Below are 113,533 nucleotides of genomic sequence, written 5' to 3'. Positions count from 1 at the left end.
AACGTCTCGCGCAGGGGGCTCGCGTCAGCCTCCCGGGTCGCAGTGCCCCGTTGCCCGGTCCGTCCCGGGCCGGCGCGGTCGCCTCCCGGATCTGCCCGGCCACCCGCCGCGCCCGTTCCTCGAACTCCTGGAGCGGCTCTTTTGCGGCGGGATCCGTTCGGCCACACTGGTGTCGCTCGACACCGGTCCGGCTCCTGTCCCGGGCGGGAAGGGCGTGGCTTCGGGGGGAGTATCACGATGACAAGCGACGATCCGACCGATGGTGAGGTGCGTGCGGCGCTCGACGTGTACTTGGCGAGTGGGCGACGCAGACGCCCCCATCCCGCTCCGGCGGATTTCCGGCTCTCCCGACTGCACCTGCTCGAAGCCTCCGTCACCCGTCGCGTCGAGCGCCGCACCGAGGCGACACGTCACCAGCCCGGCGCCGTCGACCTTTCGGAACGGCCGCTCTACGACGTGCTGCGGGACTACAGGCTCGGCCCGCACGAGAAGCCCGCCGACCGACCGATCGACCTGGTCCGGTCCGGCACGGTGCATCTCGGGTCCTGTGACTGCGGCAACGGCCGACGCCGGTGCGCCGACTGCGACGGGATGCGGTACCGGCCGTGCGAGCCCACCCAGACGTGCACCGAGTGTCTCGGTGTCAGCGCATGCACTCAGAACCTGAAACACGGCGGTCTGCCCGACCCCCCTCCTCGAGCGGTGAAGGCGGGCCGCGCCGTCCGGCCCGAGGAGGAGCGGGTGGACTGCGCGGCCTGCCGGACCCCCGGCAGTGCGTGCCCCGGATGCCGGGGCTGGGGGAAGGTGAAGTGCACGAAGTGCGACAAGGGGCGTATCACCTGCCGCACGTGCAAGGAATCGGGCACCGTCGAGTGCACCACCTGCAAGGGGCACGGCAGTCTCACGTCCTGGACGGCGGGGCGGATCGAGTGGGACTCACGGACCGAGGCGGTGCCGTCCCCCGTCCCGAGGCCGCGGCCCGTCGCGTCGGAGCTGGAGTCGGCCGGCTGGCGAAGGGACCGGCTCGACACCGGTGATCCGCTCCCCGACGACCTTCTCCCCGCCCATCGTTCCGTACTCGAACCGGAACTGGGTCCGCGGCCGGGAGAGAAGGAGCGCGAGGTCGTCATCCGGCGTCTCACGGTCGTCAGGGCGGTCCCGCCCGGCTCCGGCCATCTCGAGTTCTACGTGTTCCGAGATTCCGGCGGCCGACTCGACGTGCGACGGCGGGTGTCGGAGGCGGGACGGCAGAAGGCCTACCTCGCCCTGGCGGCGGTCGTCGCCCTCGTCGTCCTCGTACTCTTCCTGGCCCATTGACCGCCCTGCCCGCCGAACGTGGGGCGGGAGGTCATGTTGTACGGTCGACGAATCGGAGTAGAAACGTGCTCCGGGACAGGCCACAGCCACGGTGCCCTGACCGGGAGCACGCGCACACGCGGTGTCGGACGATCCGCCACTCCTTCCCCGGAAGGAGTGCGTCATGAGGGCAGTACGGTTCGGCCGGTTCGGCGGCCCGGAGGTGCTCGAGATCGTCGACCTCCCCGATCCCCGTCCCGGTGCCGGAGAGATACGGGTCAGGGTCCGTGCCGCGGGCATCAACGCCAGTGACTGGAAGAAGCGCCGGGGCCTGATCGACCGGGAACTGGAGCTGCCCCGGACTCTGGGCCACGAGGCCGCGGGCATCGTCGACGAGGTCGGCGACGACGTCTCGGGGGTCGCGGTCGGCGACAGGGTCCTCGGAGTCTCACCGTACGGGGCCGCGCAGGCGGAACTGGCCGTGCTGTCCAGCTGGGCCCCCGTCCCGGACTCCCTCGACTGGGCGCGGGCCGCGGCCATCCCCGCGGCGGCCGAGACGGCGGCGCGCGCCCTCGACCAGCTCGGTGTCGCGGCGGGCAGCACCGTCCTCGTCAGCGGGGCCTCCGGCAGCGTCGGAAGTGCCGCCGTCCAGTTCGCCGTGGCGCGCGGCGCGCACGTCATCGGCACGGGGAGCCCCGGCACGCACGCGGCCCTGCGCGCGCTCGGTGCCGAGGCGGTGGCCTACGGCGCCGGGATGCCGGACCGGGTCCGGGCCCTCGCGCCCGGGGGCGTCGATCTGGCCCTGGACGTCGCCGGCAGCGGCGTCCTTCCCGAACTCGTGGAACTCACGGGCGCACCCGAACGCGTCCTCACGGTCGCCGACTTCCGGGGTGCGCGGCGGACGGGGGTACGGTTCAGTCGCGGCGACACCGGCCGCGCCACGTACGCCCTGGACCGGGCGGCCCGCATGGCGGGAGCGGGACGGTTCTCCGTGCCGGTCGGCCGGACCTTCCCCCTGCCCGAGGTGGCCGACGCCCACCGCGTCGGCGAGACCGGAACGGTGCGCGGCAAACTCGTACTCCTCGTGGGCTGAAGGGCGTACGGCTCGTCCTGTCGTCCGGCCCGAGGAGACGAGCGCCATCAAGGGAGCACGGTAGACATGACCGCAGTACGCATGGCCGCGGCCGTGCTGATCACATGGGGCGTGCTGATCGTGCTCCTCCTCGCGCCGTCGCTTCTGCCGGATCATTGGCAGTACTACGTCTACTCCCCGGCGAGCGTGGGGCTGTGGCTGCTGGCCATGCTCGTCGCACCCGCCGTGGTCTGTTTCCTCGGATGGCCATGGATCAGGTCGGGCCGCAGGTGAACGCCGGCTCGCGGCCGGTCCGGGCCGCTCGGGCCCGACCCGGTCCGGGGCTCAGGGGCGCGGCGACAGGTGGAACCATCGTGGGAGTCCGACGGGTGGTGGTACCAGGATCTCGGGTGCCGGCTCGCGCCAGCGGTAGAACATCACGCAGGTGAGGGCCGTGGCGCAGGAGGCGACACAGAGCAGGACCACGGTCACGGTGTCGTACTGCCTCATGGCGACGGCGACACCGACCGCGAGCAGGGAACTGGCGACGAAGGCGGCCCGCAACCCCCAGTAGGAGGCACGCCCGATGGGCAGGGGTGTCCGCTTCACATAGGTCTCCCAGCCGATCACGTCGTGACCGGCCGGCGCCTCCACCCTGTCGCGGAGGTAGGCCGCGATCCGGTGTATCCGGAAGGTGTGGTGCAGCCAGTTGATGCCCATGATGAGCGACAGGATGGGATGAACGAGCACGATGGCCGGATTCTTCGTCTGAACGCCCACCGACAGCACGGTGCCCAGTGAGATGACGGTCGAGGCGGTGATCTTGAACTGCAACTCGACCAGTGTGAAGATCTCGTTGCGCAGGGCCGCGTATTCGGCCACGAGCAACTGCGTACGGTCGTGCTCGGCTCCCGGACTGCTCACCATGACGATGTCGTAACACGGGCGGAACGCGGAAGCAGAGGGGAAAACAGGCTGCCTTCCGCGTACCGCCGGGTACGGCCGCGGCCGCTCACCCCTGTTCAACGCGGTGACCGACACCCGCACGGAGAAGCGGCCTCCGACCGGTCCCCCGGCCACGACCGACTCACTGTCCGAGTCCGGGGGGCCTGCTTCTCGGCACCGCCCTCGCGGACGGACGGGTCGTCAGCCCTCGCCAGGCGCGCCTGGCAAGACCGTCTTGGCACAACTGCGCGTAGAGGCACGGAGTCACACGGTCACCGACCGGGTGGCTCCTGGGCAGACAGACCTCGACCTGCTCCTCGCTACCGCTTCACCGCTGCGCGACGACCTCGAGTCGCGGCCGCAGGATGCCAGGCACGGAGGTCGTCGTCGGTGAGTCCGTGCCCGCTCCGGACCCGCCCGTTCCCGGGCAGCGCGAGCGGTCCGGCCAGTTCCTTCAGTCGTACGCGAAGCCCTGGCCGGTGTGGACGCACCCGACCCGACCGGGAGCCGGCCGGGTCGCAGCCTCGACGACCGCGCCGTCGACGACCGCATCATCACGGCCTCGATTCGCCCTCCCCGTCCATCTCCGCCAGTACGGCGGGCAGCCCGACCGTCAGCATCTTGCGGCGGACGCGGCCCAGGACCTGGGACATGATCAGGCCGCCCGCTCCCGTGAAGCCGGTGTGCTCGTAGGTGAACCGCGTGCCGCCGGCGTGCGGTTCGACGCGGTAGGTGACCTCGGTGGTCTCGCCGCCGCCGTGGTCGGTCCAGGAGTAGCGCAGCAACCGGGGGGCGTCGACCTCCCGTACGACGCAGTCGACGATGCCGCTCCAGCCGGGCTTCGGCTTCGCGACGAACCGGAACTCGGTGCCGACCGTGGTGGCGAAGCCCTCCGGGCGCGCTCCGGCGCCCGTCGCCGTCCAGCGCGGAACGAGGTCGGGGTCGGTCACGGCGCGCCAGACCTTGGCGGGGCTGTGCGGGTACTCGCGGACGATGTGGATGGTGCTCATGGGACTCCCCTGGCAGGACGGGGCGCCCATGCGTGGCAAGGCGCCGCACCCCGGCGGCTCTAACTACAGTCACTAGAAAATTACAGTAGCAGCAGAAAGATACCCGCCGTACTACGCTGGCGGCATGAGCACGGTGGACTGGACCGCCTGGCGTCCGCAGACCGCGGAGACCGGCGCCGAGGGGTTGCGGGAGCGGAAGAAGCGGCTGCTGCGGCAGCGGCTCTCCGACACCGCGACCGAGATGTTCCTGGAGCGCGGCTTCGACGACGTCCGGGTGTCGGAGATCGCCCGTGCCTGCGAGGTGTCGGAGAAGACGGTCTTCAACCACTTCCCCACCAAGGAATCGCTGATCCTGGACCGGGGCGAGGCCACGGGCGCCGCGCTGCGCGCCGGACTGGCCGAAACGGAACGTCGCCCCGTCGAGGCGACGGTGGAGATCCTCGCCGCAGAACTGCGCGCCCTGACCTCGTGGCTCGCCGCCCAGGACGATCCCCGTGACGCCGCCGCCCGGATCAGGCGGTTCGGCGCGCTGACCAGGTCGACGCCCTCGCTGCGCGCCTACCACCAGGACATGACAGACCGGCTCGTCGCCGTCGCCGCCGAGGCGCTCGCCCGGCGCGGCGGCGGGACGCACGACGGCCGGGCGGGCGATCCCTCTCACGACGCCGGCTTTTCGCGCGGCTCCCCGCACGGCCCCGAGGTGCGGCCCGAGGTGCAGATCGCGGCGATCGCCCTGGTCGGACTGTGGTCCGTGCAGTTCCGCAGCCTGGCGAGGCATCTCGCCGACGACACCTGCGCGCCCGACCGGCTCCACGACGCGGTCACCGCCGACGTCCGGCGCGCGGCCGACCTCCTCGACACCGGCCTGGCCGCCCTCGACGGAACCCTCGCGGACCCCATTGCCACACCCGTTGCCACACCCGTTGCCGAATCCGCCGCCGAAACCCGTGCCGGGACCGCCCGCGCGACCCCGCGCACACCCGTACGCCCCACCGTCGAAAACATGCCAAGATGATGTTCTGACAGTCACTCACCACCCTTTGTCCGGCGGTGGGCTGCGAGTCCAGGACGGAGCCAGCCAGCATGACCTCCCCGACCTCCCCCAGCACCGACGGCAGCGGCGGCGGCACCGGTGACGCCGGCACCCCCTCGTACACGATCGACACGAGCAAGCCGCACCCCGCCCGGATGTACGACTACTTCCTCGGCGGCAAGGACAACTACGAGGTCGACCAGGAGGCCGCCGAGCAGTTCATGAAGGTGGCACCGGAGGTGCGGGACGGGGTGCGCGCCAATCGGTACTTCATGCACCGCGCCGTCCGGCACGTCGTCGCCGAGGGCGGGGTGCGGCAGATCCTCGACATCGGCACGGGGCTGCCCACCCCGCCCAACGTGCACCAGATCGCGCGGGCCGTGGCGCCCGGGACCCGTGTCGCCTACGTCGACAACGACCCGATCGTCAGCGCGCACTCCAGGGCCCTCATGGACCAGGACGACACCTCCGTCGTCCTCGCCGACCTGCGCGACCCGCGCGGCATCCTGGACCACCCCGAGGTCCGCCGGGTCATCGACTTCGACCAGCCGGTGGCGGTGCTGCTCGTCGCCATCGTGCACTTCCTGTCCGAGGCGCAGGACCCGGACGGCATCGTCGCGACGCTCCGCGACGCGCTGCCCACCGGCTCCTACCTGGTGCTGTCGCACGCCACCGGCGACCTCCACGAGGACCACCGCGAGGACGCCGCGGCCGTCTACCGCCGGGCCACCGCGAGCATGAACCTCCGCCACCACGCCCGGATCCTGGACTTCTTCGGCGACTTCACACTGGTGGAGCCCGGCCTCGTCACGGTCACGGACTGGCGCCCCGACGAGCCGAGGGCGGCCGGTGCGCCGCCCATCGGCATCTACGGCGGGGTCGCCCGCAAGAACGGCTGACCCGGTCGGCAGCCCTCACCGGCCGACAGACGACCGCCCGCCCCTGGTGAGGGGGCGGGCGGTCGTCGTTCACCCGTGCCCCGCGCGGCATGCACAGCGTGCGGGCCACGGAGCCGAACGGCCCCTCCCCCACCCGCCCGTCGAAGGGCCGTTCGGCCCCCCGCGTACGGCGCTTCGGCCCTGACAGGACCGGGTGCCACTGGACGGATGGTGGCCACCGGCTGCGGGTGCCGCCACCGGGGGCGCCGCCACCGTCGTACTGCGGCTCCGCGCCGCCGTACGACGCCGGCGGGAGACACGGGAGGCCGCGCGACACCGGGCGCTGCTGGGCGGCGCGGCACCGCCGCCGGACCAAAGCGCTCCCGGCACACGGTGGCCGCGGCGCTGTACTGCGGGACGGCCGCCGCGACGGGCGTCACGGTCCTGCGCACCCTGCTCGCCCCGAGGACCGACGACGCCCCGTGGCCGGCCCTGCTCGCGGCCCCGGCCGCGGTCCTGGCGGTGTTCCTCCTGGGTGCGGTCATGCACGCCCGCTCGTGCCACCGCGCGAGGCGAGCGGAACGCAGAGCACGCGGAGACGGGGGTGCCCCCGCCACGGCCCGTCAGGTGGCCGCGTCGGGGGCACCGCACTCACGTGCCACTCACATGGCACTCAATTCGCACTCACGCCGTGTTCAGCGTCAGGCCGTAGCGGCTGAGCACCTCGTTGATCGGCTGGAACCACGTCTCGCCGCCCGAGCTGCAGTTGCCCCAGCCGCCGGAGGTGGTGCCCTGCGCCTGGTCGCCGCTGATGAACGAGCCGCCGGAGTCGCCGGGTTCGGCGCAGACGTTCGTCTTGGTCATCTGGTGCACCGCACCCTGGCTGTAGTTGACGGTCTCGTTCTTGGCGAGGACCGTCCCGCAGTGCCAGTGGGAGGTCGAACCGGAGCGGCATATCGAGGCCCCGACAGGCGCCTCGCCCGAGCCGCGCACCAGCTGGTCGGAGACGGTGCCCCAGCCGAGGACCACGGGCACGGTCCACCAGCCGCTGCCGACGTTGACCCACGCGTAGTCGTTGTCGGGGAACGAGGAGCCCTGGAAGTTGCCGATGTAGGTGTGGTCCCAGCCGCTGACGCTCATGCCGGGCGTGCCGCAGTGCCCGGCGGTGATGAAGCCGCCCTGGACCGAGAAGCCGATGGAACAGCGGACGTTGCCCGTGTAGTACGGGTCGCCGCCGACGGTTCCGGCGGCCAGCGTGCGCGGCTGCTTGGCGGTGCCCGCCACGTTCACCGGGCCGGCCTTGCGAGCGCGGGCCACGAACTTCTGGACATCGTTGTCGCCCTTGTGCGAGTTGACGACGGTGACGGTGACCGCGCTGGACTTCGGGTCGACGTGCCAGCCGGCGACGCCGTCGGGCGCGTCCATCGCGTTCAGCTTCGTCATGGTCGAGTCGAGCGTGCGCTCGCTGTGCGCGACGTGGGTGACGTGGGCGCCGGTGGCCTCGACGGCGGCGCGGTGCGTGTCGTCGGCGAGGCCGACCACGAGCGTGCCGCGCTTCGCGTCGAACCACGAGCCGCCGTACGAGGCACCGGCCGCCTTGCGCGCGGCCTTCTCGACCGTGCGCGCCGAGGTCTCGGCGGCGAGACGGTCGGTGGCCTGAGCCTTCGTCAGGTGCAGGTCGTGCCGCAGGGCCTCGATCAGGGCGGGGGAAGCCGCCGCGGCCTTGCTCTTGGCGGGGGTGCCGGCGGAGGAGTCGGAGGTGGCGGCCGAGGCCTGGCCGAGTCCCGCGGCGGCGGAGACGAGGAGGAGTGCCGCGGAGAGTCCGACGGTACGGAAGGTGGTGGTACGTCTCATGGGGGGGATGCCTTTCGTCGTCCGGTTGCTCTGTGGGGGTGGAGCGAGGGGAGTGGACGGCAGTGCTCTGCTCCCTGAGAGCGCTCTCAGGGAGCAGTGAGGAGAGTAACGGGGAAGCCAAGTCAGGTCCATGCCAATGGAGAAAATTGGTACGGTCCTTTATTCGCCGGGCAGTGGAGCCACCGGTGTCCGCCGGGCAGCGGAGCCACTGATGTCCCCCGGGCAGCGGAGCCACCGGGCGGTTGCGTTGCTACCGGCCCTGCCGGGCGCCCCTCACACCCCTCGCTCCTCCTCGCGCTCACCCTCGCCCTCACGCGCGGCCGATCCCGGCATCGCGGGGTGCCGGGCCAGGATGAAGACGCCGGTGACGACCGCGACGAGACCGGCCGACGCCGCCGCCAGGGCCAGCGGGTCGGTGCGCAGGCGGTCGCCGAGGAAGCCGATCCCGCAGGCGATGCCGGCGATCGGCTCGGCCGCGGTCAGCGAGGGCAGCGACATCCGCAACGGCCCCGCCTCGAACGCGCTCTGCACCAGCATCAGCCCGGTCACCGCGAGCGCGACGATGGTGTACGGCTGCCAACTGGTCAGCAGCGCCGGGATGCCGCCGTCGGCGAGGAGCTGGCTGGAGGTCCGGGTCAGCGCGTCCTGCAGTCCGTACAGCGCGCCCGCCGCCGCGGCCAGCAGCGGGGGTTCCTCGAAGAACGGCAGATGCCGGGCCACCGCGATCGCCACCAGCGCCACGCCGACGACCAGGCCGAACACCAGCCAGTGGCGCAGCGCGCCGACCTCCGTGTCGGTGCCGGAGGGACGGCCGGCCAGGATGAACGCGGCCACCCCGCCGCTCAGCAGCAGCACACCGCTCCAGCCGGAACCGCCCAGCCGCTCACCGCTCATCCGGCGGGCCAGCGCCATCGCGAAGAGCAGGTTGGTGGCCAGCAGCGGCTCCACCTTGGACAGGTCGCCCTTGCTCAGCGCGATCGCGCTGAGGATCTGTCCGACCACCATGCATCCGATGCCGCCCAGCCAGAGCGGCACCTTCGCCAGGTCCCACAGCAGCCGGAAGGAGAGCATGTCGGAGACGGGCGCCCGCTCGGCGGCGTGCTGCTGGAGCACGAAGCCGAGGCCGAGCAGACAGGCGGCGATCAGACCGAAGAGGTAGACCACGGGCGACTCGCTCCTCCGCGATGTGTGTCTGTCTGTCCCCCCGGTTTCCCTTCCGCCCAGTCTCGCCCTCGGGGGCCCGGGCGGGACGCAACGGGGCGCGCGGCGGACATGTCCTATGATCACCGCACCTGATCGGGTGCGGTGCGCGCCACGGCACCGGGTCGGGTGAGGCGGGGGGCGCGCTTGCCCCTCGACGCAGGAACCACGACGACACACACGAGGGTCATCCCGTATGAACGACAACGACTCGCGCTCCCCCGTGCCCGGGCGGACCGCACCGGCGCCGCAGCCCTTCCGCCACCTCCCGGGCGCGCCCGACTCCCCCGTCATCCTCCACGTCCCCCACTCCTCGCGGACGATCCCCGACCACGTACGGCCCGGAATCACGCTCGACGACGCCGCGCTCGAGGCGGAGCTGGACCACATCACCGACGCGCACACCGCTCAGATCGCGGCCGCCGCCGTCGCCCGCTGCGCCGCGGCTCCCTGGCGGTTCGTGAACGGTCTCTCGCGCCTGGTGGTCGACCCCGAGCGGTTCCCGGACGAGCGGGAGGAGATGCTCTCCGTCGGCATGGGCGCGGTGTACACGCGGACCACGCACGGCGAGGAGCTCCGCCCGTCGGCGTACGACGGTCAGCACTTGCTGGACACGTACTTCCACCCCTACGCCGCCGCCATGACCGACGCGGTCGCCGAGCGGCTCGCCGCCGTGGGGCGGGCGGTGATCGTGGACGTGCACTCGTACCCGACCGTGCGGCTGCCCTACGAACTCCACGGCGACGGCCCCCGCCCGCCGATCTGCCTCGGCCGGGACGCCTTCCACACCCCCGACGCGCTCCTCTCCCACGCGCAGAAGGCCTTCGCCCGCTTCGGCGGCACCGGCATCGACAGCCCGTTCCGGGGCACGTACGTCCCCCTGCGCCACTACGGGCGGGACCCCCGGGTCACCGCCCTGATGATCGAGATCCGCCGCGACGTCTACATGACGGAACCGGGCGGTCCGTACGGCCCGGGTCTCGACGCGCTGGCAGACGCGCTGGCGGAACTGGCCGACGGGACCGGGACGAGCTGACTCCCGACCCACCGGCTCGGCCGGAGTGGCCAGGCCTCGAAGAACCTCACCAGGGAGACACAGCACATGCCCGACAAGAGATCGGGGCCGGCCGAGCAGCCGCCCTCCACCACAGGCGGGGAGGTCCGGCTGGAGAAGAACTCCTCGGCCGGCCCGAAGGCACTCGGGCGGCGGCACCTCGCAGCGATCCTCACCGCGACGGTCCTCGCGCTCGTCACCCTCGTCGCCGTCCTGGTGACCGGCGGCGGCGAGCAGGGTTCGGCACGTTCCGGCACGGCCCCCGCGGACTCGTCGGACAGCACGGACGACGGCGTCCCGGCCGAGCCCCGGGCAGAGAAGAGCACGGCCGATCCGACCTCCGGGCCCCCTTACGTTTCCGTCCCGGAGTTCAGCTCCGCCGCCGCACGCGACGTGGCGTTCTTCGGCGACGTCGGCCAGTTCTCCACCTGGCCCGACGCCACGGAGTACGCAGCCATCTCGTCCGACGGCGGCGGTTACGAGCTCTCGGACTTCCGCAAGGCCGTCATCAGGGACGCGAGAGCCGTCTGCAAGGCCCTCGCCGGTGGAACCGACATGAACGACGTCCCCGACCTCGTGGGGCTGCCGCTCACCGACCCGATCGACCAGGCCGCCTTCCTCGTGGAGGCGGTCACCTTCTACTGCCCGGACCGAATCGCCGCGGTGACCGACGACGTCTACAGCAAGCCGGTGCCGACGAAGCAGGACGAAGACTGCCCAGCCCCCTCCACACTGGAGGCGACGGCCACGATCGACCGAACGGACGCCGCCGACGACCCGACCTCGGCCACCTACTCGGTGAAGGTCCGCAACACCACCTCGTACGACGTACGTGTCCAGCTCCAGCAGCGCTGGTTCGCAGACGGCAAGGCACCCGGATGGGAACTCTCCCCCGAGTGGGTGCCGAAATGGGACTTCTTCGGCGAGACGGGGGAGGACCAGTTCTTCACCATCGAGGCGGGCACGACCTTCACCTACGAGGGTGAACAGGACGGCATCTACAACTGGAGCCGTACCGAGGTTCGCGTCGCCCCCGAGGAGTTCGTGTTCCTCGGATGCGGCTACCGGCCCGGCCCCGGTGCGGCCCCGAAACCATAGCGACGGGACCAGCCGCCCGGCAGCCTCTGACCTCCGACGCGTCACCGGCCTCGGGCGTGCGCCCCGCTTGCGAGGCACCGGCCCGTCGAGCGGACACGTCGGAGCGGGGGAGGGAGTTCTCCGCCGCACGCGAGGCGGGGCAGGCGGAGGACCGTCTCCCGGGCTCGAACTACGGCACCTGGCCGGTGAAGATGGCCGTGCGGCACCAGCCGGAGCCGGAGGTGTCGGCCGGCGTGATCTCGACCTGGGCGCTCCTGGCCGTCCTGGGGAACGCGCAGGCCTCCTTCCAGCTCTGCGACTTGCCCGGCAACAGGTGCGTGTCGGGCGTGCCTGGAAGCCGGGGTCCGTTTCGAAGATCTCGTCGGCGCCGTCCGGGCAGGACAGGCTGACCATGCTCAGGTCGATCGACGACTTCGAGCCGTTCCCTGCGGGAAACTGTCCGTGACGGCGGTGGGGCCACCGCACAGGACCGAGAGAGCCGAGGAAGAAGAAGGAGACGGCATACCGGAGAAGTTCGGGTAGCTCATGAGGTCATTCCCTGAACGTTGTCCCGTAAATGATCTAGGGCGTGTGCGTTGGCCCGCCTGTTCGTCGTCACCCGGCGAGGGTGAGGTTGTGCAGGCGGGCGATGCCGAGCATCGCGTGGTGGACGCCGTCGCCCTTGAGGCGGCAGTCGCGGAGGATCTTCCAGGTCTTCATCCGGGCGAAGACGTGCTCGACGCGGGCTCGGACGTGCTTGTGGGACTTGTTGTGTTGCTCTTTCCAGGCCGGGAGTTCGCTCTGGCCGCGCTCTCTGCGGTGTGGGATGACGAGTCCGGTGCCGGGGTAGCCGCCGTCGGCGATCGTGAGGGTGTTGCCGACGGCTGTCTTAGGGCTTGCCGGGAAACAAGTCGTGGCTTCCTGCTGCGGAACTCGTTGTTCTGGTATGGGGAGACCGGAGGGGATCGAGGCCGTCCTGGCTGCGAAGTTCCAGGCGTTGCTGCCGCATCTGGATGAGCGCCAGCGTCGGCTGGCCATAGGGGCGGAGGCACTGTCGCTGGGGCATGGCGGGATCCGGCTCGTCGCTGCGGCAGCCGGGGTTCGAGAAGGCACGGTCTCCCGCGGAGCGGCCGAACTGGACTCTGGTCAGGCCCCGCTGGGGCGGGTCCGCCGGCTTGGCGGGGGTCGGAAGAAGGCCGTGGACCTTGATCCGGGGCTGCGACCGGCTCTGCTTGCGCTGGTCGAGCCCGACGAGCGCGGTGACCCGATGTCACCGCTGCGGTGGACGACGAAGTCGACGCGGAAACTGGCAGCGGAGCTCACCCGCCAGGGGCACCGGGTCTCCGCCGACACCGTCGCAGGCCTGCTGCGGGAGGAAGGCTTCAGTCTGCAGGCCAACGCCAAGACCATCGAGGGCGCTCAGCACCCCGACAGGGACGCCCAGTTCCGCTACCTCAACCAGCAGGCACGAGAGCACCGGGACGCCGATGATCCGGTGATCAGCGTGGACAGCAAGAAGAAGGAGCTGATCGGCGACTACAAGAACGCCGGGCAGGAATGGCGGCCCGCAGCACTGCCCGTGAAGGTCAAGACGCACGACTTCCCCGGCCAGGCCGAGAAGGCGATCCCGTACGGAATCTACGACATGGCCGCGAACGCAGGCTGGGTCAGCATCGGAAACGATCACGACACCGCGGCGTTCGCCGTCGCCTCGATCCGGAACTGGTGGCAGGCCCGCGGCCGGCACGACTACCCCCGTGCCCGCCGACTGCTCATCACCGCCGACGGAGGAGGCTCCAATGGCTACCGCACCCGCGGCTGGAAGACCCAGCTCGCCGACCTCGCTGCCGAGAGCGGCCTTGAGGTCACGGTGTGCCACCTACCGCCAGGCACCTCAAAGTGGAACAAGATCGAGCACCGGCTGTTCTCCCACATCACCATGAACTGGCGCGGCAGACCCCTGACCAGCCACGAAGTCATGCTCCAGACGATCGCCGCGACCACCAGCCGCACCGGCCTCACCGTCCATGCCGAACTCGACCACGGCGAGTACCCCACCGGCATCCGCATCAGCGACGACGAGATCGCCGCCCTGCCCATTACTCGCCATCGCTTCCACGGCGACTGGAACTACACCCTCCACCCCCAGCGTCCGGTGGACGCCGCGACCACCGGCAGCACTCCAGGCAATGCCCTGCCAGACAGACCGACGTGCCTCTCCCGGCGTGCGCTCCAGGACCCGGAACTGACCGGGATGACCCGTCAGAACCTCAGCGAACTCATCGACGCATTGACGCCAGCGATGGAGATTCAACGCGAGCAAGTGCTCCGCACACGTCGAGGCCACGAGCGCCTGGTGGCCCCCGGCGCGGGCGCCAAGGCCAAGCTCACCAAAGCCGATAAGGTCCTGGTCACCGTGCTCCACCTGCGGAAGATCGCGACCATGGACCTCCTGGGTCAGCTTTTCAACACCACCGCCATGACGGTCAGCCGTGCTGCGAAAGACGTCCGCCCGCTCCTGGCCGCCCAAGGCGTTCGAGTCCCCGCCTCAACAGCCCGCTTCCGCACACCAGATGACATCGCCCGGTTCCTTGACCCCAGCAGCGTCAAGATCAAATCAACGTGTTGATTCCCGGCAAGCCCTTAGAACTCCTAACGGAATGATTCTCAAGACGTTTCGTTGAGCCCTGGGAAGTGTGTTGCGGCCAGGTGCGAGGATGCTGTCGTGTTGGATGCGATCGACGGCGTGAACTGGGGCGCTATACCGGGCCATCCCGGCTGGTACGAACCGGCTCGTGTAGCCCGTGGTCTGCGTGCCCTGGCGGATGCAGCGAACCTGATACAGGCAGCTGAGGCCCGCTCGCTACTCGGCGGCGGCGGAATCGTCCACGGTCACAGTGCCGCGGTGTTCCCAGCGGCTGCGGTTGCGGCGCCCCTGCTTCTGTACATCGCTCAGCAGAGTCACCCGGCAGTGAGGGACACCGCGGTGGGGCTGCTCGATGAGGCCCTGTCCTCCTATCCCCACGCCGGGTACACGCGGGTGACGACACCCTACGGCACAGCGGTCCCGATCTGCTGCGCCATCGCCCACCACCTGCGATCCCACACCGTTTTTCTTGCTGGGTCGGGCAAGAGGGGCAAGGCGCTGCTTGCCGATGCGGCCGAGCACTGGCGCTTCGAGATCGGAGAGTGCGTCGCCGACGGCAATGACACGGCAGTCCTCGGGACCTTGGCAGGCTGTTTCCCAGACGGCGTGCAGGCGGCGGAACTGCACCTTGCTGGTGAGTTCACCGTGCTGGATGGGGTTGCCCTCGAATACCCGCCTGCGGAGGGGTCCCGTGAGGCATGCCTGCGGGTGATGGGACGGCCTCCGGGTGAACTGCCGTCCGGCGCCATCCTGTTTCCGGCGGAGTGCGGGGAACGCGTGCACTGACCGGCTTCGCTGCTTCAAGGGCAATCCGGTACAGGGACCGGCTGCTGTCGCGGCGAGGTAAGACGCCTCCAGCAGATGAGTGCGCATCCCAGGGTGAGGAAGGCTTCGTGGATGTCGTCGCGTATCTCCCAGCGGATCCGTAGGCGGCGGAACCAGTGCAGGTGGGCGAACGCGCGCTCCACCACCCAGCGCTGGGTGCCCAGGCCGGAGCCGTGCTCGGTGCCCCGGCGGGCGATCAGCGGTTTCACGCCGAGATCCCAGACCATGCGGCGGTACTTGTCGTGATCGTAGCCGCGGTCGCCCAGCACCACGTCAGGACGGCGCCGGGGCCGGCCTCGCTTGCCCCGCACGGGCGGCACGGTTTGGAGGAGCGGGATCAGCTGGGTGACGTCGTTGCGGTTGCCGCCGGTCAACGTGGCGGCGAGCGGGATGCCGGTGGCGTCGGTGATCAGGTGGTGTCCGCTACCCGTCCTGCCCCGGTTGACAGGGCTTCGTCCGGTTTTGGGGCCCCCTTTGATGCCCGGATGTGGGAGCCGTCGACCGCCGCCCGGGAGAAGTCCAGGGCGTCCGCGCTGCGGAGCTCGGCGAGGAGAACCTCGTGCAGCCGGGGCCAAACCCCCGCCTCTGTCCATTCAGCCAGGCGACGCCAGCAGGTCATGCCGGAACCGAAGCCTAGTTCCTGCGGCAGGTGTTCCCAGGCGATCCCGGTGTGCAGCACGAACAGAATGCCCTGGAACACCAGCCGGTCCGGATGCCGCTTCCGTCCCGGATGCCGGGCCCGACGCTCGACCCTAAGGGCTGTCCCGTGATCCCCGGTGGATCAGCGCGCGGCGTCAGATGCGGTGCATCGCAAGGCGGAGGGGCGTCCGCATACTGGATGTATGCGGACGTCCCGACAACGCGGCGAGGTGCCGTAGCTGTCGTCGCGCGCCCGCCGGGGATCACGGGACAGCCCTCAGGCAACAGCGGCTCAACCACCGCCCACAGTGCATTGCCAACTTCCCACGGCTTCGGCCGCGCCACCCTTACCTCCGGATCGTCAGTCCCGGAGTGATCCAACCACCTCGAAGATCATTCTGTTAGGAGTTCTTGGCGCCGGATTCCTCCCACGCCTTGCAGTCGTTGCGGTTCCCGGCGAGTGGCCGGCCGACCACGACGACCAGGCGAGTGTCGGCGTCGATGATGACTTGGTGGCTGGTGGAATACCGGTAGTTCTTCGACCGCTCGGCGATGCTGTGGTCGCGGGTGGGGACCAGGGTGCCGTCCACGATGAGCACGGTGTCCTTGGCGAACCGTTTGCGGGGCTGGAGTGCGAGCATCGGCCCGAGGTTGTCGATGATCCGGTCAGCCGCCGACCTGGACACCCCGAACAGCGGGGCGAGCTGCCGCATGGTCAGGTTCGTGCGCCAGTAGGCCGCGACCAGCAGTGCCCGGTCCTCCAGCGGAAGGCTCCACGGCCGGCCTCAGCGAACCGCGTCTGCTCCCTTGCGCCGCAGCACCGTCACCAGCTTCCCGAACTGCCGGCTCAGACCGGTGAACGGGGATATCCATGACGGCTCCGACGCCGTGATCACACCAGCCACAGCAAGATCATCCCAGTTGTGCACCGGCCAGCCGGGTCCTGCCCACGGTACGGAAATCAGGCGACCGGGCCTGGCGCGTCGTCCAGGATGACCCCATGAGCCAAGACCTTGTGACGTTCCTCCACGCGCGGCTGGACGAGGAGGCCGATCTGGCCCGACGCTGCGACGGTGACGGCTGCGGGGAGTGGACCGCTCACGGGCACAGCGTCGACTTCTGCCAAGTAGAACTCTCCGGCTTCCATCCCACGATCGCCCTGCACGTCGCGCTTCACGACCCGGCTCGCGTCCTGCGGGAGGTTGAAGCCAAGCGACGCGTGCTCGCCCGCCATGCACTCAGTCCTGCCACGGGCGACCCCGAACTACCGTGGGACAACCGCGATGACTGCCAGTACGACGGTGAGACCTGGCCATGCGATGACCTGCTCGACCTCGCGTCACCTTACGGCGATCACCCTGACTACCCCCGACGGCCCTGAGACCGAAATCGTTTACGGGACAACCCTTAGGAGGTGTCGTCGCACTGCCCCTGGCGATCGAGTTCGCCCAGGCCACCGTCGACGGCCTGGGGCGCGTATGTGACAGTTCGGACGCCGAAATGAACATCATCGGCGGGTTGATCGGGCTCAGCGTTGCCGCGGTCGTGCTCACAATCCGCCACTCGCTCGCCTGGCAGGCGGGCACCAAGGGCGCCCTGATCACTTTCGCGGCACTGCTCCTCCTGGGCTCGGGAGTGGCGCGTCCGATGCTCGCCTTCACGAACGTGGACGGCAGCAGCCTCGCCGACGCAAGTTCCGGCCGGAAGCGGGCCGTTGAGGCCGCGGTCAAGGAGGCGTTCGGTGACCATTACAGTATCGGCCGACTGTGCGAGCAGCCATGTGGGGACTCACCATGCACCAACATCATTTTCAATCTGCACAGCCGTGAAGAGGGGCACTCGGAAGACTTCGGTACCGGCAGCCTTTCCTGGCCGGACAAGAAGCACCTGAACGTACAGTTGGAGAACAGCGACCGCACCACTGTAACGGGGTACCCGGTGGAGGGCGCGAAAGCTCACGCCAGCGATGCGGCAGCCTCTCGAATCGCGAAGTCGTACGCCCAACGACAGTATCCGTGGGCGATGGGTGCGAACGTGAGTGAAACATCCCCGGTGGTCACCAAGGCCGAACTCGGCTGGGTGACGGACTGGAGATGGACTCACAACGACGTTCTGATGCCCAGGATGCTGGACCTCCAGGTGGACAGGGCCGGCCGTGTGTCTCAGATTGACGTCACTCTTGGTCCGACCCGGGTGAAGCTTCCCGAAGCCAAGGTTGATGCCGAGAAGGCCGAAGTGGCAGCAACCAAGGCGGTGGCGGCACTCCTCCAGGCCAACGGAAACGCTGGCGCAGAATTCCACACCCCCGCAGTCACTGTAAAAGCTGTCGAGCAAGACGGTCACTGGCAGCCGAACTGGCTCGTGAACGTGACGTGGTCCGGTGACGGAAAGAGCGATGATTCGCAGGAACAGGCAGCGGTTGAGATGTACCGCGTGAACGCCGTGACCGGGAAGGTGTACGACGCGGCCGGGCAACCTCTCGAAGCCGACTGACGCCCTCCATCGGGGTGTTGCGACCCTTCACCGCTGGTCCGAAGTCTTGCACTGGCCCGCACGGGCGGAAGGTGTACCGAGTGTCTCTGACGAGTCGTCGACGCGGCGGAGCGGGTGGCCACCGTGAACGGTGACGTCAACTCCCGTGAGAAGGCGATCCTCGGGGAGATCCGGGAGCGGTGCCTCCGGGACTGACGCCGTCGTGCGGCACCGCGCGCACGCCACTCCTCCGCCGTGGCCCGGCGTCGTGTACAGCGCACGGCCGTACGAGCGTCGCTCCTGGTGGCACGCCCGACGCGGCCGCGCCGCTGCCCCCATGCGCACGACACTCCTCCTCGTGACGGCGTCGGCCGACGAAAGGGGAGTCACCGGGCGCCGTGTCGGCCCGGGCAGGACCGTCCGGGCGTCACTCACGGCAGGTCGGCGCCCCGTGGAGGCGACTGTGGCGGATCGATGAGCCGATGTCAGCCGTGGCGGATACGCTGAGCCACGATCGTCCACGAACGGTCGATCACCGTCCGCCCACGGCCGTACGACACGACGGAGAAGGCGCGATGCCCGCCCACCGAAGCGCCCGCGAGCAGCGCTCGCGGAGGAGCACGCGTTTCACCCCGCCGCCGTCCGCGCCGGCGTTTCCGCCGTACTGTGCGTCGACCCGATAGGTTGCCCCAGGCCCGGCCGTCTACTGGAACTCCATGTCGAGAACTTCCGCAGCCTGCGGGACGCGACCGTGCCGCTCGGTCCCCTCACCCTGCTGGTGGGCCCGAACGGCGCGGGAAAGTCGAACGTGTTGAAGGTGTTCGGCCTCCTCGCCGACATCATCCGTACCGACCTCCAGCCGGCGCTGGACTCGCGCGGCGGGTTCGACGAGGTGGCCTGCCCCGGCTGCCCCCGCTCACCGACGCCTCGTAAGGCACAGTCCGCCTGCTGGGCCTGCTCGCCCTGTTGTACGACCCGAACCCGCTGGTGTTCACCTGTATCGAGGAGATCGACCACGGGCTGCACCCGCAAGCCCTGGAACTCGTCGTGCAGCGGCTGCGCGAAGCCGCCGAGCGGACGCAGTTGATCGTGGCCACCCACTCCCCCGCGCTCGTCGACCGACTGCGACCGAAGGAGTTCGTGGTGCGCGACCGCGACGACGACGGTGCGTCGATCATCTGGAAGGTGCCCGCAGAGCTCCTGGGCAAGGACACCGGGCGCATCAGGGACGTCAAGGAGGGACTCAAGCGCGGGCTCGGCCTGCAGCTGTTCCGGGAGAGCGACGGCCCGGCCGTGGCCCACGAGGCGCTCACCCGTCGGCTGATCCCCGCGCCTCGCGGCAGCAACTGCTCGTACGACGACTTCGTGGGCGACCTCACGGGCTGGAGCTGAGCGACACCTCGGCGGTTGAGCACGGCGACGGCGAACACGGCATACACCCGAAGACCTTCCCCTCAGCATCACTTCGCAGGGGCAACGAGTCGCGCGGTCCTGTAACAGGGTCGTCATCGGCCGGATGACCACTTGGTGCTCGCCGGTGGGCGTTTGGTAGACATGTTCGAGCAGTTCGGAAGCGAAGTGCGCAGTCGACGGAACGACGGAACACGTAGCGGGGGGTCATCCGTGTCCAAGTGGGATATCCATGTCGGTACCGTCCGCCATGTCCTGGGCAAGACCGAGGAGACGGCGGGGAAGTTCGAGGGCGGGTTCACCGCGTACAGCACCGGCTTGGAGAGCGCCGCCAAGGCGGCGGGGACGATGGCGCCGGGCGTGCGGCCCAGGAGCGGTACGCCGGGGCCGGTCGCCGCCGCGCTGCAGGAGTTCGCGCAGAAGACGTTCGACGACCTGCGCTACCTCCCCGCCCGCGCGGCCGCGTCGATCGGCGGGGCGGCGAAGGCCACCGAGGAGTACGTCCACGGTGACCTGGAGATGGCGGCCGACGCCCAGCACGACGCCCTCCCCGACCCGAAACTCCCTCCCCTCAAGACGGACGGGGCTGGGGACGGGGGCAAGGGCAAGTGATCGGTGATCTCAGCGAGATACCCGAATTCAGCGGTGACCTCGACCAGTTGGAGAAGGACGCCGGCAGCCTGAAGAAGGCCGCGTCCGACATCCGCGGCACCGGCGCGGACGTCCACAAGGACTTCCAGGGCCTGACCTCCTGCTACACCGCACCGGAGGCCGACCAGCTCTTCGCCACCACCCTCCCCGTCCGGGACAAGGCCGATGCCTTCGCCACGAAACTGGAGACCGTCAGCGGCGCCCTGTCGACCTTCGCCAAGGATGCCCGGCCCCTCGTCCAGCAGATGGATCAGCTGCGGAACGAGGCTGCGGCCTTTAGGAAATCCGTCGAGGGCGACGACGACTGGCGCCAGGACCAGGACAGCATCGACAAGAACGCGCACCTGGTCCACGAGATCGGCCGCATCTGGGGGCAGTTCCAGGAACTCGAACGCTCGACCGCGACGAAGATCGACGGCCAGGTCGGGGGTACGCGATGGATCGCCGACGACGGCACGCACAAGAAGGGCATGTACGGCTTCGACGCCGACGACGCGGCCAAGGCCGACGACACCCCCTGGGGCACGGTCGACGAACGCGAGTACACCGGCCTGGCCGCCGCCTGGCACTGGACGAAGGACAACGTGGGCGGCGCCCTCAAGGGCTTCTTCGTCGACGGCGTCTGGGGCACCCTCAAAGGCCTCGGCCACATGGTCAACGTCTTCGACTGGGACACCTTCACCAAGACCTGGAAAGGCATCGGAGACGTCTTCGGCGGCGTCAGCGCCTACCTCATGACGCCCTACGACTGGGCCATGGACAAGATGTTCGGCCCGGCCGACCACAGCGACACCGACCGCCAGAAGAAAGCCCTGCGCGACTTCGGCAAGTCCCTCATCGCCTACGACGAATGGGGAACCAACCCCGCCCGCGCGGGCGGCACCGTCGCCTTCAACGTCCTCACCCTCGGCGCCGGCTCCTTCCTCAAACTCGGCAAGGCCGGCTCCCTGGGCGCCAAGGCCGGCGAAATGGGAGAGGCGGGCAAGGCGGCCACCGCGGCAAGCCGCACCGCCAGAATCGCCAACGCCCTCGGCAAGGGCGGCCGCCTCGCCGACCCCATGACCTACATCGCCAAAGGCGCGGGCTTAGCCAAGCTCAAGGCCGGCGACATGATGGCGGGCCTCAGAGACCTCCACTCAGGCGCCGCCGACGACTTCCTCCACCACGCCGACTCACCCACGCACACCCCCGCCGGCGTCACGGACAACTCCGTGCGCTACCCGGACGGCTCCATCCTCCACCAAGACGGCACCATGCTCACCCCGGAGGGCAAGCCGCACCAGAACCCGATCCCCGTCGAGTCCTCGGCCACGGAACGCCTGGCCCGGGACGGAAACTCGTCGCCGCACCTCTCCTCGCCATCACACACGCCGGTCCACGCGGACCAGCCAGTACCGGCACACGTCGGCGGCGGCAACGCGGCCGAAGCCGCCGCCCACGCACGCGGGCCGGGCTCCCCCTCCGCGCCGTCCCATGGCGCCGCCCACTCAGGAGGCGACGCCGGACACGGCACTCCCGCCGCCTCCCACCAACCCGGGCACACGGGCCACGGCGGTACGGGGACAGCAACGGCACCCACCACTCACGGCGGCCCGAACGGCGGGGGCCACGAAATCGGTGGCCACGACACCGCGGCCCACGGCGGTGATCACGACCCCGCCGGAAACAGCGACGGCTACAACACCCGGCATTCTGGATACGTACCAGCAGATGCGGCTGGATCAGTCGACCAATTCCCTGGACAACGCCGCGACAGTCCACATCCGGAGGGGAAGGGCTGGTACGAGGATCTTGAACCGCACCAAATCAAAGATGTGCAGGTTTACCGTGCGAACCATGACCCGGGATATTTCGAGAAGTATTACCGAGATAACGGCCGCAGACATCGTGTCTTCATCACGGATGAGAGTGGATATCCTCCACCACACCTCAAAAAGGATCCCAACCATCCTGGAAACTGGATTGCAGCCGCCGACAAGCCTTCCCCATTCCCCGAGAAATATGTTCCCAATTCGAGGGTCGAAGAAGGTTCGGACACTGTACCTTCCGACAACGGATTCGACGCCATCAGGGATGCCGCTCATCGAAGGCACGCATCAGTCCAGACAGACAACTCCTGGCACGACCCGGTAAAGACGGCGAAAGATACGTACGTAGCTGATCCCACCCCTGAGAACCTGCGGGCTTACCAGGAGGTGAAGGCCGAGCACGCGCCATTCCACGAGAAGATGAGTGCAGACAGTGAAGATTTTGGCGAGGCCGTCGCCCGACACCACGTTGTCCCGGAGCACTACAAGGGATACCAACAGGAAGAGCTTACAGGACCGAAGAACGGGAACGATCAGTTCGATCAAGTCTGGAGCCGGACGCACGAGGATGGCTCACAGAGTTTCCTCGTCATAGAAGCCAAGGGCAGTCATAAACTGGACCTCGGCAAAAGAGAGCTACCGACCGGGTTCGATGCACGTCAAGGGTCACATGAATATTTCAATGACATATTGAGAAAAATGCGAGAGCGAGGGATAGCCGGCAACGCCAACGAGATGCGCCTCTATCGCGAGATACGGAAATCACTGAAACAAGGGAACGTCGAATACGTTTTGATCAAGGCCAAGTCAACCGCCGCAGGCGAGTACGCTGGGTATGTGAAGTGGACGTTCGACATCAAGTGACGGGAGCACTGGGTGACAATGCGAGTGACGCGACACATCAGGCCAGAGGCAGTGGACGCAACAGCCGTGCAGGACTTGGCCGAGGACCTGGAGGACAGCCTCAGCGGCCTTGGCCAGTCACCGGCCGGTTTCGGGCTGGCAATGGACGAGGCATTGACGCTGGTTCAGGCCCGCTCCGTGCTCGACGCCGATGCGTCGAAGCTGGAGACCTGGGAAGCTACTGTTTCCGCGATGCAGGTGGGAACAGCAGCTTTCGTAGCAGCACAGACCACTCAGGGCATCGTCGAATGCAGAATCATGGATGCGATGCGGTCCATCCCGGCAACCGGTCCGCAGTTCTACACCAATGCAGGGAACTGGCTGACCAACCTTTGGCTTGTCATCGTCTGCCGGGACCAGAAGCGCATGAACACCATGTGCAACGTTCCAATCGAGTTGCTCCGTGCATCTGGTGCGCACGGAGACGAGTACGTATATCGTTGGATAGATACCCTTCAATCATATTGGCTCGAACGCCCGGGGCTCCTCGAAAAATTGCAGTCAACCATAGATGCATCCTATCCACAGATTGCCACCGTTGCACCACGGGACCTTCTTCAGAACGTCCTCTACCAACCCATCAATCTTTTCTCCTATTTCTTGCGCAAAGACCACGCAGGATTCAACACGGGACTTGCGGAAGCTCTTGAACTGCACAAGGCCTACTGGATCGCATCCGAAGAGCGGGCTCGTGACCTGAATGGTGCCATCGCCCTCGGTCCGCTCGCCATCGCCTGTCTTGCCTACGACGCTGGGTTCCCGATCGACATCGACTCTGAATACCTCCCCAGGGCCCTCCTTGAGCGTGCCTGGATCGGCGAATTTGAGACCTAGAAACCCTGACGACGCTCACGGCGGAAAATCTCCCGCTTCGGGAGTCAGGCGGTGTTTACCGCCCGTCTTCCGCCGGTCGACCGGCGGCGGGCCGGTGTCGGCTCCCCCTTTCTCGCGCAAACGTGGGAGCTGCCCACGCAGGCGCGGAACCAGTCGAGTTCGCCGGGTGCACCCAGCGCCTGCGCGGTGGTGTCGCCGCTACCCTGCCGTGCAGAACACGCATCCCTCCCAGTGCGGCAGCGCACTGAGGACGCGGTGACGTGCGCACGAGGCCCTCGCTGCCTCCTCATGGCCGGGGAAAACCCCCGGCCACCGCCCCCCGCCGGCTTCCGGGGTGTGCGCGTCCACCAGGGCACGGAAGCGGCGCAGATAGTCCGCGGCGTAGGGCGGGTCGTAGCCCAGCTCGTCCCACCGGTGCCGGTTCAGGGCCAGGTCGGTAACGCGAAGGACGAAGTCCTTGTTCCGTGCCCGTTCTTCGGGCGAAGCGCCCCAGTCGATGTCTCCCAGATCGAAGCCGACCGCTCCCCGGCCCATGACGTTCTGATCCTGCCACGCGAGAAGGGCTGCGAAGCGGTAGTCCCACGGCTCCTCCACGAGGGCGCTGACCGCCAGTATCAGGACGTCCACGAACACCGCGGTACCGCCGTTGCTCAAGTACAAGCGGTCGCCACCACCGTTGAACGTGTTGCCCACCGAGTCACCCTACGCCGGAGCGGGGCCGGCGCCAGCCGGATTCCAGGCCCGAGAGGACACCCTCCGAGGTGCCGGTGGCCCAGGCAAGGACGGTTCCGAATCGGTGCTCGCGCCCTGCCCCGCCTCGTGGGCCTGTCGGTGACGCTGGCTAAGCTCGGTACGAGTCTGTACGTGCCCGCCCAGTCGCGCGCCCCCGGCACGATCGTGCGCCGCCGCCGGACCGTCGGGCTCGCACGAAGCCGCCGGGCCCGCACACACGTGCCGGAGAACCGACCACCGACCAGGACCAGCACACGGACCAGGGGCCACGGGACACCACATGACCAAAGACGTGATCGCGCTGACCGACCGCATGCCGGACGCCTGGAGCGTCCTGGCCGGTCTGCTCGCCGGCGGTCCCGACCTCCACCTCCGGTCCGCCGCCGAAGGAGCCGTCATCCAGCTCTGCGACGCGCAAGACCGCCCCCTGGTCTCGATCGAGGCCCCGCTGCTGCTCCACGTGCCGGCGGAGGCGCGACGGCTGCTCGGCGTCACCCAAACCGGCGCCGGGCCGACGTGGTGGACGGAGGCCCGCGCGTCCACCGCGGTGCCCGGGGCGGAACGTCTCGCAGGGGTCTTCGCCGCCCGCCTCGCGACCCTGCTCGGCGGCACCGTCTGGCCACCGGACGCACCCGGCGCCGACGACCCGGCCCACCCCGTCGACACCTCCGGCATCACCGCCGTCCCCGCCCCCGCCGCCGCACAGCCCGCCGTCGACGTCCTCACCGACAAGGTCGCCGTGGTCCTCCAGGACCGCCCCGTCATCGCCATGACCGGCTGGCTCTCCGACGCCCTGCGCGCCACCCTCACCAGCGAACGCGCCCTGCAGATCGTCACCCCGCGCCACTGCCGCCTCTCCCTGCCCACCAGCACCGCGCTCACCGGACCGCCCACCCGCTGGGTCGTCCAGGACCCCGACTGCGGCTACTACGACGGCCTCACCGGCGCCGTCCTGCGCTGGCGCGACGGCGCCTTCCACGCGGCGAAGGACACCGACGGCCAGTCGCCGGCCGCCTCCGCCTTCACGGACGTCACCCGCACCACGGAGCGCCAACTCCTCCTCCGCTTCCGCACGGTCCACCGGCCCGACGCCGACCTGGTTCTGGGCGGCGCCCTTGAGACCGCCTGGCAAGCCCTCACCGGTGAACTCCCCACCGGCTGGGGCACCGCCGAACCGGCCAACCTGCCCTGGTCACGACGCCACCTCACCGACCTGGCCTACGAACGCGCACCCCGCCCGACCTGGACCGTCACCGTCGGCTCGGCCGACCGACCCGCCCTCGCCACCCTGCACGTGTCACGCACACCCGACGGAGTCGAGGAGGACATCACCCTCGCCATCGGCTTCCGCGACGGCGAGAAGCCACCGGTACCCGCCCTCGCCAACCTGACCGCCGAACTCACCGCCCGGCACAACCTGCGCACCCTCCTCGCCCAGCTGCGCGAAGCCCACGCGGACCTCACCGTGCCACCGCACTTCCAACGGCCGCCCATCCCTTTCGGCTTCGCCCTGGGCCCCACCGAAATCGCCGAGACGGGCACCGACATCGCCGCCCACCCACCACTGCCCACCACCCCGGTACGGCTCGGCACCACGGCCAGGCCCGGCTACTACTACCCCCTGGGAGACGGCGAGTCGGCCGCAGGCTGGACCGCCCTCGAGACGCTGCTCCGGCACCTGCGGGGCACCGAGCCAGAGGGGCACGACCCGGCGGGCGGAGCCGGGAGTTCGCGCATGTCGTAAAGAAGCCGTCACTGCTCTCCGGTGTACAGAACCGACCGCACGGGTCCCGACGCCGCTGGTCCATGGGAGAAGCAACGGCCGGCAGTTCTCTATGGCTTGTGTATAGGTACTCAGAATCCGCGTCATGTTCTCGCGAGCGATGACCTTTGAATAGCATCTATGACGCGGAGATGAGATCCATGGGCTGGAATGATCATCCTTTCGAGTGATCGAAAATGTATGTGGTCGTTCGTACTCCAGTGCCCGTGTAACTGTCCTGCGATCAAGGTCAGTTACACGGGCACGGGGGGCGGATGGTGGACGTAGAGGTGTGTGTACGGCTCGCCGAGGACGAGGTGCGCGAGGGCCTCGCCTGGGAGTCGGCGCCGTTGGAGATGCTGTACGCGGCCGAGCCGTGGCGGACGTTCCGCTGGTACATGGGGCAGAAGCACTACTCGGATTCGTACTGGTCGAGTACGCAGTCGGATCACGTGATCTACGAGTCGCGGCTGGAGCCGTCCGCCGCGTCGTCGTCGCCCGTCTCCTGCACGGCCTCGGACGCGAGTTGTGGCTCTGGCCGGCCTGGTCCGCCTGGCTCAGCCCCCTCGACGGAACCCTCTCACGCACCATCCGTCCGGCCCTGTCGTGCTACCTGCTGCTGGTCGGAGGCACAGGGGACTTCACCACGACGGCCCGCCTCCTTCGCGCACCGGTGGAGGACCGGCTGGGGTCCCACATGACGTTCCGGCTCACGAAGCGGGGCCACTTCCACGGCATCAGCCTCGGCCTGCTCGCGCTGGCGGACCACCTTGACCAGGAAGGATCACCGATCGACTACACCCGCCGCCGCACGGTTGACTACCGCGACCTGCTGCCGCTGGACACCTGGACCCAGCTCTGCCGCGACATCGACTTCGAAGCGGGCGGAATACGGCGCCACCAGTTCGCCCGAGCGCTGCTGTTCGAACGGCTCAGCGGACTCCCCGCAACCCTCGCCCCGCCCGCCTACACGCCCAGCACCACGGAACTGCGGACCATGCTGCGGACCTTCGAAACAGATCTCACCCCCGGCGCTGATGAGCCAACTCGAAGCACACGCAACCGAGTTCCTCAACAGCAGGGAATCCGCGACGAACCCCTCTCCTGGCAGCCTCCGACAGACATCGTCTGCGATCTCAAGTTACCCGGCTGCGACCTGCGGGACATCGACCCTGGCATGCTGCACCGGCTCATCAGGGACGAAGGCCTGACAACAGCACAGGCCGGCCGCCGCCTCGGCGTCAGCCATGACGCCGTCCGCTTCGTCCTGCAGGAGCAGCCGGCCCCTCCCGCAGGGGCGAAGAGCGCGAAGTGGGAGAGAGGAGCCACTGTTCGACGGGCTCGCGCCGCGCTCCCCAGGGACAAATTCGCACGCTTCTACCTCGACGAATACCGCACGCTGAAGTGGATCGCGAAGCACGTCGACGTGAACGAGGAGGCCATCAAGGTCCTGGCCCGCGAGTACGGCATGAGCCGCGAGGGCAAGGCGACCCGCTGGCGCCAGATCGATCTCGACTGGCTCCGCGATCAACGGGCCGCCGGACGCACCTGCCGCGAGCTCGCCGAGGAGACCGGCTTCTCGCTTGGGATGATCAGCTACCTGGGGCGACGGCATGACATGCCCGGCCAGCGCCCCGCCCGGAAGGGCTGACCTGCCGCATCACGCGGCGGAGTCGTCATCGAGTGCCGGCTCAGCAACCCAGTTCTGGGCGGCGGCGAGGTTCGGTGCGGTGCCGACCTCCTGGTAGGTGAAGTTGTCCCACCCCTCCAGGACTCGTGGCTCGTCGGTCCGGAGGTGGTCGGCGCCGCCGTGCACCGGACGGTGACGGCGGTAGATGTCTATCGGCGGGCGCCGCTTGCGGTACGGGGCGAGCGGGTCGTCGGCGTCCACGCGCGGGACGGCTGGTTCAGGGTCCGGGTCGGCGATGCTTGCCGATGCGCTCGTTACTTTCAGGCCGCGGTCGTCCTTCTGACCCACGAACCAGCTCACGGAATCGCCTGATCCGTATGTGGCGGTCTGTGAGGAAGCAGAGAGACCAGCGGCCGACGGGAGACGTTTCCCGGTTAAATGGATCAAATCCGTTGTGGAGGTCCCAAGGAGGTAGGACAGTGCCCGCTCTTGCGCGGATGCCGCTGGAAGGCGGCGGGGCGATTCTGCTGGAAGAAGTGGAAGGCGCACCGGAGTTCGACGGGCCGGTCAAAGCGGGTCGGGTCAGCCACGCGGTGCGCGAACTGCCCCGGACCCTGCACGAGTCGCTGGTCCCCGTACGCGAGACGGCACGGGCAGTGCTGGACCAGCTGAGGCAGGCGGGGCCCCGGGAGGTGGAGGTGGAGTTCGGGGTGAACCTGTCGGCGAAGGCCGGTGCGGTCATCACGGCCGGGGAGGCGGCCCTCCACCTCAAGGTCCGCATGGTGTGGGAGCGCGGTGACTCCGGGCAGGACGCACCGTGAAGAAGCGGGGGGCGCGTCGGCACAGGGCCGAAGCGGCCGCCTGATGACCTCCCGGGGGGACGTGAACAGCCTTGCCGGCTCAGGCGAACCAGCCGTCCACAACGGCGTTTTCCAGGTTCTCGCGCCGGACGGAGGCATCGCCGGGGCGGGCTTCCTGACCGAGGACAGGACTGGCTTCACCTGCGCGCATGTCGTCGATGCCGCGGGGCAGCACCCCGGGGGGCAGGTGGAGGTGCTCTTTCCCCTCCTGCCGGACACACCGCGGGTCATGGCGGCGGTGGTCGCCGAGCAATGGCGGGCGCCGGAGGCCGAGGATGTCGCCGTCCTCCGCCTCCAGTCAGTGCCGTCCGGGGCCCAGGGCGTGCCCGTGGGCGCGAGCGCGGGCTCTCACGGACATCGGGTCTTCTCGTACGGATTTCCCTCCCAGGCGCCGCCGGGCGGCCGCTTCGGGTACGGAGAGGCCGGCGGCCTGCTGCCCGGGGGCGGTGCCGCGGGTCGGCTGCTCCAGTTGACGAAGGCCAACGACCTCACCACCGGATTCAGCGGCGGACCGGTCGTGGACGAGTTGACCGGGCTGACGATCGGCATGGTCACCTCCATCGCCTCCCCTGACCGGTATCTGAAAGGGCTCGGCACCGCCTTCGCCACCCCGGCCGAGGTACTGCGGGACGTCCGGCCCGAGTTGGCCGAGGACACGGCATGTCCGTATCTGGGACTGGAGCCGTTCACCGACAAGCAGGCCGACTGGTTCCACGGCCGCGAGGCCGCAGTGGAGCGCGTACTTGCGACACTGAGGGGAAACCGGCTGCTGCTGATGCTGCTCGGCCCTTCAGGGGCGGGAAAGTCCTCACTGGTCAACGCGGGCGTGCTGCCTGCCCTGGCCAAGGGGGATATTCCAGGCAGTGACCGCTGGCTGGCGCTGCGTGCCCGCCCCGGCCAGGACCTCCTCGCCGAGCTGGAGGACTCCGGACTGCCCGGCACGGTGGCCGATGGCCTTACGAGCGCGGCGCGGGCCCGCCTCGACGGTGAGCCGGACCACGACCATCTGCTCCTGGTCATCGACCAGTTCGAGGAATTCCTCACCCAGCCGGCCGAGCCTTCGCAGACACACTCCGAGGACCGGCGTCTGCGAGCCATCGACCAGCTCGTGGAGCTGAGCAGGTCCCATACCGCCGTGACCGTGCTCCTGGTCATGCGCAATGACTTCTACGGTCCCCTCAGCACCCTCGCCCCCGACCTGATGGCCGTCGCCCTGCCCGGACTGTGCAACGTTCCCGAGACGCTGAACCGCCGCGACCTGCAAGAGATCATCACGCGGCCTGCCGCCGCCGTCGGTCTGCCTCTCGCGCCCGACCTCGCGGACCGGATCGTCGACGACATCCTGGACATCGACCCGGTGGCACGGCAGGCACCGGTCACGCTGCTCCCACCTCTGCAACTGACTCTGCGCCAGCTGTGGTTGCGCCGGGACAACGACGGCCGCCTCACCCACGAGGCCTACGAGCAGATGGGCAAGGTCACGGGCAGCCTCTCGCACTTGTGCAACCACGCCCTCGGCCAACTGCCCGTGGACCAACAGCCCACCGCCCGCCGGATCCTCACCGCACTGGTGCGGCCCGCCGACGAGGCCGGCGGCATCCCTGCCACCCGCAGGCGAGTTCCCTTCACACGCTTGCGCGCCCTGGCCGCCGACCCGAGAGGTCCCGGCCCCGACACCGACGGCGCCTTCGACGACGCCATCGCGGCGCTCACCCGCTACCGGATCATCACCACCGGTGGCGCCACCACACCCGTCGGCGAGCCCCCTGGGGAGCCGGCGGCGGAACTCATCCACGACGCGCTGATTCGCGGCTGGGCCGACCTGCGTGACTGGGTCGCCGAAGACCGGCAGTTCCACGTCTGGCTGCAGCGCGCCACCGACCAGCAGGCCAGCCACGCACAGAGCCGCCTTCCCGGAGACCTGCTGAGCGGATCCCTCCTCGCTGAGGGAGAGGAATGGGCGGATCAGCGCCCGCTCCCGGAGGAGATCACCGTGCTGCTGGAAACCAGCCGGCAGCATCACCGCTCACAGTTGCGCCGCACCAAACGCATCAACGTCTTCCTCGCCACGGCACTGACCCTCGCCCTGATCGCTGCCGGTGTCGCCTTCCAACAGCGACAGATCGTCGTCGGTCAGCGCGACCGCGCGGCCTCCGCTCAGGTGGCCGGCACCGCGGAGTCGCTCCGCCGCACCGACCCCCAGCTCGCACGCCGACTGGCGGTGGCCTCCGCCCGCCTCGGCGATACCCCCGAGTCGCGGTCCGCACTGTTCACCCTGAGTAATCAGCAGGAAGACGAGGTTCCTCAAGCTTCCCGGCTATGTCGTGTCGACCTCCGCCCTCGACGAGACCGGGCACACCCTCATCGCCGCCGGCGGCACCCGCGTCGGCCTATGGAACGTCGACACCCGCCGACAGACCGGCCACTACAACGCCCGGTCCAAGGTTCGCTACGTCACGCTGTCCTCCGACGGCAGGACGGCCGCCGTGAGCACCGAGGACGGCAAGACCCGCCTGCTCGATGCCACCAATGCGCGCCCCCTCGGCACGCACACCTACCCCAGCGGCAGAGACGTGTACCAGCCGAGAGTGGCGCTCAGCCCTCACGGCACCTATCTGCGGACCGAGGGAATCGACGCCGACACGAAACCCACCATGGCGATCTGGGACACCCGCACGGCCAAGAAGATCATCACCACGACCGGAGGCAGCTTTCCCGTCTGGAACACCTCGTTCTCACCGGACGAACGCATACTCTCCCTCCCCTACCCCAACGGCAAGGGACAGCCGTTCTCTTGGTACGACACCCGGACGAAGAAGAAGATCCCCGTTCCCGACTTCAAGCTGGGTACCCAGGAATTTCCCGGCCCGGTCGTCTTCAGCCCGGACGGCAAACTCGCCGCCCTGGGAGTAAAGGGCGGGAAGGTCCGTTTGTACCACCGTGCAGAAGGCTACTGGGACACAGAGCTCACCGGGGGGGACGACCCCGCGCTGTATCCCCTACACTTCAGCCAGGACAGCCGGTACCTTGCACAGGGCGGTGTCATCTGGGAAATGGCCTTTCTGGGTCAGCCGAAGCCCCTCATGCACTACTCGACCACCGACAGCGAGTGCTTCAGCGATAACGGCCTGCTCTTCACAGCCGACGGCGCCGGACTGCGATGCGTCGGCATCGACGGTGCCGTCCGTTCACTCGACATCACCACAGTCACCAAAGCGCCCAAGGGCACAGGCAAGTTCTACACGGAGAGCGCGGTCAGCGACGACCGGCGCACCCTTGCGCTCCTCAACGGCAGCAACATCGAGATCTGGTCCCCACTGGCACACACCAAACGGGCCACCATCCCCAGCCCCGGCATCTCGGCGGACAACCCCACGCTCAGCGCCGACGGACGCCTCCTCGCCGTCCAGAGCAGCCTCACCACGATTGAGATCTGGGACCTGGCCAAGAAGAAAAAGCTCGGCACTTTCCCCACTCCGCTCAACTGGAAACAGAGCAGCGGGGCGCTGCAGGAATTCGCCTTCTCACCCGACAACCGGTCGTTCGCAGCCCAGGTGGTGATGCCCGACGGGACCAACGCGCTCAGGTTCTGGGACCTGACCACCATGCACCGGATCCGGGACATACGCGCCAAGCTCGGTTTCGACGGCAACGGATCAGCCGTCCTCTTCGACCCCAGCGGCACGTCCGTGATCGCCGCGCCCAACTTCGGGCGGGTCGCGTTCCCGTCCGGCCGCATCATCACCAAGAGCGCCGGGAACCTGCAGATGAACGCCATCAGCGACGACGGCTCGACGGTCTACTCCTATCCCCAGGGATCCCAGCCGTACCTCAGGACCTTGGACGCCCGAACCCTGCTGCCCGCAGGGGAAGACCTGCGCACCGGGGCGGTGTCCACCGAGTCCGGCCACACCGTCGCCGTCTCGCCCGACAGCCGCCTCTTCGCCACGGTGCATGAGGACCCGGGCGAGCAGGCACAGATCACCGTATGGGACAGCCGCACCCACAGTCAGCTCGGCCCTCCGTTCACGGGCACCCTTGACCCCTCGGGCTCGGTCGTAGCGGTCACCTTCGCCCCCGACGGTTCGACGCTGATCAGCGTGGACCAGAACGGCAGACTCCTCACACACGCCGTAACGCCTGCGAAGTTGATCCGGGACCTCTGCACCAAGAGCGGCTCCCTCACCGAGCAGGAATGGAAAGCCCACATCCCCGACGTCCCCTACCGCAGGACCTGCTGACCCGGAAAACAGGGCCGCCCAGGGCTCGGCGGCCAGCGTTGCAGCCCCGGCCCAAGGTCGAGCAGCCGCGGGTACGTCACCACCAGGCGCGACGCAGTTACTCGAACCGGCGCGGCAACGCCCCGGCCGAGGTTGCTCTATCGCGTCAAGCAGCTTGAGGAAGCTCCTCGGGTTTCGGCCAGAGCGTTCGAGGATCTTCAGGAGCTGTCGACAGATGGCTCGCTTGAGGCAGCGTCGCGCGTCGCGTGCGGTCTTGCCCTCGGCGACGCGGCGACGCGGCGACCTACGTCTTCGTCGCAGGTCCAGCGCATCCGGATGAGCGTGATGGTGTGCAGAGCCCGGAGACCTTCACCCTGCACGTGTACGACGGCGAGTAGCACCTGCGGCACCCGCAGAGATGCCCGGTCTGCCACTGCCCAGGGCCTGACTGGGCCCGTACACTCCAGGCGCCCTGGGCGGGGAGAGTGACGGCCCCGCCCAAAGCGCCTTGCGTTCCTCGATATACCCCGTGACCTTGTTTCAAGGGAGATTGATGGTCTGCTGCCTCTCCGGCACCTTAGACACATCAACCCCGTTAAGGGACGGTCTCAAGGAGGCGCGATGAACCAGATCACGCTGGGCAGGCGCAGGTCGATCGACCCACGCAAAGATGCCTTCGCGCGGTCCCAGCTCGGATGGGTCGAAGCGCTGTCCGACCAGCAGGTTCACGACATCGCCCGGGGAACCTGGGTGATGCCCGGAGAGCGCGTCGAACGAGAGCGGTTCGCCGCCGTCAGCGGAGACGTCATCATCAGGCAGGCCATGGAGATCGACCGGGTCGTCGACACCCCCGACGGCCGGCGGGCCTTCGAAGGACGCATCCTCGGACCCGGGCACCCGGTGTACGACCACTACGTTGGCAAACCCGCGCCGAACGGTGCCCAGCAGAACCCCATCACCTACTTCAAGTCCCCGCTGGACAACCGGAAGTGCAACTGCGGCTGCGGCAAACCGATCGAACGCGGCGACCTCCTCCCCGGACACGACCAACGAGCCATCCACGAGCGCATCGCCCGCGTCGGCACCGTGATGGACTTCATCACCTGGTTCGACCAGACCTGGAAGGCCGATGAGGACCAGGACGATGCGGCATGAAGAAATGCCACCGAACTGAGACGGAAGCCGTGGGACAGCTGATGAGACTGCGGCCCAAGCAGCAGGTAAGCGAGGCCGGTTATGACAAGGGCAGCGCGAACCTACATTGAGGCCATTTCGGCTCACCGCCCCATGCGGGCGGGGCCGTCACGTACAGCACCCTGCCGTACAGTCTGCACCCCTGGTGACACGCCGGTCGCGGCCGGGACGCTGCCGCCATGTACCTTCCCTCGCTGCCTCCCCGCCCGCCCTCCGCGTCCACGGCGGCGCGCGATTTCGCCATGGCCTTCACCTCCACCCCACGCGGCGCCCGCCTGGCCCGGCTGTTCGTCGCGCACTGCTTGGACTCCTGAGGGCACCCCTACGACAGCGACATCAACGAGACACTGACCCTGATCGCCGCCGAGCTGTGCGCCAACGCCGTGCGGCACGGGCGGGTCCCCGGACGGGACTTCCACGTACGGCTGACCGCCGAGGCGGAGGGCGGGGCGGACGGCGGGCGACTGCGGCTGGAGGTCTCCGACACCCGCGAGGAGCGACGCCCCGTGGTCACCGTCCCCACCGAACCCGCCCCCGACGCCGAGTCCGGCCGCGACCTCCTCCTCGTCGCCGCCCTGGCCGACGGCTGGGGCGTCACCGACCGCCGGAGCGGCCCCGGCAAGACGGTGTGGGCGGTGGTCGGCACCGCGTCGGGCAATCGGCACGGAGCTCTCCGGCAGACGCCCGGCTGCCGAGCGGACGCGATCCCCGGCCGCCCGTGAGGCACTGATGTACCGAGGCTCTGAGGCACCGAGGCAAGGGCCGGCCCCTCCCCCGCGCGGCACCGCCCGCTCGTACGCGGACCTCGTGTCGTTGTCCGAGGTGGGCGCTATTTTTGGTGCTGATCGTCACGGTGCCGACATCCGCCGTCACGGTGGTACGTACCGACGCTCGTGACGACCGGCACCGGGTCGGGCAAGACCGAGTCGTTCCTGATCCCCGTGCTCGACCACTGCCGCAGGCAGAAAGCGCTGGGCCGGCGCGGGTGAAGGCCGTGTTGCCGTACCGATGAACGCGCTCGCCACCGACCAGACCGGCCGTATCGGCGGGTACCTGGCACAGCCGGAGCCGGCGCAGGTGACGGCCGGCCTCTACATCGGCGACTAGCCGGACACGGACGTCCGGCGGGTGATGACGCGCCGTGAGGAGATGCGTCAGGCGCCGTCGGACGTGCTGATCACCAACTACAAGATGCTGGACCTGCTGCTCAGCCCGTTCCAAGGCACCTACGTCCCCCTGCGCCACTACGGGCGGGACCCCCGGGTCACCGCCCTGGTGATCGAGATCCGCCGCGACGTCTGCGTGACGGAACCGGGCGGTCCGTACGCCCCGGCGTCGGCACCCTCGGCGAGGCACTGGCAGAGCTGGTCGACGCGATCGGGACGGCAGACCGGGACGAGGACACGGCGGGCCCGGCCGCGATCGCTGCCGACCCGGCCGGGGGCGCCGTCTGGCCTCGGTCAGCTCCCGGCCGGCTCTCCGGCTCGCGGTGTCACGTCGGCATCGGGTGCCGGGCGGTGGACAGGACCGTCACCGTCCGGCACCGGCATGCGGTGGGGGAAGCGGACGCGCAGAACCAGGGCGGCGAGTGCCGCAACCAGTACGGTCACGGCCGCCAGGGCGAGCGCCCGCCGGTAGCCGTGATGCAGCAGGGGCGCGGCCACGAGCGGGCCGAGGATCTGCCCGACCGAGTACCCGGCGGTCAGCAGCGCGACGGCGCGCGGGACGCGCAGATGCGTGCCCGTCGCCAGCGTGAGTGTGCTCACCCCGATGAACGTGCCGCCGAAGAGGGTCGCGGAGATCAGCGCGGCGGCGACTCCCCCGGACAGCGCGGGCAGGGCGATGCCCACGGCCTGCACCAGCAGCGCGGCCGTCAGCAGGGTCGGCCGGGACCAGTGGCGCCCGAGCCCGGCCCACAGTGCGGAGGAGGGAACGGCGGCCAGGCCGACGAGCACCCACGCACCGCTGCCGAGCCGGCCGGGCGAGCTCTGCTCGACGGCCGCGACCAGGAAGGTTCCGGCGATGATGTAGCCGACGCCCTCCAGCGTGTACGACACGAACAGGGCACCGAACCAACGCCGGGTACGCACCCTCGAGCGTCCCGGCACCGGCTCCCCCTGCCTCCGCCCCGGCGGCGCGGCCCCTGCCCCCGCGTTCACCCCCGCGCCCGTCGCCGATTCGGGCCGCAGCCCCCAGGCCGCGACGCTCAGCACCGCCGCGAGCGCCGCGGCGGCCCACCAGGCCGTGCGCCAGTCGCCGACCGGGCGGAGCGCCAGCACCAGCACCCCCGACAGCGCGATACCGGCCCCGACCCCGCCGAAGGCCCACCCCGGCAGATGGGCCGGATACTTCCGCGGACGGCTGAGCAGGGAACTCGCGGCGGTGACGAAGATCAGCGCGCTGAACATCCCCGCGCCCAGCCGGAGAAGCAGCCACACGAGGGTGCTGCGCGTCAGCGGCATGGCGGCGAGCGAGGCGACGAGGGCCAGGAGCGCGCCGCGCAGCACCGCCGGGGAGCGCACCAGCCGTGGCAGGAACGTTCCCGCGAGTGCGCCGGCGAGGTAGCCCACGTAATTGGCGGTGGCCAGGTTCGCCCCCGCCCCGGTGGACAGTCCGGCCCCGGCGTGCATCAGCGGCAGGATCGGTGTGTAGACGAAGCGTCCGACGCCCATGCCGGTGGCGAGCGCGGCCCCCGCCCGGGCGACGTCGCGCCACGGGGAGTGCGGGCCGCCGCCCGCGTCACGTGGGCGGGCGGGTGCCGGGGCGGCGCCGGAGGTGGGGTGCTGCTGCCTGCTTGCCATGGCCCCAGCGTGGGGTGCCGGTCCCGGCGTGCGCCAGGACCGGCTTCCTCTGTACTGGGAGGCCCGGTCTCCCACGGTCAGTCGAGCCTGGTCACCTGGTAGTGGGCCAGGGACCAGCCGCCACCGGCCCCGCGCGTGAGGACGACGGACAGCGTGACGTGGATGTCGGACCGGTCGGTGAAGGCGAAGTCGACGTCGAGGTACCCGAGCAGGACGCCGTCCGCGAGGGCACGCGTTTCGAGCACCTCGTACGCGGCCGTCATCCCGGCCGGCTGCGACGCGTAGTACTCCGCGACCCCCTGCCGTCCGACACTGTAGGGGTGCAGCCCCTGGAAGACGGCGTCCTCCCGGAAGAGGGCGGCCACCTCCTCCGGTTCGTGGGCGTCGACCGCGGCCCTCCACCGGTCCATGACGTCCCGCAGAACGGCTTGTTGTTCCGCTGTCCCGAGCATCGTCTTGCCCCTCTCCTCTCCCATTTCTCCCCCTTCTCCGTCCCCCGTCAGTGGCCCGCGCTCTGGCCGCCGTCGACGTGCAGGACCTCGCCGGTGACGAACGGCGCGTTCTGCAGGTAGAGGACGGCGTCGACGACGTCACCGATCTCACCCATCCGCCCGACCGGGTGCAGGGCGGCGTACGTCTCGAAGTCCGCCTCCGCGTGCATCGGCGTCTTGACGATGCCCAGGGCAACCGCGTTGCTGCGGATGCCGCGGCCCGCGTACTCGATGGCCAGCGCCTTGGTGGCGGACTGCAGTCCGCCCTTGGTCAGGGAGGCCAGCACCGAGGGCACGCCGGCGAGGGCGTGATCGACCAGGCTGGTGCCGATCTGGACGACATGACCGCCACCCTGCCGGAGCATCTGTCCGACGGCGAGCTGGGTGAGGCGGAAGAACCCGCCGAGGTTGACGCCGATGACCGTGTCGTAGTCCTCCCGCGTGTACGCGGTGAACGGCTTGGCGACGAAGAGGCCGGCGTTGTTGACCAGGGTGTCGATCCGCCCGAACCGCTCGATCGCCGCGGCCGCCACGCGCTCGGCCGTCTCCGGGTCGGCGATGTCGCCCTGAACGGTGACGAGGTCCGGCTCGTCGGAGGCGGCGATGGTCCGCGAGGTGGCGACGACGGCGAACCCGAGCTTGCGGTAGGCCTCGACGAGACCGGCGCCGATGCCCTGGGAGGCCCCGGTGACGATCGCGACCTTCGTACCCGAGGTGTCCGTGGTGTCCGTGGTGTCCGTGGTGTCCGTGGTGTCCGTGGTGCCCGTGGTCTTCATGGGAATCCTTCTTCGCTCTCTGGGTGTGTCGGTGGTGGTGCGGCCGGCCGTCCTTGCCGACCGGCCCTCGCTCCAACCGGACGACCACCCGTCCCATTTCCGGCCCGTTCCGCGCCGACCGACCGATGCACCCCATCTGACCTGCACTAGGAGCCTGGACCTACCAGATGAGAGGGAACAGGTCGCGCGTTCGGACCGGACCGGGACTCCTCTCCAGGCGGTCCGTACGATGAACCTGTGGAGTTGCGTCAGTTGGGGTACTTCGTCGCGGTGGCCGAGGAGCTGAACTTCGGGCGGGCCGCGAAGCGGTTGCTCATCGCCGGGCCGTCCCTGTCCCAGCAGATCAAGGCGCTCGAACGCGACCTCGGCGTGCGGCTCTTCGACCGCGACCGCCGCTCGGTCGCCCTCACTCCCGCCGGGGCGGCACTCCTCCCGGACGCCCAGGACCTGCTGGCCCGCGCCGACGACCTGCGCGGCCGCGCCGCCAGGATCGCCGGCTCGGAGATCGTCCGGCTCGGCTACGTCAATTGGCTGCCGGCGGACCTGACCGCCCGCGCGTCGGCCGTGGCGCGGCTGCACGTCGACACGTGGGTCGCGCCCTCGCACACCCAGGCGGCCCGGGTCGCGGACGGCAGCCTCGACCTCGCGGTGTGCTGGGTCCGCCGACGGGATCTCGCGGAGCACGGGCTGGAGGCACGACTGCTCGGTGCGGACCGCCTGTACGCGGTCACCACCCGCCTGCCGGGCCGCGAGGGCAACGCTCACGACGTCGACACCCGCGAGGTCGGCGCCCGGGACATCGTCGCCCTGCTGGACAGCGACGTCACCACGTGGTCCTCCTGGAACGACTACGCCGAGGAACTGGCCCGGGCCACCGGCGCCCGCGCCGTGCGCATCACCGACGGCGGCATCACCGGACCGGCGTTCTACGACCACGTACGCCGTTCCCGCCGCCCGGTCCTCAACTCCCCCAAGACCCAGACGGCCACGCTCCCGCCCGACCTGGTCGCCCGCCCCGTGACCGGACCGAGGATCTACTGGACATGGTCACTGGTACGGCGCCGCGACGAGACCCGCGAGGCGGTACTGCGCACCGTGGACGCCCTCACCGCGGGGGTCGGCGACCTCGGCCTGGACGCTCCGGACGCGTGGCTCCCCGCGGACGACCCGCACCTGTCCTGACAATCACGCCCCAGGGTCGAACGAGACCATCCTGCGTGTGAGTCCACGGTGCGCGCCCCGGGGCGCGCGGAGACGACTCGCTCGTCCGCGGCAACGCGAAGAGGGCCCCGACCGTCAGGTCGTGGCCCTCTTGCGTCGATCGGTGGATCAAATTCTGAGCGAGTGTCCGAGGGGGGACTTGAACCCCCACGCCCGATAAAGGGCACTAGCACCTCAAGCTAGCGCGTCTGCCATTCCGCCACCCGGACAAGGTGTCCGTCGCCCGGCCGGGGCAGGGCCCCGCGGCGACACGGACCACAATAGCAAGCTTCGGCGGTGCCCTTCACCTGCGTATCCGTCGGGTGGCGGGGGTGGGACGGGAAGGTCTGGATGCCCATGATCACCGGTGTGGTCGACAGGGCCTCAGCGGTGTACACGCTCGGTGTGCGCGCGCATCGCCGCCGTGGCGCGCGCCGGGTCGCCGGCCGCGATGGCGGCCGTCACCTCGCGGTGCTCGGCCCAGGTTCGGGGGCCGCGCTGCCGGGCGACCGGCGCCTGGTACCAGCGCACCCGCCGGTCGATGCGGGCGGCCAGTTCGGCGAGGACCGCGTTGCCCGCCAATTCCGTGACTTTCGCGTGGAAGCGGGCGGCGAGGGCTACGGCGCCGTCCACGTCGTTCTTCGCCACGGCCCGTTCCCCCGCCGCGCACAGCGCCTTGAGCGCGTCGACGCCGTTCAGGTCTGCGCGTTCAGCGGCGAGCCCGGCGGCCTCGCCCTCCAACAGGGTGCGTACGGCGCCGAGTTGGTCGGCCTCCGCCGGCGTCGGCACGTGCACGAACGCGCCCTGGGCGGGTCTGAGGTCCACCCAGCCCTCGGTGCTCAGCCGCTGCAGCGCCTCGCGTACCGGTTGCCGCGACACCCCGAGCCGACGGGCGAGATCACCCTCGACGAGGTGCCGTCCGGGCGGCAGGGCGCGGCCGGTGATGAGTTCGAGCAGCGCCTCGTGGACGCGGTCGCGCAGCGGCCCGGGCCGCGACGGCCCCGGCACCGCGCCGGCCGGCAGTTCGGTCGACATCCTGCGCCCCCTTCCGGCATCCCTGCACCCGCGTCACCTGTACCGCCCGTACCGCCCGTACTGGTGGAAGTGGGGACGGACGGGCCGGTGCCTGCCGTCCCTCGCTCCGCTGCCCTCTTGCCCGTCCGCCGTCCGTCCATCCGTACGTCCGGCCGCCCCGTTCGGCCGGCCGTCCCGTTCGGCCGGCCGTCCCGTTCGGCCCTCCGTCTGCCCTGCCGTCCGCCGTCCCCCGCGCTCAGGGGCAGCGGATGACCTGGCCCGCGTAGGACAGGTTGCCGCCGAAGCCGAAGAGGAGGACCGGGTCGCCGCTGGTCAGCTCGCCGCGCTCGACGAGCTTGGAGAGGGCCAGCGGGATGCTGGCGGCCGAGGTGTTGCCGGACTCGACGACGTCCCGGGCGACGACGGCGTTGACCGCGCCGAGCTTCTCGGCGAGCGGTTCGATGATGCGGAGGTTGGCCTGGTGCAGGACGACACCGGCGAGTTCCGCGGGGGTGATGCCGGAGCGCTCGCACACCTGCCGGGCGATGGCCGGAAGGCGGGTGGTCGCCCAGCGGTAGACGCTCTGGCCCTCCTGGGCGAAGCGGGGCGGAGTGCCCTCGATGCGCACGGCGTGCCCCATCTCCGGCACCGAGCCCCACAGCACGGGCCCGATGCCGGGCCGCCCGTCCGCCCCAACAGCCCCTGCGACGTCGGCCTCGACGACGGCCGCGCCCGCCCCGTCGCCGACCAGCACGCAGGTCGTACGGTCCGTCCAGTCCGTCACCTCGGACATCTTGTCGGCGCCGATGACCAGCGCACGGGTGGCGGCGCCGGCGCGCACGGCGTGGTCGGCGGTGGCCAAGGCGTGCGGGAACCCGGCGCAGACGACGTTGACGTCCATCGCGGCCGGTGAGGGGATGCCGAGGCGGGCGGCGACCCGGGCGGCGGTGTTCGGGGACCGGTCGATCGCCGTGGAGGTGGCGACGACGACGAGGTCGACGGTCTCGGGGCCGTGCCCGGCCGCGGCGAGGGCCTTGGCGGCGGCGTGGGCGGCGAGCTCGTCGACCGGCTCGTCGGGGCCGGCGATGTGCCGGGTGCGGATGCCCACCCGGCTGCGGATCCACTCGTCACCGGTGTCGACCATGCCCGCCAGGTCCTCGTTGGTGAGGATCCTGGCGGGCTGGTAATGACCGACAGCGGTGAGGCGTGAGCCCTGCGTCATGGTGGTCCCCCTGGTGCGTGGGTGGCGGATCCACCAGTCTGATCAGTGACTCACGGGTACGACGGCAGGTGAAACGACAGGAAAGCGGGATGCGGATTGTCGGCTTCCCTCAGTGGCCGCAGAACCCCGGCCGTACGGTGGCCGGTGAGCCTGTCTCCCGGGCGTCCGGCTCCCCGGTCCCCCGTCAGCCCGTGAACAGTTGTGTCGCCTTGCGCACCAGTTCGTACAGGCCGTAGGCGAGCGGAGCGCCCACCCACAGCCAGGAGAACGCGATCAGTGGGCGGCGGTCAGGCGGCGGGCTGCTCTCGGCGGTCATCGGCGGGCTCCTTGCCGGGTGCGGCGACGTGGTGACGGGGGTGGACGGGGCGGACGAGTTCGTTGGCGACGAAGCCGACGGCGAGCAGTCCGATCATGATGAGGAACGACAGCGTGTAGAGCTCAGCGCCATGCTTGCCCGCGTCCTCCTGATGGTCGGCGATCCAGTTCACGATCAGTGGGCCGAGCACGCCGGCCAGGGACCAGGCGGTGAGCAGCCGGCCGTGGATGGCGCCGACCTGGTAGGTGCCGAAGAGGTCCTTCAGATAGGCGGGGACGGTCGCGAAGCCGCCGCCGTAGAAGGAGAGGACGACCACCGCGCACAGGACGAACAGCGGCTTGGAGTCGTCGCCGAACAGGGCGATCAGCGCGTACATCACGGCGCCGACGCCGAGGTAGACGCGGTAGATGTTCTTGCGGCCGATCAGGTCGGAGGTGGTGGACCAGCCGATGCGGCCCGCCATGTTGGCCGCGGACAGCAGAGCGACGAAGCCGGCCGCCGCGGAGACGGAGACGGGGGTCGACGAGCCCGCGAAGAAGTCCGTGATCATCGGCGCGGCCTTCTCCAGGATGCCGATGCCGGCGGTCACGTTGGTGCAGAGCACCACCCACAGCAGCCAGAACTGCGGGGTGCGGACGGCGTCGCGTGCGGAGACCCGGGGTGCGGTGTCCGGTACCCCGGCCCCGGCCCCGGCCCCGGTCTCCTTCGGGGGTGCGTCGGCCGCCTCGCCCGCGGACGGGACGGCGATGCGGGCGCGCGGGACGCGGACGAGGAGGACGCCGAGGGTCATGAAGACGGCGTACGACAGTCCGTGCACCAGGAAGGCGAGGGCGATGCCGGAGCTGTCGGTGCCGAAGGAGTCCAGCATCTGCGCCGACCAGGGCGAGGCGATCAGCGCGCCGCCGCCGAAGCCCATGATGGCGATGCCGGTGGCCATGCCGGGACGGTCCGGGAACCACTTGATGAGGGTGGAGACCGGGGAGATGTACCCGATGCCGAGACCGATGCCGCCGACGAAGCCGTAGCCGAAGACGATCAGCCAGTACTGCTCGGTGGCGGCGCCCAGGGCGGAGAGCAGGAAGCCGGAGGAGAAGCAGATCAGGGCGACGGTCATGGCCCAGCGGGGGCCGTTGCGTTCGACGAGCGTGCCGCCGAAGGCGGCGGACAGGCCGAGCATCACGATGCCGAGCTGGAAGGGCAGGGCGCTCTGGGTGCCGGAGAGGCCCAGGGCCGCTTCGAGGGGCGGCTTGAAGACGCTCCAGGCGTAGGCCTGGCCGATGGAGAGGTGGATGGCGAGGGCGGCCGGGGGAACGAGCCAGCGGCTCCAGCCAGGGGGTGCGACAGGGGGGCTCATGGATCAGGAACGGTAGGCACGCGGACGGTAGTTGAGAAGGCAACGGCTTGCCCGTATGCGGTGAGCGGTCGGGTACGCGCGACGAACGGCACGCGCGGCGCGGTGAGCGGTGGCGCCCTTCGGGGCCGGGTCGTCGTACCCGGCCCCCGCGCCACCGCGCCGGTGCTCAGAGGTAACGGGGGCTCAGAGGTAGGCGACCCCCGTCAGCCGCTCCGCCGTCTCCCACAGGCGCCGGGTGATCGCGGGATCGCTCGCCTCACGGTTGAGGCGGGCCTCGACCATCCGCCCGCGTGCCTCCCCCGGCCCGCCCGGCCCGAAGAACTGCCCGCCGCGCACTTCCGGGTCCGTCGCCACCCGCAGCTGCGGCAGCACCCCCTGCTCCACCGGCTGCGTGACCAGCAGCCCGCCCCTGGCGATGAGCTGCCCGAGTCGCCCCCGGTGCTCCCACGCGCGCGGCGTCAGATTCGTACGGGTCAGGCCGGGGTGGGCCAGGACGCTGAGGACGGACGACCCGGCGGCCCGCAGCCGCCGGTCGAGTTCGATGCCGAAGGCCGTGGTGGCGAGCTTGGACCGGCCGTACGCCTCGGTGGCCTTGTAGTTCCGTTCGCACATCAGGTCGTCGAAGTCGAGGTGCGCGTTCTTGTGGGTGATCGAGCTGAGGCTCACCACGCGGGCCCCGGGCGCCGCGGTCAGGTTGTCGAGCAGCAGCCCGGTGAGCGCGAAGTGGCCCAGCATGTTGGTGCCCAGGTGCAGTTCGAAGCCGTCGGCGGTCGTACGGCGTGGGCCGAGGAGCACGAGTCCGGCGTTGTTGACCAGCAGGTCGATCACCGGGTGGTCGGCGCTCAGCTTCTCGGCGAACGCGCGCACCGAGGCGAGCGAGGCGAGATCGAGGTGGCGTACCTCCACGTCGCCGCCGATCCTGTGGGCAGCCGCCTGGCCGGCGGCCGTGTCGCGGACGGCGAGGACGACACGGGCACCGTGGCCGGCGAGCTCGGTGGCGGTGAGCAGGCCGAGGCCCGAGTTGGCGCCGGTCACGACGGCGACCCTGCCGTGCTGGTCGGGAATGCGGTCGGCGGTCCATGCGCTTCTCATCTGCTGCTCCTGGTGCGTCGGTCGCTGGACCGACGACGCTAGGAGCGATCCGGGCCCGCTCGGTGGTCCCCGGTTCCCTAGGTTTTCCTGACCTACCCTGCGCGCCCGGCGGGGCGGCACACTGGGCGGCATGAGCAGCCGGCATCCCTACGCCCGTGAACTCGGCGACTTCCTGCGCGCCCGGCGCGGGCGGCTGCGTCCGCGCGACGTCGGCCTGGAGCCGGGCGGCCGGCGCAAGGTCAGCGGGCTGCGGCGGGAGGAGCTGGCCCTGCTGGCGGGGCTGAGCACCGACTACTACCAGCGGATGGAGCAAGGCCGCGAGGTGCGCCCGTCCGACACCGTCCTGGAGTCCCTGGCCGGTGCGCTCGGCCTCGACGACGAGGAGCGGCGGCACCTGTTCGCCCTGGCCCGTGCCGCCCGCCGCCCGGTCCCCGCCCGGCCGGAACGCGCCCCGGAGCGGGTGCCGGACAGCACGCGCCGGCTGCTGCGGGTGATGGACACCCCCGCGGTGGTTCTCGGCCGCCATCTCGACCTGCTCGACTGGAACGTGATGGCCGAGGCGCTGCTCGGCGACCCGACGGGCCTGCCGGCCGAGCGGCTCAACATGCTCCTGCTGCTGTTCGACGACGAACTCAACGGGGGACGGAGCTGCCCGGACTGGGAGCGGCAGGCCCTGGACTACATCGGCATGCTCCGCGCGGCCGTCGCCACCGACCCCACGCATCCCCGCGCCACCGCGATCGTCGGCGAACTGAGCATCCGCAGCGCCGAGTTCCGGCGGCTGTGGGCCCGGCACGACGTCCGCGCGTCGGTCAGCGGCACCAAGACGTTCCGGGTGCCCGAGGTCGGCGACATCGTGCTGGACTGGGACACGTATCCGCTGCCCGGCAGTCCGGGCCCCGTGATGCTGGTCTTCACCGCCGAGCCGGGCGCCCAGACGGACCGGTTGCGGCTGCTGGCCTCGCTGCGCGCGACCCGCCCGGCCCACGCGGGAACCCGGAGGGAAGCGGGAGCGAGCGAGAGGTGAGCGGGCGGGACCGGGAAGGAAGCGAGCCGAAGCGGGCGGGAGCGGGAGGGAACCACGGGAGAACCGGGTGCGAGCCGGGAGAGATGATTGATCCGGTGACCCGTGGCAACCTTCGTTCCAAGGGCCGCCGCGGCCACTCGCACGTACAGAACCGGGGCTGATCGGGACATGGGACGAGTCACGGAACGACGCAAGGTCATCCGCATCCGGGACGGGGCGGTCTCGGCCCGGCCGGACACGCTCGTCGCCGAGGAGCCGCTGGAGATCCGGCTCAACGGCAGACAGCTCGCCATCACCATGCGCACCCCGGGCGACGACTTCGCGCTGGCCGTCGGCTTCCTGGTGAGCGAGGGGGTGCTGGGCGCGGCGGACGAGCTGCGGAACATCGTGTACTGCGCGGGCGCGACCGCGGACGGCGTCAACACCTACAACGTGGTGGACGTGCAGACCGCGCCGGGTGTCGTGATCCCGGACATCACCCTGGAACGCAACGTGTACACGACGTCGTCGTGCGGACTGTGCGGCAAGGCGAGCCTGGACGCGGTCCGTACGACGGCCCGCTGGGCGATCGACGACGGGGACGAGTCCGCCGGCGCGCCCCTGCGGCTGGAGCCGGAGCTGCTGTCCGGACTGCCGGACCGGCTCCGAGCGGCCCAGCGGGTCTTCGACCGCACCGGCGGGCTGCACGCGGCGGCGCTGTTCTCCGAGGACGGCGAGCTGCTGGACGTACGGGAGGACGTGGGCCGGCACAACGCGGTCGACAAGCTGGTGGGCCGCGCCCTGCAGAACGACGCGCTGCCGCTGTCCCGCACGATCCTGATGGTGTCGGGCCGCGCCTCCTTCGAGCTCGCGCAGAAGGCGGTCATGGCCGGCATACCGGTCCTCGCGGCGGTCTCGGCGCCGTCCTCCCTGGCGGTCGACCTGGCGGCGGAGACGGGGTTGACACTGGTGGGGTTCCTGCGGGGCGCGTCCATGAACATCTACGCCGGCGACCACCGGATCGCCCTGCGGGCCGCGGCGCCCCAGGGCTGACGGACGGGGTCGGCCGACTTGGCCGACGTCAGCCGCCGTCAGGGGCGCGAAGGAGTCGCGCGACGCGCCCGCGTCCGTGCCCGGGCCCGGGCCCGCCTACCGGCTCAGCCCGCCCGGGCCGGGTCCCGGCCGCGGTCCGACGGGTGCGGCCCCTGCTCCTGAGGTGGCGTGGCGTCGTCGTCCCGCGCCCGCCGTTTGGCGATCACGGCGCACACCATCAGCTGCATCTGGTGGAACAGCATCAACGGCAGTACCGCCAGGGACGCCTGCGCGCCGAACAGGACGCTCGCCATCGGCAGCCCGGACGCCAGGGACTTCTTCGACCCCGCGAACTGGATCGCGATCCGGTCCTCCCGCCCGAACCCCAGCGCTCGTGCCCCGTACCAGGTCGACGCCAGCATCACCGCGAGCAGTACCGCCTCCACCCCCAGCAGCCCGGCCAGCCGGACGAGGCTCACCTGGTGCCAGATCCCCCGCACCATGCCCTCGCTGAACGCCGTGTAGACGACCAGCAGGATCGAGCCGCGGTCGACCAGCCCCAGCACCTTCTTGTGCCGGGTCACGAACCCCCCGATCCAGCGCCGCAGCACCTGCCCGGCCATGAACGGCACGAGGAGCTGAGCCACGATCCTGACCAGGGAGTCCACGGAGAAGCCGCCCCCGCTGCCGCCGAGCAGCGCCGCCGCGAGGAGCGGGGTGACGACGATGCCGGCGAGGGAGGAGAAGGAGCCCGCGCAGATCGCGGCGGGCACGTTGCCGCGGGCGATGGAGGTGAACGCGATCGAGGACTGGATCGTCGAGGGGACGAGCGTGAGGAAGAGCAGTCCGGTGTAGAGGGAGTGCGTCAGCAGCACCGGCACGAGGCCGCGGGCGGCCAGACCGAGCAGCGGGAAGACGACGAAGGTGCAGAGCAGGACGGTGCCGTGGAGGCGCCAGTGGCGCAGTCCGTCCAGTGCCTCACGGGTGGAGAGCCGGGCCCCGTAGAGGAAGAAGAGGAAGGCGATCGCGGCGGTCGAGGCACCGGACACCGTGTCGGCGGCGGTGCCGCGCGCCGGGACGAGGGCCGCGAGTCCCACCGTCGCCAGCAGCAGGACGATGTAGGGGTCGACGGGTATCCGTCGCGGCCATCGCAGGCGTTTCACTGTGCTCCACCACGTCAGGCGCGCTTCGCGCACTCCGGTCGCCCGGTGGCTCTCCCTCTCCCACCGGCGTCTTCGTCCCCTCCATCGTGCGCCTCCCCGCGTCATCGGGAAACCGGCACACCACTCTCACTGCGATCGCGGCTCGTGATGAGGAGCACCTCGTCGGGCTCGGGGGCCTCAGGTGCATCGGGCGTCTCCGGTGCCTACGAGGGCGAGGAGGAGGCGAGGTCGGTGGGGACGTACCGCGGGAAACGGCACTGGTCACGCCCATGAACCGCAGGAGCCCGCCCGGCAGGCGGCAGCCCGGACAGACCGCGGACACCGTCATGGCCGCCCTGCGCGGCCGCTCTCCCGCGGGCGTCGACGGCCGGACCTCCGCCGTGCGGGCCCTCGTCCTCGGCCGCCTCCTGCCCGCCCGGACGGCACGGCCACACACGCGACCAGCGCGTAACCGCCGTCACCGCCGGGCATGCGGACCACCCCGCCCCGAACACCCCGCCCCCCACGCCACGGGCCGCCCGACGGGGCAGGCCCTAGGCTGGTCGCCGTGTACGAGCCGTCCCATCTGCGCTCCTTCCTCGCGGTGGCGCAGACGTTGAGTTTCACGCAGGCCGCCGGGCGGCTCGGGCTGCGCCAGTCGACGGTCAGCCAGCACGTGCGCCGGCTGGAGGACGCGACGGGCCGGGCGCTGTTCACCCGGGACACCCACTCCGTGGAGCTGACGGAGGACGGCGAGGCGATGCTCGGCTTCGCGCGCCGGATCCTGGAGGTGCACGAGCAGGCGACGGCCCACTTCGGCGGTGCGCGGCCCCGGGGGCGGCTGCGGTTCGGGGCGTCGGAGGACTTCGTCCTGACCCGGCTGCCGGAGATCCTGGAGGGGTTCCGGCACGAGAACCCCGAGGTCGATCTGGAACTGACGGTGGAGCTGTCGGGCACGCTGCACGAGCGGCTCAGGGCCGGACAGCTCGATCTCGTGCTGGCCAAGCGGCGGGAGGGGGATCCGCGGGGGCAGCTCGTCCGGCACGACGAGCTGGTGTGGATCGGTGCGCCACGGTTCCGGCTGGACCCGGCCCGGCCGGTGCCGCTCATCGTGTATCCGCCGCCGGGCATCACACGGGAGCTGGCCCTGCGGGCGCTGGAACGGGCGGGCCGCGCGTGGCGGATCACCTGCACGAGCGGGAGTCTGAACGGGCTGGTCGCGGCGGCGCGGGCGGGGCTGGGGGTGATGGCGCACTCGCGTGGGCTGGTGCCGCCGGGACTGGTGCGGATCCCGGAGCGGGCGGGGCTGCCGGCGCTGGGCGAGGTGGAGTTCGTCCTGGCGCACGCGGAGCGGCCGGGTCCGGCCCGGCCCGCCGCGGAGGCGCTGGCCACGGCGCTGCTGGCGGGCGGTGCGCGGCTGCGCCGGCCGGGGCAGTGACGGATGCGGCCTCCGGGACGCTGAACAGGAGGGCGGCCCGGCCGCCTCCTGGGTCGGTGGTGCACGGAGGACATCACCGGCCCAGCTTTCTCTGCCCCGCCACCGCCCCGCCGCCGTCGCCCCGTCACCGCCTCCCCGCCGCCGTCGCCCCCACCCGAGACCGCCCGGCGGGCTCCCGAGCCGACCTCTGGCCGACTCCCGCCGGCCCCCCACGGACCTCTCCTCCCGCAGGCCCCCGAAACGCGTCGTTACCCGCAAGTAACCCGTGTCGGCCGGTGCCCGCCCCGGGCAGATTCCGTGGAGATTGCGCGGCCGGGGCTTACTCCGAGGTCAGCTTTCTGTCCCACCCCGACCCATGTGAGCGCATTTTCTTCCGCTGACCAGCGCGTTCCGTGAACAACGCTCGCGTTCCGCCCCCCTCCCGCCCCGTCCCGCCGTGGGGTAGCTTTCACGCCCTGTCCGGGAACGCACCGTCCGGGAACGCACGAGGAGCGGGGTTTGCACGAGTTCACCAACCCTCCGCTGGAGACGTCGCCGCCGCCGGCGGGCGGACTGGCCGACGTCGTCTTCGAGCATGCCCACGAGGATCCGTCGCGCATCGCCCTGGGCCGCAAGGGGCCCGACGGCCGGTGGCGCGACGTCACCGCCGCCGAGTTCCGCGACGAGGTGCTCGCCCTCGCCAAGGGCCTGCTCTCCCAGGGCGTCCACTTCGGCGACCGGGTCGCCATCATGTGCCCCACCCGCTACGAGTGGACCCTGTTCGACTTCGCACTGTGGTCCATCGGCGCCGAGGTCGTCCCGGTCTATCCGACGTCCTCCGCCGAGCAGGTCTGCTGGATGCTGCACGACGCGCAGGTCAGCGCGGCGATGGTGGAGCACGAGGACCACGCGATGACGATCGCCACGGTCATCGACCGCCTCCCCCACCTGCGCCGGCTGTGGCAGCTCGACACGGGCGCCGTGCAGGAGCTGTACGACGCCGGCGCGCATCTCGACGACGACACCGTGCACCGGCACCGGCAGGCGGTCACCCCCGATTCGGTGGCCACGATCATCTACACCTCGGGCACCACCGGCCGCCCCAAGGGCTGTGTCCTCACCCACGGCAATCTGATGTTCGAGACGGACACGGTGATCCGGCGCTGGGAGCCGGTGTTCCACTCCCGCCGCGGCGACGAGGCGTCCACGCTGCTGTTCCTGCCGCTGGCGCACGTCTTCGGGCGGATGGTGGAGGTCGCGGCGATCCGGGGACGGGTGAGATTCGGCCACCAGCCGCAGCTCAGCGCGGCCGCGCTGCTGCCCGACCTGGCCGCGTTCCGGCCGACGTTCTTCCTGGCCGTGCCGTACATCTTCGAGAAGGTCTTCAACGCCGCCCGCCGCAAGGCCGAGAAGGAGGGCAGGGCGGGGCCGTTCGAGAAGGCCGTGGACGTGGCGGTCAAGTACGCCGACGCCGTGGAGGCCAAGGCCTGGGGCATCGGTCCGGGGCCGACCGCGGGCCTGCGGATGCAGCACCAGCTCTTCGACAAGCTCGTCTACGCGAAGATCCGCGCCGCGATGGGCGGCAGGGTGCGGCACGCGATGTCCGGCGGCTCGGCGATGGACCGGCGGCTCGGGCTGTTCTTCGCGGGCGCGGGCGTGCAGATCTACGAGGGCTACGGGCTGACGGAGTCCTCGGCGGCGGCGACCGCCAACCCGCCCGAGCGCACCCGCTACGGCACGGTCGGCCAGGCCATCCCGGGCATGTCGGTGCACATCGCGGAGGACGGCGAGATCTGGCTGCGCGGCGACAACATCTTCCACGGCTACCTCAACAACGAGAAGGCCACCGACGAGGCGCTGCACGACGGCTGGCTGGCCACCGGTGACCTCGGCACGCTCGACGAGGACGGCTACCTGACCATCACCGGGCGCAAGAAGGAGATCCTGGTCACCTCCGGCGGCAAGAGCGTCTCGCCGGGGCCGCTGGAGGAGCGGGTGCGCGACCATCCGCTGGTCGCCCAGTGCCTCGTCGTCGGCAACGACCGGCCGTACGTGGCGGCGCTGGTCACCCTGGACCAGGAGGCCGTGGAGCACTGGCTGCAGATGCGCGGCAAGCCGCGACTCGACCCGGCCCGGCTGGTGCGCGACCCGGACCTGGAGACGGAGGTGCGGCGCGCGGTCGTCGCCGCGAACACGCAGGTGTCCCGGGCCGAGCAGATCCGCACGTTCCGCATCCTGGCGCACCAGTTCACCGAGGAGCACGGGCTGCTCACCCCTTCGCTGAAACTGAAGCGCAGGGCGATCGAGAGCGCCTACGAGGCCGAGGTCGAGGCGCTCTACCGGGCGTGAGGGAACCTTTCGCCACGCCGGCCCCGGCAGAGAACGGACCACCCGGAATGCAACACGGAGCGTGATCGTCGACGATGGGGTAAGTGGGCGGACGTCCGGGCAGGAGCACCAACGGGTGCGATGAACAGACGTACGACCCGATGCACCCACCGACGACCTAAGGATTCGAGAGCTCGTGAGCAGCAAGGTCCCCCCGATCATCCTCAACAACGGCGTCGAGATGCCCCAGCTCGGTTTCGGCGTCTGGCAGGTGGCGGACGACGAGGCGGAGCGTGCCGTCGGCACCGCCCTGGAGGCGGGCTACCGCAGCATCGACACCGCGGCGATCTACGGCAACGAGGAGGGCACCGGCAAGGCGATCGCGTCCTCCGGGCTCCCCCGCGCGGAGCTCTTCGTCACCACCAAGCTGTGGAACGCCGACCAGGGGTACGACAGCACCCTGCGCGCCTTCGACACGTCGCTGAAGAAGCTCGGCCTGGAGTACGTGGACCTGTACCTGATCCACTGGCCGATGCCGGAGCGGGGCACGTTCGTCGACACGTACAAGGCGTTCGAGAAGCTGTACGAGGAGGGCCGCGCCAAGGCGATCGGCGTCTCCAACTTCCTGCCCGAGCATCTGACGACGCTGCTGGAGGCGACCTCGGTCGTGCCGGCGGTCAACCAGATCGAGCTGCACCCGCAGCTCCAGCAGCGGGCGGCGCGCGAGGTCCACGCGGAGCACGGCATCGTGACCGAGGCGTGGTCGCCGCTCGGCTCCGGCAAGGGGCTGCTGGACGTGCCGGCGATCGTGGCGATCGCGCGGAAGCACGAGCGGACGCCGGCCCAGGTGGTGCTGCGCTGGCACCTGCAGCTCGGCAACATCGTGATCCCGAAGTCCGTGACGCCGTCGCGGATCAAGGAGAACATCGAGGTCTTCGACTTCTCGCTGGACGACGAGGACCTGGGCGCGATCAGCGCGCTCGACGAGGAGCGCCGCCTGGGCTCGAACCCGGCGGACGTCAACGACTGACGCCCTCCCGGCGTCACCGTACGGAACCGCCCGGCCCGCGCGAGCGGACCGGGCGGTTCGTCGTCGCCGCTACGACAGCGGCGGGTAGGCGTTGTCCATCAGTTCCTGGAACTGGGCCGAGAACCAGTGGCCCGACAGCGGGGCGTCGGGCAGGGCGCCCGACATGTTGTTGTTGTTGCGCGCGTTGCCCGTGTACGTCGGGTCGCACATGCGGTCGAAGCCCTTGCCCTCGTCGTTGTCGACGGCCTGGCTGGCGCCGTCGGACTCACCCGGGGGCTTCATCCACACGTAGGCGTCGATCCCGGACTCGGGAGCGGCCTGCGGGCGCTCGCCCAGACCCGCGCCGGACTGGTTGCACCAGTTGCCGACGTGGATGCGGCGGTCGATGCGCCCGCCCTCGACGTACGTGTCGACGCTGGTCTTCGCGCCGGGTCCGGTGGGCCGGCCGGGACCGCCCCAGCCGTTGCGGGAGGTGTCGATCAGCATGCCGATGTCCGAGTTGAAGCCGGCCGAGACCGCCTCCTCGCGGAAGGCCTGGGCGTACGACAGCTCGTCGACGTACCGGTTCCAGTCCACCCACTTGGACTGGCGCACGGAGGTGCCGTTGACGGTGTCGCCGATGGTGAAGTTCTCCTCCTTCAGGGCGCTGTAGTTGGCGGTGTTGGTGATGAAGCCCTGCACGTCGTCGACGCTCGCGCCCTCACTGGTGGCCGCCTGCTTGAACAGCTGCGCGGTGGGGCCGAAGTTGTCGTCCCAGCCGAGCCAGCCGTGGTGGCCGGCGTCCACGTAGTTGTAGACGTTGGGGATCGCGCCGAGCTGCGCCAGCGCGTAGCCGACGCCCTTCACGTAGTTGCCGTTCGCCTTCATCGTGTCGCACTGGGGCGTGGCGGTCGCCTTGCCGCCGGTGTTGGTGACGAGGTTGGGCAGCGAGTCGATCTCGATCGTGGTGACGATCCGCAGCGAGGCGTACTTGGCGTCGGAGAGGATGTCCGCGATCGGGTCGATGAAGTCGGACTTGTACTTGTCGATGTCGTCGGGGCCGAGTTCGCCGTTGGAGGCGAGGGCGGAGCAGTCGCGGCCGGGCAGGTCGTACACGACGAGCTGGACGACCTCCTCGCCGCTGCCCTTCTGCTCCAGCGCCGCGTCGAGGTGGTCGCGCAGGCCCATGCCGCCGTTCACACCGTCGATGGCCGCGATGCGGTCCAGCCAGACGCCGGTCGGCTCGTCGGAGACCCGGTCGCCGCCCGGTTCGGCGGCGGCCAGGGCGGACCACTCGGGGTTCACGTACACCTTGGCGCCGGCGTACGGGTTGTCCACGCGGCCGGACGGGTCGGTGCCGCCACCGCCGTCGTCGCCACCGCCCCCGTCGTCCCCGCCGCCGGAGTCGACGTTGCAGGTGACGCCGTCGAGGGTGAAGCTCGCGGGCACGGCGTTGGAGCCGCTGTAGGTGCCCTGGAAGCCGAAGCTGGTCGAACCGCCGGTGCCCAGGGAGCCGTTGTAGCTCTCGTTGGTGACGGTGACGGCGCTGCCGCTCTGGCTGAACTTGGCGTTCCAGCCGCTGGCGACCTTCTGGCTGCCGGCGTAGGACCACTTCAGCGACCAGCTCGTCTTGGGGGCGCCGTTGTTCCTGACGGTCACATTGGCGGTGAAGCCGGAGCCCCAGTCGTTCTGTATCTGGTAGTCGACGGCGCAGGGGACGGCCGCGGTGGCGGCTCCTGCGGTGGGTGCCATGAGGGCGGTGCCCGTGCCTCCGGCGATCAGCGCCAGGGCGGCGAACAACGCTGTTCTGGTACGGCTCATGAGTGCGTGTTTCCTTCTTCCTGTCGTGGTCCTGTTGTCGTGGTCCTGCCAGGTCGTCCTGTTGGGTGGTCCCGGTGAGTCGCACTGCCGGGTGGTGCGTGGGGGCGCGTCGGACGGCGGCCCGGGGCGGCCCGCGTGGTGGCGTGCGGGTGATGCCGTCCGGGTGACGCCGTGCGAGATCGTCCGTCCAGGAAGCGGGGCGCGCGGTGCTCTCGGTGCTCGCGCGGCCGGCTCCGTGCGACGTGGGTGTGCCGTCGCGGCCGGAGAGCCGGAGGGACCCGCGGAGCGGCCACGCCCGGACGCCGCGCCCGAACGCGACGCCGCAAGCCGCGACTGGAGGCGACGCCTGAAAGCCGCGCCTCAAAGCAATGAACGCGGGGGGTCTCGCATGAGCGACTCCTTGCAGCTCGGTCGCGCCCGTGACGGACGCGTCGACTGATGGAACCGCTCCCACTGGTGTGGGGAAGGTAGCGCCAACCGGCGGTGAATCCAAGAGGGTTGAATCGGCGGCACGCCGAAACCGGCCCCTCACCGTAGGTGAACTCCGTCGAAATCTTTTCGACTCTTCACATGACTTGACCGCAGAGGTGCCCCTCCTCACTATGGGAGCGCTCCCACTGGTTCACAGCTTGTCGCTCCTCCCCCCACTCGCCAGAGCCGCAAGGAGGACCAGCACCATGGAACCCTCACGCAGCAGACCCGGATCCAGCCCCGGGCGCAGACGCGGACGCCGTGCCGCACGGCGTCTGTGGACCGCCGCCGTGGCCGCTCTCGCCCTTCCCTTCGCCCTGTTGTCGGCCGGCTCGACGACCGCGCACGCTGCCTCCGTGCAGTGCGGCGTCGACTACTCGACCAACGACTGGGGCTCCGGCTTCACCGCCGAGCTGACCCTCACCAACCGGGGCTCGGACGCCCTGGACGGCTGGACCCTGACGTACTCCTACGCGGGCGACCAGAAGCTCACCAGCGGCTGGAACGGCACCTGGTCGCAGTCCGGGAAATCGGTCACCGTCAGGAACGCCTCGTACAACGGCAAGGTCGCCGCCGGCGCCGCCGTCACCACAGGCGCGCAGTTCACCTACAGCGGCACCAACACCGCGCCCACCGACTTCTCCGTCAACGGCACGCGCTGCACCGGCGCGCACCAGCCGCCGGTCACCGTGCTGACCAGCCCGGGCGCGGGCGCGGTCTACTCGCAGGGCGACGCCGTCCCGCTCGCGGCCACGGCCGCCGCGGCCGACGGCGCGTCGATCTCGAAGATCGAGTTCTACGACGACACCACGCTGCTCGGCACCGACACCAGCGCCCCGTACACCTACGCGGCCACCGGGCTGTCCGTGGGCAGCCACTCGCTGCTGGCGAAGGCGTACGACAGCCTCGGCGCGTCGGCCGAGTCGACCCCGGTCGGCATCACCGTCGCCTCCGGGCCCGCGATAGTCGCCTCCCCCGGTCAACTGGGCGTCCAGCAGGGCAAGTCCGGCAGCTACGAGCTGAAGCTGTCGACGAAGCCCCCGGCGGACGTGACGGTGACGACCGCCCGCACCGACGGCAACAGCGGACTGACCGTCACCGGCGGCGCCTCGCTGACCTTCACCCCGTCGAACTGGGACACCGCGCAGAAGGTGACCGTCACCGCCGACGACTCCGGCACCGGCGCCGCCACCTTCACCTCGTCCGCGGCCGGCCACGCCAAGGCCACCGTGACCGTCACGGAACTGTCCGCCTCGACGGCGTACGACGCCCGCTTCCTGGACCTCTACGGGAAGATCACCGACCCCGCGAACGGCTACTTCTCCCCCGAGGGCATCCCGTACCACTCGGTGGAGACACTGATCGTGGAGGCGCCCGACTACGGTCATGAGACCACGTCGGAGGCGTACAGCTATCTGCTGTGGCTGCAGGCGATGTACGGCAAGGTCACCGGCGACTGGTCCAAGTTCAACGGTGCCTGGGACATCATGGAGAAGTACATGATCCCCACCCACGCCGACCAGCCGACCAACTCGTTCTACAACGCCGCCAAGCCGGCCACCTACGCGCCCGAGCACGACACCCCGGACGAGTACCCGGCCGCGCTCGACACCGGTGTCTCCGTGGGTTCCGACCCGATCGCGGGCGAGCTGAAGAGCGCCTACGGCACGGACGACGTCTACGGGATGCACTGGATCCAGGACGTCGACAACGTCTACGGGTACGGCGACGCACCCGGCAAGTGCGAGGCCGGGCCGACGGCCGCGGGGCCCTCGTACCTCAACACTTTCCAGCGCGGCCCGCAGGAGTCGGTCTGGGAGACGGTCCCGCAGCCGACCTGCGACGCCTTCAAGTACGGCGGGAAGAACGGCTACCTGGACCTGTTCACCGGCGACTCGTCCTACTCCAAGCAGTGGAAGTACACCGACGCCCCCGACGCCGACGCGCGGGCCGTGCAGGCCGCGTACTGGGCCGACGTGTGGGCCAAGGAGCAGGGCAAGGGCGGCGACGTCTCCGCGACCGTCGGCAAGGCCGCGAAGATGGGCGACTATCTGCGCTACGCGATGTACGACAAGTACTTCAAGAAGATCGGCAACTGCGTCGGTCCGTCGACCTGCGCGGCCGGCACCGGCAAGGACGCCTCGGACTACCTGCTCTCCTGGTACTACGCCTGGGGCGGGGCCACGGACACCAGTGCCGGCTGGGCCTGGCGCATCGGTTCCAGCCATGTCCACGGCGGCTACCAGAACCCGCTGGCCGCGTACGCGCTCAGCTCCTACGCCGACCTGAGGCCGAAGTCGGCCACGGGCTCCGCCGACTGGTCCAAGTCCCTCGACCGGCAGCTGGAGTTCTACCGCTGGCTGCAGTCCGACGAGGGCGCGATCGCGGGCGGCGCGACCAACAGCTGGCAGGGCAGGTACGCCACCCCGCCGAGCGGCACGTCCACGTTCTACGGCATGTACTACGACGAGGCCCCCGTCTACCACGACCCGCCGTCCAACCAGTGGTTCGGCTTCCAGGCGTGGTCGATGGAGCGCGTCGCCGAGTACTACCAGCAGACGGGCGACGCCGACGCCAAGACGGTCCTGGACAAGTGGGTCCACTGGGCGCTGTCCAAGACCACGATCAACCCGGACGGCACCTACCGGATCCCGTCCACCCTCCAGTGGTCCGGGCAGCCCGACACCTGGAACGCCTCCGCCCCCGGCGACAACAGCGGCCTGCACGTCACCGTCGCCGACTACACCGACGACGTGGGCGTGGCCGCCGCGTACGCCAAGACCCTGACGTACTACGCCGCCAAGTCCGGTGACACGGAGGCGAGGACGACGGCGAAGGCGCTGCTCGACGGCATGTGGGACAACTACCGGGACGACCTCGGCATCGCCGTCCCGGAGACCCGCGCCGACTACAACCGCTTCGGCGACAGCGTGTACGTCCCGAGCGGCTGGACCGGCACCATGCCGAACGGCGACACGGTCGACTCCTCGTCGACGTTCGCCTCGATCCGCTCCTTCTACGAGGACGACCCGGCGTGGTCGAAGGTCGAGAGCTATCTGGAGGGCGGCGCCGCGCCCGTGTTCACGTACCACCGGTTCTGGGCCCAGGCGGACATCGCCCTGGCCATGGGCTCGTACGCGGAACTTCTCGAGTAGTCGCCCCCGCCGAGGTTCCGCGTACGGGGTCCCGCCGCCTGGGGGCGGGACCCGCACCAGGCCGGGCGGCCTCCGCGCACGCGGGCCGCCCGGCCGTCCACGCGTCCTGCCGGGCGCGGCTCAGTAGTTGCCGTTGGTGATCATGTCGCCGTCACTGCCGTACACCGTCACGAGCCCGTTGTCCGACTCGTAGCAGCTCGTGAACGCCGAGGTGATCAGCTTGGCGTCGCCCGCGTCGGCGCTCATGAAGCCGCCGGTGAAGTCGGTGAAGACCTCGGCCGAGTCGAGGATGTCGTTGCGCTTGTCGGTGCCGGTCACCTTGGTGACGTGCGCGACGGCGGCCTTCTCGCCGGCGGTGCCCTTCTTGGCGACGCAGGCCTTGAACTGGTCGGCCTGGCTGCCGGTCGACTTCGCGTCACTCCTGGTGTCGTCCTCGGCACCGGTGACGCCCTTGCCGCTCTTGTCGCCCTTGCCGCTCTTGGCCGCGTCGCCCTTCGGGGAGTCGCCCTCGGCCCGACCGCTGGAGGCGGTGCTCTTCTTGCCCTCGTCGTCCCCGCCGCCGACCGCGGCGCCGACGATGCCGAGCACCACGAAGAGGGCCAGCACGCCGAGGCAGGAGAAGCCGACGATCTTGCCGGTGTTCCGGCGGGGCGGCTGCGGCACCGGCGGCGGAGTGCCCCAGCCGGGCTGCTGCTGGTACTGCGGCGGGTAGGGCACCTGCTGCGGGTTCCGCGGGTCCGCCGGCGGCTGCTGGTACTGCGGGCTCTGCGCGCCCTGCGGCTGCTGCGGATCCCGCGGGCCATATGCCTGCCGCGGGTCCTGCGGGTTGTACGGATCCTGCGGGTTGTTCGGGTTCATGGTCCCCCCATGGAGAAATGGTGATGCGCGTAGGTGACTCGTGTAACGCGCCCATGGTTGCGGGGAAGAGACGTATGCCACTCTTGCGTGGAGGTGGATCCACGGGAAACGGCGGGAGACGCCCGGTCAGTAGCGCTCGCGGTGCGCCTTGAGGACGTCCCGGGTGCGGGAGGCCGACGCCGCCTGGGCGGACATGTGGTCCAGGACCTCCAGGTGGGTGGCGACCTCCTGGCGGTTGTCCAGGTAGAGCGCTCCCGTCAGGTACTCGCTGTAGACCATGTCCGGCAGTTCCGGCTGGGCGAAGCGGAACAGGGTGAAGGACGTGTACGTGCCGGGGTGCGGGCCGGTGGCGAACTCGGCGACCTGGAGCGTGATCCGGTCGTCCTCGGACGCTTCGAGGAGCCGGTCCACCTGGTCCCGCATCACCTCGGGGCGCATGCCGACGGGCCGCAGCAGTACCGTTTCGTCCATGATCACCCACAGGTGGGGCATGTCCCGGCGGTCCAGCAGCTTCTGCCGGTGCATGCGCAGCGCCACGTGGCGTTCGACGTCCTGGGGGCTCGCCTGCCCGATCGTGCCGGCCTCCATCACGGCCCGCGCGTACGCCTCCGTCTGGAGCAGTCCGGGCGCGAAGTGCGGTTCGTAGGAGCGGATGACGCGTGCCGCGCCCTCCAGGCTGACGTGCATGCTGAACCAGTCGGGCAGCACATCGTGGTACCGCTGCCACCAGCCGGGCTCGTTGGCGTCCTCGACCAGGGAGACGAACGCGGCGACCTCGGGCTCCGGGACGCCGTACGTGGTGAGCAGCACCTGGACGTACGGGATCTTGAGGGTGACCTCGGCCATCTCCATGCGGCGCACGGTGGCCGGGGCGACCCGCAGTACCTGTGCGGCCTCCTCCCGGCGCAGTCCCGCCGCCTCGCGCAGCTCCTGCAGCCGTCGGCCGAGCACGACCTGGCCGACGGTGGGCGCGGCCCGCCGTTCGCTCACGCCACGCCTCCCCACGTGCCGAAGTGTGCGTGCGGTGTGGCGTTTTTCGGAATCAGGCCCCCACCGCTGCACGCATGAGATCATGCCATCCGATCAGAATGCCAGTCCCCCGAGGTACCCGGCCGTCCCGGTGGACGTGCGCGCACCCGGGACTCCGGGAGAGGAGCGAGGTCATGGCGGTCGAACCGCTGTCGCGTGCGGAGATCGACAACCGGTTGGCGGACCTGCCCGGCTGGTCGCTGACGGACGGTCGGCTCACCCGCTCCTACCGCCTCGGCTCCCACTTCGCGGCGACCGCGATGGTCGTGCACATCGCCCAGGTGCAGGAGGAGCTGGACCATCACAGCGACCTCACCCTGGGATACGACACGGTGGCGCTGGCTGTGCACACCCACAGCGCGGGCGGCGCCGTCACCGCGCTCGACTTCGGCCTCGCCCGACGGGTGGCGGACCTCGCGCCGGTGCACGGCGCCCGCTGACCCGGCCGGGCGCGGGGGACGGGGGGCGGCGGGCATGCTCGACTACGACCACGAGGCCGAGCGGTACGACGAGCTGCGCGGCGGCGAGCCCCGGGCGGCGGCCGCGGCCGAGGGCGTCCTCGCACTGGTGCCGGACGGGGCGCGCACGCTGCTCGACGCGGCGTGCGGCACGGGCATCGTCACCCGCCGCCTCGCCGCGGACCGGCCCGGCATGCGGGTGGTGGGGGTCGATCTGTCCCCCGGGATGATCCGGCGGGCCGCCGCGCGGCTGCCCGGGGCCGTGGTGCGCGCCGACAGCCGGCGACTGCCGTTCCCGGACGGGCGGTTCGACGCGGTCTGCACGGTGTGGCTGCTGCACCTCGCCCCGCGCGCGGAGGACGTACGGGCGACGGTCGCCGAGTGCGCGCGGGTGCTGGCGCCGGGCGGGGTGTGGGTGACCACGGTCGACAAGGGCGCCGCGCACAACGTGGGCAGCGACATCGACGCGGTACTGGCGTCCCGGCCGCCGAGCGCGCCGAGGGACGCCGCCGACGCCGTCACGGCCCGCGCGGCCGAAGCGGGACTCGTGCCGGCCGGGCGGGGCGGCTTCCGGGGCCACGGGCAGGGGCGCAGTCCGCGGCGGGCGCTCGCGGACCTGCGCCGGGGATGGTTCATGACGTTGCCGCCGGGGGACCCCGCGGCGGAGCCGTTCGCGGCACGGCTCGCCGCCCTGCCCGACCAGGACCGGCCGCGCCCGGACCCGTGGTTCGCCCTCCGGGCGTTCCGGCGGCCGGAGGGCGCTTCATAGCCCGGGAGACCTGCGTGTCCCCCCGAGGCTACGACGCGCCCTTCCCGCCCCTCTCCTCCTCGTCGACGATCTCGGCGTCGACGACACCCTCCTCGGAACCGCCGGAGGCCTCCGCGCCCGGCTCCGCCGAGGGGGCCGTACCCTGATACATCGCCTGCCCCACCCGCTGGCTCACCGTCGCCAGCTTCTCCACCCCCGCCCGCAACGCGGCCGTGTCCGGCTCGCCCTCCAGCAGGGTCTTCAGCTCCGCCACCGCCGCTTCCACGTCCGCCTTCACGTCCGCCGGCACCCGGTCCTCGTTCTCCCGGACGAACTTCTCCGTCTGGTAGACGAGTTGCTCCGCCTGGTTGCGCGTCTCGACCGCCTCGCGCCGCCTGCGGTCGTCCTCCGCGTAGCTCTCCGCGTCGCGCATCATGCGGTCGATGTCGTCCTTCGGCAGGGCCGAGCCGCCGGTGACCGTCATCTTCTGTTCGCGCCCGGTGGCGAGGTCCTTCGCCGAGACGTGCATGATGCCGTTGGCGTCGATGTCGAAGGCGACCTCGATCTGCGGGACGCCGCGCGGCGAGGGCGGGAGGCCGGTGAGGTCGAAGACGCCGAGCTTCTTGTTGTACGCGGCGATCTCGCGTTCGCCCTGGTAGACCTGGATGCCCACGGAGGGCTGGTTGTCCGCGGCGGTGGTGAAGATCTCCGAACGCCGGGTGGGGATCGTGGTGTTGCGTTCGATCAGCTTCGTCATGATGCCGCCCTTGGTCTCGATGCCGAGGGACAGCGGGGTGACGTCGAGCAGGAGGACGTCCTTGACGTCGCCGCGGATGACGCCCGCCTGGAGCGCCGCGCCGACGGCGACGACCTCGTCGGGGTTGACGCCCTTGTGCGGGTCCTTGCCGGTGAGTTCCCTGACCAGTTCGGTGACGGCCGGCATCCGCGTCGAGCCGCCGACGAGGATGACGTGGTCGATCGCGGCGAGCTTCACCCCGGCGTCCTTGACGGCCTGGTGGAAGGGGCCCTTGCAGCGCTCCAGCAGGTCCGCGGTGAGGTCCTGGAACTGGGCGCGGGTGAGCTTCTCCTCCAGGTGCAGCGGGCCGGCCGAGGAGGCGGTGACGTAGGGGAGGTTGATGGCCGTCTCGGAGGAGCTGGACAGTTCGATCTTCGCCTTCTCCGCGGCCTCGCGCAGCCGTTGGACCGCCATCTTGTCGGCCGCGAGATCGACGCCGTGGTGCGCCTCGAACCGTTTGACGAGGTGGTCCACGACCCGCTGGTCCCAGTCGTCGCCGCCCAGGTGCGTGTCGCCGTTGGTGGCCTTGACCTCGATGACACCGTCGCCCATCTCCAGGAGCGACACGTCGAAGGTGCCGCCGCCGAGGTCGAAGACGAGGACGGTCTGCTCGTTCTCCTTGTCGAGGCCGTACGCCAGCGCGGCCGCCGTCGGCTCATTGATGATGCGCAGCACCTTGAGGCCGGCGATCTCCCCGGCCTCCTTGGTGGCCTGCCGCTGGGTGTCGTCGAAGTAGGCGGGGACGGTGATCACCGCGTCCGTGACGTCCTCGCCGAGGTAGGCCTCGGCGTCGCGCTTGAGTTTCTGCAGGACGCGGGCGGAGAGTTCCTGCGCCCGGTAGCGGGTGCCGTCCACGGAGCCCTGCTGCGGGAACTGCCAGTGCGGGTCGCCCATGTACCGCTTGACGGAGCGCGCGGTGCGCTCGACGTTCGTCACGGCCTGCCGTTTGGCGACCTCGCCGACGAGGACCTCGCCGTTCTTGGCGAAGGCGACGACCGAGGGGGTCGTCCGCGCGCCCTCCGCGTTGGCGACGACCGTGGGGTCGCCGCCCTCCAGTACCGCCACCACCGAGTTCGTCGTTCCGAGATCGATCCCGACCGCACGCGCCATCGCCGTACCCCTTCCGACCGATTTCCGCCCCCGCGCCCTCCGAAGTGTTCTGCCAACTAGCACAAAACCTGAGCGGGCCGTTGTCAATGCCTCTTTCGGTCCCTTCGCGTCCCGACGACCCCGGGCCGGGCGGGTACCCCGGACGGCGGAAGCCGCGCCCCCGTAGTACGGGAACGCGGCTTCGAATGCTGCTGCCGGGCGAGCCGAGCCGTCAGGCGAGCTTCGCCGAGAGGGTGATCTCGGTGCCGGCCAGGGCCTGGCTGACCGGGCAGTTCTTCTTGGCGTCCTCGGCGGCGGCGGCGAACCCGTCGGCGTCCAGACCCGGAACGGTGCCCTCGACGGTCAGGTGGATGCCGGTGATGCCCGTACCCGGCTGGAAGGTGACGTCGGCCTTCGTCTCGATCCGGGTGGGCGGGGTGCCGGCACCGGCGAGGGCGTGCGACAGCGCCATGGAGAAGCAGCTCGAGTGGGCGGCGGCGATGAGCTCCTCCGGGCTGGTCTTTCCGTTGGCCTGCTCGGCGCGCGACGCCCACGTCACCGGCTGCTCGCCGATGCCGGAGGAGTCGAAGGTGACGACGCCCTTGCCCTCGAGCAGGTTGCCTTCCCAGGCGGTGTGCGCGGTGCGCGTGGTTGCCACTGTGCGTCCTTCTTTCGAAACGGTGAACGAGGTGGTTCCCGGCACGGGTACCGGCCCCATCCGATCACATTCCCGTCCGGCGCACCCGCCCGTTCAGGCCGCCCGCTCGTCGGCGTCGTCGCCGGTGGCCGCCGGGGTGCGCTCGGCGGGCCCCGGCACGACGGTGCCCGGCACGACCTCGACCGGGATCTGGGGGCCGTCGCTCTCGCGCAGCCAGCGGACCAGGACCCGGTGCACCGCCTCCGCGCCGACCAGCTCCGCGCCGTCCTCGACGGGCGGGGCGAGCTCCAGCGGCGACAGCAGGAACGGCCGCCCCTGCGCGCCCCCGAGGCCGCCGTGCGAGCCGATCTGCTCCTCGAACGCCAGCACCTCGCCGTCGGCCGGGTCGTACCAGGAGTTGACCATGATGTCGGCGGTGTGCGGGAAGGAGTGCGTGCGCCGTACGGCGTCGGCGGCGCCGGGGCCGAAGTCGGCCAGCGGGCCGGGGTGGGCGTCGCTCAGTCCGTCCACCGGCACCTCGACGCCGTGCGCGGCGAGCACCACCCCGCCGTGCTCCTCGCTGCGCACCAGCAGGAAGCCGATGCCGGGGTGGTTGGCGAGGGTGGACAGCAGCGCCGGGTGACGGCGGTCGATCTCCTCCTTGCTCATCCGGTGCGGCACGTCCGGGAAGGAGACGAGGCCGAGGTTGCCGGAGGCGAGCACGACGGGTTCGCCGGCGGGGAGGGGCGCGGGCCCGGAGCGTCCGCCGGTCCGGGCGGTGCCGCAGGCGGGGTGCCGGTGGCGGCCGCCGTCCTCCTCCACCGGGCGGCGCAGCGCGGCCCGTACGGCGGCGCGGGCCTCGGCACCGCTGTGGGTGCGCTGCGCCGCGCGCGGTACGGGCAGCCCGCAGCCGGCCCGGACCAGGTCGCCCAGGCCGAGTCCGTAGCGGGACTGGAAGGTCTCGCCGGGGCTCTGGCCGTGGTCGGACAGGACGACGATCCGGTAGGGGCGCGGCGCCCTCTCAGCGACGTGCGCGATGAGCGCGAGGGCGCGGTCCAGGCGGGCGAGCACCTTCCGCGCGTCCCTGCTGTGCGGTCCGGAGTGGTGGGCGACCTCGTCGTAGGCGACGAGGTCGGCGTAGACGGCGGTGCGGCCGGCCAGCATGTCGCCCATCACCGAGGCGACGACGACGTCCCGTTCGACGACGGTCGCGAAGGCGCGGATGAACGGGTAGAGCCCGCCGCGGCCGACCCGGGGCCGCTGCTCGCGCAGCCGGGCGCGGGTGGACTCGGCGATCTCGCGGCAGACCTCGGCGACGAAGGACAGCGCGGTGCGCACGGCGTTGGCCGGGTCGGAGAAGTAGGCGAAATAGCCCGCGCGGGAGCGGTTCTCCCGGCCGCGGCGCCGGATGGCGATGGACAGTACGAGGGCCTGTTCGCCGGCGCCGCCGCTGAAGAGGTTGCCGCGGCTGGCACCGTCGACGGCGAGCAGACCGGCGTGGCCGGTGCGTTCCACGGCCCGGCGCTGGAGTTCGGCGGCGCTGGTGGGCCGGTTGGCGACGACGGTCTCGCCGGTGTCCTTCTCGTACCAGCGGAACGCGGGCACGTCGTGGTTGGAGCCGTGCAGGATGCCGAGCTGGCTGGCGCCGGTCTGGCTGGACCAGTCGGTGCGCCAGGGGATCAGGCGGTGGGTGGGGGCGGTGGCGGCGGCGTCCTGGGCGGGCGCGGTGCCGGGGACCGTGGCGGGGGTGACGACGGGGTCGTCGGCGCCGCCCGCCCGTGCGGCGGGGACGCGCGCCGTGCCCATGGCCACGCCGAGCCAGCCGGCGACGGTGGGCATCACGCCCTTGAGCACGGCGTCCGTCAGCACGTCGTGCCCGACGCCGTCGAGCTGGAGGAAGACGGTGCCCGGGGAGGACGGCCCGGACCGGTCGGCCGCGCGCCGGCGGCGCCGGCGGTCGGCGAGCCGGTACAGGCGCCGCCGGTACGCGTCGTCGTCCCGGACCGCGAGGGCGGCGCCGGTCGCCGAGGCGACGGCGGACATCGCGGCGGCGACCACCACGGCCGTCTCCGGGGCGGCCTCGCCGCGCCCCGAGGGGTTGAGGCGGAGGGCCACGAGAAGGAGAGAGCCGTTGAGGAAGAAGACGAGCAGGCCGAGGACGAGGGCGGGGACGAGGAGCAGGAGCCGGACGAGGACGGGCCAGGCGAGGGCGGAGAGCAGGCCGAAGACGCCGGCGCCGGCGGCGGCGGTGACGGCGATGCGGGTGGCGCTGTCGCCGGTGTCGGACTGGAGCTGGAAGTCGGGGAGCAGGCCGGCGAGGACGAGCATGGTGAGGGTGGAGACGGCCCAGACGGCGATGGATCGCAGGGTGCCGCGGAACAGGCTCCGCCAGCGTGGATGCCGCACGTTCACCTCCCTCGCCCTTCCCGGCCCGGGTTCGCCCGGGCCCTGGCCCAGCGTGCCATACCTGCGGTTTTCGCCCCCGCCGCCCCTGCCCTTCCCGCCGTTTCGCGCAGTTTCCCGCGCTCCTGTCAGGGGCGCGGGAAACTGCGCAACTTCTGTGGGTCCGGGGGCGGGAAGGGCAGGGCCGCGGGGGCGAGAAGAAACGGAACCGGCGGAGCCGTCAGCGGCCGTCGTAGCCTGCCGTCGGCATGGACAGGCGCCGGTGGACGCGGGCCTTGGCGTCCGCGTCGTACGCCGGCTCCGCCCGGCCGACCGTCTCCATCCGCACCCCCCGCCGCGCACACTCCGCCGCGAACTCCTCCACCGACGCCAGCGCCCGCTCCAGCACCCGTCTGCTCGGCGCGACGAACAGGTCGACGTCGCCCGACTCGACGTCCGACCACAGCGCTCCGTGGTCGGGCCGCAGCCCGCGGACGAGGAGTTCGCGCGTGATCACGTACCCCCGCTCCGCCGCCCAGCGCGCGCACATGGCGTGCTGACTGCGGGAGTCGACGAGGAAGGGGTCGGCGTCCAGTTCCTCCAGCGGCGTCAGGCTGGCGATCGCCGCGACTCTCAGCGGCGCGCCCTGTGCCCCCGTCGCGCATGGAACCGGGGAACCGGGGCACGGCACTTCCGGAGCGGTACGCGGATCTCCCATGGTGTCCCCCCTCACCTCAGGGTTTCGCCGCCGACCCTACCGCTGCGCGTAGGGTCGGGGGGAGTCGCACGAGGGGAGCAAAGGGAGTGCCGGTGGAGATCACCTGGTGGGGTCATGCCACCTGTACGGTCGAGGACTCCGGCACGCGCGTGCTGACCGACCCCCTGTTCGCCCGCCGGCTCGCGCATCTGCGCCGCCGCCGGGGCGCGCCGCCCCCGCCGGCCGCCGCGCTGGCGGACCTCGTGCTCGTCTCCCATCTGCACGCCGATCATCTGCACCTCCCCTCCCTCGCCCGGCTCACGCCCGGCACCCGGGTACTGGTCCCGCGCGGTGCCGTGCGCCAGGTGCCCGGTCTGCGCCGGCTGCGGCAGCTGCGGCAGCTGCGGCTGACCGAGGTCGTGCCCGGGGACGAGACGCGGGTGGGCGAGGTGCGCGTGCGGACGGTGCCGGCCCGGCACGACGGACGCCGGCTGCCGTTCGGGCCGCGCCGCTCCCCCGCGCTGGGCTTCGTCGTCGAGGGCGCGTCGCGTACGTACTTCGCCGGGGACACCGGGCTGTTCGAGTCGATGGCCAAGGAGGTCGGGCCGGTCGACGTGGCGCTGCTGCCGGTCGGCGGCTGGGGTCCCCACCTGGGTGAGGAGCACCTCGACCCGGGCCGGGCCGCGCAGGCGCTGGCCCGACTGGGGCCGCGCAGCGCGGTGCCGGTGCACTACGGGACGTACTGGCCGATCGGCATGGACGCCGTGCGCCCCCACGAGTTCCACACGCCGGGCGCCGAGTTCGTGCGCCAGGCGGCGGTGCACGCGCCGGAGGTCACGGTGCATCTGCTGCGGCACGGCGAGAGCGTCCGTACGGGCGGGGCGGGCGCGGAGGGCGCCCCGTGAAGACTCTGGCCCTCCTGCACACGATGATGCCCGCCGCCCCCGACCAGCAGGCGTTCGGCTATCCGTCGCTGTTCCTGCTGGTGCTGATCGGCGCGCTGGTGCCGGTGGTGCCGACCGGGGCGCTGGTCAGTACGGCGGCGGTGGTGGCCTTCCACCGCGGCGCGCCGCTCGCACTGCTGCTGATCTTCCTGGTGGCCGCGCTCGGCGCGTTCCTCGGCGACGTGACCCTGTACTGGCTGGGGCGGCGCGGGATGCGGTCGAGGAACGGCTCGCGGTGGCTGGAGGCGATACGGACGCGGGCGCCGGAGGAGCGGCTGGAGCAGGCGCAGGAGAAGCTGGACGAGCACGAGGTCGCGGTGCTGACGCTGTCGCGGCTGGTGCCCGCCGGGCGGCTGCCGGTGATGCTGGCGTGCCTGATGGCGAAGATGCCGATGCGGACGTTCGCGCGGGGTGACCTGCCCGCGTGCCTGGCGTGGGCGCTCACGTACCAGCTCATCGGGATACTCGGCGGGTCGCTGTTCCCCGAGCCGTGGGAGGGCGTGCTGGCGGCGGTGCTGCTCACGGTGGCGATCAGCGCGGCGCCGACCCTGTGGCGGCGGGTGCGCCGGGCCGCCACCGGCTGAGCCCCGGCGGAACCGGCGAGGTTCTCGGTCCGGCCCGGCGCCCGCCCTCAGTCCAGCACCGCCGAGCCGCCGATCGGGAGGTCCCACAGGTCCTCGCGCGGGCGGCCGGTGCGGGCCCAGGCCTCCCGGACCCGGGTCAGCGGTTCGAGCACCGGCTCCGTGGACAGCACGAACGTGCCCCAGTGCATCGGTGCCATCCGCGACGCCCCCAGGTCCACCGCCGCCTGCACCGCCTCCTCCGGGTCGCAGTGGACGTCCCGCAGCCACCACCGGGGGTCGTACGCCCCGATGGGGAGCAGCGCGAGGTCGATGCCGGGATACCGGCGGCCTATCGCGCGGAACCAGTGGCCGTAGCCCGTGTCGCCCGCGAAGTGGACCCGGCGGCCGTCGGGCGCGGTGAGCACCCAGCCGCCCCACAGCGTGCGACAGGTGTCGAGGAGGCCGCGCTTGGACCAGTGGTGGGCGGGGACGAAGTCGAAGCGCACTCCCCCGAGTTCGCCCGCCTCCCACCAGTCCAGCTCGGTGACGCGGGTGAACCGGCGGCGCCGGAACCAGCGGCCGAGCCCGGCCGGCACGAACACCGGGGTGTCGCGCGGGAGTCGGCGCAGCGTGGGCGCGTCGAGGTGGTCGTAGTGGTTGTGGCTGATGACGACGGCGTCCACGCGCGGCAGACTGCTCCAGGGCACGCCGGCGGGGGTGATCCTGGCGGGGGTGCCCAGGATGCGGCGCGACCAGACGGGGTCGGTGAGCACGGTGAGGCCGCCGATCCGGACCACCCAGCTGGCGTGCCCGGCCCAGGTGACGGCGACGGTGCCGGCGTCCGCCGGGGGCAGCGGCCCGGGCCGGTACGGCAGCAGCGGGACGTCCTTCAGCGCCTCGGGGCGCGGGCGTATCGCGCCCTCGCGCAGCAGCCGGGCGTAGGGGCCGGGACCGGTGACGAGGGGCACGGTCAGCCGGTCGGCGAAGGAGCGCGGCCAGCGGCGCGGCTCGCCGAGGGGGCGCGGGCCGGCGGGGGGCGCGAGCGGGGGCACGAAGGGGGCGCGGGCGGCGGCGGACGCGGGCATCGTCGCCGCCGGGTCGGGGGTGGTGGTGTCGTCGTCCGGCGGGGTGAGGGATCTGGTGGTCGGCTCGGTCTGCTGCTGCTGCGTCATCGAGGAGGCTCCCATCGCCGGGCTTCGTCGCGTGGTGCGTCGTGGTGGTCAGTCGTCGCCGTCGCGGGGAGGGGGGCGGCCGGAGGGGCCGGTCGGACGCAGGTCGTCGAGGACCGCGCCCAGGCGGATCAACGCGCCGCGCACATGCGGCATTTCCGTGGGATCCGGGGCGTCGAGGCAGCGCAGCCGTTCCTCGGGGTCGGTACCGAGCAGGGGGCCGGTGGACAGGCGTACGCGCAGGGCGTCCAGGTCGTCGCCGAACCGGTGGCCGCCCGGCACCGGCCGGCCGAGCCGGGCGCCGAGGAACTCCTCCAGCTCCTGGGCGTCGCCGACGCCGTGCGCGGCCAGCGCGGGGCGCAGCGGATCGAGGTCGGCGTACAGGTGACGCCCGGCGGCCGGGGGACGGGCCAGGGCGCCGGCGCGGACCACGACGGCGTGCGCGGCGGCGGCCACGCGTGCGTGCAGGCGGACGGAGGCGGTGAGGCGTGCGGTGACGTCGGCGGGCTCGTCGAGGGCGTGGGCGGCCGCGGCGGCGACCGGGTCGGCGACGCGGGCGCCGAGCGCGGTGAGGACGTCCAGGACGCGGGCGCGCAGCCCGGCGCCGTCGGCGGTGCCGGGGAAGTGGGCGACGGCGGCGGGCCAGCCGGGCGGCAGGAAGGGACCGGCCAGGTCGGTGAGGACGGTGACCCGGTCGGGGAACATCTCGGCGGGGCTGAACTGGACGGTCTCGTCCGGCCGGTGCAGGGTGTCGCGCCAGGTCTCGTCGCTGATCAGGTGCAGCCCCTCGGCTGCGGCCGCCTCGACGGTCCCGTGCACGAGATCGGGCGGGGCGACGGTGCCGGTGGGGTCGTCGGCGGCCGACAGTACGAGGATGCGGGGGTCGCCGCCCTCGGCGCGGACCCGGCGGACCGTCTCCAGGAGCGCGTACGGGTCGGGCGCGCCGCCGCCCTCGGCGGGGATCGGGACGTGGAAGACGGATCTGCCGAGCGCCCGGGCCAGCGGTGTCCACCAGGCGGCGCACGGCCGGGGCACCAGCACGTCGCCGCCGAGCGCGGCGGTGAGGGCGACGAGCAGGGCGGGGGCGCCGGGGGCGGCGACCGGCCGGACGGGGCCCGCGGGCAGCCGGCGGCGGGCGAAGTAGCCCGCGGCGGCGTCCAGGAGGGCGGGGGTGCCGCCCGTCGGGGCCTCGTCGTCGGCGCGTTCGGCGGTCGCGCAGAGCGCGGCGGCCAGGCTCGGCAGGACGGGCAGTCCCTGACCGGGCAGGGGCGGCCCGTACCGGACGGGCCCGTGGCCTTCGGGATCCGTCCGCCCCATGGGTTCCTCCGCGCGGTGCTGCCGGGCCCGGGGTCCCGGGCGTGCCCTGCCGTCCTCCTGGGTTGCCGTGCGGTGCCTTGGGTGCCGACGGTGCCCACGGGCTCTGAGTACCCCGGGTCACGCCGTGTCATGGGTGTGGTGTCGTCCCCGGTTTCAGCGGGCGCACCCGGCTCGGCGGTTTCGGCGGACTCAGCGGTACCGGCCGTCACACGGTCATCGGCGCGGACGGGCGAGGCGGCGGCGCAGGCGGTGGACGGCGGCGCCGAACGCGCCGGCCATGAGCAGGGCACCGGCAGCCATCGCCGGCGGGGAGTCGGTGAACGCGCCCCCGCGCCCGGCCTCCACGCCGTGCTGCGCTCCGGCGGAGGGCGGTTCGGTGGCCGGGGCGGCCGGGGAGTGGCTCGGGGCCGTGGCGGAGGGACGCGGCCGGGCCGACGCGTCGCCGCTGCCGGTGCCGGGGTTGGGATCGGGGTTGGGTACGGCGGCGGGCGGGTCCTGGGTGAGGCCGGCGTCCGCGTCCGGGGCGCCCTCGCCCCCGGGCGCCCCGAAGGAAGTGCTCCACCGCTCCCCCGCCCCGCCGGGAGCGGCGGGACAGGCACCGTCGACGGACCACTCGCCGGGGGAAGCGGTCGCATCGCCGGTATCGGCCGGAGCGGCGGGGGCGGCGGGGAACGCGGCCTGATCGTCCGGGAGGCCGCCCGGATCACCCGGATCACCCGGATCACCCGGATCGGGTACGACGTCGGGGGCGTCGTCGGCCGGGACCCGGGCCGTGCCCGTGTAGGTCAGCGCGGTGCCGGTGGCGTCGACGCGCCGCAGCATCACCCTGCCGTCCTCGAAGCCGCGTGAGGTGGCCTCGATCGAGGCGGGCGGGGTGTCGCCGACGGCGTCGCAGGACACGGTGACCGTCACGCTGCCGCCGGGCTCGGCTTCGCGGGGCTCGACCCGCGCGGAAGGATCGGCCGCCGCGGACGCGCCCGGCGCGGCGAGTCCCAGGGCGGCTCCGGTCAGGGCGACGGCGGTGAGAACACGGTGGGCACGGCGGCGCATGGGCGGACTCCTCGGACGGAACGTCGAAGGACACGGCACTCGACTCCGTGCCCCACGCCCATCACAGCCCCGCCCCGCCGCCCTCGCCCGGGACCGTCACCCATTGGCGCGACGGGCACCGCCACCGGAGTGAACCGGGCACGGCCGTCAGGCCTCGCGGAGTATCTGCTCCCTCAACCGCGCACAGCACCGGCTGATCAGCCGGGAGACGTGCATCTGGGAGATGCCGAGCTGCTCCGCTATCCGGCTCTGCGTCATGTCACCGAAGAACCGCATGTAGAGAATGGTCCGCTCTCTCTCCGGGAGGGCGGCCAGCCGCGGCTTCACCGACTCGCGGTCCACCACCGTGTCGAGCGCGGGATCGGCCGAGCCGAGCGCGTCGCTCAGCGAGTACCCGTCGGTGCTGCCGGGCAGCTCCGCGTCCAGGGACAGCGCGGTGAAGCTTTCCAGCGCCTCCAGCCCCGCCTTCACGTCCTCCTCGCTCATGTGGGCGTGCTCGGCGATCTCCGCGACGGTGGGCCGTCGGCCGGAAATCGTCTGGGAGAGGTCCTGGCTGGCGAACCGCACCCGGTTGCGCAGGTCCTGCACGCGCCGCGGCACGTGCAGCGTCCACATGTGGTCCCGGAAGTGCCGCTTGATCTCTCCGGTGACGGTGGGCACCGCGTAGCTCTCGAAGGCGTTGCCGAGTGCGGGTTCGTACCGGTCGACTGCCTTGACCAGGCCCAGTGCGGCGACCTGGCGCAGGTCCTCGAAGCTCTCGCCCCGGTTGCGGAAGCGACCCGCGAGTCGTTCGGCCATGGGCAGCCAGGCCTCGACGATGCGGGAGCGCAGCGCGTCGCGTTCGGGGCCGTCGGGAAGTGCGGCGAGACGGCGGAAGTCGGCGGCGGTGTCGGGGGCGTCGTCGTGCGGATGGTGTTTCGCGCTTGTCTGCGTACGCATGGTGCTCGCGGCTCCCTGGGGGTGCTGTGCGATGGGCGCTCCGCCGGGGAGCGGACCTGGCACACCCGTGCCGACGGCCGCCGCTCCCACGGACGTGCCTCCTGTCCGAAGCACTGCAACCGCGCCTGCCCGAGCGCCCCGGGGACAAACGCCCCGCGGAACACAACCGGCACCGTTCGTTCCGCGCGCTTTACCCCGTTTCGAGGGCGGGATGCCTGGTGGCCCGGCCGATGCGGGCGGCGGATCCCTTTCCTGGGTCCGTGCAGACTTTCCGCCCCCGTTGCCGCCGCTTTGCCGGGACGGCGCCCGGTCAGAGCACCCGGGTACCGGTGCCGAGGGGACCTCCGGTGCCCGTGGTACCCACGACGGCGCCGGGTGCACCGGAGGCACCGGAGGCACCGGACGGGACGATCGCGTCGGCGCCGTCCGCCGGGTCGGCGGCGGGTGCCGGGAACACGAGGTCCTCGTAGCGGTCCAGGGCCATCAGCATGCCCAGCATCACGAGCGGGATGATCACAGCGAGCACCACCATGGTTCGTCCTCCTCGAAGGACCCCAGGGGACTGTCGCGCGGGGAGTGCCGTACCGGGTCACCACAACGCCGGCCGCCAAACGCGTCGGGCCAGGCCGACGGCGCACGACGGGCCGGCGACGGACCCGTCGGGAACGCTCCCGGTACGACTGTGTCGGCTCCGCCTCACCGGGTACGCGGGCACAACCCCCGAGAGCCCCGAGAGTGGGAGTGCAGACATGCAGCGAGGCAGCGACAGGCTGAGCGTCCACCGGGACGACGAGATGAAGCACGAACTGCAGGGCATGCTGCGGTCCGGCCACCCGACGCGGAGCGAGGAATGGCACGACCCGGAGCCCACCGCCGATGACGACCCCGAGGTCGCCGGCGGCCCGGTGACTCCCGGCACGACCGGTTCGCTGGAGAGCGTGCGCTACGAACTGGCCCGCCGGCTGGGCCGTACGGCCTTCCCTGCGGGCCCCGCCGAGCTGATCCGGGCGCTGCGCCACGACAACGCGCCGGACACGTTGATCGCGCCCCTGGAGCGGTTGCCGCACAAGACCCGGTACGCCAACGCGCAGGCGCTCGCGGAAGCGGTCGTCGAGGTGGCCGGGGGCGGCGGGCAGCCCTGACGCCGGTGGCCCCCGAGAGGGGCGTGAACACCCGCGGGAACCCGCGAGGACACACACCGGACAGGCAGAGAAAAAGAGGAGGAGTCAACACGATGCGCATCGCATTCCTGACCGCCCCCGAGGGCGTCGAGCAGGTCGAGCTGACCGAGCCCTGGCAGGCGGTGACGGACGCCGGGCACGAGCCGGTCCTGGTGTCGACGGCGTCCGGGGAGGTCCAGGCGTTCAACCACCTCGACAAGGCGGACACCTTCCCCGTCGGGGAGGTCGTCGGTGAGGCGTCCGCCGGGTCCTTCGACGCGCTGGTGCTGCCCGGCGGCGTCGCCAACCCGGACGCGCTGCGGATGGACGAGAAGGCGGTGGCGTTCGTCCGCGCCTTCTTCGACCGGGGCCGGCCGGTCGCGGCGATCTGCCACGCCCCCTGGACGCTGATCGAGGCCGATGTCGTCTCCGGCCGCACGCTGACCTCGTGGCCGAGCCTGCGGACCGATCTGGCCAATGCGGGTGCCACCTGGGTCGACGAGCAGGTGAAGGTCTGCGACGGAGGCGCGAACGTGCTGATCACCAGCCGCAAGCCGGACGACCTGAAGGCGTTCTGCGAGACGTTCCTCGGGGAATTCGAGAAGGCCCGGGCGTCGTAGGACCGTAAGGGCCGCAGGAACGTAAGGGCCGAAGGAACGTAAGGGCCGAAGGAACGTAAGGGCCGAAGGAACGTAACGACAGCAGGACCGTAACGACAGCAGGACCGTAACGACCGCGGGACCTGCCCGACGACGGTGGCCGGCACCGGAGTCCCGGTGCCGGCCACCGTTTCGTCCACTGCTTCGTTCACTGCGGTGTCGCACCGCCCGCGTGGCCGCGTTCCCGGGCGCCCTCCCGGGTACGGCCCGCCGACACCAGTCGGCGCGGATGACGGCGCAGGTACTCGCCCTCCAGTTGCGCCATGCGCTCGTTGTGTGCGCGCAGCGCGTCGTCCGAGCCGTGGAGCAGGGTGTCGTGGCGTGTGCGGTGGATGGTCTCCAGCTCCTGCATGAGCTGGTCCTCACTGAATCGGTCCGGGTCGATCCCGGTCGTCGCGGTGGCCCGCTCGTCGTGTTCGCTCATGCCGTGCGGGTACCCGCTCCGGGCGCGATACCTCCGAGCGGCACCGGGAGAGACCATGGATCTCGCCTTTCTGCAGCCTCTGTACGAGCAGCCCGGACCCTGGGCGTCCGTCTACGTCGACACCTCGCGCCACACGGAGTCGACGGCGCACGAGCGCCATCTGACCGCCCGGGCCCTGTCGCGGGAGCTGGCCGGCCAGGGTGCGGACGAAGCGACCTGCCTGGCGGTGCGGTCGCCCCTCGAAGAGCTGCGGCACTCCTCCGAACCCCACGGCAGGGCGCTGTTCGCCCGCGCCGGCGAGGTGGTGCTCGATCCCCCGCCGGCCGAACGCCCGGCCGGTGGTTCCCGCGCCCGCTGGGCGCCGCTGCCGCGGACGACCCCGCTGCTGGAGACGGCCGGGGAGGACCCGGTGTGCGTGGTGGCGTACATCGACCGCAAGGGCGCCGACTTCGAGCTGCGCCGGGCGCTGGGCCGCGAGGACGCCGGGTCGGTCGCCGGACGGCAGTGGCCGCTGCACCGGACGGCTTCGGCTGACTGGTCGGAGCGGCACTTCCAGCTCGCGGTCGAGAACACCTGGGAGCACAACGCGGCGCAGGTCGCCGAGGCGCTGGCGGCCTGTCGGGAGGAGGCCGGGGCCGATCTGGTGATCCTCGTCAATGACGACCGGGAGCGGCGCAGCGTGCACGAGCGGCTGCCGCAGGGGGTGCGGGAGCGGACTGTGGAGGCCCCGTACGGAGCGGGCAGCCGGCTGCTGGACGGGGACGTCGAGCGCATCCGCGCCGAGCATGTGCGGCACCGGGTGGAGGAGGACCTGGAACGGTTCCTGGCGGCGCGGTCGCCGGACGCGGAGGGGCGGGCACCGGCCGTCGAGGGCGTGCCGGCGGTGGTCGAGGCGGCACGGGAGCACCGGATCGACGAGCTGCTGGTCCGGCCGGACGGACCGGACGCGCACCGGGAGGTATGGGTCGGCGAGGAAGCGGACCAGGTGGCGGTGCGGCGGACGGAGCTGAAGACGCTGGGTGAGCAGCGTTCCTGGGCCGCCCGGGCGGACGACGCGTTGGTGCGGGCGGCCGTCGCGACGGGCGCGCCGGCGATCTCGGTCACGCCGGCCCGGCCGCCGGCCGGAGCGGACGCACCGGTGGGCGGCCTCGGCGCGCTCCTCCGCTGGACGTAGACGCGGTTCTCCGCGCTCCTGCGCAGGGGGGCGGGGAACCGCGCGACCGGCCGCGACGCACTCGCATCCGCACCCTTGGAAGAACCCACCGGCGAACCACCGGTGAACCCACCGGCGAACCACCGGTGAACCCACCGGTGTCCGAGCCCTCCCGCGTCCTCGCCCCCGACGCCCCGGGCGGATACACACAAGCGGTCCCGCAGGGTAGACGCTCCGCATGACCCCAGATGTCGACCTGACCGTCCGGCCGCCGGGCCGTCACCTCCTCCGGGACCGTCTGCTCGCCGCCGACCGCCGCCTGTTCGAGGCCGTCGCCGCGCGCCACTGGCCGGGGGCCGATGCCGTCCTGCCCCCGCTGAGCCGCGCGGCGAACCACGGTGTGCTGTGGTTCGCCGGCGCCGCCGTGCTCACCGCCGCCCGCACCCCCCGCGGCCGTCGCGCGGCCGCCCGCGGCCTCGCCTCCCTCGCCCTCGCCTCCGCCACCATCAACACCCTCGGCAAGCGGTCGGTCCGCCGCACCCGGCCGGTACTGGACCCGGTGCCGCTCTCGCGGCGGCTCAAGCGGCAGCCGTTCACGACCTCCTTCCCCTCGGGGCACGCCGCCTCGGCCGCGGCCTTCGCCGCCGGGGTGGCGCTGGAGTCGCGCGGGCTGGGCGCGGCCGTCGCGCCGCTGGCGACCGCGGTCGCGGTCTCCCGCGTGTACACCGGGGTGCACTTCCCCAGCGACGTCCTGGCGGGCGTGGCCCTCGGGGCCGGCGCCGCTCTGGCCGTACGCGGCCTGGTGCCCACCCGCGACCAGCTCCCCGCCCCCGGCAGGCCGCACGCGGACGCGCCCACGCTCCCCGCCGGCGAGGGCCTGGTCGTCGTCGCCAACCGGGCCTCCGGCAGCTCGGACCGCGTACGGGACCTGCACGAGCTGCTGCCGCGCGCCGAGATCGTGGAGTGCGAGCCGGAGGACGTGCGGGACGAGCTGGAGAAGGCGGCGGCCCGCGCCCAGGTGCTCGGCGTGTGCGGCGGCGACGGGACGGTCAACGCCGCCGCGCAGACCGCCGTGCGCCACGCGCTGCCGCTGGCGGTCGTACCCGGCGGCACCCTCAACCACTTCGCCCAGGACCTGTGCATCGAGGACGTCCGCGATCTGGCCCGTGCCCTGGAGCGCGGCGACGCCGTCCGGGTGGACGTGGGCCGCTGGTCGACCCCCGAGCGGGACGGCGTCTTCGTCAACACCTTCAGTCTGGGCGTCTACCCGGAGCTGGTGCGCGAGCGGGAGCGCTGGTCGCACCGGATCGGCGCGTGGCCGGCCGGGCTGCTGGCCGCCTGCAAGGTGCTGCGCGCCGACCGGCACCCCCTGGAGGCCGAGATCCGGGGCCGGGCGCACCCGCTGTGGCTGCTGTTCGCGGGCAACGGCACGTACCACCGGATGGGCCTCGCGCCCGGCCGACGCTACGACCTTGCGGACGGGAAGCTCGACGTGCGGGTCGTGCACGGCGGGCGGCGCCCCGCGCTGCGGCTGCTGTCCGCGGCCGTCGCCGGTCCGCTCACCCGCTCGCCCGCGCACGCCGCGGTGCGGGTGCGCCGGCTGCGGCTCGACGGGGTCGCGCCGTGCACGCTGCTGGCGTACGACGGCGAGGTCACCGAGGTGGAGGGCACGATCACCCTGTTCAAGCAGCCGGAGGCCCTGACGGTGTACCGACCCCTGGAGTGACGACCCGACGCCCCGACGCCCCGACGCCCCGACGCCCCGACGGTCCGACGGTCCGACGCCCGGACCTCCGGGCCTGTCCATTCAGCAAGACAACTCGTCTCACCATGCGGTGAACGGCATACGGTGTCAGGCACGGTCCCGCGGTCGCGTACCGCGGGGCCGTGCGCCGTCGTACCCGTACCCGTGCGCCCGTACGACCGTCCTGTCCGTACCTCGTGCACGCGTACGTCCGTACCTCGTGAACTCGCGAAGGGGAGAGAAGACGCCATGTCGAAACCACGGGAGACCGCCGTCTACACGCACGGCCACCACGAGTCCGTGCTGCGCTCGCACACCTGGCGGACCGCCGCCAACTCGGCCGGCTACCTCCTGGGCTCGCTGAAGCCCCACATGAGGATCCTGGACATCGGCTGCGGTCCCGGCACCATCACCGCCGATCTGGCGGAACTGGTCCCCGACGGCCATGTCACGGGCGTCGACAACGCCGCGGAGATCCTGGAGCAGGCCCGGACGACGGCGGCCGGACGCGGCCTGACCAACATCGACTTCGCGGTCGCCGACGTCCACGCCCTGGACTATCCGGACGACACCTTCTGCGTGGTGCACGCGCACCAGGTGCTCCAGCACGTCGGCGATCCGGTGCGGGCGCTGCGCGAGATGCTGCGGGTCACCAAGCCGGGCGGCTACATCGCCGTACGGGACTCCGACTACGCGGCGATGACCTGGTACCCCCTCGTGCCCGGTCTGGACGACTGGCTGGATCTGTACCACCGGGTGGCGCGCGCCAACGGGGGCGAGCCGGACGCCGGACGCCGGCTGTACTCCTGGGCGCTGTCGGCCGGGCTCACCGGCGTGACCGCCACGTCGAGCACCTGGACCTTCGCCACCGAGGAGGAGCGGGCCTGGTGGAGCGGGCTGTGGGCGGACCGCACCCTCGCCTCCGCGTATGCCGGCCGGGCCACGGCGGGCGGTCACGCCACGGAGGAACAGCTCCGGTCGGTGTCCGAGGCGTGGCGGGAGTGGGGACGCCGGCCCGACGGCTGGTTCGCCGTCCTGCACTCGGAAATTCTGGGCCGCAAGGAAGTCTGAACGCGGAGTTCCGGGCAATAAGAATCGCAGGAGGTCACAATCATGGTTCCCATTCTGCTGGTTCTACTGCTCGCTCTCATTCTCTTCGGCGCCGGCTTCGCGGTGAAAATCCTCTGGTGGATCGCACTGGTCGTCCTGGTGGTATGGCTGCTGGGATTCCTGGTGCGCGGTACGAGTTCCTCCGGTTCCCGAGGCCGATGGTATAGGTGGTAACCGGTAACCGGAAGGCGAAGTACGACCGAGCCCCCGCGGGCATTCCGCGGGGGCTCGGTCGTGTGCGCCGCGCGGCGCCGGGGTGGAGGGGGACGGAGGGGGCGGACCCATATCTCAGTCGCGCGGGAGGAGCGGGCCGAGCGGCCCGAGGTCCAGGTTGAGGTCCTCGGCCCGCAGGCCGTAACGCTCGCGCAACTCGGTCATCCGGTCCTCGAGCAGCATCAGGGTCAGCCCGATGCGTTCCTCCTGCTCCTCGGTGAGGTCCCCGGTGTCGAAGCGGCGCACCGCCTGGCGTTCCATGAGCTGGCGCAGCAGCTCGACGACGGTCAGCACCAGCTTGATGAGGTCACGCTCGACGGTGTCGGGCTCCAGCTCCATCCGCCGGCTCGGCCGCCCGTCACGCGCCGGAACAGGATCGGTGCCGCCGTCGGTCCCGCCGGTCCCACTGGTTCCACTGGTCCCACTCTCGTTCATGGTGATTCGGCCTCCGCCCAGGGCGAGGGGACGGTCTCGTTGACGGAGCTGATCAGGGCGTTGAGATCGATGCGTACGAGATCGACGTCGGCGATGCGCAGGGTGATGTCCCCGGTGATCACCACGCCGCCCGCGAGCAGCCGGTCGAGCAGGTCGACCAGCGCGATCTCCCGGCGTTCGACGACCGTCACGTCGGCTCCCCCGCGCTCTCGCCGGCGAGTCCGGTGAACGAGTACGCCGCCCACGGCCCGGTCAGCTCGACCCGGATGCCGGGGGTGTCGTCCTTCGTGCGGTCCACCAGGGTCACGAATTCCTCGGAGCGGGCCCGCGGCACCAGATAGGCGGCATTCAGCACATTACGGCCGGACGCCCCGGAAAGCTGCGGGTTCTGCGGGGCGTGCAGCCGGGAATCCTCGGCCTGCGCGGAAAGCGTTTCGTGCAGCCTGCGAGCGAATTCCTCGACCTTCTGCCACTGCTCCTCGCGGGCCGTGGTGCGCGTACGGCGCTGCCGGAGGTAATCGCGCCCGGACATGGTCTTCGGGGAAGCGGTTTCCGTAGGCACTCCGGTGTCCCCGCCGCTGTCGGCTTCGGGGTTCTCCATGAAGATCTTGACTCCCCATTCGACGCGCCCCTCCAGCCGGTCCAGCGCGTGCCGGAACGCGTCCTCGCGCTTCTCCATCATCACGCGGACAGCGCTGTCGTCACGGAACACGGTGGCCATGCGCAGCGGCAGCGGGGTGGTGACCCCGGTGAGCGCGTCGATGACGTTCTGGTGTGCGCGGGCCGTGGCGGTGAGCCAGTCCAGGTCCTCCAGACAGGCCCGGAGCGGCTCCTCGGCGAACTCCGACTCCGGGACCTGGCTGACGACGGCGATCAGACCGTGGTGCTCCAGCTGGCGGGCCGGAGCACCCGCCACCCCCCTCAGTTCGGCCTGGAGGGGGGCGGTGAGGGGGCGGCAGACGGCGTAGACGTACCGCAGCGCTGTCATGGGGACTCCTCCCTGCGGGGGGTGCGGGGGGCGGCACCCTCGACGAGCTCCTGCTCCTCGCCGTGAGTACCACCCTCCAGCCGCTCCAGTCGGGCGCGCAGTTCGGCGTTCTCACGCCGCAGTTCCTCGCGCCTGGCGCGGGAGGACAGTGCCGGGTCGTCCTCCCACCAGTCGATGCCCATCTCCTTGGCCTTGTCGACGGAGGCGACGACGAGGCGCAGCTTGATGGTGAGCAGTTCGATGTCGAGCAGGTTGATCTTGATGTCACCGGCGATCACGATGCCCTTGTCGAGCACCCGTTCGAGGATGTCTGCCAGGTTGGCGCCGCCGGCGGGTGAGCCGTACGGGTCGGGGAGTCTGGCGGCCGTCGTCATCGCCGGCCCCCGGACGCGAGGCGCTCGTCCTCGGGTTCCGGCTCGGACTCGTCCTCCGGCTCGACCTCGTCGGTCTCGTCCGCCGCTTCCGGCTCGTCGGTCTCATCCGCCTCGTCCTCGTAGCCCTCCTCGGGCTCCCGGTCCTCAGCGGGCTCGGCCCCGTCCTCCTCGTAGGCGCCGTCGTCCTCGTACTCGGCCTCGGGCTCCTCCTCGTAGGCGCCCTCCTCCTCGTCCTCGTCCTCGTAACCCTCCTCGGGCTCCTCGCCCTCAGCGGTGTCCTCGGCGTCCTCGGCGTCGTCCGGCCGCTGGTCGGCCTCCGCCGCCTCTTCCTCCTCGGCGACCGCGTCCTCGTGGCTGCGGACGACCTCGCCGTCACGGATCTCGCCGCGCCAGCCGTCCGACGCCTCCCCCTTGAGGGTGAGGAAGCGGACGTAGTTCTTCAGGTCCAGCCGGGCCCGGCGGCCCTGGGCGCGCCAGATGTTGCCGGTCTTCTCGAACAGCCCCGAGGGGTAGTACTCGATGACCAGCAGCACCCGGGTGAGGTTCTCCCCGAGCTCGTGGAAGGAGACGACGCCCTTGGTGGTGCCCTTGGCGCCCTCCGAGGACCAGGAGATCCGGTCGTCGGGGATCTGCTCGGTGGTCTTCGCCTTCCAGCTCCGGTTGGACCAGAACACCTTGAGCTGCCAGTCGGAGCTGGTGTCGTCGGCGCGGTTCGCGCTCTTGACGCCCTTGGCGAAGGTGCTGAAGTCCTGGTACTGCGTCCACTGGTCGTAGGCGGTGCGCACCGGCACGCCCACGTCGACGGACTCCAGGATGACGGTGGGCTTCTGGCCCGATCCGCCGCCCTTGCGCTTGCCCTTGCCGCCGCCGGTGAGGTTCTTGACGGCCCCGGTGACGCTGTCCTTGGCCCGGCCGGCGCCCAGCTCCAGGGCGGAGCGCAGCGGTCCCTTGCCCTCGGCGAGCTTGCGGCCGCCGTCCAGGGCGAGCTTGGCGAAGCCGGGGCTGTTGCCCTCGGCGATGTCGTTGAGCTTGCCGGTCGTCTCACCGAGCTTGCGGCCGAGACCGGCCAGCGCGCGTTCGGCCTGGGCGCCCAGGTAGCCCTGCAGTTCGCCCTTGAGGCGGTCGACCGCCTCGCTGCGGGCGACGCCGGAGAGGCCTCCCGTCGCCTTCCCGGCCGCGGATCCCACGGTGTCGGCCATGGTCACCGCCTCCCTTCACCGGACTGGCCGCCGCCTGCGCGGCGGGCGGTGCCCTTGGCCGCCGCGGCGGTCTTCCTGGCCGGTGCCTTCTTCGCGGTCCGGGCCGTCTTCTTGGCAGCGCCACCGGCGCCACCGGCGCTCCCGCCGTCGCCGGAGCCCTCGTCCGTCCGCCTGGCGGGCGCCTTCTTCGCCGCCTTGCGGACGGGTGCCTTCTTCACGGGACGGCGGCGCGGAGTCTCGTCCCGGTCGTCGGCGGGCCTGTCGTCCGCGAAGTCGTCGTCCCGGTCGGCGCGCTCGTCGCCGTCCTCGGCGGACGCGCTCTCCTCCCGGTCCCGCTCCTCCTCGTCGTCCTCCTGCTCCCCGCCGCCCTCGCCGGGCAGGTCGCCGGTTCCGGGGACGGCACCGGAGACCTGGTCACGGAGCTGGCCGGTGCGGTTGTGCAGCCGGTCGGCGAGAGCGGATATCTGCCGTTCGACGAGTGCGCCGGAGGCGGCCTTGCCGACCCCGCGCAGATCGGTCCGCAACTGGTCGCCGATCTCCTTGAACTGCGGGTTGTCCTTGAGCTGCTGGTTCACCAGGTCGGCCACCGCGCGCGGGCTGAGCTGCATCTTCTTGCCCGCGACCAGGGTGCCGACGGCGAACGCCAGCTTCATCTTCTTGGTACGTCCGAGGACGTACCCGGCCCCTACGGCGAGGCCCAGTCCCATTCGGTTCATCATGCCGTCCCGTTGTCTGTCGACCGTGTACGGCCCATGCCGATCTCCATGCGGTCCAAGAGCGCGTCCTCCTGCGTGTCGAACTCGTCCTCGGTGATCTCACCCGCCTCCAACCGACGCTCCAGCTGGGCCAGTTCGGCCCGGATGTTCGCGGGGTCGTAGTACTGGCGCTCCGCCTCGGCGACCACTTGTCTGATCGCCCAGAGGCTGCCGCGCGCGGGCGCGAACGGCAGCAGCAGGACTTCGCTGAGCAGTCCCATGGCTCACTCCTCGGCGGCCGCCGAGCCGCTCGGTGCCCTGGCGGGCTCGGCGGGACCGGGCTCGACGAAGCTGTAGGGCGGCAGCGGCCCGTTGACCCGCAGTTCGAGATGCGGGTTGTTCTCGCGGACCTCGTCGACGGCCTCCACGAAGCGCGCGGAGCCGTCGCGGGGCACCAGGAACGAGACGTTGGCGAGCCAGCCGGTGGAATCGGGGCCGGGGCTGACCGCCTCGGCGGCCGGCTCCAGCTGCCGCCGCACCTCACCGGCGTCCGTCGCCTCCAGGCGCTGCACGGCCTGCGCGACCATCTCGCCGAGCCGCAGCTTGTCCTCGTGGCTCCCGCCACCGGAGCGCCGGTTGGACTCCGCGAGGGCGCGCAGGTCCGGGTTCTCGGACATGACCCGGTACAGCACGGCCTCCTCGTTGTGGGTGGCCTTGACGTTGTACTCCACGCGGCCGTCCAGGGCGGCGAGCCGCTCCCGGTAGTGGTCGGCGCGCTCGTCGAGCACCTGGGCGACGGCTGCGTCGTCCGGGGCGAGGCTGCCGAAGCGCATCGGCAGCACCGAGCCGCTCGCGCCCGCCTCGCTCAGCACGGTCTGGTGGGCGAGCAGGTCCCTGCGCTTGGGGCGCAGCCCCTCGGGGGCGTCGCTGACGATGGCCGTCAGACCACCTCCCTGGACGGTCCTCAGCGGGCGCGGCGGATCGCCGACGCCGGCCAGTTCCTCCGGGAGCGAGGAGTGCGAGCCCGCGGTGATGCCGTAGACGTAGGTGCTCACTCCGACTCCTCCTTCTTGCGGGCGGGGGCGGACCGGCGGGTCCGCGGCCGCGACTCACTCCGGCCCTCGTCGCCCCGGCTCTCGTCGCGGGCCTGGCTGAAGGCGTCGGATATGGTCTGCGCGGCGCCGGAGAGGGCGCCCTTGGACTTGCCGCGCGCGCCGGACTCGGTCATGTCGCCGACCAGTTCGGGCAGGCCCGTGCTCTTGTTGGGGCCCGACTCCAGGTCGAGCCGGTTGCAGGCCTCGGCGAAGCGCAGATAGGTGTCGACGCTGGCCACGACGACCCGGACGTCGATCTTCAGGATTTCGATACCGACGAGGGACACACGGACGAACGCGTCGATCACCAATCCCCGGTCGAGGACGAGTTCGAGGACGTCGTAGAGGCCGCTGGAGCCGCCTCCACCTCCGGACTGCTGTGCCGGGACTACGGACATACCGGTGATGCCTCCTTCTGTGACGTGTGTGCTGCCTGCCGCCTGACGTGTGTGCGGTGTCTGCCTCCGGAAAGCGCGCGCCCTGTCGGCCGCTCCTCAGCCGCCCGACCGCCGGTCGGACCGGCCGCGCTCGTAGCGGCGGACCCGTCGGTATCCGGCCAGGTCGCCCTCGTCGGTGAGCTCCACCTCGTAGGAGGCGAGCAGGCTCATCGTGTCGGGGACCCGGGACAGCTCCAGGACTTCGATCTCCAGGCTCCAGCCGTCGTCCGTGCGCGCGAAGGACGACACGGATTCGGCTTCCAGGCCGGTGAGTTCGACGAACTGTGCGCTTCCCTTGCGCACGACTTCCATGGGCGTCATGGCTTTTCTTCTCTTGTGCTTCTCGGGTTTCTCGTGTTCCTCGGCCTCGTCGGCCTCGTGAGACTCTTCGGTCTCTTCGGTCTCCTCAGCCGTTTCGGCCTCTTCGGCCTCCGCCGACCTGTTGGTCCGTTCGGATGAATCTCGTGAATTTGACGCATGGGATGTGTTCGACATGGCCACCTCGTAAAGCGGGTGCCCCGCGTCTCTCTCGCAAACCTGTGGGGGCGGGTTCGAGACAGCCGGTCCCCGCCTCGGGCGCCGATGATCACTCGGGGCGAGCCGGTGGCTCCGCGCTGTTGTCGTACGTGGGGGGTCCGCGGAGTCCTGCGGGGTGTGGTCAGCGAAGGGCGTCGAGCCGGCGGCGGGCCGGGCCGAGGGCGCGCCCGGTGCGCAGCAGATCGCCCCAGGGGTCGGTACGGGCCTGGTCGGCGGCGTCGGCCAGGGTCCAGCGGCGGGCGTGCAGGCCGGGGTCGTCGAGCTGGTCCCAGGCCAGGGGCGCGGCGACGGGGGCGCCGGGCCGGGCGCGGACGCTCCACGGGGCGACGGCGGTCTGCGCGTAGGCGTTGCGCTGCACGTCGAGGTAGAGCCGGTCACCGCGGTCCTTCTTGCGGGCGGCCGTGGTGAGCCGGTCGGGGTGGGCGGCGGCCAGTGTGTCGGCGACGTCGCGGGCGAACGCGCGTACCTCGTCGTAGCCGTGCCGTCCGTTGAGCGGGACGACGACGTGCAGGCCCCTGGAGCCGGTGGTCATCAGCACGGAGGGCAGCCCGAGGGCGTCGAGCAGCTCCCCGAGGTGGTGGGCCGCCTTCCGGCACAGGGGGAAATCGTCCTCCCCCGACGGGTCCAGGTCGAAGACCAGCCGGTCGGGGCGGTCGAGGTGCCCGGTCCGGGAGAGCCAGCGGTGCAGGGTGAGGCTCGCCTGGTCGGCGAGGTAGACCAGGGTGGCGGTGTCCTGGCAGACCGGGTGGCGGACCGTGCCGCCCTCCTTGGCCACCTCGACCCGCGCGATCCAGTCGGGGTAGTGCGCGGAGACGTTCTTCTGCATGAAGCGCGGCCCGCCGACACCGTCCGGGTACCGCTCCAGCATCAGTGGCCGGTCGCGCAGTTGCGGCAGGAGGTACGGGGCGACGGACCGGTAGTACTCCACCAGATCGGCCTTGGTGTACTCCGGGCCGTCCCCTTCCCCGCCCCCTTCTCCGTCCCCGTTCCCGTCCCCGCCGTCCCGCGGCGCGAAGAGCACCTTGTCCGGCCGGTGGATCTCCAGGGTGCGCCGACCCGCCCGTACGCTCCTCCCGGCGCTCATCTCAGCGCACCACCGCCTGTTCCACCAGCAGCCGGGCCGCCGCCGCGATCGACTCGGCGTCGATGCCCGCCGCGTGCAACTGCTCCTCCGGCGAGGCCGAACCGGGCATGTTGCGCACCGCGAGCCGCACCAGGCGCGGCACCGGGCGGCCGTCGCCGAAGGCGTCGAGGACCGCGTCCCCGAGACCGCCCTCCTCGTGGTGGTCCTCGACGGTGACCAGGCAGCCGGTCTGCTCGGCGGCCTCGCGCAGGGTGCGGCGGTCGACGGGCTTGACCGAGTACAGGTCGACGACACGGACCCGGATGCCGGCCTCGGCCAGCGTGTCGGCGGCGGCCAGCGCCTCGTGCACGGTGACGCCGGCGGCGACCAGGGTGAGCCGGTCCTCGTCGGAGGAGCGCAGCACCTTGCTGCCGCCGACCGGGAACTCCTCGTCGGGCCCGTAGAGCACCGGGGCCTCGCCGCGCGAGGTGCGCAGGTAGCGGATGCCGTCCAGGCCCGCCATGGCGGCGACGAGCTTGGCGGTCTGGTTGGCGTCGCACGGGTACAGCACCGTCGAGCCGTACACGGACCGGAACATCGCCAGGTCCTCCAGGCCCATCTGGGAGGGCCCGTCCTGCCCGATGGCGACGCCCGCGTGGGAGCCGTTGACGCAGATCCCGGCACCGCTGACGGCGGCCATGCGGACGAAGTCGTGGGCGCGGGAGAGGAACGCGGCGAACGTGGAGGCGTACGGCACCCAGCCGCGGGTGGCGACCCCGACGGCGGCGGCGATCATCTGCTGCTCGGCGATGTAGCACTCGATGTACCGCTCGGGGTGCTCCTTGGCGAAGAACTCCGCGCGGGTGGAGTCGCCGACCTCGCCGTCCAGGACGACGACGTCGCCGCGGGCGGTGCCGAGTGCGGCGAGCGCCTCGCCGAACGCGTTGCGGGTGGCGACCTCGTCGCCCTTGTCGTAGCGGGGCAGTTCCAGGGTGCCGGTGGAGACGGAGTGCAGTGCGCGGGCCTCGGGCGGGGCCTGCACCGTGACCCGCAGGTCCCGGACGCCGCCGAGCTCCTCGATGGCCTCGTCGGCGTCCTTCACCGGCTTGCCGTGCAGGCCCTCGCGGTCCTCGGTGGCCTTGACGCCCCGGCCCTTGAGGGTGCGGGCGAGGATCACCGTCGGCTGTCCGGTGGTGGAGCGGGCCTCGCCGAAGGCACGGTCGACGGCCTCCACGTCGTGGCCCTCGACCTCCACGGTGTGCCAGCCGAACGCCTTGAAGCGGCGGGCGTAGGCGTCCAGATCGTGCCCGTGACGGGTGGCGCCGCGCTGGCCGAGCCGGTTGACGTCGACGATCGCGGTGAGGTTGTCGAGGTTCTCGTACGCGGCGTGCTCGGCGGCCTCCCAGACGGAGCCCTCGGCGAGTTCGCTGTCGCCGCACAGCACCCACACCCGGTAGTCGGCGTGGTCCAGCCGCTTGCCGGCCAGCGCGATGCCGACGCCGACCGGGAGCCCCTGGCCGAGCGAGCCGGTCGCGGTCTCCACCCAGGGGAGCTGCCGGGGCGTCGGGTGCCCTTCGAGGCGGCTGCCCTGTGTGCGGAAGGTGAGCAGCTCCTCGTCGTCCACGGCGCCGACGGCCTTGTACGCGGCGTACAGCAGCGGGGAGGCGTGCCCCTTGGAGAGGACGAACCGGTCGTTGGCGGGGTGCCGGGGACGGGCGAAGTCGTAGCGCAGGTGGTGGGCGAGCAGGACGGCCATCAGATCGGCGGCCGACATCGAGGACGTGGGGTGCCCGGAGCCGGCGGCGGCCGCGGCGCGCACACTGTCGACGCGCAACTGCTGGGCGAGTTCGCTGAGTTGCTCGCTGTTCATGAGGTCCCTTCCGTGGTTCCGGCCCCGCCGCCGGCCTTGCCGGTCCGCTTGTCCGGCTTGCTCTGCTTGCTCTGCTTGTTCTGCGCGCCGCCCGGCTTGCTCTGCTTGCCCTGCCCGTTCCCGGACCCGCTTCCTGACCCGTTCCCGGACCTGGCCGGTGCCCCCGGCATCCGGGCCAGTTCCGGCGTGTCGGTGTCCAGCGGTACGGACCAGGAGCGGACGAGGCCCAACTGGACGCCCTGGCGCGGCAGTACGGCGTCAAGGAGCCAGTCGGCGGCGACCCGGATCCGGTTGCCGGGCATCGCGGCGAGGTGGTAGCCACGGGTGACCGCACCCGCCAGCGGCCCCGACAGCGGGACGCCGAGCGGGTTGGCGGCGGCCTTGACCCCGCCGAGGTCGACGACGAAGCCGAGGTCGCGGTGGCGGTAGGGGCGCGGGTCGCCCTGTCCGAAGGAGGCGGCGATGTTCTGGGCGCAGGTCCTGCCCTGCCGCCAGGCGTGCTGGGCGGTCATCGGGTAGTACGTGCCCGGCTCCTCCAGGTCGGGCACGGCCGCCGCGTCGCCGCAGGCGAAGACCTCGGGCCGGCCCGGCACCTGGAGGGTGGGCTCGACCAGCAGCCGGCCGCGTTCCAGGGCCAGTCCGGTGGACTCGGCGAGCGGGTCGGGGCGGACGCCGACGCACCACACCAGGGTGCGGGTGTCGACGGACTCCCCGTCGGTGAGCAGGACGCCCCGGGCGGTGGCCTCCTTCACGGAGACGCCCATCCGCACGTCGACACCGCGGTCGCGCAACACCTTGTCGGCGGTGCGCGAGAGCCGTTCGTCCAGTTCGGGCAGGACCTTCTTGGCGACGTCGAGCAGCAGCCAGCGCGGGCGCATCCCGGAACGCAGCGGGTGCTCCTTGACCAGATGATCGGTGAACATCTTCCCCTGGGCGGCGACCTCGGTGCCGGTGTAGCCGGCGCCCACCACGACGAAGGTGCAGCGGGCGGCGCACTCCTCGGGATCCTCGGAACTGGCGGCGAGCTCCACCTGGCGGGTGATGTGGTCGCGCAGGTACAGCGCTTCGGGCAGACCGCGGAAACCGTGCGCGTGCTCGGCGATGCCGGGGATGGGCAGCAGCTTGTTGACACTGCCGGCCGCCAGAACCAGCCGGTCGTACGAAAGCGTGCCCTCGTCGCCCTCGGGGTTGGTGTAGTGCACCGTGCGGGCGTCGAGGTCGATGCCGTCGGCCTCGCCGAGCACCAGCTTCACCTTGGGCAGGGTGCCGGAGAGGGAGACGGTGACGCGGCGGGCCTCCAGGATGCCGGCGGACACCTGTGGCAGCAGGGGCAGGTAGAGGAAGTAGTCCGTCGGGTTGAGCAGGGTGATGTCGGCCTTGTCCCGGGCCAGCTTGGACAGCGTGCGGGCGGTCCGGTAGCCGGCGAACCCGGCTCCGACGATCAGAATGCGGGGTCGACTCACGTTTCGCCTCCGGCGGTGGTCGGCTTGGGCAAGTGGTCCGATGCGCGGTGCTCGAACTTCCCGCGTCCCCCTGGTCAGGGCTGCCAAACGTGGACCGGCCGCGGCGGGTCCGCGTTTCGCGGTATGCGGGACGGTTACCCGAACGGACGACCGATCCACCTGTCGCGGAGGTGCCCCATGCCCGAGTACGGCTATTTCCTCTCCTGCGAGGAGCACGGCCCCGCCGCACTGGTCGACCAGGCGCGGATGGCCGAGCAGGCCGGCTTCCAGTCGCTGTGGATCTCGGACCACTACCACCCGTGGCACGACGCGCAGGGGCAGAGCCCGTTCGTGTGGTCGGTCATCGGGGCGCTCTCGGAGGCGGTGTCGCTGCCCGTCCAGACGGCGGTGACCTGCCCGACGGTGCGGACACACCCGGCGGTGATCGCGCAGGCCGCGGCGACCAGCGCGGTGATGACCGAGGGCCGCTTCCGGCTGGGCGTCGGCACCGGCGAGGCGCTCAACGAACACATCCTCGGGGATGCCTGGCCGCCTGCGCACGTACGGATGGAGATGCTGGAGGAGGCCGTCCAGGTGATGCGCCGGCTGTTCACCGGCGAGGAGGTCAACCACCACGGCACGCACTACACGGTGGAGAACGCCCGCCTGTACACGGTCCCCGACGAGCCGGTGCCCATCGACATCTCCGGCTTCGGCCCGGCGGCCACGTCGCTCGCCGCACGGATCGGGGACGGCTACATCACGATGATGCCGGACGAGTCGATGGTGGAGCAGTTCCGCAAGGGCGGCGGCGGCACGAAGCCGGTGAGCGGCGGCACGAAGGTCTGTTACGGCTCCGACTGGGACGAGGCCGTCCGCACGGTCCGCGACCTGTGGTTCAACGAGCAGCTCCCCGGCGAGATGGGCCAGGTGCTCCCCTCCCCCAAGCACTACGAGCAGTTGAAGCCGCTGGTGACCGAGGACATGGTGCGCGAGAACCGGGTGTGCGGCGACGACCCGGACGAGCACGTCCAGGCCCTGAAGGCGTTCGCCGACGCCGGCTTCGACCGCGTCTACGTCAACCAGATCGGCCCCGACCAGCGGGGCTTCTTCGACTTCTACCGCACGAAGGTGCTGCCGCGACTACAGGGGTGAACGGGGGCCCGTGGAGGCGGGGGCGGGCCTTCACCGGATCTCCCCGGGCGCCCGCGACCGCCGTTGTGGATCTTCCCTCTTGCCACGGGTAGTTCCCGTCCCCGCGGAGAGTCACATGAGAACGTTGCGTTCCCGTATCGCCGCCGCGGTGGTCATCGGCGCGGCAACCGTCATTCCGCCGGCCGCGGGCACGGCGTCCGCCTCCGGTCCCCTCGTCGACATCCGGGATTACGAGTGGGTCGGCGGCGCGAGCCAGTTCCGCCAGTGCGAGAGCGGGGGACCGGAGCTCTTCTCGGAGGGGTGGCAGAACTACTGCTGCAAGGACGTGGGCGGGTCCTGGCAGCTGTGGGCCCTTCGCTACAAGGACCAGCCGCCCGCCCACGCCTGACCGGCACGGCACGGCCTCCCCCCACCGGGGAACCGGGCTCCCGCTCCGCCAACTACCCTGTCGGCCATGGAGATTATGGGAGCCACGCTGCGCATCTGCGTCGACGACCTGGAAACGTCGATCCCGTTCTACGAGAGGATCGCCGGCGCCCCCGCGCTGCGCAACGAGCGTGGTGGCGTCAAGGTCGCCGCGATCGGATTCTTCCTCCTGATGAGCGGCCCCGAGGCGGAGTTGGAGATCCTCCGCAAGGTCACCGCGACCATCGCGGTGAAGGACGTGGAGGAGGCCCACCGCGAACTCGCCGCCCTGGGCGCGCAGATCATCGCCGGACCGGTCCCCACCCCGGCCGGCCGCAACATGATCGTCCGCCACCCCGACGGCTCGATCTTCGAGTACGTGGACCGCTTCACCGCCTCCTGACCGGCGGACAACGCCCGACGACCGACGACCGGGCGGCGCCGGGGACCCCCGCGCCGCCCCCGACCCTCCTCAGTCGCCGTCCGGCCGCATCCGGAAGTCGTACCGCGCGGGCAGCGGCTCGTCCGTGAGCCGCGCCCACAGCTCACCGAGGACTTCCTCGCCCTCCCGCAGGTCGGCCACCTCGACCCCGTCTCCGTCGTCGAACACGGTCCGCGCCCCCGCCGGGTCCCCCTCGGCGAGCAGCAGCCGCGCCCCGAGCAGTCTGAACCGCCCCCGTTCGCGCACCCCTCGGGGCAGCCGCTCCCAGACGGAGCGCGCCGTCGACACGCGCCCTGCGTCGAGCAGGGCCTCCAGCGTCTCCCGCCCCAGGGCGACGAGGGCGGCGGCGCCCGCGCCGTCGGCGGACCCCTCGCACAGGTCGTCGAACGCCTCCCCGTAACGCACGGCGGCACGCTCGCCGTCCCCCGCCGCCCGGTCGGCGACGGCGAGGCAGCGCAGCAGCGGCCAGCGGACGGACGCGCGCGGCAGCGCCCGTTCCCAGCTCCGCACGGCCTGCGCCCGGTCGCCGGCGTGCCACTGGGCGACACCGAGGTGGTACTCGGTCGACGGCCGCGCGACGGCGGTCTCCAGCAGGTCGCGCCAGTGCGCCGCGACCAGGCTCTCCCCGGGCGGTCCCGGCTCGTCCGGCTCCGGCAGCTCCCCCGACCGCAACAGATGCAGCCACGGCTCCTGCGCCTCGGTCAGGGTGCTCTCCTCGAACGGCGTGCCCGGCAGCTTCTCCCCCGCGCGCAGCACTTCGAGCGCGCCCCAGCCGGAGCCGACGGCGAGCACCTCGCCGGGCTCGGCGTCCGCGCAGGCCAGCCACGCCTCGTACGCCGCCGTCACCCGCGTCCGCGGCAGCGCCTCGTCGAGCCGCCGCTCCACCTCCGTGCGCGCCCCTGCCCAGTCGGCGCCGTGCACGGCGCCCGCGTCGGCGTGCAGCGGCCCGTACGCCTCCAGCCAGGTGAACTCGCCCCGCTCGGCGAGGGGTACGTGTTCGAGCTGGGTGCGTGCCAGCCCCGCCTGGATCTCGCAGTAGCCGCCGGTGCCGGGTTCGGTGAGCCAGTCCTGCCAGCGGCGGCCGCCCGGCCGGGAACCCCACACGAACAGCTTGCGGCCGCGCAGCACCGCGGTGGAGGTCTGCACCAGGCCGCGTCCGGTGCCGTCGAGGGCGGCGATCCAGCGGCGGGCGTCGTCGGGCAGCTCGTAGAAGTAGTCCGCCGCGTGGGGGCTGTTCAGCGGGTACGAGCGGTCGGCGCCCTCCCACTCGGGCACCGGGACCCGGCGCAGCCGGCGTTCGTGGCCGATGGGGGTACCTCCCCCGAAGTGGGGGAGCCAGGCCTCGTCGGCGGGGGCGAGGACCCGGCACTCCTCGGGGACCGCGATGTTGGACCACCAGTACACGGGCGCGGGCCGGTCGTGCGGGTTGCGGACACGGACCCCGACGTAGAGGAAGTCGGAGCCGTCCGGCAGCCACAGGTCGACCTGGAAGGGCAGGTCGCGCAGCCGTTCCCACTCCCACAGCCGCAGCATCTCGCCGCCGTCGGGCGCGGTGACGCGGGCGGCGTGCAGGGGCGCGCAGGAGAGGGTGGTGTGGCCGGTGGCGCCGATGTTCCACTCGATGCCGCCGGAGAACCAGGCGCCGTTGAGCGCGAAGTTGGCGGGCTGGAACACCGGGTTGCGGTAGAGCAGTTCGCGTCCGGTGGGCAGGTGGACGAGGGAGACGACGCGTCCCCCGAGGCCGGGCAGGACCGTCGCGCGCAGCCGGTCGTTCTCCAGCACCAGGGCGTCGAAGGCGCGCGGTGCGCGCCGCCTGTCGTAGCCGTCGTACAGGGGGGTGGGCAGGACGCTGTCGAGGGGTGCGCAGCGGATCTGCCGGGCCATGTCGCGCGGTGTCCCCACGAGGTCCCGCTCGTCCACGTGGTGGGCCTCGTCGAGCGGGAGGAGGGGCGGCAGGGGGTTGGCGGGGCCGAGGTCGGCGGCGGGCAGGGTCACTGCGGCACGTCGGATCGTCGTCACCCGGTCATGGAACCCGCCCGTCGGCGCCCGGACCAGGGGGCGTTCCGGTCAGGATTGGGCAAAGGCCGTCCCGTCCCGCGTCATCTCGGCGGTGAGGGCCCAGCGTTGGTGGTCGCGCCAGGCGCCGTCGATGAACAGGAAGTCGGGCGAGTAACCCTCAAGGCGGAAGCCGCAGCGGCGGGCCAGCGCGATGGAGGCGGCGTTGCCGGGCTGGACGTTGATCTCCAGACGGTGCAGGCCGAGGGTGGTGAAGGCGTGCGTGACGACGAGGCGGAGCGCCTCGGTCATCAGGCCGCGGCCGGCGGCGTGGGCGAAGGCGCCGTAGCCGAGGGCGCCGCTGTGGAAGGCGCCGTGGACGATGTTGTTGATGTTGATGTAGCCGGCGAGGGTGTCGTGGTCGCGGTCGCAGACGAGGAAGCCGGCCTTGGTGGGGTCCTCGATGAGGCGGCCGGCGTAGGCGCGGTAGGTGGGGGTGGTGTCGGGTGGGAAGAGCCAGGGGTGGTGCAGCGCCTTGCTCTCCCGGACGCGTCCGGTGAACTCGGCGGCGTCGTCGTAGGTGAAGGGGCGTATCCCCACGCGGGTGCCTTCGGCAAGGTAACGGGCGGCCACGCCGTTACTGTACGACGCGGCGCGGGCCACCCGGTGGCGCGGTTCCCCTTGAGGGACGGGACGGGACGGGTGAGGGCGGAGGGGCGAGGAAAACCGCTCACGTGCCGCGCAGCTCGAGCGCCTGCACCCCCGGCAACCCGAACACCTCCGCGTACAGCCCCAGTTCCGCCTCCAACGCCCGCACCGTCGTCTCGGCGCGGCGAAACCCGTGCGCCTCTCCCTCGAACGTCAGATACGCGTGCCGCACCCCCCGCCCCGCCATCCGCTCCAGCAGCCGCTCGCACTGCGCCGGCGGACAGATCACGTCGTCCAGCCCCTGCAGCAGCAGGAACGGCACCGTGATCCCGTCCGCCCGCTCCACCGGCGACCGCTCCGCGTACCGCCCCGGCACGGCGTCCGGCCCCGACAACGGCCCCACCAGACCGTCCAGGTACCGCGACTCGAAGTCGTGCGTACCGCCCTCCGCCCAGCCGACGAGATCCAGCACCGGATAGCAGATCGTGCCGCACGCGTACACGTCCGTCGTCGCCAGCGACACCGCCGCCGTCCAGCCGCCCGCGCTGCCGCCCCGCACGGCGAGCCGCCGCCGGTCGGCGGTGCCCTCCTCCGCGAGGGCGAGGGCGACGGCCGCGCAGTCCTCCACGTCGACGACGCCCCACTGTTCCCGCAGCCGCTCGCGGTACTCGCGCCCGTACCCCGTCGACCCGCCGTAGTCGACCTCGGCGACGCCGATGCCGCGCGAGGTGAAGTAGGCGATTCCCAGGTCGAGGACGACGGGCGCCCTGCCGGTGGGGCCGCCGTGCGCCCACACCACGTACGGCGGCAACTCGTCGCCGGGTGCGGTGTAGCCGGGGTTGTGCGGCGGGTAGAGGCGGGCGTGGACGTCCCGCCCGTCCGGCCCGGTGAAGGTGCGCAGCTGCGGCTCGGGGTAGTACGCCGGGTCCACCGGGTCGTGGGGTTCGGCGCCGATCACCCGGGCGCGGCCGGTGCGCGCGTCGAGTTCGATCACCGCGGGCGCGCTGCGCGGGCCGGCGCCGACGCCGACGATCCGGCTGCCGTGCACGGCGAGCGTGGGCGCGAACTCGCTCCAGGGTCCGGCCGCGTCGACGACCTCGCCGGTCTCCGGGTCGAGGATGCCGAGCGCGGTGGTGCCCCGCCCGTGCACGACGGCTACCAGCCCCTCCGCCAGCGGGGCGAACCAGCGTTGCCCCACCGTCCACAGGGGTCCCCCGAACTCCTCCTCGCGCGGGCACAGTTCGTGGTGCCGGCCGGTGTCGTCGAGCCGGTAGGGGTTCCACCAGCCACTGCGGTCGGAGACGTACAGCAGGGTGCCGTCGGCGGCCCAGTCCGCCTGGGCGATCGACTCCTCGGGGCCGCCGGCGACCGTGCGCGGGTCGTGCAGGACGCCGTCGTCGCCGATGTCCGCGACGAGGAGTTGGGTGCCGTCCCACGGCATCCGGGGGTGGTCCCAGGCGAGCCAGGCCGCGCGGCGGCCGTCGGGCGAGGGGCGGGGGCCGGTGACGAACCGGTGCCGGGCGGCGGTGAGCTCGCGGACGGCGGCGCGGTCCTCGGCGGCGGAGCCGTCCAGCGGTACGGCGACGGGCACCCGCCGTACGTCACTGGGGCCGTCACCGGTGAACTCCTCGAGGACGCACCACACTTCGCCGCGCTCGGCGCGGATCACCGGGTTCACCCACCGCAGGCCGCCGCCGCCCCTCGTGAGCGACGACAGCGGGGTGAGCGGGCGCGGTCCGGCGCCGGCCACGTCCGGTTCGTGGGCGTACAGCCGCTGGTCCGCGCCCTCGCTGAACACCACCAGCGGGCCCTCGGGGCGCGTCGTCCCGGCCCAGGGGTGGCCGCCGTACTCGTGGACCCTGCTGCGCACGTTCCACGGCGCGGGCAGGACGGACTCCGCCCTGCCGTCGGCGGTGCGGCGTACGAGGGTGCGGCGGCCGCCCTCGGTGGGGCGCGGCTCGGTCCACCAGGGCTCGTCGCCGACGAAGCCGACGTGGTCCGGCCGCCCGTCGTGCGCGGCGGCCGTGGCCGCGTCCAGCGGCGAGGGCCATGTCCCGTGGGGGAGGGTGTGCACCATGTCCGTGGTCCTCCTCAGACCGTGCGCAGGAAGCGGTCGAGGACGTGGACGCCGAAGTGGAGTGCCTCGACGGGCACGCGTTCGTCGACGCCGTGGAACATCGCCTGGTGGTCGAAGCCCTCGGGGAGCCTCAGCGGGGCGAACCCGTAACCGGTGATGCCGAGCCGGGAGAACTGCTTGGCGTCGGTGCCGCCCGACATGCAGTACGGCACCACGTGCCCCTCGGGCGCGAACGCCTCGACGGCCGCGCGCATCCGGGCGTACGTCGGCGAGTCCACGGGGGCCTGCAGGGCCACCTCCCGGTGCTCGAACTCCCAGTCGACGTCGGGGCCGGTGAGCCGGTCCAGGGTCTCGCGGAACTCGTCCTCGCCGCCGGGCAGGAAGCGCCCGTCCACGTGGGCGACGGCGTCGCCGGGGACGACGTTGACCTTGTAACCGGCGGTGAGCATGGTCGGGTTGGCGCTGTTGCGGACGGTGGCCTCGACGAGTGCGGCGGCGGGGCCGAGCTTGTCCAGGAGGGCGTCGACCTCGGCCGCGGCGTCGGTGCCGTACAGGTCCGTCTCGATGCCGTACAGCGCGGCGAGTTCGGTGAGGGCGGCGCGGACGGTGGGCGTGAGCCGCAGCGGCCAGCGGTGTTCGCCGATGCGGGTGACGGCCGCGGCGAGCCGGGTGACCGCGTTGTCGCGGTTGACCTTGGAGCCGTGCCCCGCGCGCCCGCGCGCGGTGAGCTTGAGCCAGCCGGTGCCGCGCTCCCCCGCCGCGATGGGGTAGATGCGGTGTCCGGCGCCGTCGTGGAAGGTGAACGCGCCCGACTCGCCGATGGCCTCCGTGCACCCCTCGAACAGCCCGGGGTGGTGGTCGGCGAGGAAGCCGGAGCCGTCCACGGCGCTCGCCTCCTCGTCGGCGGTGAACGCGATCACCAGGTCGCGCCGGAGGCGCACGCCCGCGCGCGCCCAGTCGCGGACGACGGCGAGGATCATCGCGTCCATGTTCTTCATGTCGACGGTGCCGCGCCCCCACACGACGCCGTCGCGCACCTCGCCGGAGAACGGGTGCACGCTCCACTCGTCGGCCTGCGCGGGGACGACGTCGAGGTGGCCGTGGACCAGCAGCGCGTCGGCGGCGGGGTCGGTGCCGGCCAGCCGGGCGACGACGTTGGTGCGACCCGGCGTGCGCTCGAGCAGCACCGGTTCCAGCCCGGCCTCGGCGAGCCGGGCCGCCGCGTACTCGGCCGCGGGCCGCTCCCGGCAGTCGCCGCCGCCGCGGTTGGTGGTGTCGATACGGACGAGGTCGGAGGTGAACCGCACCACCTCCTCCAACGCCCGCTCCGCCACCCGGTGTTCGGCGGGATCGGCGGAAGCGGCGGGTTCCGCGGACCGGGGGGTGTCGTCAGCCATACTGCTCCTCCACGGCGGCCGAGGCGATCGTGGTGACCGCCTTGAAGGTGCGGATGCCCTCGTACATGGTGGCGCTGGTGTACGCCACCTTGCGCTCGCCGGCGCGGGCGACGCCCGGGACGACGGTGGTGGCGGCGGCGAGGTGCTCGGCGTCGAACTCCACCGCGACGGTGAACGGGCCGCCCTGCGCGGGCGCGTGGCGGACGGCGAGGGCGGCCGCGTCCTTGGCGGCGGCGCGGATGTCGGCGGCGGTGCGGGCGGGGGTGCGGCAGACGGCCGCGTACCGGGAGACGTGGTCCTTGACCGCGACCTTCAGCGCCTCGGGCGCGTAGCCGAGGGCGTCCTCGCAGGTCACGTCGTCGCCGGTGACGAGGACGACGGGGACGCCGTACTCGGCGGCGACGTGCGCGTTGAGCAGGCCCTCGCTGGCGCGTACGTCGTTCAGCCAGACGCCGGTGATCTGGTTGGCGAGGTAGGTGTGGGCGAGGACGCCCTCCATGCCGGCGGCGGCGTGGTAGCCGAGGAAGGCGATGCCGTCGACGTCACCGTGCTGGATGCCCTCCACCATGGAGAGCGGCTTGTGGCGGCCGGTGAGCATGTGCGCGCGGTCGTCGAGCTGTTCGAGAAGGAGGTTGCGCATGGTCCAGTGCGCCTCGTTGATGAGGACCTCGTCGGCGCCGCCGTCGAAGAACCCCTGGACGGCGGCGTTGACGTCGGAGGTGAACATCGAGCGGCAGCGTTCCCATTGAGGGGTGCCGGGGAGAACGTCGGCGGGCCAGGTCACGCCGGTGGCGCCCTCCATGTCGGCGCTGAGGAGGATCTTCATGCCGGAACGGTACGCGTTCCGTCGCGGTTTTTCGCCCCCGCGCCCCTCGACGAGGGCGCGGGGCACCGCGCATCTTCCGGGGGGCCGGGGGCGGAGCCCCCGGAGGAGGGGAAGGGTAGGGGCGGCGGGGGCGAGACCCCCTCGGCGCGCCCCCTCCGGGCGCCCCTCTCAGTCCTCGTGCCCCAGGTGCAGGTCCCGCTCCGTCCGCCCGCCCCCCGCCATCCTCAGCACCGTCGCCACCGGCGGATACCCCGCCGCGATCACCGTGTACTCCCCCGAGGACAGATCCACGAACCGGAACACCCCGTCCGCCCCTGTCGTCACCGAGTCGACGACGTTCCCCGCCGCATCCAGCAGCGTCACCCGCGCGTCCTCCACCGGCCGGCCGCCCCCCGCCCGCACGGTCCCCCGCAGCACCGCCCCGCCCGCGAGCTCGACGTCCTGCCGGGTCTCCCGGGACGCGTGCACGGTGACCGGCAGCGCGGCCGGCCGGAACGCGGGCGCGCTCGCCGCCAGCGTGTACTCGCCGGCCACCAGCTCGGTGATCAGATAGCCCTCCTCCGCCGCGCTCCGCGTCGTCCCGACGACCTCGCCGTGCGCGTTGGTGAGCGTCACCGTCGCGTCCCGCACGGGCATCCCGTCGGCGGTGCGCACACTGCCCGCCAGCCGCCCGGCACCTCCGAGGACGACGTCCAGTTCGACGGGCCGCTCGCCGACCGTCACCGACACCGCCTGCGGCTGGTGCCCGCCGGCCGCCGCGATCAGCACGTACGCCCCCGGCCCGGGCGTCGCCAGCGCGTACCGCCCGTCCTCCCCGCTCGCGCCGCGCCCGATCTGCGCGCCGGTGACGTCGATGAGGGTGAGCGCCGCGCGCGGCACGACGGTGCCGTCGGGATGCTGCACACTGCCGCAGACGGGCACCCCGCCGACGTAGGAGAGACGGGCCTGCGGGACCTGCCCGGTGGCGGGCGCGGGCGCGGGGGTGTCGGCGGGGGTGGGGTGGGACACCAGCGGTTTCTCCTTGAGGAAGCAGGCGATGAGCAGCCCGAGGACGAGGACCGGCACCAGGTGGAGGAAGATGCGCGGCATCGCGTCGGCGTACGCGCGCGCATAGGCGTCCCGCAGGTCGGGCGGGAGCGTGCGGACCGGTCGCGGGGTGAGTCCGAAGGCGGCACCGATCGCTCCCATGTAGCGACCACGGGCGCGGGGCGGCACGATGTCGCCGATGATCGCCTGCACGCCGATCACGAGCCCGCCGGCGCCGATGCCTTGGACCGCCCGGCAGGCGATCAGCTGGTCCATGCTCCCGGCCCGCCCCGCCGGCGCGGAGCCGACGACGAAGACCAGGATGGCGAACTGGAAGACCCCCTTGCGGCCGAAGAGGTCACCGGCCTTGCCATGGACGGGAAGTCCGACGGTCGCGGTGAGCAGGTACGCCGTGACGGCCCAGGACATCCTGTCCAGCCCGTGCAGCTCGCCCACGATCCGGGGCAGCGCGGTGGCGACGATCATCTGGTCCAGCGCGGCGGGCAGCAGCGCGAGCATCAGCCCGAGGAAGACCAGCCGGACGCGCCGCGGGGCGAGCGGGGCGCCCGAAGGCGGAGGTGAGGGCGGAGGCGGTGGTTCGGGGGCGGGCGGGGACGCGAGATCCGTCTTGACTTGCGTCAGAGTGATCCCGCCCACGCCACGCTCCCCTCCACACCCTTCGCGCCCGGCCCGCGCCCCCAGCCAACTCCGCGCCACCGCACGGAGTTACGCCGAACGCAAGAGCCACAGCACGAACCACCCGATCCAGTGAAAGGGCGGGTACGGGGCAAGGGGAGGAGGGGAGGAGGGGAAGGGCCCGGCATGTCGAGACGGGGGGGGCGCCCACTGACCACGGCCGCCCCCGGCCAACCCGCAAGGGCGCGGGGAACTGCGCGACCAGCCACAGCGCACCCGCACGCCCCCACGCACCCCAACCACCCTCACCGGCGGGGTACAGGGGGCGGACCGCCTGGACGCGGAGGCATTCAGGGGGCTCCGCCCCCAAGGGGCACCGCCTCCTACTTCTCCGTCTCCGCGGCGAGCCGCACAAGCACCGCGTCGTAAATCCGCCCCAGTCCCTTCGGCGCGAACGTCTTCTCGAAGAAGCCGCCGATACCCCCCGCGCCGTTCCACGTGGCCGTGACGACGACCCGGGCCCGGCCCTCGCCCGCCGGCGTCACCCGCCACGTCGTGACCATGGACGAGTTGCGGTCCTTCTCGACCAGCTCCCCGTCGGTCGGTTCGCTGACCTCGAGCAGGCAGTCACGGACGCGCTTGCTCGTGGCCTGGAGCTTCCAGTGGACGAGGGTGCCCTCGCCGTCACCGCCCTCACGCACCTCGTACTCGCTGAAGTGCTCGGGCAGCAGCTTCGCGCGCGTGCCGGTGTAGTCGGCCAGGGAGTCGAACACCTTCTCCGCGTCCGCGGCGATGATCCGCTCGGTGGTGGCCTCGACCTGCGCCATGACGTTCCTCTTCCTGTACGTGTGACGGAGTACGGCACCGCCAATCCCACCACACCCCGGGCGGCGCGCGGACGCGGACCGTGACCGTACGCACCCGAGCCCCGGCGCACGCGCCGTGCGCCACGCCGGGCGAGGGTCCGAATCCACCGGAAAAGACGCAGGCCGGGACCGCCACCCCTACATATAGAACACACGAGCGACTCCGCTCACTCGATCAAGGGAACGTATGTTCTATTCTGGGTTCCGCAGTACTACCCGAGGAGGCGCCATGCGCTGGGAGAACCTCGCCGATCCCACCAGGGACCGCGCCCGCGACGCCGCGCTGTTCGGTGCGGACGCGGTGACCACACGCACGTTCGACACCCCTGAGTTCCGCGGGATCACGTTCCACGAGGTACGCGCCCGTTCGATCGTGAACCGTGTGCCGGGCGCCTCACGCATGCCGTTCGAATGGACGGTCAACCCGTACCGGGGCTGCACGCACGCGTGCGTGTACTGCTTCGCCCGCAAGACGCACAGCTATCTGGACCTCGACACGGGCCTCGGCTTCGACTCGCAGATCGTGGTGAAGGTGAACGCCCCCGAACTGCTGCGCCGGCAGCTCGCCTCGCCGCGCTGGACCGGCGAGCACATCGCGATGGGCACCAACGTGGACTGCTACCAGCGGGCCGAGGGGCGCTACCGGCTGATGCCGGGGATCATCGCCGCCCTGCGCGACCGCGCCAACCCGTTCTCGATCCTCACCAAGGGCACCCTGATCCTGCGCGACCTGGACCTGCTGAAGCAGGCCTGCGAGGTCACCGACGTCGGCATCTCCGTCTCGGTGGGGTTCACCGACGCCACGCTGTGGCGCACGGTCGAGCCGGGCACCCCGGCCCCGGAACGGCGCCTTGAGGTCGTCCGCGTCCTGAGCGAGCACGGCATCGGCTGCGGGGTCCTGATGGCGCCGGTCATCCCGTTCCTCGGCGACCACCCCGAGCAGCTCCGGGCCACCGTACGGGCGATCGCCGCGTCCGGGGCGACCTCGGTGACCCCCCTGGTGCTGCATCTGCGGCCGGGGGCGCGCGAGTGGTTCATGGCCTGGCTGACGCACCACCACCCGCACCTCGTGCGCCGTTACGAGCGCCTGTACGCGGCGGGCGCCTACGCCCCGACGTGGTATCAGCGCCGGATCACCCGTCAGGTGCACGAACTGGCGCGGGAGTACGGGATCGGCCCCACGCGCACGGGGATGCCGCGCAGGATCCGGCCGGCCGGCCACGGACCCGACGAGCCCCTCGATCCGACGGCGCCACCCGCCCCCACCCAACTCACCCTGCTCTGAGCCGTCGGCGGCCGGGCGGACGGCACCTGGGCGCATCCCGCGGCCCGATCGGCTGAAATTCCGCGGAACGGGTTCCCCGGGGCGCGCTTCCCGGGACGATGCGGCGAGGACCGTGCCCCTCCCGGGCGCGGATTCCGCGTCCTGTCCCACGTCCTGGGAGGCCCGGCATGAGAAGAACCGCAGCGGTGCTGTGCGGTGCGGCGATCGTGATGGCGGGGCTGCCGGCCGGCGCCCAGGCCGGGGCGAGCACCGCCCCACACGCCGTGACGTCCACCGCGGTGACGTCCACCACCGGCGCGCTCTCCGCGGGCACCCGCGCCACCGGTGCGACGAGGCTCGCCTGGAAGAAGTGCGCCACCGGCGACCACCCCACCCTCCAGTGCGCGACCCTGAAGGTGCCGCTCGACCACGCCGAGCCGAACGGCCGCAAGATCACCCTCGCCCTCTCCCGCGTCCCGCACACCGCCCGCGCCTTCCAGGGTCCGCTCCTGGTCAACCCCGGCGGGCCGGGCGGCAGCGGGCGGAGTCTCGCCGGTTTCGTCGCCTCCTCGCTGCCGAAGGCGGTGGCGGCCCAGTACGACGTGATCGGCTTCGACCCGCGCGGTGTGGGCGCGAGCACCCCGGCGCTGGACTGCGCGCCGGGACACTTCGATCCCGTGCGCCCCGACACCGTGCCGCACACACCCGCGCTCGAACAGGCGAACCTGTCCCGCGCCCGCTCCTTCGCGCAGGCGTGCGGCGCCAAGTACAAGGACCTGCTGCCGTACCTGGACACGGTCAGCGCCGCGCGCGACATGGACGCGATGCGCCGGGCGCTCGGCGCGAAGAAGATCAACTACTTCGGGTACTCGTACGGCACCTACCTGGGCGCCGTCTACGCCAAGCTCTATCCGCAGCGGGTGCGGCGGCTGGTGCTGGACTCGATCGTGGACCCGAGGGGCGTCTGGTACGACGACAACCTCCAGCAGGATCACGCCTTCGACGACCGGCACCGGGCGTTCCTGGCCTGGGTCGCCGCACACGACGCGGCGTACGGGCTCGGCACCGACCCCGCCCGGGTCGAGACCGAGTGGTACGCGATGCGGGCGGCGGTCGCCGCGCACCCGGCCGGCGGCAAGGTGGGCGCCGCCGAGCTGGAGGACACGTTCATCCCGGGCGGCTACTACGACGGCTACTGGCCCCACCTGGCCGGGGCGTTCGCGGCGTACGTCCACGACAAGGACGCCGGCGCGCTGGTCGACGCGTACCGGACGTTCGGCGCGGTCGACGCCGGGGGCGACAACGGGTACAGCGTCTATACCGCGGTGCAGTGCCGTGACGCGGGCTGGCCGCGGGACTGGGAGCGGTGGCGCGAGGACAGTTGGGCGGTGTACGCCAAGGCGCCGTTCATGGCCTGGAACAACGCCTGGTACAACGCGCCGTGCGCGTTCTGGCCGACGCGGGCGAAGCAGCCCGTGGACGTGACCAACGACAAGCTCCCGCCGGTCCTGCTGTTCCAGGCCACCGACGACGCGGCCACGCCGTACGAGGGCGGGGTGACGATGCATCACCTGCTGCGCGGTTCCGGCCTGGTCGTCGAGGAGGGCGGCGGCAACCACGGCATCACCCTGAGCGGCAACACCTGCCTGGACGGCCACCTGGCGGCGTATCTGCGCACCGGAAAGGTCCCGCACGGCCGGGGCGAGGCCGACGCGACCTGTGCCACCCTCCCCGCCCCGAAGCCGCTGCCGGCACAGACGACGCCGTCGTCCGAAACGGCGTCCCGGACGGCCCCGAACCCCTCACGCGGCTCGAAGCTGCACGGGCTGCTCGGCTTCCGGGGCTGAACGGGCCGACCCGCGACCGGGCGGGGGCGGGCGGCGGGCCGCGTTGTCAGACCCATGGTCCAGCATGGACCCATGAGTCAGCCGACCCGCATCCCGGCCCCCGACGGGGTGGCCCCCGCCGCCCGGTACAGCCATGTCGTCGCCGCCACCGGCCGGTTCGTGGCCGTCTCGGGCCGGCTCGCGCTGGACGAGGACGGCGGGATCGTCGGCGAGGGCGAAGCGGCGGCGCAGGCCCGTCAGGTCTTCGAGAACCTCCGCCGCTGCCTGGCCGCGGCCGGGGCGCGCTTCGGCGACGTGGTGAAACTGACCTTCTTCGTCACGGACATGGCCCACACGCCCGCGATCCGCGCGGCCCGCGCCGCCCGCATACCCGACGACCGGCTGCCGGCCGCCTCCGCGATACAGGTCGCCGCGCTGGTGCGCCCCTAGTGGCCTGAGGGAGGTCGAGGCACTCGCGGTCGTGGCCCCGTGAGCCGGCCCCCGTCCCGCTTCCCGTCCGTGCGAGCGCCCTCGGCCCGCGGGCTCAGTCGCTCACCGCGCGCCCGGCATGCGCCCGAGGGCCCGTACCGCCGCCTCGGCCAGGGCCGGGTGGGCCAGGGCCTCGCGCAGAACGGGCGTGGCGCGCGGGTCGCCCAGGATGCCCAGACCCTCGACGCAGGCCAGGGCCACGCGGCGGTACGGATCGTGCGGGCGCAAGCGGCGGCGCAGCGTGGTGATCAGTGCCGGTACGGCCTCGGGGGCGCCTAGCGCGGTGAGCAGGCGTACGGGGTGCAGGGCGTAGGCGACGCGCAGTTCGTTGGTGGCGAGGGCGGCGGCCGCGCGGGCCGTGCGGGGGTCGCCGAGGCGTGCCAGCGCGTGGGCGGCGGAGGCGCAGCGGGGCGGGGTCGCGGTGGTTGAGCAGGAGGACGAGCGACTCGAAGGCGCGGCGGTCGCCGGCCAGACCGAGTCGGAAGGCGGCCAGTTCCCGCGCCCACAGCGGGCGGCCGGGTTCGGTGAGGACGGCCGCGAGTGCGTCGGGGTCCTCGGTGGTCACCAGATGTTCGTAGGCCGCGCCGCCGCCCGCCTCGCGCCGTAAGCGCTCCGTGAGTGATCGCAACTCTTCGTCCATGCCCCGAGATTAGAGGCGGCGCCGCCGACGCGGGACGCGGATCACGAACATGCCCGGACACGACGGGGGAACCCCGAAGGATAGGGTCTGGCGCGCTCGTTACCCGTGAGTTAATCTCAGACGAGCGGGTCACCCACTCGCACTCAGTATGTCGCGTACTCCTCATGGCGGTTTGGTGACGCAGCCGTCGTGAGGACGGAGCAGTCGGTTCGGTACCCAGCTTTTCCCCGGGTACCGCGGCGCGACCCGGCCTGGGGACAGGGCCGGTCGAACACCGCCGCCGCGCGGGCGCGCACGCCCGTGGCGACGTCGGGCGGTCGTGCCCATGACCCGGCGGCCCCCGCACCTCTCACCGCAACACCCTCATCCCGCACGCATTCCGGTGCGCCGTCCGGCGCACGACGTGCGTGTCTCCCGTCGTCACCCACATCCCTGGAGTCCCGCGATGGCCGCTCCCCTCTCCGACCCTTCCCTGTCCCCGTTCCGGATCGTCGCCGTCGTCGGCCTCGGCACCATGGGCACCGGCATCGCCGAGGTCCTCGCCCAGGCCGGCCGCGAGGTCGTCGGCATCGACGTCAGCGAGGCCGCGGCCACCCGGGCCGTCGCCGCCCTGGAGGCGGCCACCGCCCGTTCCGTGGCGCGCGGCCGGCTCACCGAGGACCGGCGCGGCGACGTCCTCGCCCGCTTCCGCACCTTCACCGACCTCCGGGCGGCGGCCGACGCCGACCTGGTGATCGAGGTGGTTCCGGAGTCGTACGACATCAAGCAGCAGGTGTTCCGGGAGCTCGACGCGGTCGTGCGCCCGGACGCGATCCTGGCGACCGGCACCAACGCGCTCTCCGTCACCCGGCTCGCCGCCGAGTCCGCCCGCCCCGAGCGCGTGCTCGGCCTGCACTTCTTCAACCCGGCCCCGGCGATGCGGCTCGTCGAGGTCGTCTCCTCGGTGCTCACCGCCCCCGCCGCCGTGACCGCCGTCACGGACCTCGCCCTGGACCTGGGCAAGGAGCCGGTCGCGGTCGGCGACCGCCCCGGCTTCGTCGCCGACGGGCTGCTGTTCGGATACCTCAACCAGGCCGCCGCGATGTACGAGGCGAAGTACGCCTCCCGCGAGGACATCGACGCCGCGATGCGCCTGGGCTGCGGTCTGCCGATGGGCCCGTTGGCGCTGCTGGACCTGATCGGCGTCGACACCGCGCGCACGGTCCTGGAGGCGATGTACGCCGCCTCGCGGGACCGGTTGCACGCCCCCGCGCCCGTCCTGCGCCAGCTCAGCGAGGCGGGGCTGACCGGCCGCAAGTCGGGCCGCGGCTTCTACACCTATGAGGCGCCCGGCAGTACGACGGTCGTGCGGGACGCGCTGACCCCGCTCACCGGCGGCCCGGCCACCGGCACCGCCCGCCCGGTCCGCTCGGTGGGCGTGGCCGGCAGCGGCACCATGGCGTCCGGGATCGCGGAGGTGTTCGCCAAGGCCGGTTACGACGTCGTCCTCGCCGCCCGCACCGAGGAGAAGGCGGCGGCCGCGCGGGCCAGGATCGGCAGGTCGCTGTCCCGCTCGGTGGACAAGGGCCGGATGTCGGTGGAGGCGGCCGCGGCGACCCTGGACCGCATCACCCCGGCCGACTCCCTCGACGCCTTCGCCGACGTCGACCTCGCGGTGGAGGCGGTGGCCGAGGACCTGGACGTCAAGAAGCAGCTCTTCGCCACGCTGGACAAGGTGTGCAAGCCGGGTGCGGTGCTGGCCACCACCACCTCCTCGCTGCCGGTCGTCGCCTGCGCCCGCGCCACCTCGCGCCCGCAGTCCGTGATCGGCATGCACTTCTTCAACCCGGCCCCCGCGATGAAGCTGGTCGAGGTGGTCCGCACGGTGCTGACCTCGGACGACGTCCACGCCACCGTCCGCGAGGTGTGCGCCCACATACGCAAGCACCCGGTGGACTGCGGCGACCGCGCCGGTTTCATCGTCAACGCGCTGCTGTTCCCGTACCTGAACAACGCGGTCAAGATGGTGGAGGAGCACTACGCGACGCTCGACGACATCGACGCGGCGATGCGGCTGGGCGGCGGCTACCCGATGGGCCCGTTCGAACTGCTCGACGTGGTCGGTCTCGACGTCTCCCTGGCCATCGAGAAGGTCCTGCACCGCGAGTTCCGCGACCCGGGCCTGGCACCCGCGCCGCTCCTGGAGCATCTGGTGGCCGCCGGCTGCCTCGGCCGCAAGACGGGCCGTGGCTTCCGCGAACATGCCCGGCGCTGAGCGGCGGGGGCCCGAACCGTCCGGCGCCGAGCGGCGGGGAGCCGAGCGGGCGGGCGTCGGACCGCCCGATGCCGGACCGCCCGGCGCGGGTGCCCCACCGCCCGGCGCGGCCCGGAGGGAGCGTGCCCGCCGCCGGTTCCCGGGCGCCGTCCCGCCCGTGGGGCGGGAATGGGGCGGACTCCTCGATCCGACCGCCCCGCCCGGGCCCCCGCACCCGCCGCCGCACTCATCCCCGCCCCCGTCCCCGAGGGGGCCGGAAAGCCGGGGACATGCCCACCACGCTGCGCACATGCAGTACGTTCGGGGCATGCCCCAGCCCGCCAGGTCCTCACGTCTCGCCGCCTCGACCGACGCGCCGGAGAGCGCCGCCGGCAGCCGCGCCGCCGCCCAGCGGCTGAAGATGCGCCGCGAGTTGGCCGCGGCGGCCATGGAGCTTTTCTCCACGAAGGGGTACGAGGCGACCACGGTCGACGAGATCGCGGCGGCCGCCGGGGTCGCCCGCCGGACCTTCTTCCGCCACTTCCGCTCCAAGGAAGAGGCGATCTTCCCGGACCATGACGACACCCTGGTCCGCGCCGAGGCCGTGCTCCACGCCGCACCGGCGCACGAACACCCGCTCGACACGGTGTGCCGCGGCATCAAGGAAGTCATGCGGATGTACGCGGCGCAGCCGGAGATCTCGGTGGCGCGCTACCGGCTGACGCGCGAGGTGCCGACACTGCGGGAGGCGGAGATCGCGTCGGTCGCCCGCTACGAGCGGCTGTTCACCCGCTATCTGCTGGGCCACTTCGACGAGCGGGCGCACGCGGACGACGCGAACGACGACCCGCTGCTCGCGGAGGTCGCCGCGTCGGCAGTGGTCACCGCCCACAACCACGTACTGCGCCGCTGGCTGCGGGCGGACGGCCAGGGCGACGTCGAGACCCAGCTCGACCATGCCTTCGCGATCGTCCGCAGGACGTTCGGCACGGGCATCGGCGCCGGCCGCGACACGACACCGCCCACGGCACCCCCGGCGACCACCACCTCCCAGGGCGAGGTCCTGGTCACCGTGGCCCGCACGGACGCCCCCCTGGACGAGGTCATGCGCACGATCGAGGCAGCCCTGAAGGCCCACCGCTAGGGTCTTTCGTCTGGATCAGGCCGGCCGGGAGGCGCGGTACGTCTTCGACCGACCCGAGCGGGGTCCGGTGCGTGCGGCGGCAAGGCGGAGGGGCGTCCGCATACTGGATGTATGCGGACGTTCCGACAACGCGGCGAGGTGCCGTAGCTGTCGTCGCGCGCCCGCCGGGGATTACGGGACAGCCCTTAGCTCGGCACGCGCCCCGCACCGCCACCCCGCCATCCCCACCCCTGCCTGATCGATCATCGCTCATCCGAGCGCGCCAAAAATCACCTGAGACCATTTCTTGGCACTGCGTGCCTTGCGCCCTGACACACCGTGCCATACGTTGGTCATGTCCGAGCGACCGGCGCACGGCGCAATCCCCCGTACGCCGGCCTGTCCCCGGCGGCCCCCGCCGCCCGCCCGGACGCCTGCGTCACAGGCACCCCTCGCACCGCGCACGCACCCCGCGCACCCCTCCGCACAACCCCTGCCCCCTCTCGCGCCACCCGCGCCCCCCGCACACCTCAGCCGAACCGACGGCACCCCTCCCCCAAGACGCCATTCGCCGGAGGCACACCGTGAAGGAATTCCTGGACGCGATCCAGTCGGGAGCGGCCACGCCCGCCGACTACGCCGCACTCCCGCTCCCCGACTCGTACCGCGCGATGACCGTGCACAAGGACGAGACGGACATGTTCGAGGGCATCGACACCCGCGACAAGGACCCCCGCAAGTCGCTCCACCTGGATGAGGTCCCGGTCCCCGAACTCGGCCCGGGCGAGGCCCTGGTCGCCGTGATGGCCTCCTCGGTCAACTACAACTCGGTGTGGACGTCGATCTTCGAGCCGCTCTCCACCTTCGCCTTCCTGGAGCGCTACGGCCGCGTCAGCGAACTCACCAAACGCCACGACCTGCCGTACCACGTCATCGGCTCCGACCTCGCCGGCGTCGTCCTGCGCACCGGCCCCGGCGTCAACTCCTGGAAGCCCGGCGACGAGGTCGTCGCGCACTGTCTGTCCGTCGAGCTGGAGTCGTCCGACGGGCACAACGACACGATGCTCGACCCCGAGCAGCGCATCTGGGGCTTCGAGACCAACTTCGGCGGCCTCGCCGAGGTCGCCCTCGTCAAGTCCAACCAGCTCATGCCCAAGCCGGACCACCTCAGCTGGGAGGAGGCCGCCGCCCCCGGCCTCGTCAACTCCACCGCCTACCGCCAGCTCGTCTCCCGCAACGGGGCCGGCATGAAGCAGGGCGACAACGTGCTCATCTGGGGCGCGAGCGGCGGACTCGGCTCCTACGCCACGCAGTTCGCGCTGGCCGGCGGCGCCACCCCCGTCTGCGTCGTCTCCTCGCCGCAGAAGGCGGAGATCTGCCGGGCCATGGGCGCCGAGGCGATCATCGACCGCAACGCCGAGGACTACCGGTTCTGGAAGGACGAGCACACCCAGGACCCCAAGGAGTGGAAGCGGTTCGGCAAGCGCATCCGCGAACTCACCGGCGGCGAGGACATCGACATCGTCTTCGAGCACCCCGGCCGCGAGACGTTCGGCGCGAGCGTCTACGTGACGCGCAAGGGCGGCACCATCACCACCTGCGCCTCGACCTCGGGCTATCTGCACCAGTACGACAACCGCTACCTGTGGATGTCCCTGAAGCGGATCATCGGCTCGCACTTCGCCAACTACCGCGAGGCCTGGGAGGCCAACCGGCTCGTGGCGAAGGGGAAGATCCACCCGACGCTGTCCAAGGTGTACCCGCTCAAGGACACCGGCCAGGCGGCGTACGACGTGCACCGCAACCTCCACCAGGGCAAGGTCGGCGTGCTGTGTCTGGCCCCGAAGGAGGGTCTCGGCGTGCGCGACGAGGAGAAGCGCGCCCGGCACGCCACCGCCATCAACCGCTTCCGCGACGTCTAGGAGGCGCAGATGAGTGAACGTCGCAAGGACCGGCCGTGGCTCATGCGCACCTACGCCGGCCACTCCACCGCCGAGGCGTCCAACGAGCTGTACCGGCGCAACCTCGCCAAGGGCCAGACGGGTCTGTCGGTCGCGTTCGACCTGCCGACGCAGACCGGCTACGACGCCGATCACGTCCTCGCCCGCGGCGAGGTGGGCCGGGTCGGGGTGCCCGTCTCGCACCTCGGTGACATGCGCCGGCTGTTCCAGGACATCCCGCTGGAGCGGATGAACACCTCCATGACCATCAACGCCACCGCCATGTGGCTGCTGGCGCTCTACCAGGTGGTCGCGGAGGAACAGGGTGCCGATGTGAGCGAGCTCCAGGGGACGACGCAGAACGACATCGTCAAGGAGTACCTGTCCCGGGGGACGCACGTCTTCCCACCAGGCCCCTCGCTCCGCCTGACGACGGACATGATCGCGTACACGGTCACCCACCTGCCCAAGTGGAACCCCATCAACATCTGCAGCTACCACCTGCAGGAGGCGGGCGCCACACCGGTGCAGGAGATCGCGTACGCGATGTCCACCGCGATCGCCGTGCTCGACGCGGTGCGCGACGGCGGGCAGGTGCCGCGGGAGCGCATGGGCGACGTCGTCGGCCGGATCTCCTTCTTCGTCAACGCGGGCGTCCGCTTCGTCGAGGAGATGTGCAAGATGCGGGCGTTCGGCCGCATCTGGGACCGGATCACCCGTGAGCGGTACGGCATCGAGGACCCCAGGCACCGGCGCTTCCGGTACGGCGTCCAGGTCAACTCCCTGGGGCTGACCGAGGCGCAGCCGGAGAACAACGTCCAGCGGATCGTGCTGGAGATGCTCGCGGTCACCCTCTCCAAGGACGCGCGGGCGCGCGCCGTGCAGCTTCCCGCCTGGAACGAGGCGCTGGGGCTGCCCCGGCCCTGGGACCAGCAGTGGTCGCTGCGCATCCAGCAGGTGCTGGCGCACGAGAGCGACCTGCTGGAGTACGAGGACCTCTTCGAGGGCTCGAAGGTGATCGAGGCTAAGGTCGACGAGCTGGTCGACGCGGCGTTCGCGGAGATCGGGCGGATCGAGGAGATGGGCGGCGCGATGGCCGCCGTCGAGTCGGGTTACCTCAAGTCGCAGCTGGTCGCCTCGCACGCCGGGCGGCGGGCCCGGATCGAGTCCGGCGAGGAGCGGATCGTCGGCGTCAACGCCTTCGAGACCACCGAGCCGAGCCCGCTCACCGCCGACCTGGACACCGCGATACAGACGGTGGACCCGGCGGTGGAGGCCCGTGTCGTCGCCGCGCTCCAGCAGTGGCGGGACACCCGCTACCAGCCCCCCTTCAATCATCCGCGCCCCTGCAAGGCGCTGGAGAAGCTGCGGGAGGCCGCCAGGGGCACCGACAACCTCATGGCGGCCACCCTGGAGTGCGCCCGCGCCGGGGTCACGACCGGCGAGTGGGCGGGGGCGCTGCGCGAGGTGTTCGGCGAGTACCGGGCGCCGACCGGCGTCTCGGCCGCCCCGGTGGCGGTCACCGCGCGGGAGGGCTCGGCCCTGTCCCGGGTGCGCCGCCGGGTGGAGCTGACCGCCCGCGACCTCGGCGTCGGCAAGCTGCGGTTCCTGGTCGGCAAGCCCGGCCTGGACGGGCACTCCAACGGGGCCGAGCAGATCGCCGTACGGGCCCGGGACGCCGGCTTCGAGGTGGTGTACCAGGGCATCCGGCTCACCCCCGAGCAGATAGTGGACGCCGCCCTCGCCGAGGACGTGCACGCGGTGGGCCTGTCGGTCCTCTCCGGTTCGCACGCGCGCCTCGTGCCGGACGTGCTGGAGCGGCTGCGCGCGGCCGGCGCGGCCGACATCCCGGTGATCGCCGGCGGGATCATCCCGAACGCCGACGCCGAGGCACTGCGGGCCGCCGGAGTGGCCGCGGTCTTCACCCCGAAGGACTTCGACATCACCGGGATCATCGGCCGTATCGTCGACGAGATCCGCCACGCCAACCAGCTCGAACCGCTGCTCGAACCCGGGCTCGAACCCCTGGAGGTCCCCGCATGACAACCCCCGCTCCCCAGGTGAACCGGCTCCGCCCCCGCCGCTCCTGTCTGGCGGTCCCCGGAAGCAATCCGCGCTTCCTGGAGAAGGCGCAGGGCCTCCCGGCGGACCAGGTCTTCCTGGACCTGGAGGACGCGTGCGCGCCGCTCGCCAAGCCCGAGGCGCGGCACACCGTCGTCAAGTTCCTCAACGAGGGCGACTGGACCGGCAAGACCCGGGTGGTGCGGGTCAACGACTGGACGACCGAGTGGACCTACCGCGACGTCGTGACGGTCGTGGAGGGCGCGGGCCCGAACCTGGACTGCCTCATGCTGCCGAAGGTCCAGGACGCCTCCCAGGTCGTCGCCCTCGACCTGCTGCTGACGCAGATCGAGAAGACGATGGGCTTCGAGGTGGGCCGCATCGGCATCGAGGCGCAGATCGAGAACGCGCGCGGCCTGAACAACGTGAACGCGATCGCGGAGGCCTCCCCGCGGCTGGAGACCATCATCTTCGGCCCGGCCGACTTCATGGCGTCCATCAACATGAAGTCCCTCGTCGTGGGCGAGCAGCCGCCCGGCTATCCGGCGGACGCCTATCACTTCATCCTGATGAAGATCCTGATGGCGGCGCGCGCCAACGACCTCCAGGCGATCGACGGCCCCTACCTGCAGATCCGCAACGTCGACGGCTTCCGCGAGGTGGCCGGCCGCGCCGCCGCGCTCGGCTTCGACGGCAAGTGGGTGCTGCACCCCGGCCAGGTCGACGCCGCCAACGAGGTGTTCTCGCCCTCGCAGGAGGACTACGACCACGCCGAGCTGATCCTGGACGCGTACGAGTACTGCACGTCCGAGGCGGGCGGCAGGAAGGGCTCGGCGATGCTCGGCGACGAGATGATCGACGAGGCCAGCCGCAAGATGGCGCTGGTCGTCGCGGGCAAGGGACGGGCGGCCGGCATGACCCGTACCTCGAGGTTCGAGATCCCGGAGGCGTGAGCAGCATGCAGTTCGGACGCACCTACGAGGAGTTCGAGGTCGGGGCGGTCTACAGGCACTGGCCCGGCAAGACGGTCACCGAGTACGACGACCACCTGTTCTGTCTCCTCACCATGAACCACCACCCGCTCCACCTGGACGCCCACTACGCCGGGGAGAGCACCGACTTCGGCCGCAACGTCGTCGTCGGCAACTACGTCTACTCCCTGCTGCTCGGCATGTCCGTCCCGGACGTGTCCGGCAAGGCGATCGCCAATCTGGAGATCGAGTCGCTGCGACACGTGGCACCGACCTTCCACGGCGACACCCTCTACGGCGAGACGACCGTGCTGGACAAGTGGCCGTCGAAGTCGAAGGACGACCGCGGCATCGTGCACGTCGAGACCAGGGGCATCAAGCAGGACGGCACGCTGGTGTGCGTGTTCCGCCGCAAGGTGATGGTGCCCACCGAGACGTACATCAAGGAGCGCGGCGGCGAACAGCCCGGCCGGCCCACGCCGAAGGAACAGGGGAAGTAGTCATGGCCCGACTCGCCCGGACCGCCGGTCTGACCGACGTCCAGCAGGAGATCCTCTCCACCGTCAGGGACTTCGTCGACAAGGAGA

General features: G+C 71.7%; 100 protein-coding genes, 1 tRNA gene and 9 pseudogenes (1 of these 110 cut by a window edge). 55 read left to right on the top strand and 55 right to left on the bottom strand.

From position 1 onward, the window contains the following. The first annotated feature begins 237 nt into the window (after window positions 1–237). From QFZ64_RS29595 to QFZ64_RS29585, 3 genes are all read left to right on the top strand, one after another. Window positions 238–1,317 (top strand): hypothetical protein, encoded by a 1,080-nt coding sequence (locus QFZ64_RS29595; protein WP_307070534.1) that lies wholly within the window; start codon window positions 238–240, stop codon window positions 1,315–1,317. 163 nt (window positions 1,318–1,480) lie between these two features. Next, window positions 1,481–2,389 carry an NADP-dependent oxidoreductase gene (locus QFZ64_RS29590; RefSeq protein WP_307070533.1) on the top strand — a complete coding sequence of 303 codons (909 nt, stop codon included), beginning with the start codon at window positions 1,481–1,483 and terminating at the stop codon, window positions 2,387–2,389. 66 nt (window positions 2,390–2,455) lie between these two features. After that, entirely contained in the window at window positions 2,456–2,662 is a 207-nt protein-coding gene (locus QFZ64_RS29585) for a hypothetical protein (protein WP_307070532.1), read from the top strand. 51 nt (window positions 2,663–2,713) lie between these two features. Here QFZ64_RS29585 and QFZ64_RS29580 read toward each other — a convergent pair whose 3' ends face one another. Both QFZ64_RS29580 and QFZ64_RS29575 read right to left on the bottom strand, forming a co-directional pair. Continuing rightward, a complete protein-coding gene (locus QFZ64_RS29580; RefSeq protein WP_307070531.1) occupies window positions 2,714–3,295 on the bottom strand; it encodes a hypothetical protein in 582 nt (193 codons plus the stop codon). Between the two features lie 572 nt (window positions 3,296–3,867). Next, entirely contained in the window at window positions 3,868–4,323 is a 456-nt protein-coding gene (locus tag QFZ64_RS29575) for an SRPBCC domain-containing protein (RefSeq protein WP_307070530.1), read from the bottom strand. Window positions 4,324–4,447: 124 nt separating this feature from the next. On the opposite strand from QFZ64_RS29575, the gene QFZ64_RS29570 reads away from it, so the two are divergent. Next, window positions 4,448–5,338, top strand: coding sequence for a TetR/AcrR family transcriptional regulator (locus QFZ64_RS29570; RefSeq protein WP_307070529.1), 891 nt, complete (start codon window positions 4,448–4,450; stop codon window positions 5,336–5,338). 68 nt (window positions 5,339–5,406) lie between these two features. Further along, entirely contained in the window at window positions 5,407–6,255 is an 849-nt protein-coding gene (locus QFZ64_RS29565) for an SAM-dependent methyltransferase (RefSeq protein WP_307070528.1), read from the top strand. Between the two features lie 663 nt (window positions 6,256–6,918). On the opposite strand, the gene QFZ64_RS29560 is transcribed toward QFZ64_RS29565, so the two are convergent. Next, window positions 6,919–8,088, bottom strand: coding sequence for a S1 family peptidase (locus QFZ64_RS29560; RefSeq protein ID WP_307070527.1), 1,170 nt, complete (start codon window positions 8,086–8,088; stop codon window positions 6,919–6,921). A 273-nt stretch (window positions 8,089–8,361) separates the two neighbouring features. Beyond that, entirely contained in the window at window positions 8,362–9,252 is an 891-nt protein-coding gene (locus QFZ64_RS29555; protein WP_307070526.1) for a DMT family transporter, read from the bottom strand. 232 nt (window positions 9,253–9,484) lie between these two features. Here QFZ64_RS29555 and QFZ64_RS29550 point away from each other — a divergent pair, with 232 nt between their 5' ends. Together QFZ64_RS29550 and QFZ64_RS29545 are read left to right on the top strand one after the other, a co-directional pair. After that, window positions 9,485–10,324, top strand: a complete 840-nt coding sequence (locus tag QFZ64_RS29550; RefSeq protein ID WP_307070525.1) for an N-formylglutamate amidohydrolase — start codon at window positions 9,485–9,487, stop codon at window positions 10,322–10,324. Window positions 10,325–10,390: 66 nt separating this feature from the next. After that, window positions 10,391–11,440 (top strand): DUF732 domain-containing protein, encoded by a 1,050-nt coding sequence (locus tag QFZ64_RS29545; protein ID WP_307070524.1) that lies wholly within the window; start codon window positions 10,391–10,393, stop codon window positions 11,438–11,440. A 169-nt stretch (window positions 11,441–11,609) separates the two neighbouring features. Here the strand turns inward: QFZ64_RS29545 and QFZ64_RS29540 are convergent, their stop codons facing one another. Both QFZ64_RS29540 and QFZ64_RS29535 read right to left on the bottom strand, forming a co-directional pair. Continuing rightward, entirely contained in the window at window positions 11,610–11,750 is a 141-nt protein-coding gene (locus QFZ64_RS29540) for a hypothetical protein (protein WP_307070523.1), read from the bottom strand. Between the two features lie 284 nt (window positions 11,751–12,034). Beyond that, a pseudogene (locus tag QFZ64_RS29535) lies at window positions 12,035–12,310 on the bottom strand (transposase); the annotation flags it as partial. Between the two features lie 55 nt (window positions 12,311–12,365). Between QFZ64_RS29535 and QFZ64_RS29530 the strand changes: the two are divergent. Both QFZ64_RS29530 and QFZ64_RS29525 read left to right on the top strand, forming a co-directional pair. Continuing rightward, complete coding sequence (locus QFZ64_RS29530; protein WP_307070522.1) at window positions 12,366–14,048, top strand: ISAzo13 family transposase; 1,683 nt, start codon at window positions 12,366–12,368, stop codon at window positions 14,046–14,048. Between the two features lie 96 nt (window positions 14,049–14,144). Then, window positions 14,145–14,852: a hypothetical protein gene (locus QFZ64_RS29525; RefSeq protein WP_307070521.1), complete on the top strand. Its 708-nt coding sequence runs from the start codon at window positions 14,145–14,147 to the stop codon at window positions 14,850–14,852. A 14-nt stretch (window positions 14,853–14,866) separates the two neighbouring features. Here the strand turns inward: QFZ64_RS29525 and QFZ64_RS29520 are convergent. Together QFZ64_RS29520 and QFZ64_RS29515 are read right to left on the bottom strand one after the other, a co-directional pair. After that, a pseudogene (locus tag QFZ64_RS29520) lies at window positions 14,867–15,636 on the bottom strand (IS5 family transposase); the annotation flags it as partial. A 304-nt stretch (window positions 15,637–15,940) separates the two neighbouring features. Next, window positions 15,941–16,435 (bottom strand): annotated as a pseudogene (locus QFZ64_RS29515) (transposase family protein); the annotation flags it as partial. A gap of 95 nt (window positions 16,436–16,530) precedes the next feature. Here QFZ64_RS29515 and QFZ64_RS29510 point away from each other — a divergent pair. From QFZ64_RS29510 to QFZ64_RS29480, 6 genes and pseudogenes are all read left to right on the top strand, one after another. Continuing rightward, complete coding sequence (locus tag QFZ64_RS29510; protein ID WP_307070520.1) at window positions 16,531–16,911, top strand: DUF6221 family protein; 381 nt, start codon at window positions 16,531–16,533, stop codon at window positions 16,909–16,911. Between the two features lie 119 nt (window positions 16,912–17,030). Then, entirely contained in the window at window positions 17,031–18,023 is a 993-nt protein-coding gene (locus QFZ64_RS29505; protein WP_307070519.1) for a VanZ family protein, read from the top strand. A 658-nt stretch (window positions 18,024–18,681) separates the two neighbouring features. After that, a pseudogene (locus QFZ64_RS35455) lies at window positions 18,682–19,394 on the top strand (AAA family ATPase). A gap of 231 nt (window positions 19,395–19,625) precedes the next feature. Then, window positions 19,626–20,024: a DUF6507 family protein gene (locus QFZ64_RS29490; RefSeq protein WP_307070517.1), complete on the top strand. Its 399-nt coding sequence runs from the start codon at window positions 19,626–19,628 to the stop codon at window positions 20,022–20,024. Next, window positions 20,021–22,735, top strand: a complete 2,715-nt coding sequence (locus QFZ64_RS29485; RefSeq protein WP_307070516.1) for a hypothetical protein — start codon at window positions 20,021–20,023, stop codon at window positions 22,733–22,735. Before QFZ64_RS29490 ends, QFZ64_RS29485 begins: the two co-directional genes overlap by 4 nt. A 66-nt stretch (window positions 22,736–22,801) precedes the next feature. Next, on the top strand, window positions 22,802–23,608 hold the full coding sequence (locus QFZ64_RS29480; RefSeq protein WP_307070515.1) for an immunity 49 family protein: 807 nt from the start codon (window positions 22,802–22,804) through the stop codon (window positions 23,606–23,608). A gap of 198 nt (window positions 23,609–23,806) precedes the next feature. Here the strand turns inward: QFZ64_RS29480 and QFZ64_RS29475 are convergent, their stop codons facing one another. Beyond that, window positions 23,807–24,301: a hypothetical protein gene (locus QFZ64_RS29475; RefSeq protein ID WP_307070514.1), complete on the bottom strand. Its 495-nt coding sequence runs from the start codon at window positions 24,299–24,301 to the stop codon at window positions 23,807–23,809. A 319-nt stretch (window positions 24,302–24,620) separates the two neighbouring features. Between QFZ64_RS29475 and QFZ64_RS29470 the strand changes: the two genes are divergently transcribed. Next, window positions 24,621–26,084 (top strand): DUF6177 family protein, encoded by a 1,464-nt coding sequence (locus QFZ64_RS29470; RefSeq protein ID WP_307070513.1) that lies wholly within the window; start codon window positions 24,621–24,623, stop codon window positions 26,082–26,084. Window positions 26,085–26,628: 544 nt separating this feature from the next. Further along, complete coding sequence (locus QFZ64_RS29465) at window positions 26,629–27,753, top strand: hypothetical protein (RefSeq protein ID WP_307070512.1); 1,125 nt, start codon at window positions 26,629–26,631, stop codon at window positions 27,751–27,753. A gap of 9 nt (window positions 27,754–27,762) precedes the next feature. On the opposite strand, the gene QFZ64_RS29460 is transcribed toward QFZ64_RS29465, so the two are convergent. Next, window positions 27,763–27,993: a DUF6087 family protein gene (locus tag QFZ64_RS29460; protein WP_307070511.1), complete on the bottom strand. Its 231-nt coding sequence runs from the start codon at window positions 27,991–27,993 to the stop codon at window positions 27,763–27,765. 218 nt (window positions 27,994–28,211) lie between these two features. Here QFZ64_RS29460 and QFZ64_RS29455 point away from each other — a divergent pair, with 218 nt between their 5' ends. Next, the gene (locus QFZ64_RS29455) at window positions 28,212–28,553 is read left to right on the top strand and encodes a CU044_2847 family protein (RefSeq protein ID WP_307070510.1); all 342 of its coding nucleotides are present in this window, start codon (window positions 28,212–28,214) and stop codon (window positions 28,551–28,553) included. Window positions 28,554–28,596: 43 nt separating this feature from the next. Beyond that, window positions 28,597–30,435, top strand: a pseudogene (locus QFZ64_RS35450) (trypsin-like peptidase domain-containing protein); the annotation flags it as partial. A 183-nt stretch (window positions 30,436–30,618) separates the two neighbouring features. Here QFZ64_RS35450 and QFZ64_RS29445 read toward each other — a convergent pair. Next, complete coding sequence (locus tag QFZ64_RS29445) at window positions 30,619–30,900, bottom strand: hypothetical protein (protein WP_307070508.1); 282 nt, start codon at window positions 30,898–30,900, stop codon at window positions 30,619–30,621. 16 nt (window positions 30,901–30,916) lie between these two features. Here QFZ64_RS29445 and QFZ64_RS29440 point away from each other — a divergent pair, with 16 nt between their 5' ends. The 6 genes and pseudogenes from QFZ64_RS29440 to QFZ64_RS29425 all read left to right on the top strand — a co-directional run. Then, the gene (locus tag QFZ64_RS29440) at window positions 30,917–32,833 is read left to right on the top strand and encodes a WD40 repeat domain-containing protein (RefSeq protein WP_307070507.1); all 1,917 of its coding nucleotides are present in this window, start codon (window positions 30,917–30,919) and stop codon (window positions 32,831–32,833) included. A 600-nt stretch (window positions 32,834–33,433) separates the two neighbouring features. Then, a complete protein-coding gene (locus QFZ64_RS29435; protein ID WP_307070506.1) occupies window positions 33,434–33,967 on the top strand; it encodes a hypothetical protein in 534 nt (177 codons plus the stop codon). 218 nt (window positions 33,968–34,185) lie between these two features. Further along, window positions 34,186–34,320: a hypothetical protein gene (locus QFZ64_RS35445; RefSeq protein ID WP_373430680.1), complete on the top strand. Its 135-nt coding sequence runs from the start codon at window positions 34,186–34,188 to the stop codon at window positions 34,318–34,320. 21 nt (window positions 34,321–34,341) lie between these two features. Further along, window positions 34,342–34,728 carry an ATP-binding protein gene (locus tag QFZ64_RS29430; RefSeq protein ID WP_373430778.1) on the top strand — a complete coding sequence of 129 codons (387 nt, stop codon included), beginning with the start codon at window positions 34,342–34,344 and terminating at the stop codon, window positions 34,726–34,728. A gap of 162 nt (window positions 34,729–34,890) precedes the next feature. Next, window positions 34,891–35,215, top strand: a pseudogene (locus QFZ64_RS35440) (DEAD/DEAH box helicase); the annotation flags it as partial. After that, window positions 35,216–35,385, top strand: a pseudogene (locus QFZ64_RS29425) (N-formylglutamate amidohydrolase); the annotation flags it as partial. Between the two features lie 81 nt (window positions 35,386–35,466). On the opposite strand, the gene QFZ64_RS29420 reads toward QFZ64_RS29425, so the two are convergent. The 3 genes from QFZ64_RS29420 to QFZ64_RS29410 form a co-directional block, all read right to left on the bottom strand. Further along, the gene (locus QFZ64_RS29420) at window positions 35,467–36,678 is read right to left on the bottom strand and encodes a YbfB/YjiJ family MFS transporter (RefSeq protein ID WP_307071913.1); all 1,212 of its coding nucleotides are present in this window, start codon (window positions 36,676–36,678) and stop codon (window positions 35,467–35,469) included. 206 nt (window positions 36,679–36,884) lie between these two features. Beyond that, window positions 36,885–37,259: an SgcJ/EcaC family oxidoreductase gene (locus QFZ64_RS29415; RefSeq protein WP_307071911.1), complete on the bottom strand. Its 375-nt coding sequence runs from the start codon at window positions 37,257–37,259 to the stop codon at window positions 36,885–36,887. A 47-nt stretch (window positions 37,260–37,306) separates the two neighbouring features. After that, the gene (locus QFZ64_RS29410) at window positions 37,307–38,074 is read right to left on the bottom strand and encodes an SDR family NAD(P)-dependent oxidoreductase (protein ID WP_307070505.1); all 768 of its coding nucleotides are present in this window, start codon (window positions 38,072–38,074) and stop codon (window positions 37,307–37,309) included. Window positions 38,075–38,311: 237 nt separating this feature from the next. Between QFZ64_RS29410 and QFZ64_RS29405 the strand changes: the two genes are divergently transcribed. Next, on the top strand, window positions 38,312–39,256 hold the full coding sequence (locus tag QFZ64_RS29405) for a LysR family transcriptional regulator (RefSeq protein ID WP_307070504.1): 945 nt from the start codon (window positions 38,312–38,314) through the stop codon (window positions 39,254–39,256). Between the two features lie 163 nt (window positions 39,257–39,419). Here QFZ64_RS29405 and QFZ64_RS29400 read toward each other — a convergent pair. The 6 genes from QFZ64_RS29400 to QFZ64_RS29375 form a co-directional block, all read right to left on the bottom strand. Next, window positions 39,420–39,504: transfer RNA gene (locus QFZ64_RS29400), tRNA-Leu, on the bottom strand. 154 nt (window positions 39,505–39,658) lie between these two features. Then, on the bottom strand, window positions 39,659–40,309 hold the full coding sequence (locus tag QFZ64_RS29395; RefSeq protein WP_307070503.1) for a GntR family transcriptional regulator: 651 nt from the start codon (window positions 40,307–40,309) through the stop codon (window positions 39,659–39,661). A gap of 235 nt (window positions 40,310–40,544) precedes the next feature. Then, window positions 40,545–41,510, bottom strand: a complete 966-nt coding sequence (locus tag QFZ64_RS29390; RefSeq protein ID WP_307070502.1) for a beta-ketoacyl-ACP synthase III — start codon at window positions 41,508–41,510, stop codon at window positions 40,545–40,547. A gap of 184 nt (window positions 41,511–41,694) precedes the next feature. Next, the gene (locus QFZ64_RS29385) at window positions 41,695–41,826 is read right to left on the bottom strand and encodes a hypothetical protein (protein WP_307070501.1); all 132 of its coding nucleotides are present in this window, start codon (window positions 41,824–41,826) and stop codon (window positions 41,695–41,697) included. Then, window positions 41,798–43,180 carry an OFA family MFS transporter gene (locus tag QFZ64_RS29380; protein ID WP_307070500.1) on the bottom strand — a complete coding sequence of 461 codons (1,383 nt, stop codon included), beginning with the start codon at window positions 43,178–43,180 and terminating at the stop codon, window positions 41,798–41,800. Before QFZ64_RS29380 ends, QFZ64_RS29385 begins: the two co-directional genes overlap by 29 nt. 183 nt (window positions 43,181–43,363) lie before the next feature. After that, window positions 43,364–44,272 (bottom strand): oxidoreductase, encoded by a 909-nt coding sequence (locus QFZ64_RS29375; protein WP_307070499.1) that lies wholly within the window; start codon window positions 44,270–44,272, stop codon window positions 43,364–43,366. Between the two features lie 130 nt (window positions 44,273–44,402). On the opposite strand from QFZ64_RS29375, the gene QFZ64_RS29370 reads away from it, so the two are divergent. Further along, window positions 44,403–45,299, top strand: a complete 897-nt coding sequence (locus tag QFZ64_RS29370) for a helix-turn-helix transcriptional regulator (RefSeq protein WP_307070498.1) — start codon at window positions 44,403–44,405, stop codon at window positions 45,297–45,299. A 168-nt stretch (window positions 45,300–45,467) separates the two neighbouring features. Next, complete coding sequence (gene fdhD, locus QFZ64_RS29365) at window positions 45,468–46,331, top strand: formate dehydrogenase accessory sulfurtransferase FdhD (protein WP_307070497.1); 864 nt, start codon at window positions 45,468–45,470, stop codon at window positions 46,329–46,331. Window positions 46,332–46,435: 104 nt separating this feature from the next. Here the strand turns inward: fdhD and QFZ64_RS29360 are convergent, their stop codons facing one another. Beyond that, on the bottom strand, window positions 46,436–47,473 hold the full coding sequence (locus tag QFZ64_RS29360; RefSeq protein WP_307070496.1) for a bile acid:sodium symporter family protein: 1,038 nt from the start codon (window positions 47,471–47,473) through the stop codon (window positions 46,436–46,438). Window positions 47,474–48,020: 547 nt separating this feature from the next. On the opposite strand from QFZ64_RS29360, the gene QFZ64_RS29355 reads away from it, so the two are divergent. The 3 genes from QFZ64_RS29355 (at window position 48,021) to QFZ64_RS29345 (ending at window position 52,227) form a co-directional block, all read left to right on the top strand. Next, complete coding sequence (locus tag QFZ64_RS29355; RefSeq protein WP_307070495.1) at window positions 48,021–48,890, top strand: LysR substrate-binding domain-containing protein; 870 nt, start codon at window positions 48,021–48,023, stop codon at window positions 48,888–48,890. A 498-nt stretch (window positions 48,891–49,388) separates the two neighbouring features. Then, window positions 49,389–51,218, top strand: coding sequence for a long-chain fatty acid--CoA ligase (locus tag QFZ64_RS29350; protein ID WP_307070494.1), 1,830 nt, complete (start codon window positions 49,389–49,391; stop codon window positions 51,216–51,218). Window positions 51,219–51,393: 175 nt separating this feature from the next. Continuing rightward, the gene (locus QFZ64_RS29345) at window positions 51,394–52,227 is read left to right on the top strand and encodes an aldo/keto reductase (RefSeq protein WP_307070493.1); all 834 of its coding nucleotides are present in this window, start codon (window positions 51,394–51,396) and stop codon (window positions 52,225–52,227) included. Window positions 52,228–52,296: 69 nt separating this feature from the next. Here QFZ64_RS29345 and QFZ64_RS29340 read toward each other — a convergent pair whose 3' ends face one another. Beyond that, window positions 52,297–54,027: a glycoside hydrolase family 6 protein gene (locus QFZ64_RS29340; protein ID WP_307070492.1), complete on the bottom strand. Its 1,731-nt coding sequence runs from the start codon at window positions 54,025–54,027 to the stop codon at window positions 52,297–52,299. A gap of 677 nt (window positions 54,028–54,704) precedes the next feature. On the opposite strand from QFZ64_RS29340, the gene QFZ64_RS29335 reads away from it, so the two are divergent. Continuing rightward, window positions 54,705–57,653 carry a glycoside hydrolase family 48 protein gene (locus tag QFZ64_RS29335; protein WP_307070491.1) on the top strand — a complete coding sequence of 983 codons (2,949 nt, stop codon included), beginning with the start codon at window positions 54,705–54,707 and terminating at the stop codon, window positions 57,651–57,653. 120 nt (window positions 57,654–57,773) lie between these two features. Here the strand turns inward: QFZ64_RS29335 and QFZ64_RS29330 are convergent, their stop codons facing one another. Next, entirely contained in the window at window positions 57,774–58,511 is a 738-nt protein-coding gene (locus QFZ64_RS29330; protein WP_307070490.1) for a hypothetical protein, read from the bottom strand. 126 nt (window positions 58,512–58,637) lie between these two features. Next, window positions 58,638–59,501: a helix-turn-helix transcriptional regulator gene (locus QFZ64_RS29325; protein WP_307070489.1), complete on the bottom strand. Its 864-nt coding sequence runs from the start codon at window positions 59,499–59,501 to the stop codon at window positions 58,638–58,640. Between the two features lie 173 nt (window positions 59,502–59,674). On the opposite strand from QFZ64_RS29325, the gene QFZ64_RS29320 reads away from it, so the two are divergent. After that, window positions 59,675–59,980: a 4a-hydroxytetrahydrobiopterin dehydratase gene (locus QFZ64_RS29320; protein WP_307070488.1), complete on the top strand. Its 306-nt coding sequence runs from the start codon at window positions 59,675–59,677 to the stop codon at window positions 59,978–59,980. Window positions 59,981–60,014: 34 nt separating this feature from the next. Further along, window positions 60,015–60,767, top strand: coding sequence for a class I SAM-dependent methyltransferase (locus QFZ64_RS29315; RefSeq protein ID WP_307070487.1), 753 nt, complete (start codon window positions 60,015–60,017; stop codon window positions 60,765–60,767). Between the two features lie 28 nt (window positions 60,768–60,795). Here the strand turns inward: QFZ64_RS29315 and dnaK are convergent, their stop codons facing one another. From dnaK to QFZ64_RS29295, 4 genes are all read right to left on the bottom strand, one after another. Next, window positions 60,796–62,652, bottom strand: a complete 1,857-nt coding sequence (gene dnaK / locus QFZ64_RS29310) for a molecular chaperone DnaK (RefSeq protein WP_307070486.1) — start codon at window positions 62,650–62,652, stop codon at window positions 60,796–60,798. A 211-nt stretch (window positions 62,653–62,863) separates the two neighbouring features. Continuing rightward, on the bottom strand, window positions 62,864–63,289 hold the full coding sequence (locus QFZ64_RS29305) for an OsmC family protein (protein ID WP_307070485.1): 426 nt from the start codon (window positions 63,287–63,289) through the stop codon (window positions 62,864–62,866). A 93-nt stretch (window positions 63,290–63,382) separates the two neighbouring features. Continuing rightward, entirely contained in the window at window positions 63,383–65,674 is a 2,292-nt protein-coding gene (locus tag QFZ64_RS29300; protein ID WP_307070484.1) for an alkaline phosphatase family protein, read from the bottom strand. A 217-nt stretch (window positions 65,675–65,891) separates the two neighbouring features. Beyond that, complete coding sequence (locus QFZ64_RS29295) at window positions 65,892–66,368, bottom strand: recombinase family protein (protein WP_307070483.1); 477 nt, start codon at window positions 66,366–66,368, stop codon at window positions 65,892–65,894. Window positions 66,369–66,454: 86 nt separating this feature from the next. Here QFZ64_RS29295 and QFZ64_RS29290 point away from each other — a divergent pair, with 86 nt between their 5' ends. Continuing rightward, complete coding sequence (locus QFZ64_RS29290) at window positions 66,455–67,252, top strand: MBL fold metallo-hydrolase (protein WP_307070482.1); 798 nt, start codon at window positions 66,455–66,457, stop codon at window positions 67,250–67,252. Window positions 67,253–67,275: 23 nt separating this feature from the next. After that, window positions 67,276–67,875, top strand: a complete 600-nt coding sequence (locus QFZ64_RS29285; RefSeq protein ID WP_307071910.1) for a DedA family protein — start codon at window positions 67,276–67,278, stop codon at window positions 67,873–67,875. Window positions 67,876–67,922: 47 nt separating this feature from the next. Here QFZ64_RS29285 and QFZ64_RS29280 read toward each other — a convergent pair whose 3' ends face one another. The 5 genes from QFZ64_RS29280 to QFZ64_RS29260 form a co-directional block, all read right to left on the bottom strand. Continuing rightward, a complete protein-coding gene (locus QFZ64_RS29280) occupies window positions 67,923–69,026 on the bottom strand; it encodes an MBL fold metallo-hydrolase (protein ID WP_373430679.1) in 1,104 nt (367 codons plus the stop codon). Window positions 69,027–69,074: 48 nt separating this feature from the next. Then, on the bottom strand, window positions 69,075–70,340 hold the full coding sequence (locus tag QFZ64_RS29275) for an aminotransferase class I/II-fold pyridoxal phosphate-dependent enzyme (RefSeq protein ID WP_307070481.1): 1,266 nt from the start codon (window positions 70,338–70,340) through the stop codon (window positions 69,075–69,077). Between the two features lie 213 nt (window positions 70,341–70,553). After that, on the bottom strand, window positions 70,554–71,390 hold the full coding sequence (locus tag QFZ64_RS29270; protein WP_307070480.1) for a hypothetical protein: 837 nt from the start codon (window positions 71,388–71,390) through the stop codon (window positions 70,554–70,556). A 147-nt stretch (window positions 71,391–71,537) separates the two neighbouring features. Further along, entirely contained in the window at window positions 71,538–72,329 is a 792-nt protein-coding gene (locus QFZ64_RS29265) for an RNA polymerase sigma factor SigF (protein ID WP_307070479.1), read from the bottom strand. A 310-nt stretch (window positions 72,330–72,639) separates the two neighbouring features. Continuing rightward, window positions 72,640–72,861 (bottom strand): hypothetical protein, encoded by a 222-nt coding sequence (locus QFZ64_RS29260; protein ID WP_307070478.1) that lies wholly within the window; start codon window positions 72,859–72,861, stop codon window positions 72,640–72,642. A gap of 217 nt (window positions 72,862–73,078) precedes the next feature. On the opposite strand from QFZ64_RS29260, the gene QFZ64_RS29255 reads away from it, so the two are divergent. Together QFZ64_RS29255 and QFZ64_RS29250 are read left to right on the top strand one after the other, a co-directional pair. Next, complete coding sequence (locus tag QFZ64_RS29255; protein ID WP_307070477.1) at window positions 73,079–73,471, top strand: DUF2795 domain-containing protein; 393 nt, start codon at window positions 73,079–73,081, stop codon at window positions 73,469–73,471. A 92-nt stretch (window positions 73,472–73,563) separates the two neighbouring features. Further along, entirely contained in the window at window positions 73,564–74,109 is a 546-nt protein-coding gene (locus tag QFZ64_RS29250) for a type 1 glutamine amidotransferase domain-containing protein (RefSeq protein ID WP_307070476.1), read from the top strand. 187 nt (window positions 74,110–74,296) lie between these two features. On the opposite strand, the gene QFZ64_RS29245 is transcribed toward QFZ64_RS29250, so the two are convergent. Then, on the bottom strand, window positions 74,297–74,572 hold the full coding sequence (locus QFZ64_RS29245) for a DUF6158 family protein (RefSeq protein WP_307070475.1): 276 nt from the start codon (window positions 74,570–74,572) through the stop codon (window positions 74,297–74,299). A 55-nt stretch (window positions 74,573–74,627) separates the two neighbouring features. Here QFZ64_RS29245 and QFZ64_RS29240 point away from each other — a divergent pair, with 55 nt between their 5' ends. The 4 genes from QFZ64_RS29240 (at window position 74,628) to QFZ64_RS29225 (ending at window position 78,753) form a co-directional block, all read left to right on the top strand. Then, the gene (locus QFZ64_RS29240; RefSeq protein ID WP_307070474.1) at window positions 74,628–75,746 is read left to right on the top strand and encodes a Vms1/Ankzf1 family peptidyl-tRNA hydrolase; all 1,119 of its coding nucleotides are present in this window, start codon (window positions 74,628–74,630) and stop codon (window positions 75,744–75,746) included. Window positions 75,747–75,963: 217 nt separating this feature from the next. Continuing rightward, complete coding sequence (locus tag QFZ64_RS29235) at window positions 75,964–77,451, top strand: bifunctional phosphatase PAP2/diacylglycerol kinase family protein (RefSeq protein WP_307070473.1); 1,488 nt, start codon at window positions 75,964–75,966, stop codon at window positions 77,449–77,451. Window positions 77,452–77,718: 267 nt separating this feature from the next. Further along, the gene (locus QFZ64_RS29230; RefSeq protein WP_307070472.1) at window positions 77,719–78,540 is read left to right on the top strand and encodes a class I SAM-dependent methyltransferase; all 822 of its coding nucleotides are present in this window, start codon (window positions 77,719–77,721) and stop codon (window positions 78,538–78,540) included. 42 nt (window positions 78,541–78,582) lie between these two features. Further along, window positions 78,583–78,753, top strand: a complete 171-nt coding sequence (locus tag QFZ64_RS29225; RefSeq protein WP_006142940.1) for a hypothetical protein — start codon at window positions 78,583–78,585, stop codon at window positions 78,751–78,753. 114 nt (window positions 78,754–78,867) lie between these two features. On the opposite strand, the gene QFZ64_RS29220 is transcribed toward QFZ64_RS29225, so the two are convergent. From QFZ64_RS29220 to QFZ64_RS29160, 13 genes are all read right to left on the bottom strand, one after another. Next, window positions 78,868–79,227: a gas vesicle protein K gene (locus QFZ64_RS29220; RefSeq protein WP_373430678.1), complete on the bottom strand. Its 360-nt coding sequence runs from the start codon at window positions 79,225–79,227 to the stop codon at window positions 78,868–78,870. Then, window positions 79,224–79,418, bottom strand: coding sequence for a gas vesicle protein (locus QFZ64_RS29215; RefSeq protein WP_307070471.1), 195 nt, complete (start codon window positions 79,416–79,418; stop codon window positions 79,224–79,226). The genes QFZ64_RS29220 and QFZ64_RS29215 overlap by 4 nt, the downstream gene beginning before the upstream one ends. Next, window positions 79,415–80,215 carry a GvpL/GvpF family gas vesicle protein gene (locus tag QFZ64_RS29210; RefSeq protein WP_307070470.1) on the bottom strand — a complete coding sequence of 267 codons (801 nt, stop codon included), beginning with the start codon at window positions 80,213–80,215 and terminating at the stop codon, window positions 79,415–79,417. Before QFZ64_RS29210 ends, QFZ64_RS29215 begins: the two co-directional genes overlap by 4 nt. After that, a complete protein-coding gene (locus QFZ64_RS29205; RefSeq protein WP_307070469.1) occupies window positions 80,212–80,589 on the bottom strand; it encodes a gas vesicle protein in 378 nt (125 codons plus the stop codon). The genes QFZ64_RS29210 and QFZ64_RS29205 overlap by 4 nt, the downstream gene beginning before the upstream one ends. Beyond that, window positions 80,586–81,788: an SRPBCC family protein gene (locus tag QFZ64_RS29200; protein WP_307070468.1), complete on the bottom strand. Its 1,203-nt coding sequence runs from the start codon at window positions 81,786–81,788 to the stop codon at window positions 80,586–80,588. The genes QFZ64_RS29205 and QFZ64_RS29200 overlap by 4 nt, the downstream gene beginning before the upstream one ends. A 2-nt stretch (window positions 81,789–81,790) precedes the next feature. After that, entirely contained in the window at window positions 81,791–82,504 is a 714-nt protein-coding gene (locus QFZ64_RS29195; protein ID WP_307070467.1) for a DNA primase, read from the bottom strand. After that, complete coding sequence (locus QFZ64_RS29190) at window positions 82,504–82,764, bottom strand: gas vesicle protein GvpG (protein WP_307070466.1); 261 nt, start codon at window positions 82,762–82,764, stop codon at window positions 82,504–82,506. Before QFZ64_RS29190 ends, QFZ64_RS29195 begins: the two co-directional genes overlap by 1 nt. Before the next feature lie 3 nt (window positions 82,765–82,767). Continuing rightward, entirely contained in the window at window positions 82,768–83,538 is a 771-nt protein-coding gene (locus tag QFZ64_RS29185; RefSeq protein WP_307070465.1) for a GvpL/GvpF family gas vesicle protein, read from the bottom strand. Beyond that, window positions 83,535–83,975, bottom strand: coding sequence for a gas vesicle structural protein GvpA (locus tag QFZ64_RS29180; protein WP_307070464.1), 441 nt, complete (start codon window positions 83,973–83,975; stop codon window positions 83,535–83,537). The genes QFZ64_RS29185 and QFZ64_RS29180 overlap by 4 nt, the downstream gene beginning before the upstream one ends. 96 nt (window positions 83,976–84,071) lie before the next feature. After that, a complete protein-coding gene (gene gvpO, locus QFZ64_RS29175) occupies window positions 84,072–84,509 on the bottom strand; it encodes a gas vesicle protein GvpO (RefSeq protein WP_307070463.1) in 438 nt (145 codons plus the stop codon). Window positions 84,510–84,672: 163 nt separating this feature from the next. Next, window positions 84,673–85,635 carry a non-homologous end-joining DNA ligase gene (gene ligD / locus QFZ64_RS29170; RefSeq protein ID WP_307070462.1) on the bottom strand — a complete coding sequence of 321 codons (963 nt, stop codon included), beginning with the start codon at window positions 85,633–85,635 and terminating at the stop codon, window positions 84,673–84,675. 1 nt (window position 85,636) lies between these two features. Continuing rightward, the gene (locus QFZ64_RS29165; RefSeq protein WP_307070461.1) at window positions 85,637–87,484 is read right to left on the bottom strand and encodes a transketolase; all 1,848 of its coding nucleotides are present in this window, start codon (window positions 87,482–87,484) and stop codon (window positions 85,637–85,639) included. Beyond that, window positions 87,481–88,947 (bottom strand): NAD(P)/FAD-dependent oxidoreductase, encoded by a 1,467-nt coding sequence (locus QFZ64_RS29160; protein WP_307070460.1) that lies wholly within the window; start codon window positions 88,945–88,947, stop codon window positions 87,481–87,483. The genes QFZ64_RS29165 and QFZ64_RS29160 overlap by 4 nt, the downstream gene beginning before the upstream one ends. A gap of 177 nt (window positions 88,948–89,124) precedes the next feature. On the opposite strand from QFZ64_RS29160, the gene QFZ64_RS29155 reads away from it, so the two are divergent. The 3 genes from QFZ64_RS29155 to QFZ64_RS29145 all read left to right on the top strand — a co-directional run bounded on the left by QFZ64_RS29155 (window position 89,125) and on the right by QFZ64_RS29145 (window position 90,889). After that, complete coding sequence (locus QFZ64_RS29155) at window positions 89,125–90,081, top strand: LLM class F420-dependent oxidoreductase (RefSeq protein ID WP_307070459.1); 957 nt, start codon at window positions 89,125–89,127, stop codon at window positions 90,079–90,081. A gap of 115 nt (window positions 90,082–90,196) precedes the next feature. After that, entirely contained in the window at window positions 90,197–90,469 is a 273-nt protein-coding gene (locus QFZ64_RS29150) for a hypothetical protein (protein ID WP_307070458.1), read from the top strand. 66 nt (window positions 90,470–90,535) lie between these two features. After that, window positions 90,536–90,889, top strand: a complete 354-nt coding sequence (locus QFZ64_RS29145; protein WP_307070457.1) for a VOC family protein — start codon at window positions 90,536–90,538, stop codon at window positions 90,887–90,889. A gap of 69 nt (window positions 90,890–90,958) precedes the next feature. Here QFZ64_RS29145 and QFZ64_RS29140 read toward each other — a convergent pair whose 3' ends face one another. The 7 genes from QFZ64_RS29140 to QFZ64_RS29110 form a co-directional block, all read right to left on the bottom strand. After that, the gene (locus QFZ64_RS29140; RefSeq protein WP_307070456.1) at window positions 90,959–92,947 is read right to left on the bottom strand and encodes a DUF5107 domain-containing protein; all 1,989 of its coding nucleotides are present in this window, start codon (window positions 92,945–92,947) and stop codon (window positions 90,959–90,961) included. Window positions 92,948–92,995: 48 nt separating this feature from the next. Further along, the gene (locus QFZ64_RS29135) at window positions 92,996–93,556 is read right to left on the bottom strand and encodes a GNAT family N-acetyltransferase (RefSeq protein WP_307070455.1); all 561 of its coding nucleotides are present in this window, start codon (window positions 93,554–93,556) and stop codon (window positions 92,996–92,998) included. A gap of 97 nt (window positions 93,557–93,653) precedes the next feature. Then, a complete protein-coding gene (locus tag QFZ64_RS29130; RefSeq protein WP_307070454.1) occupies window positions 93,654–95,648 on the bottom strand; it encodes a prolyl oligopeptidase family serine peptidase in 1,995 nt (664 codons plus the stop codon). A gap of 14 nt (window positions 95,649–95,662) precedes the next feature. After that, entirely contained in the window at window positions 95,663–97,045 is a 1,383-nt protein-coding gene (locus tag QFZ64_RS29125; protein ID WP_307070453.1) for a M20/M25/M40 family metallo-hydrolase, read from the bottom strand. Then, the gene (locus tag QFZ64_RS29120; RefSeq protein ID WP_307070452.1) at window positions 97,038–97,871 is read right to left on the bottom strand and encodes a M55 family metallopeptidase; all 834 of its coding nucleotides are present in this window, start codon (window positions 97,869–97,871) and stop codon (window positions 97,038–97,040) included. The genes QFZ64_RS29125 and QFZ64_RS29120 overlap by 8 nt, the downstream gene beginning before the upstream one ends. Window positions 97,872–98,039: 168 nt before the next feature. Beyond that, complete coding sequence (locus QFZ64_RS29115; RefSeq protein WP_373430777.1) at window positions 98,040–99,545, bottom strand: MFS transporter; 1,506 nt, start codon at window positions 99,543–99,545, stop codon at window positions 98,040–98,042. Window positions 99,546–99,916: 371 nt separating this feature from the next. Then, a complete protein-coding gene (locus tag QFZ64_RS29110) occupies window positions 99,917–100,360 on the bottom strand; it encodes an SRPBCC family protein (protein WP_307070450.1) in 444 nt (147 codons plus the stop codon). Between the two features lie 268 nt (window positions 100,361–100,628). On the opposite strand from QFZ64_RS29110, the gene QFZ64_RS29105 reads away from it, so the two are divergent. The 3 genes and pseudogenes from QFZ64_RS29105 (at window position 100,629) to QFZ64_RS29095 (ending at window position 103,982) form a co-directional block, all read left to right on the top strand. Next, window positions 100,629–101,684 carry an Rv2578c family radical SAM protein gene (locus QFZ64_RS29105; RefSeq protein WP_307070449.1) on the top strand — a complete coding sequence of 352 codons (1,056 nt, stop codon included), beginning with the start codon at window positions 100,629–100,631 and terminating at the stop codon, window positions 101,682–101,684. Between the two features lie 167 nt (window positions 101,685–101,851). Next, window positions 101,852–103,510 (top strand): alpha/beta hydrolase, encoded by a 1,659-nt coding sequence (locus QFZ64_RS29100; RefSeq protein ID WP_307070448.1) that lies wholly within the window; start codon window positions 101,852–101,854, stop codon window positions 103,508–103,510. A gap of 72 nt (window positions 103,511–103,582) precedes the next feature. After that, window positions 103,583–103,982 (top strand): annotated as a pseudogene (locus QFZ64_RS29095) (RidA family protein). A gap of 59 nt (window positions 103,983–104,041) precedes the next feature. Here the strand turns inward: QFZ64_RS29095 and QFZ64_RS29090 are convergent. Further along, a pseudogene (locus QFZ64_RS29090) lies at window positions 104,042–104,618 on the bottom strand (adenylosuccinate lyase). A 445-nt stretch (window positions 104,619–105,063) separates the two neighbouring features. Between QFZ64_RS29090 and QFZ64_RS29085 the strand changes: the two are divergent. From QFZ64_RS29085 to QFZ64_RS29055, 7 genes are all read left to right on the top strand, one after another. Beyond that, window positions 105,064–106,872, top strand: coding sequence for a 3-hydroxyacyl-CoA dehydrogenase family protein (locus QFZ64_RS29085; protein ID WP_307070447.1), 1,809 nt, complete (start codon window positions 105,064–105,066; stop codon window positions 106,870–106,872). 307 nt (window positions 106,873–107,179) lie between these two features. Further along, window positions 107,180–107,995, top strand: a complete 816-nt coding sequence (locus QFZ64_RS29080) for a TetR family transcriptional regulator (protein ID WP_307070446.1) — start codon at window positions 107,180–107,182, stop codon at window positions 107,993–107,995. 563 nt (window positions 107,996–108,558) lie between these two features. Continuing rightward, complete coding sequence (gene ccrA / locus QFZ64_RS29075; protein WP_307070445.1) at window positions 108,559–109,896, top strand: crotonyl-CoA carboxylase/reductase; 1,338 nt, start codon at window positions 108,559–108,561, stop codon at window positions 109,894–109,896. 9 nt (window positions 109,897–109,905) lie between these two features. Further along, a complete protein-coding gene (locus tag QFZ64_RS29070; protein WP_307070444.1) occupies window positions 109,906–111,957 on the top strand; it encodes a protein meaA in 2,052 nt (683 codons plus the stop codon). Continuing rightward, a complete protein-coding gene (locus QFZ64_RS29065) occupies window positions 111,954–112,928 on the top strand; it encodes a CoA ester lyase (protein ID WP_307070443.1) in 975 nt (324 codons plus the stop codon). The genes QFZ64_RS29070 and QFZ64_RS29065 overlap by 4 nt, the downstream gene beginning before the upstream one ends. Before the next feature lie 5 nt (window positions 112,929–112,933). Further along, window positions 112,934–113,446 carry a MaoC family dehydratase gene (locus QFZ64_RS29060; RefSeq protein WP_307071907.1) on the top strand — a complete coding sequence of 171 codons (513 nt, stop codon included), beginning with the start codon at window positions 112,934–112,936 and terminating at the stop codon, window positions 113,444–113,446. Between the two features lie 2 nt (window positions 113,447–113,448). Next, on the top strand, window positions 113,449–113,533 hold the 5' portion of the coding sequence (locus QFZ64_RS29055) for an acyl-CoA dehydrogenase family protein (protein WP_307070442.1). The gene runs 1,121 nt beyond the window's last position; 85 of the gene's 1,206 nt are visible here — the first part of the coding sequence; it begins with the start codon at window positions 113,449–113,451; its stop codon lies off the right edge, out of view.

The organism is Streptomyces sp. B3I8 (assembly GCF_030816915.1).
Lineage (GTDB): Bacteria > Actinomycetota > Actinomycetes > Streptomycetales > Streptomycetaceae > Streptomyces.
The sequence above is the reverse complement of the archived record's forward strand: the minus strand, read 5'-3'. Positions and strand labels throughout refer to the sequence as shown.

Excerpts from the sequence above, each read along its gene's own strand:
- QFZ64_RS35445 (WP_373430680.1), top strand. The coding sequence starts at position 34,186 with ATGTACCTTCCCTCGCTGCCTCCCCGCCCGCCCTCCGCGTCCACGGCG.
- QFZ64_RS29165 (WP_307070461.1), bottom strand. The coding sequence starts at position 87,484 with ATGAACAGCGAGCAACTCAGCGAACTCGCCCAGCAGTTGCGCGTCGAC.
- QFZ64_RS29230 (WP_307070472.1), top strand. The coding sequence starts at position 77,719 with ATGTCGAAACCACGGGAGACCGCCGTCTACACGCACGGCCACCACGAG.
- ligD (WP_307070462.1), bottom strand. The coding sequence starts at position 85,635 with ATGAGCGCCGGGAGGAGCGTACGGGCGGGTCGGCGCACCCTGGAGATC.
- QFZ64_RS29265 (WP_307070479.1), bottom strand. The coding sequence starts at position 72,329 with ATGCGTACGCAGACAAGCGCGAAACACCATCCGCACGACGACGCCCCC.
- QFZ64_RS29340 (WP_307070492.1), bottom strand. The coding sequence starts at position 54,027 with ATGAGCCGTACCAGAACAGCGTTGTTCGCCGCCCTGGCGCTGATCGCC.
- QFZ64_RS29580 (WP_307070531.1), bottom strand. The coding sequence starts at position 3,295 with ATGGTGAGCAGTCCGGGAGCCGAGCACGACCGTACGCAGTTGCTCGTG.
- QFZ64_RS29250 (WP_307070476.1), top strand. The coding sequence starts at position 73,564 with ATGCGCATCGCATTCCTGACCGCCCCCGAGGGCGTCGAGCAGGTCGAG.
- dnaK (WP_307070486.1), bottom strand. The coding sequence starts at position 62,652 with ATGGCGCGTGCGGTCGGGATCGATCTCGGAACGACGAACTCGGTGGTG.
- QFZ64_RS29415 (WP_307071911.1), bottom strand. The coding sequence starts at position 37,259 with ATGCTCGGGACAGCGGAACAACAAGCCGTTCTGCGGGACGTCATGGAC.
- QFZ64_RS29395 (WP_307070503.1), bottom strand. The coding sequence starts at position 40,309 with ATGTCGACCGAACTGCCGGCCGGCGCGGTGCCGGGGCCGTCGCGGCCC.
- QFZ64_RS29210 (WP_307070470.1), bottom strand. The coding sequence starts at position 80,215 with ATGACAGCGCTGCGGTACGTCTACGCCGTCTGCCGCCCCCTCACCGCC.
- QFZ64_RS29190 (WP_307070466.1), bottom strand. The coding sequence starts at position 82,764 with ATGGGACTGCTCAGCGAAGTCCTGCTGCTGCCGTTCGCGCCCGCGCGC.
- QFZ64_RS29595 (WP_307070534.1), top strand. The coding sequence starts at position 238 with ATGACAAGCGACGATCCGACCGATGGTGAGGTGCGTGCGGCGCTCGAC.
- QFZ64_RS29295 (WP_307070483.1), bottom strand. The coding sequence starts at position 66,368 with ATGGGAGATCCGCGTACCGCTCCGGAAGTGCCGTGCCCCGGTTCCCCG.
- QFZ64_RS29565 (WP_307070528.1), top strand. The coding sequence starts at position 5,407 with ATGACCTCCCCGACCTCCCCCAGCACCGACGGCAGCGGCGGCGGCACC.
- QFZ64_RS29505 (WP_307070519.1), top strand. The coding sequence starts at position 17,031 with ATGAACATCATCGGCGGGTTGATCGGGCTCAGCGTTGCCGCGGTCGTG.
- QFZ64_RS29240 (WP_307070474.1), top strand. The coding sequence starts at position 74,628 with ATGGATCTCGCCTTTCTGCAGCCTCTGTACGAGCAGCCCGGACCCTGG.
- QFZ64_RS29285 (WP_307071910.1), top strand. The coding sequence starts at position 67,276 with ATGATGCCCGCCGCCCCCGACCAGCAGGCGTTCGGCTATCCGTCGCTG.
- QFZ64_RS29235 (WP_307070473.1), top strand. The coding sequence starts at position 75,964 with ATGACCCCAGATGTCGACCTGACCGTCCGGCCGCCGGGCCGTCACCTC.
- QFZ64_RS29380 (WP_307070500.1), bottom strand. The coding sequence starts at position 43,180 with ATGAGCCCCCCTGTCGCACCCCCTGGCTGGAGCCGCTGGCTCGTTCCC.
- QFZ64_RS29155 (WP_307070459.1), top strand. The coding sequence starts at position 89,125 with ATGCCCGAGTACGGCTATTTCCTCTCCTGCGAGGAGCACGGCCCCGCC.
- QFZ64_RS29220 (WP_373430678.1), bottom strand. The coding sequence starts at position 79,227 with ATGAACGAGAGTGGGACCAGTGGAACCAGTGGGACCGGCGGGACCGAC.
- QFZ64_RS29410 (WP_307070505.1), bottom strand. The coding sequence starts at position 38,074 with ATGAAGACCACGGGCACCACGGACACCACGGACACCACGGACACCACG.
- QFZ64_RS29130 (WP_307070454.1), bottom strand. The coding sequence starts at position 95,648 with ATGGTGCACACCCTCCCCCACGGGACATGGCCCTCGCCGCTGGACGCG.
- QFZ64_RS29420 (WP_307071913.1), bottom strand. The coding sequence starts at position 36,678 with ATGGGCGTCGGACGCTTCGTCTACACACCGATCCTGCCGCTGATGCAC.
- QFZ64_RS29590 (WP_307070533.1), top strand. The coding sequence starts at position 1,481 with ATGAGGGCAGTACGGTTCGGCCGGTTCGGCGGCCCGGAGGTGCTCGAG.
- QFZ64_RS29385 (WP_307070501.1), bottom strand. The coding sequence starts at position 41,826 with ATGACCGCCGAGAGCAGCCCGCCGCCTGACCGCCGCCCACTGATCGCG.
- QFZ64_RS29585 (WP_307070532.1), top strand. The coding sequence starts at position 2,456 with ATGACCGCAGTACGCATGGCCGCGGCCGTGCTGATCACATGGGGCGTG.
- QFZ64_RS29180 (WP_307070464.1), bottom strand. The coding sequence starts at position 83,975 with ATGTCCGTAGTCCCGGCACAGCAGTCCGGAGGTGGAGGCGGCTCCAGC.
- QFZ64_RS29315 (WP_307070487.1), top strand. The coding sequence starts at position 60,015 with ATGCTCGACTACGACCACGAGGCCGAGCGGTACGACGAGCTGCGCGGC.
- QFZ64_RS29120 (WP_307070452.1), bottom strand. The coding sequence starts at position 97,871 with ATGAAGATCCTCCTCAGCGCCGACATGGAGGGCGCCACCGGCGTGACC.
- QFZ64_RS29125 (WP_307070453.1), bottom strand. The coding sequence starts at position 97,045 with ATGGCTGACGACACCCCCCGGTCCGCGGAACCCGCCGCTTCCGCCGAT.
- QFZ64_RS29330 (WP_307070490.1), bottom strand. The coding sequence starts at position 58,511 with ATGAACCCGAACAACCCGCAGGATCCGTACAACCCGCAGGACCCGCGG.
- QFZ64_RS29435 (WP_307070506.1), top strand. The coding sequence starts at position 33,434 with ATGAACCAGATCACGCTGGGCAGGCGCAGGTCGATCGACCCACGCAAA.
- QFZ64_RS29335 (WP_307070491.1), top strand. The coding sequence starts at position 54,705 with ATGGAACCCTCACGCAGCAGACCCGGATCCAGCCCCGGGCGCAGACGC.
- QFZ64_RS29545 (WP_307070524.1), top strand. The coding sequence starts at position 10,391 with ATGCCCGACAAGAGATCGGGGCCGGCCGAGCAGCCGCCCTCCACCACA.
- QFZ64_RS29065 (WP_307070443.1), top strand. The coding sequence starts at position 111,954 with ATGACAACCCCCGCTCCCCAGGTGAACCGGCTCCGCCCCCGCCGCTCC.
- QFZ64_RS29275 (WP_307070481.1), bottom strand. The coding sequence starts at position 70,340 with ATGGGGCGGACGGATCCCGAAGGCCACGGGCCCGTCCGGTACGGGCCG.
- QFZ64_RS29370 (WP_307070498.1), top strand. The coding sequence starts at position 44,403 with ATGAGCAGCCGGCATCCCTACGCCCGTGAACTCGGCGACTTCCTGCGC.
- QFZ64_RS29245 (WP_307070475.1), bottom strand. The coding sequence starts at position 74,572 with ATGAGCGAACACGACGAGCGGGCCACCGCGACGACCGGGATCGACCCG.
- QFZ64_RS29320 (WP_307070488.1), top strand. The coding sequence starts at position 59,675 with ATGGCGGTCGAACCGCTGTCGCGTGCGGAGATCGACAACCGGTTGGCG.
- QFZ64_RS29255 (WP_307070477.1), top strand. The coding sequence starts at position 73,079 with ATGCAGCGAGGCAGCGACAGGCTGAGCGTCCACCGGGACGACGAGATG.
- QFZ64_RS29390 (WP_307070502.1), bottom strand. The coding sequence starts at position 41,510 with ATGACGCAGGGCTCACGCCTCACCGCTGTCGGTCATTACCAGCCCGCC.
- QFZ64_RS29080 (WP_307070446.1), top strand. The coding sequence starts at position 107,180 with ATGCCCCAGCCCGCCAGGTCCTCACGTCTCGCCGCCTCGACCGACGCG.
- QFZ64_RS29195 (WP_307070467.1), bottom strand. The coding sequence starts at position 82,504 with ATGAACCGAATGGGACTGGGCCTCGCCGTAGGGGCCGGGTACGTCCTC.
- QFZ64_RS29530 (WP_307070522.1), top strand. The coding sequence starts at position 12,366 with ATGGGGAGACCGGAGGGGATCGAGGCCGTCCTGGCTGCGAAGTTCCAG.
- QFZ64_RS29060 (WP_307071907.1), top strand. The coding sequence starts at position 112,934 with ATGCAGTTCGGACGCACCTACGAGGAGTTCGAGGTCGGGGCGGTCTAC.
- QFZ64_RS29280 (WP_373430679.1), bottom strand. The coding sequence starts at position 69,026 with ATGACGCAGCAGCAGCAGACCGAGCCGACCACCAGATCCCTCACCCCG.
- QFZ64_RS29085 (WP_307070447.1), top strand. The coding sequence starts at position 105,064 with ATGGCCGCTCCCCTCTCCGACCCTTCCCTGTCCCCGTTCCGGATCGTC.
- QFZ64_RS29570 (WP_307070529.1), top strand. The coding sequence starts at position 4,448 with ATGAGCACGGTGGACTGGACCGCCTGGCGTCCGCAGACCGCGGAGACC.
- QFZ64_RS29110 (WP_307070450.1), bottom strand. The coding sequence starts at position 100,360 with ATGGCGCAGGTCGAGGCCACCACCGAGCGGATCATCGCCGCGGACGCG.
- QFZ64_RS29470 (WP_307070513.1), top strand. The coding sequence starts at position 24,621 with ATGACCAAAGACGTGATCGCGCTGACCGACCGCATGCCGGACGCCTGG.
- QFZ64_RS29560 (WP_307070527.1), bottom strand. The coding sequence starts at position 8,088 with ATGAGACGTACCACCACCTTCCGTACCGTCGGACTCTCCGCGGCACTC.
- QFZ64_RS29205 (WP_307070469.1), bottom strand. The coding sequence starts at position 80,589 with ATGACGACGGCCGCCAGACTCCCCGACCCGTACGGCTCACCCGCCGGC.
- QFZ64_RS29070 (WP_307070444.1), top strand. The coding sequence starts at position 109,906 with ATGAGTGAACGTCGCAAGGACCGGCCGTGGCTCATGCGCACCTACGCC.
- QFZ64_RS29225 (WP_006142940.1), top strand. The coding sequence starts at position 78,583 with ATGGTTCCCATTCTGCTGGTTCTACTGCTCGCTCTCATTCTCTTCGGC.
- QFZ64_RS29105 (WP_307070449.1), top strand. The coding sequence starts at position 100,629 with ATGCGCTGGGAGAACCTCGCCGATCCCACCAGGGACCGCGCCCGCGAC.
- QFZ64_RS29145 (WP_307070457.1), top strand. The coding sequence starts at position 90,536 with ATGGAGATTATGGGAGCCACGCTGCGCATCTGCGTCGACGACCTGGAA.
- QFZ64_RS29260 (WP_307070478.1), bottom strand. The coding sequence starts at position 72,861 with ATGGTGGTGCTCGCTGTGATCATCCCGCTCGTGATGCTGGGCATGCTG.
- gvpO (WP_307070463.1), bottom strand. The coding sequence starts at position 84,509 with ATGTCGAACACATCCCATGCGTCAAATTCACGAGATTCATCCGAACGG.
- QFZ64_RS29200 (WP_307070468.1), bottom strand. The coding sequence starts at position 81,788 with ATGGCCGACACCGTGGGATCCGCGGCCGGGAAGGCGACGGGAGGCCTC.
- QFZ64_RS29510 (WP_307070520.1), top strand. The coding sequence starts at position 16,531 with ATGAGCCAAGACCTTGTGACGTTCCTCCACGCGCGGCTGGACGAGGAG.
- QFZ64_RS29550 (WP_307070525.1), top strand. The coding sequence starts at position 9,485 with ATGAACGACAACGACTCGCGCTCCCCCGTGCCCGGGCGGACCGCACCG.
- QFZ64_RS29575 (WP_307070530.1), bottom strand. The coding sequence starts at position 4,323 with ATGAGCACCATCCACATCGTCCGCGAGTACCCGCACAGCCCCGCCAAG.
- QFZ64_RS29375 (WP_307070499.1), bottom strand. The coding sequence starts at position 44,272 with ATGAGAAGCGCATGGACCGCCGACCGCATTCCCGACCAGCACGGCAGG.
- fdhD (WP_307070497.1), top strand. The coding sequence starts at position 45,468 with ATGGGACGAGTCACGGAACGACGCAAGGTCATCCGCATCCGGGACGGG.
- QFZ64_RS29270 (WP_307070480.1), bottom strand. The coding sequence starts at position 71,390 with ATGCGCCGCCGTGCCCACCGTGTTCTCACCGCCGTCGCCCTGACCGGA.
- QFZ64_RS29150 (WP_307070458.1), top strand. The coding sequence starts at position 90,197 with ATGAGAACGTTGCGTTCCCGTATCGCCGCCGCGGTGGTCATCGGCGCG.
- QFZ64_RS29100 (WP_307070448.1), top strand. The coding sequence starts at position 101,852 with ATGAGAAGAACCGCAGCGGTGCTGTGCGGTGCGGCGATCGTGATGGCG.